The sequence below is a fragment of the Prochlorococcus marinus str. MIT 9107 genome (assembly GCF_000759855.1).
In the GTDB taxonomy this organism is placed as follows: Bacteria; Cyanobacteriota; Cyanobacteriia; order PCC-6307; family Cyanobiaceae; genus Prochlorococcus_A; species Prochlorococcus_A marinus_N.
The window spans coordinates 1-113666 of sequence record NZ_JNAI01000008.1; the positions used below are offsets into that span (position 1 = coordinate 1).

Annotated in this window: 132 protein-coding genes, 5 tRNA genes, 3 rRNA genes and 6 pseudogenes; 64 read left to right on the forward strand and 82 right to left on the reverse strand. The window is 31.7% G+C overall.

What is annotated here, in order from left to right; all coding sequences use genetic code 11:
- The 5 genes and pseudogenes from EU92_RS10195 to EU92_RS03945 form a co-directional block, all read right to left on the reverse strand.
- A pseudogene (locus EU92_RS10195) lies at nt 1-381 on the reverse strand (glycoprotein); the annotation flags it as partial.
- A 7-nt stretch (nt 382-388) separates the two neighbouring features.
- Nucleotides 389-1213, reverse strand: coding sequence for an ABC transporter permease (locus tag EU92_RS03960; RefSeq protein WP_032513354.1), 825 nt, complete (start codon nt 1211-1213; stop codon nt 389-391).
- Between the two features lie 48 nt (nt 1214-1261).
- Nucleotides 1262-2278 carry an ABC transporter ATP-binding protein gene (locus EU92_RS03955; protein WP_032513353.1) on the reverse strand — a complete coding sequence of 339 codons (1017 nt, stop codon included), beginning with the start codon at nt 2276-2278 and terminating at the stop codon, nt 1262-1264.
- A gap of 39 nt (nt 2279-2317) precedes the next feature.
- Nucleotides 2318-3319: a heme o synthase gene (locus EU92_RS03950; protein WP_032513352.1), complete on the reverse strand. Its 1002-nt coding sequence runs from the start codon at nt 3317-3319 to the stop codon at nt 2318-2320.
- Complete coding sequence (locus tag EU92_RS03945; protein ID WP_032513359.1) at nt 3316-4242, reverse strand: COX15/CtaA family protein; 927 nt, start codon at nt 4240-4242, stop codon at nt 3316-3318. The genes EU92_RS03950 and EU92_RS03945 overlap by 4 nt, the downstream gene beginning before the upstream one ends.
- A gap of 262 nt (nt 4243-4504) precedes the next feature.
- On the opposite strand from EU92_RS03945, the gene coxB reads away from it, so the two are divergent.
- From coxB to EU92_RS03925, 4 genes are all read left to right on the forward strand, one after another.
- Nucleotides 4505-5308 carry a cytochrome c oxidase subunit II gene (gene coxB / locus EU92_RS03940; protein WP_032513351.1) on the forward strand — a complete coding sequence of 268 codons (804 nt, stop codon included), beginning with the start codon at nt 4505-4507 and terminating at the stop codon, nt 5306-5308.
- Nucleotides 5305-6930 (forward strand): cytochrome c oxidase subunit I, encoded by a 1626-nt coding sequence (ctaD, locus tag EU92_RS03935; RefSeq protein WP_032513350.1) that lies wholly within the window; start codon nt 5305-5307, stop codon nt 6928-6930. The genes coxB and ctaD overlap by 4 nt, the downstream gene beginning before the upstream one ends.
- Before the next feature lie 6 nt (nt 6931-6936).
- Nucleotides 6937-7539 carry a cytochrome c oxidase subunit 3 gene (locus EU92_RS03930; protein WP_032513349.1) on the forward strand — a complete coding sequence of 201 codons (603 nt, stop codon included), beginning with the start codon at nt 6937-6939 and terminating at the stop codon, nt 7537-7539.
- Nucleotides 7540-7637: 98 nt separating this feature from the next.
- Complete coding sequence (locus EU92_RS03925) at nt 7638-7988, forward strand: AbrB family transcriptional regulator (protein ID WP_032513348.1); 351 nt, start codon at nt 7638-7640, stop codon at nt 7986-7988.
- A gap of 10 nt (nt 7989-7998) precedes the next feature.
- Here EU92_RS03925 and EU92_RS03920 read toward each other — a convergent pair whose 3' ends face one another.
- Nucleotides 7999-8652: a riboflavin synthase gene (locus EU92_RS03920; protein ID WP_032523570.1), complete on the reverse strand. Its 654-nt coding sequence runs from the start codon at nt 8650-8652 to the stop codon at nt 7999-8001.
- A 112-nt stretch (nt 8653-8764) separates the two neighbouring features.
- On the opposite strand from EU92_RS03920, the gene EU92_RS03915 reads away from it, so the two are divergent.
- On the forward strand, nt 8765-9907 hold the full coding sequence (locus tag EU92_RS03915; RefSeq protein ID WP_032513346.1) for an aldo/keto reductase: 1143 nt from the start codon (nt 8765-8767) through the stop codon (nt 9905-9907).
- On the opposite strand, the gene EU92_RS03910 is transcribed toward EU92_RS03915, so the two are convergent.
- The 5 genes from EU92_RS03910 to topA are packed head-to-tail and all read right to left on the reverse strand — an operon-like array spanning nt 9896 to nt 15825.
- Nucleotides 9896-10894: a hypothetical protein gene (locus EU92_RS03910; RefSeq protein WP_032513345.1), complete on the reverse strand. Its 999-nt coding sequence runs from the start codon at nt 10892-10894 to the stop codon at nt 9896-9898. The genes EU92_RS03915 and EU92_RS03910 overlap by 12 nt on opposite strands.
- Nucleotides 10895-12052, reverse strand: coding sequence for a nicotinate-nucleotide--dimethylbenzimidazole phosphoribosyltransferase (locus tag EU92_RS03905; protein ID WP_032513358.1), 1158 nt, complete (start codon nt 12050-12052; stop codon nt 10895-10897). It abuts the gene before it with no gap.
- A gap of 11 nt (nt 12053-12063) precedes the next feature.
- Entirely contained in the window at nt 12064-12702 is a 639-nt protein-coding gene (locus EU92_RS03900) for a DUF2232 domain-containing protein (protein WP_032513343.1), read from the reverse strand.
- A gap of 22 nt (nt 12703-12724) precedes the next feature.
- The gene (locus EU92_RS03895; RefSeq protein WP_032513342.1) at nt 12725-13210 is read right to left on the reverse strand and encodes a hypothetical protein; all 486 of its coding nucleotides are present in this window, start codon (nt 13208-13210) and stop codon (nt 12725-12727) included.
- 8 nt (nt 13211-13218) lie between these two features.
- On the reverse strand, nt 13219-15825 hold the full coding sequence (topA, locus tag EU92_RS03890) for a type I DNA topoisomerase (RefSeq protein ID WP_032513341.1): 2607 nt from the start codon (nt 15823-15825) through the stop codon (nt 13219-13221).
- A 175-nt stretch (nt 15826-16000) separates the two neighbouring features.
- On the opposite strand from topA, the gene EU92_RS03885 reads away from it, so the two are divergent.
- Nucleotides 16001-17521 carry an NAD(P)H-quinone oxidoreductase subunit N gene (locus EU92_RS03885; protein ID WP_032513340.1) on the forward strand — a complete coding sequence of 507 codons (1521 nt, stop codon included), beginning with the start codon at nt 16001-16003 and terminating at the stop codon, nt 17519-17521.
- 16 nt (nt 17522-17537) lie between these two features.
- On the forward strand, nt 17538-18224 hold the full coding sequence (locus EU92_RS03880) for an ABC transporter ATP-binding protein (protein WP_032513339.1): 687 nt from the start codon (nt 17538-17540) through the stop codon (nt 18222-18224).
- 2 nt (nt 18225-18226) lie between these two features.
- Here EU92_RS03880 and EU92_RS03875 read toward each other — a convergent pair whose 3' ends face one another.
- Complete coding sequence (locus tag EU92_RS03875; protein ID WP_032513338.1) at nt 18227-18976, reverse strand: biotin--[acetyl-CoA-carboxylase] ligase; 750 nt, start codon at nt 18974-18976, stop codon at nt 18227-18229.
- Between the two features lie 75 nt (nt 18977-19051).
- On the opposite strand from EU92_RS03875, the gene EU92_RS03870 reads away from it, so the two are divergent.
- Complete coding sequence (locus EU92_RS03870; RefSeq protein ID WP_032513357.1) at nt 19052-19537, forward strand: DUF721 domain-containing protein; 486 nt, start codon at nt 19052-19054, stop codon at nt 19535-19537.
- A gap of 5 nt (nt 19538-19542) precedes the next feature.
- Here EU92_RS03870 and ubiE read toward each other — a convergent pair whose 3' ends face one another.
- Both ubiE and hisF read right to left on the reverse strand, forming a co-directional pair.
- Entirely contained in the window at nt 19543-20244 is a 702-nt protein-coding gene (gene ubiE / locus EU92_RS03865) for a bifunctional demethylmenaquinone methyltransferase/2-methoxy-6-polyprenyl-1,4-benzoquinol methylase UbiE (RefSeq protein ID WP_032513337.1), read from the reverse strand.
- A gap of 44 nt (nt 20245-20288) precedes the next feature.
- Nucleotides 20289-21059, reverse strand: coding sequence for an imidazole glycerol phosphate synthase subunit HisF (gene hisF, locus EU92_RS03860; protein ID WP_032513336.1), 771 nt, complete (start codon nt 21057-21059; stop codon nt 20289-20291).
- A gap of 59 nt (nt 21060-21118) precedes the next feature.
- Here hisF and petP point away from each other — a divergent pair, with 59 nt between their 5' ends.
- From petP to EU92_RS03845, 3 genes are read left to right on the forward strand one after another with little or no spacing between them, the layout of a single operon-like run.
- Entirely contained in the window at nt 21119-21343 is a 225-nt protein-coding gene (gene petP / locus EU92_RS03855; protein ID WP_032513334.1) for a cytochrome b6f subunit PetP, read from the forward strand.
- Between the two features lie 8 nt (nt 21344-21351).
- On the forward strand, nt 21352-22299 hold the full coding sequence (gene chlG, locus EU92_RS03850; RefSeq protein ID WP_032513333.1) for a chlorophyll synthase ChlG: 948 nt from the start codon (nt 21352-21354) through the stop codon (nt 22297-22299).
- Nucleotide 22300: 1 nt separating this feature from the next.
- Nucleotides 22301-24070, forward strand: coding sequence for a transglycosylase domain-containing protein (locus tag EU92_RS03845; protein ID WP_032513356.1), 1770 nt, complete (start codon nt 22301-22303; stop codon nt 24068-24070).
- 9 nt (nt 24071-24079) lie between these two features.
- Here EU92_RS03845 and EU92_RS03840 read toward each other — a convergent pair whose 3' ends face one another.
- From EU92_RS03840 to EU92_RS03820, 7 genes and pseudogenes are all read right to left on the reverse strand, one after another.
- On the reverse strand, nt 24080-25396 hold the full coding sequence (locus EU92_RS03840) for a 16S rRNA (cytosine(967)-C(5))-methyltransferase (RefSeq protein WP_032513332.1): 1317 nt from the start codon (nt 25394-25396) through the stop codon (nt 24080-24082).
- A gap of 214 nt (nt 25397-25610) precedes the next feature.
- The gene (locus EU92_RS03835; RefSeq protein WP_032513331.1) at nt 25611-25790 is read right to left on the reverse strand and encodes a hypothetical protein; all 180 of its coding nucleotides are present in this window, start codon (nt 25788-25790) and stop codon (nt 25611-25613) included.
- Between the two features lie 105 nt (nt 25791-25895).
- Nucleotides 25896-27387: pseudogene (locus EU92_RS0109045) on the reverse strand (cryptochrome/photolyase family protein).
- Nucleotides 27384-27482: pseudogene (locus EU92_RS09525) on the reverse strand (DUF2256 domain-containing protein); the annotation flags it as partial. The pseudogenes EU92_RS0109045 and EU92_RS09525, both read right to left, overlap by 4 nt.
- A 36-nt stretch (nt 27483-27518) precedes the next feature.
- The gene (locus EU92_RS03830; protein WP_032513330.1) at nt 27519-27755 is read right to left on the reverse strand and encodes a TIGR03643 family protein; all 237 of its coding nucleotides are present in this window, start codon (nt 27753-27755) and stop codon (nt 27519-27521) included.
- A 5-nt stretch (nt 27756-27760) separates the two neighbouring features.
- Nucleotides 27761-28150, reverse strand: a complete 390-nt coding sequence (locus EU92_RS03825) for a thiol-disulfide oxidoreductase DCC family protein (protein ID WP_032513329.1) — start codon at nt 28148-28150, stop codon at nt 27761-27763.
- Between the two features lie 176 nt (nt 28151-28326).
- Nucleotides 28327-28530 carry a hypothetical protein gene (locus tag EU92_RS03820; RefSeq protein ID WP_032513328.1) on the reverse strand — a complete coding sequence of 68 codons (204 nt, stop codon included), beginning with the start codon at nt 28528-28530 and terminating at the stop codon, nt 28327-28329.
- 96 nt (nt 28531-28626) lie between these two features.
- On the opposite strand from EU92_RS03820, the gene trmH reads away from it, so the two are divergent.
- Nucleotides 28627-29298: a tRNA (guanosine(18)-2'-O)-methyltransferase TrmH gene (gene trmH, locus EU92_RS03815; protein ID WP_032513327.1), complete on the forward strand. Its 672-nt coding sequence runs from the start codon at nt 28627-28629 to the stop codon at nt 29296-29298.
- A 2-nt stretch (nt 29299-29300) separates the two neighbouring features.
- On the opposite strand, the gene EU92_RS03810 is transcribed toward trmH, so the two are convergent.
- From EU92_RS03810 to EU92_RS03800, 3 genes are all read right to left on the reverse strand, one after another.
- The gene (locus EU92_RS03810) at nt 29301-30056 is read right to left on the reverse strand and encodes an ABC transporter permease (RefSeq protein WP_032513355.1); all 756 of its coding nucleotides are present in this window, start codon (nt 30054-30056) and stop codon (nt 29301-29303) included.
- A gap of 170 nt (nt 30057-30226) precedes the next feature.
- On the reverse strand, nt 30227-32035 hold the full coding sequence (gene lepA, locus EU92_RS03805) for a translation elongation factor 4 (RefSeq protein ID WP_032513325.1): 1809 nt from the start codon (nt 32033-32035) through the stop codon (nt 30227-30229).
- A gap of 55 nt (nt 32036-32090) precedes the next feature.
- Nucleotides 32091-33587 carry a malate:quinone oxidoreductase gene (locus tag EU92_RS03800; protein WP_032513323.1) on the reverse strand — a complete coding sequence of 499 codons (1497 nt, stop codon included), beginning with the start codon at nt 33585-33587 and terminating at the stop codon, nt 32091-32093.
- Nucleotides 33588-33657: 70 nt separating this feature from the next.
- Here EU92_RS03800 and EU92_RS03795 point away from each other — a divergent pair, with 70 nt between their 5' ends.
- Nucleotides 33658-33903, forward strand: coding sequence for a NifU family protein (locus tag EU92_RS03795; RefSeq protein ID WP_002805305.1), 246 nt, complete (start codon nt 33658-33660; stop codon nt 33901-33903).
- Between the two features lie 22 nt (nt 33904-33925).
- Here the strand turns inward: EU92_RS03795 and EU92_RS0109050 are convergent, their stop codons facing one another.
- Nucleotides 33926-34183, reverse strand: a complete 258-nt coding sequence (locus EU92_RS0109050) for a hypothetical protein (protein WP_011375974.1) — start codon at nt 34181-34183, stop codon at nt 33926-33928.
- A 255-nt stretch (nt 34184-34438) separates the two neighbouring features.
- On the opposite strand from EU92_RS0109050, the gene EU92_RS09530 reads away from it, so the two are divergent.
- The 3 genes and pseudogenes from EU92_RS09530 (at nt 34439) to EU92_RS03790 (ending at nt 36695) form a co-directional block, all read left to right on the forward strand.
- Nucleotides 34439-34612: a DUF4278 domain-containing protein gene (locus tag EU92_RS09530; RefSeq protein WP_072013174.1), complete on the forward strand. Its 174-nt coding sequence runs from the start codon at nt 34439-34441 to the stop codon at nt 34610-34612.
- A 74-nt stretch (nt 34613-34686) separates the two neighbouring features.
- Nucleotides 34687-35481 (forward strand): annotated as a pseudogene (locus tag EU92_RS0109055) (methyltransferase domain-containing protein).
- Nucleotides 35482-35519: 38 nt separating this feature from the next.
- Complete coding sequence (locus tag EU92_RS03790) at nt 35520-36695, forward strand: aminotransferase class V-fold PLP-dependent enzyme (protein WP_032513319.1); 1176 nt, start codon at nt 35520-35522, stop codon at nt 36693-36695.
- Between the two features lie 30 nt (nt 36696-36725).
- Here EU92_RS03790 and EU92_RS03785 read toward each other — a convergent pair whose 3' ends face one another.
- From EU92_RS03785 to yidD, 4 genes are all read right to left on the reverse strand, one after another.
- A complete protein-coding gene (locus EU92_RS03785) occupies nt 36726-37430 on the reverse strand; it encodes an SDR family NAD(P)-dependent oxidoreductase (RefSeq protein WP_032513318.1) in 705 nt (234 codons plus the stop codon).
- An 81-nt stretch (nt 37431-37511) separates the two neighbouring features.
- Nucleotides 37512-39047, reverse strand: a complete 1536-nt coding sequence (locus EU92_RS03780; RefSeq protein WP_032513317.1) for a UDP-N-acetylmuramoyl-L-alanyl-D-glutamate--2,6-diaminopimelate ligase — start codon at nt 39045-39047, stop codon at nt 37512-37514.
- Nucleotides 39048-39055: 8 nt separating this feature from the next.
- Nucleotides 39056-39358, reverse strand: a complete 303-nt coding sequence (locus tag EU92_RS03775) for a glutaredoxin family protein (RefSeq protein ID WP_032513316.1) — start codon at nt 39356-39358, stop codon at nt 39056-39058.
- Between the two features lie 4 nt (nt 39359-39362).
- A complete protein-coding gene (gene yidD / locus EU92_RS03770) occupies nt 39363-39599 on the reverse strand; it encodes a membrane protein insertion efficiency factor YidD (protein ID WP_032513315.1) in 237 nt (78 codons plus the stop codon).
- Nucleotides 39600-39700: 101 nt separating this feature from the next.
- Between yidD and rpsD the strand changes: the two genes are divergently transcribed.
- From rpsD to cysK, 4 genes are all read left to right on the forward strand, one after another.
- Complete coding sequence (gene rpsD / locus EU92_RS03765) at nt 39701-40309, forward strand: 30S ribosomal protein S4 (RefSeq protein ID WP_032513314.1); 609 nt, start codon at nt 39701-39703, stop codon at nt 40307-40309.
- A gap of 76 nt (nt 40310-40385) precedes the next feature.
- On the forward strand, nt 40386-41549 hold the full coding sequence (locus EU92_RS03760; protein WP_032513313.1) for a trans-sulfuration enzyme family protein: 1164 nt from the start codon (nt 40386-40388) through the stop codon (nt 41547-41549).
- A 3-nt stretch (nt 41550-41552) separates the two neighbouring features.
- Nucleotides 41553-43022 carry a PLP-dependent transferase gene (locus EU92_RS03755; RefSeq protein WP_032513311.1) on the forward strand — a complete coding sequence of 490 codons (1470 nt, stop codon included), beginning with the start codon at nt 41553-41555 and terminating at the stop codon, nt 43020-43022.
- Nucleotides 43023-43107: 85 nt separating this feature from the next.
- The gene (cysK, locus tag EU92_RS03750; RefSeq protein ID WP_032513982.1) at nt 43108-44094 is read left to right on the forward strand and encodes a cysteine synthase A; all 987 of its coding nucleotides are present in this window, start codon (nt 43108-43110) and stop codon (nt 44092-44094) included.
- A gap of 2 nt (nt 44095-44096) precedes the next feature.
- Here the strand turns inward: cysK and queA are convergent, their stop codons facing one another.
- The 5 genes from queA to lipB all read right to left on the reverse strand — a co-directional run bounded on the left by queA (nt 44097) and on the right by lipB (nt 49914).
- Entirely contained in the window at nt 44097-45221 is a 1125-nt protein-coding gene (queA, locus tag EU92_RS03745) for a tRNA preQ1(34) S-adenosylmethionine ribosyltransferase-isomerase QueA (protein WP_032513983.1), read from the reverse strand.
- A 6-nt stretch (nt 45222-45227) separates the two neighbouring features.
- A complete protein-coding gene (locus tag EU92_RS03740) occupies nt 45228-46595 on the reverse strand; it encodes a dihydrolipoamide acetyltransferase family protein (protein WP_032513984.1) in 1368 nt (455 codons plus the stop codon).
- 215 nt (nt 46596-46810) lie between these two features.
- On the reverse strand, nt 46811-47254 hold the full coding sequence (locus tag EU92_RS03735) for a YlqD family protein (RefSeq protein WP_032513985.1): 444 nt from the start codon (nt 47252-47254) through the stop codon (nt 46811-46813).
- A gap of 38 nt (nt 47255-47292) precedes the next feature.
- Nucleotides 47293-49236 (reverse strand): AMP-binding protein, encoded by a 1944-nt coding sequence (locus EU92_RS03730; RefSeq protein ID WP_032513986.1) that lies wholly within the window; start codon nt 49234-49236, stop codon nt 47293-47295.
- Nucleotides 49237-49263: 27 nt separating this feature from the next.
- The gene (gene lipB, locus EU92_RS03725; protein ID WP_032513987.1) at nt 49264-49914 is read right to left on the reverse strand and encodes a lipoyl(octanoyl) transferase LipB; all 651 of its coding nucleotides are present in this window, start codon (nt 49912-49914) and stop codon (nt 49264-49266) included.
- A 44-nt stretch (nt 49915-49958) separates the two neighbouring features.
- Between lipB and hpf the strand changes: the two genes are divergently transcribed.
- From hpf to EU92_RS03705, 4 genes are all read left to right on the forward strand, one after another.
- Nucleotides 49959-50543 carry a ribosome hibernation-promoting factor, HPF/YfiA family gene (gene hpf, locus EU92_RS03720; RefSeq protein WP_032513988.1) on the forward strand — a complete coding sequence of 195 codons (585 nt, stop codon included), beginning with the start codon at nt 49959-49961 and terminating at the stop codon, nt 50541-50543.
- Between the two features lie 7 nt (nt 50544-50550).
- On the forward strand, nt 50551-51210 hold the full coding sequence (locus EU92_RS03715; RefSeq protein ID WP_032513989.1) for a deoxyribose-phosphate aldolase: 660 nt from the start codon (nt 50551-50553) through the stop codon (nt 51208-51210).
- Nucleotides 51211-51996, forward strand: a complete 786-nt coding sequence (gene recO / locus EU92_RS03710) for a DNA repair protein RecO (protein ID WP_032513990.1) — start codon at nt 51211-51213, stop codon at nt 51994-51996.
- Nucleotides 51997-52081: 85 nt separating this feature from the next.
- Complete coding sequence (locus EU92_RS03705; RefSeq protein WP_032513991.1) at nt 52082-53251, forward strand: glycosyltransferase family 4 protein; 1170 nt, start codon at nt 52082-52084, stop codon at nt 53249-53251.
- On the opposite strand, the gene proC is transcribed toward EU92_RS03705, so the two are convergent.
- The 10 genes from proC to aroQ form a co-directional block, all read right to left on the reverse strand.
- Complete coding sequence (gene proC, locus EU92_RS03700) at nt 53244-54056, reverse strand: pyrroline-5-carboxylate reductase (RefSeq protein WP_032513992.1); 813 nt, start codon at nt 54054-54056, stop codon at nt 53244-53246. The genes EU92_RS03705 and proC overlap by 8 nt on opposite strands.
- 7 nt (nt 54057-54063) lie before the next feature.
- The gene (locus EU92_RS03695; RefSeq protein WP_032513993.1) at nt 54064-54639 is read right to left on the reverse strand and encodes a cell division protein SepF; all 576 of its coding nucleotides are present in this window, start codon (nt 54637-54639) and stop codon (nt 54064-54066) included.
- A gap of 151 nt (nt 54640-54790) precedes the next feature.
- A complete protein-coding gene (locus EU92_RS03690) occupies nt 54791-55426 on the reverse strand; it encodes a YggS family pyridoxal phosphate-dependent enzyme (protein ID WP_032513994.1) in 636 nt (211 codons plus the stop codon).
- A gap of 3 nt (nt 55427-55429) precedes the next feature.
- Nucleotides 55430-55696 carry a PII-interacting protein PipX family protein gene (locus tag EU92_RS03685; RefSeq protein WP_032513995.1) on the reverse strand — a complete coding sequence of 89 codons (267 nt, stop codon included), beginning with the start codon at nt 55694-55696 and terminating at the stop codon, nt 55430-55432.
- An 18-nt stretch (nt 55697-55714) separates the two neighbouring features.
- Nucleotides 55715-56629, reverse strand: coding sequence for an energy-coupling factor transporter transmembrane component T family protein (locus EU92_RS03680; RefSeq protein ID WP_032513996.1), 915 nt, complete (start codon nt 56627-56629; stop codon nt 55715-55717).
- Nucleotides 56629-58002, reverse strand: a complete 1374-nt coding sequence (gene der, locus EU92_RS03675) for a ribosome biogenesis GTPase Der (protein ID WP_032513998.1) — start codon at nt 58000-58002, stop codon at nt 56629-56631. The genes EU92_RS03680 and der overlap by 1 nt, the downstream gene beginning before the upstream one ends.
- A gap of 73 nt (nt 58003-58075) precedes the next feature.
- Complete coding sequence (locus EU92_RS03670) at nt 58076-58561, reverse strand: DUF1823 family protein (RefSeq protein ID WP_032513999.1); 486 nt, start codon at nt 58559-58561, stop codon at nt 58076-58078.
- Nucleotides 58561-59310, reverse strand: coding sequence for a precorrin-2 C(20)-methyltransferase (gene cobI / locus EU92_RS03665; RefSeq protein ID WP_413350487.1), 750 nt, complete (start codon nt 59308-59310; stop codon nt 58561-58563). The genes EU92_RS03670 and cobI overlap by 1 nt, the downstream gene beginning before the upstream one ends.
- A gap of 23 nt (nt 59311-59333) precedes the next feature.
- Nucleotides 59334-59942 carry a tRNA-(ms[2]io[6]A)-hydroxylase gene (locus EU92_RS03660; protein ID WP_032514001.1) on the reverse strand — a complete coding sequence of 203 codons (609 nt, stop codon included), beginning with the start codon at nt 59940-59942 and terminating at the stop codon, nt 59334-59336.
- On the reverse strand, nt 59943-60383 hold the full coding sequence (aroQ, locus tag EU92_RS03655) for a type II 3-dehydroquinate dehydratase (protein ID WP_032514002.1): 441 nt from the start codon (nt 60381-60383) through the stop codon (nt 59943-59945).
- Nucleotides 60384-60485: 102 nt separating this feature from the next.
- Between aroQ and EU92_RS03650 the strand changes: the two genes are divergently transcribed.
- The 3 genes from EU92_RS03650 to EU92_RS0109060 all read left to right on the forward strand — a co-directional run bounded on the left by EU92_RS03650 (nt 60486) and on the right by EU92_RS0109060 (nt 60929).
- Nucleotides 60486-60567: transfer RNA gene (locus tag EU92_RS03650), tRNA-Tyr, on the forward strand.
- 10 nt (nt 60568-60577) lie between these two features.
- Nucleotides 60578-60649, forward strand: a tRNA-Thr gene (locus EU92_RS03645).
- 88 nt (nt 60650-60737) lie between these two features.
- Nucleotides 60738-60929, forward strand: coding sequence for a hypothetical protein (locus EU92_RS0109060; protein ID WP_032514003.1), 192 nt, complete (start codon nt 60738-60740; stop codon nt 60927-60929).
- A gap of 96 nt (nt 60930-61025) precedes the next feature.
- Here EU92_RS0109060 and EU92_RS03640 read toward each other — a convergent pair whose 3' ends face one another.
- Nucleotides 61026-61808 carry an SIMPL domain-containing protein gene (locus tag EU92_RS03640; RefSeq protein ID WP_032514004.1) on the reverse strand — a complete coding sequence of 261 codons (783 nt, stop codon included), beginning with the start codon at nt 61806-61808 and terminating at the stop codon, nt 61026-61028.
- Between the two features lie 472 nt (nt 61809-62280).
- Between EU92_RS03640 and EU92_RS03635 the strand changes: the two genes are divergently transcribed.
- Entirely contained in the window at nt 62281-63045 is a 765-nt protein-coding gene (locus EU92_RS03635) for a 3-oxoacyl-ACP reductase (protein WP_032523359.1), read from the forward strand.
- Here the strand turns inward: EU92_RS03635 and EU92_RS03630 are convergent.
- Together EU92_RS03630 and EU92_RS03625 are read right to left on the reverse strand one after the other, a co-directional pair.
- The gene (locus EU92_RS03630; RefSeq protein ID WP_032523572.1) at nt 63042-63269 is read right to left on the reverse strand and encodes a hypothetical protein; all 228 of its coding nucleotides are present in this window, start codon (nt 63267-63269) and stop codon (nt 63042-63044) included. The two genes, EU92_RS03635 and EU92_RS03630, sit on opposite strands and share 4 nt — an antisense overlap.
- A 147-nt stretch (nt 63270-63416) precedes the next feature.
- Nucleotides 63417-64601: a glycosyltransferase gene (locus tag EU92_RS03625; protein ID WP_032523573.1), complete on the reverse strand. Its 1185-nt coding sequence runs from the start codon at nt 64599-64601 to the stop codon at nt 63417-63419.
- 246 nt (nt 64602-64847) lie between these two features.
- On the opposite strand from EU92_RS03625, the gene EU92_RS03620 reads away from it, so the two are divergent.
- The 3 genes from EU92_RS03620 (at nt 64848) to EU92_RS03615 (ending at nt 66543) form a co-directional block, all read left to right on the forward strand.
- Nucleotides 64848-65045: a hypothetical protein gene (locus tag EU92_RS03620; protein ID WP_032514008.1), complete on the forward strand. Its 198-nt coding sequence runs from the start codon at nt 64848-64850 to the stop codon at nt 65043-65045.
- A gap of 109 nt (nt 65046-65154) precedes the next feature.
- Complete coding sequence (locus EU92_RS0109065; RefSeq protein WP_275040526.1) at nt 65155-65826, forward strand: esterase/lipase family protein; 672 nt, start codon at nt 65155-65157, stop codon at nt 65824-65826.
- A 90-nt stretch (nt 65827-65916) separates the two neighbouring features.
- Nucleotides 65917-66543, forward strand: coding sequence for a TVP38/TMEM64 family protein (locus EU92_RS03615; RefSeq protein WP_032514010.1), 627 nt, complete (start codon nt 65917-65919; stop codon nt 66541-66543).
- 39 nt (nt 66544-66582) lie between these two features.
- Here EU92_RS03615 and EU92_RS03610 read toward each other — a convergent pair whose 3' ends face one another.
- The 9 genes from EU92_RS03610 to EU92_RS09925 all read right to left on the reverse strand — a co-directional run bounded on the left by EU92_RS03610 (nt 66583) and on the right by EU92_RS09925 (nt 71008).
- Nucleotides 66583-66837, reverse strand: coding sequence for a hypothetical protein (locus tag EU92_RS03610; RefSeq protein WP_032514011.1), 255 nt, complete (start codon nt 66835-66837; stop codon nt 66583-66585).
- 4 nt (nt 66838-66841) lie between these two features.
- Nucleotides 66842-67027, reverse strand: a complete 186-nt coding sequence (locus tag EU92_RS03605) for a hypothetical protein (RefSeq protein WP_032514012.1) — start codon at nt 67025-67027, stop codon at nt 66842-66844.
- 4 nt (nt 67028-67031) lie between these two features.
- A complete protein-coding gene (locus EU92_RS03600; RefSeq protein WP_032514013.1) occupies nt 67032-67742 on the reverse strand; it encodes a helix-hairpin-helix domain-containing protein in 711 nt (236 codons plus the stop codon).
- 26 nt (nt 67743-67768) lie between these two features.
- Nucleotides 67769-67927, reverse strand: coding sequence for a hypothetical protein (locus tag EU92_RS09915; protein ID WP_193741749.1), 159 nt, complete (start codon nt 67925-67927; stop codon nt 67769-67771).
- A 435-nt stretch (nt 67928-68362) separates the two neighbouring features.
- Nucleotides 68363-68602, reverse strand: coding sequence for a hypothetical protein (locus EU92_RS10365; RefSeq protein WP_342665551.1), 240 nt, complete (start codon nt 68600-68602; stop codon nt 68363-68365).
- Between the two features lie 199 nt (nt 68603-68801).
- On the reverse strand, nt 68802-68945 hold the full coding sequence (locus EU92_RS09920) for a hypothetical protein (RefSeq protein ID WP_193741750.1): 144 nt from the start codon (nt 68943-68945) through the stop codon (nt 68802-68804).
- A gap of 371 nt (nt 68946-69316) precedes the next feature.
- Nucleotides 69317-70096: a bifunctional hydroxymethylpyrimidine kinase/phosphomethylpyrimidine kinase gene (gene thiD / locus EU92_RS03595; protein WP_032514015.1), complete on the reverse strand. Its 780-nt coding sequence runs from the start codon at nt 70094-70096 to the stop codon at nt 69317-69319.
- A gap of 51 nt (nt 70097-70147) precedes the next feature.
- The gene (locus tag EU92_RS03590) at nt 70148-70771 is read right to left on the reverse strand and encodes a TenA family protein (protein WP_032514016.1); all 624 of its coding nucleotides are present in this window, start codon (nt 70769-70771) and stop codon (nt 70148-70150) included.
- Nucleotides 70772-70855: 84 nt separating this feature from the next.
- Nucleotides 70856-71008 (reverse strand): hypothetical protein, encoded by a 153-nt coding sequence (locus EU92_RS09925; RefSeq protein WP_193741751.1) that lies wholly within the window; start codon nt 71006-71008, stop codon nt 70856-70858.
- Nucleotides 71009-71391: 383 nt separating this feature from the next.
- Here EU92_RS09925 and EU92_RS03585 point away from each other — a divergent pair, with 383 nt between their 5' ends.
- The 4 genes and pseudogenes from EU92_RS03585 (at nt 71392) to EU92_RS09930 (ending at nt 73675) form a co-directional block, all read left to right on the forward strand.
- Nucleotides 71392-71763, forward strand: coding sequence for a DUF2834 domain-containing protein (locus tag EU92_RS03585; RefSeq protein WP_032514017.1), 372 nt, complete (start codon nt 71392-71394; stop codon nt 71761-71763).
- Between the two features lie 609 nt (nt 71764-72372).
- Nucleotides 72373-73103: pseudogene (locus EU92_RS0109080) on the forward strand (FAD-binding domain-containing protein).
- 141 nt (nt 73104-73244) lie between these two features.
- Nucleotides 73245-73499 (forward strand): hypothetical protein, encoded by a 255-nt coding sequence (locus EU92_RS03580; RefSeq protein WP_032514018.1) that lies wholly within the window; start codon nt 73245-73247, stop codon nt 73497-73499.
- A 2-nt stretch (nt 73500-73501) separates the two neighbouring features.
- Nucleotides 73502-73675, forward strand: coding sequence for a hypothetical protein (locus tag EU92_RS09930; protein ID WP_193741752.1), 174 nt, complete (start codon nt 73502-73504; stop codon nt 73673-73675).
- A gap of 91 nt (nt 73676-73766) precedes the next feature.
- Here the strand turns inward: EU92_RS09930 and pip are convergent, their stop codons facing one another.
- The 3 genes from pip to EU92_RS09935 form a co-directional block, all read right to left on the reverse strand.
- Nucleotides 73767-74714 carry a prolyl aminopeptidase gene (gene pip / locus EU92_RS03575; protein ID WP_032523575.1) on the reverse strand — a complete coding sequence of 316 codons (948 nt, stop codon included), beginning with the start codon at nt 74712-74714 and terminating at the stop codon, nt 73767-73769.
- Nucleotides 74715-75225: 511 nt separating this feature from the next.
- A complete protein-coding gene (locus EU92_RS03570) occupies nt 75226-75408 on the reverse strand; it encodes a hypothetical protein (protein ID WP_032514019.1) in 183 nt (60 codons plus the stop codon).
- 2 nt (nt 75409-75410) lie between these two features.
- The gene (locus EU92_RS09935) at nt 75411-75551 is read right to left on the reverse strand and encodes a hypothetical protein (protein ID WP_193741753.1); all 141 of its coding nucleotides are present in this window, start codon (nt 75549-75551) and stop codon (nt 75411-75413) included.
- Nucleotides 75552-75927: 376 nt separating this feature from the next.
- On the opposite strand from EU92_RS09935, the gene EU92_RS03565 reads away from it, so the two are divergent.
- Nucleotides 75928-76140, forward strand: a complete 213-nt coding sequence (locus EU92_RS03565) for a hypothetical protein (protein ID WP_032514020.1) — start codon at nt 75928-75930, stop codon at nt 76138-76140.
- Nucleotides 76137-76997 carry a CPBP family intramembrane glutamic endopeptidase gene (locus tag EU92_RS03560; RefSeq protein ID WP_032514021.1) on the forward strand — a complete coding sequence of 287 codons (861 nt, stop codon included), beginning with the start codon at nt 76137-76139 and terminating at the stop codon, nt 76995-76997. The genes EU92_RS03565 and EU92_RS03560 overlap by 4 nt, the downstream gene beginning before the upstream one ends.
- Nucleotides 76998-77272: 275 nt before the next feature.
- Here the strand turns inward: EU92_RS03560 and EU92_RS0109085 are convergent, their stop codons facing one another.
- Together EU92_RS0109085 and arfB are read right to left on the reverse strand one after the other, a co-directional pair.
- Nucleotides 77273-77497: a DUF1651 domain-containing protein gene (locus EU92_RS0109085; RefSeq protein WP_032514022.1), complete on the reverse strand. Its 225-nt coding sequence runs from the start codon at nt 77495-77497 to the stop codon at nt 77273-77275.
- A gap of 71 nt (nt 77498-77568) precedes the next feature.
- A complete protein-coding gene (gene arfB, locus EU92_RS03555; protein WP_032514023.1) occupies nt 77569-77997 on the reverse strand; it encodes an alternative ribosome rescue aminoacyl-tRNA hydrolase ArfB in 429 nt (142 codons plus the stop codon).
- Nucleotides 77998-78087: 90 nt separating this feature from the next.
- Between arfB and EU92_RS0109090 the strand changes: the two genes are divergently transcribed.
- Together EU92_RS0109090 and EU92_RS03550 are read left to right on the forward strand one after the other, a co-directional pair.
- Complete coding sequence (locus EU92_RS0109090; RefSeq protein WP_241432571.1) at nt 78088-78438, forward strand: hypothetical protein; 351 nt, start codon at nt 78088-78090, stop codon at nt 78436-78438.
- Nucleotides 78439-78664: 226 nt separating this feature from the next.
- A complete protein-coding gene (locus EU92_RS03550; protein ID WP_032514024.1) occupies nt 78665-79009 on the forward strand; it encodes a DUF6677 family protein in 345 nt (114 codons plus the stop codon).
- Nucleotides 79010-79117: 108 nt separating this feature from the next.
- On the opposite strand, the gene EU92_RS03545 is transcribed toward EU92_RS03550, so the two are convergent.
- The 3 genes from EU92_RS03545 to EU92_RS03535 form a co-directional block, all read right to left on the reverse strand.
- Entirely contained in the window at nt 79118-79390 is a 273-nt protein-coding gene (locus tag EU92_RS03545) for a small RNA NsiR4-regulated ssr1528 family protein (RefSeq protein ID WP_032514025.1), read from the reverse strand.
- A 67-nt stretch (nt 79391-79457) separates the two neighbouring features.
- On the reverse strand, nt 79458-79907 hold the full coding sequence (locus EU92_RS03540; protein WP_080726903.1) for a peroxiredoxin: 450 nt from the start codon (nt 79905-79907) through the stop codon (nt 79458-79460).
- Between the two features lie 300 nt (nt 79908-80207).
- On the reverse strand, nt 80208-80447 hold the full coding sequence (locus EU92_RS03535; protein WP_032514027.1) for a hypothetical protein: 240 nt from the start codon (nt 80445-80447) through the stop codon (nt 80208-80210).
- Between the two features lie 407 nt (nt 80448-80854).
- On the opposite strand from EU92_RS03535, the gene EU92_RS03530 reads away from it, so the two are divergent.
- Both EU92_RS03530 and EU92_RS03525 read left to right on the forward strand, forming a co-directional pair.
- Nucleotides 80855-81145, forward strand: coding sequence for a TatA/E family twin arginine-targeting protein translocase (locus EU92_RS03530; RefSeq protein ID WP_032514028.1), 291 nt, complete (start codon nt 80855-80857; stop codon nt 81143-81145).
- Between the two features lie 10 nt (nt 81146-81155).
- Nucleotides 81156-81548 carry a hypothetical protein gene (locus EU92_RS03525; RefSeq protein ID WP_032514029.1) on the forward strand — a complete coding sequence of 131 codons (393 nt, stop codon included), beginning with the start codon at nt 81156-81158 and terminating at the stop codon, nt 81546-81548.
- A 16-nt stretch (nt 81549-81564) separates the two neighbouring features.
- Here the strand turns inward: EU92_RS03525 and EU92_RS03520 are convergent, their stop codons facing one another.
- The gene (locus tag EU92_RS03520) at nt 81565-81882 is read right to left on the reverse strand and encodes a hypothetical protein (protein ID WP_032514030.1); all 318 of its coding nucleotides are present in this window, start codon (nt 81880-81882) and stop codon (nt 81565-81567) included.
- Nucleotides 81883-81973: 91 nt separating this feature from the next.
- Here EU92_RS03520 and EU92_RS03515 point away from each other — a divergent pair, with 91 nt between their 5' ends.
- Entirely contained in the window at nt 81974-82189 is a 216-nt protein-coding gene (locus EU92_RS03515) for a Nif11-like leader peptide family natural product precursor (protein WP_032514031.1), read from the forward strand.
- A gap of 3 nt (nt 82190-82192) precedes the next feature.
- Here EU92_RS03515 and EU92_RS03510 read toward each other — a convergent pair whose 3' ends face one another.
- Complete coding sequence (locus tag EU92_RS03510) at nt 82193-82678, reverse strand: hypothetical protein (RefSeq protein ID WP_032514032.1); 486 nt, start codon at nt 82676-82678, stop codon at nt 82193-82195.
- A gap of 323 nt (nt 82679-83001) precedes the next feature.
- Here EU92_RS03510 and EU92_RS03505 point away from each other — a divergent pair, with 323 nt between their 5' ends.
- Nucleotides 83002-84531: a phytoene desaturase family protein gene (locus EU92_RS03505; protein ID WP_032514033.1), complete on the forward strand. Its 1530-nt coding sequence runs from the start codon at nt 83002-83004 to the stop codon at nt 84529-84531.
- A gap of 117 nt (nt 84532-84648) precedes the next feature.
- Nucleotides 84649-84852, forward strand: coding sequence for a hypothetical protein (locus EU92_RS03500; RefSeq protein ID WP_032514034.1), 204 nt, complete (start codon nt 84649-84651; stop codon nt 84850-84852).
- Between the two features lie 11 nt (nt 84853-84863).
- Here EU92_RS03500 and EU92_RS03495 read toward each other — a convergent pair whose 3' ends face one another.
- Both EU92_RS03495 and EU92_RS03490 read right to left on the reverse strand, forming a co-directional pair.
- Entirely contained in the window at nt 84864-85154 is a 291-nt protein-coding gene (locus EU92_RS03495) for a TIGR03894 family protein (RefSeq protein ID WP_032514036.1), read from the reverse strand.
- A gap of 92 nt (nt 85155-85246) precedes the next feature.
- On the reverse strand, nt 85247-85453 hold the full coding sequence (locus tag EU92_RS03490; protein WP_032514037.1) for a hypothetical protein: 207 nt from the start codon (nt 85451-85453) through the stop codon (nt 85247-85249).
- A gap of 298 nt (nt 85454-85751) precedes the next feature.
- Between EU92_RS03490 and EU92_RS03485 the strand changes: the two genes are divergently transcribed.
- Complete coding sequence (locus EU92_RS03485; protein WP_032514038.1) at nt 85752-86060, forward strand: hypothetical protein; 309 nt, start codon at nt 85752-85754, stop codon at nt 86058-86060.
- A gap of 267 nt (nt 86061-86327) precedes the next feature.
- On the opposite strand, the gene EU92_RS09940 is transcribed toward EU92_RS03485, so the two are convergent.
- Nucleotides 86328-86468 (reverse strand): hypothetical protein, encoded by a 141-nt coding sequence (locus EU92_RS09940; RefSeq protein ID WP_193741754.1) that lies wholly within the window; start codon nt 86466-86468, stop codon nt 86328-86330.
- Nucleotides 86469-86622: 154 nt separating this feature from the next.
- Between EU92_RS09940 and EU92_RS03480 the strand changes: the two genes are divergently transcribed.
- The gene (locus EU92_RS03480; RefSeq protein WP_032514039.1) at nt 86623-87132 is read left to right on the forward strand and encodes an alternative oxidase; all 510 of its coding nucleotides are present in this window, start codon (nt 86623-86625) and stop codon (nt 87130-87132) included.
- Here EU92_RS03480 and EU92_RS03475 read toward each other — a convergent pair.
- On the reverse strand, nt 87129-87563 hold the full coding sequence (locus EU92_RS03475) for a hypothetical protein (protein ID WP_032514040.1): 435 nt from the start codon (nt 87561-87563) through the stop codon (nt 87129-87131). The two genes, EU92_RS03480 and EU92_RS03475, sit on opposite strands and share 4 nt — an antisense overlap.
- Nucleotides 87564-87912: 349 nt before the next feature.
- Here EU92_RS03475 and EU92_RS09945 point away from each other — a divergent pair, with 349 nt between their 5' ends.
- Nucleotides 87913-88050 carry a hypothetical protein gene (locus EU92_RS09945; RefSeq protein WP_193741755.1) on the forward strand — a complete coding sequence of 46 codons (138 nt, stop codon included), beginning with the start codon at nt 87913-87915 and terminating at the stop codon, nt 88048-88050.
- Nucleotides 88051-88513: 463 nt separating this feature from the next.
- Complete coding sequence (locus tag EU92_RS03470; protein WP_032514041.1) at nt 88514-88765, forward strand: DUF3104 domain-containing protein; 252 nt, start codon at nt 88514-88516, stop codon at nt 88763-88765.
- Nucleotides 88766-88837: 72 nt separating this feature from the next.
- Here the strand turns inward: EU92_RS03470 and EU92_RS03465 are convergent, their stop codons facing one another.
- Nucleotides 88838-89728, reverse strand: a complete 891-nt coding sequence (locus EU92_RS03465; protein ID WP_032514042.1) for a GNAT family N-acetyltransferase — start codon at nt 89726-89728, stop codon at nt 88838-88840.
- 154 nt (nt 89729-89882) lie between these two features.
- Here EU92_RS03465 and EU92_RS03460 point away from each other — a divergent pair, with 154 nt between their 5' ends.
- The 4 genes from EU92_RS03460 to EU92_RS03445 all read left to right on the forward strand — a co-directional run bounded on the left by EU92_RS03460 (nt 89883) and on the right by EU92_RS03445 (nt 93278).
- The gene (locus tag EU92_RS03460) at nt 89883-91274 is read left to right on the forward strand and encodes an aldehyde dehydrogenase family protein (protein WP_032514043.1); all 1392 of its coding nucleotides are present in this window, start codon (nt 89883-89885) and stop codon (nt 91272-91274) included.
- A 72-nt stretch (nt 91275-91346) separates the two neighbouring features.
- On the forward strand, nt 91347-92102 hold the full coding sequence (locus EU92_RS03455) for a LysM peptidoglycan-binding domain-containing protein (protein ID WP_032523358.1): 756 nt from the start codon (nt 91347-91349) through the stop codon (nt 92100-92102).
- 80 nt (nt 92103-92182) lie between these two features.
- A complete protein-coding gene (locus tag EU92_RS03450) occupies nt 92183-92392 on the forward strand; it encodes a photosystem I reaction center subunit IV (protein ID WP_032514045.1) in 210 nt (69 codons plus the stop codon).
- A 4-nt stretch (nt 92393-92396) separates the two neighbouring features.
- Nucleotides 92397-93278, forward strand: a complete 882-nt coding sequence (locus EU92_RS03445) for a DNA-formamidopyrimidine glycosylase (RefSeq protein ID WP_032514047.1) — start codon at nt 92397-92399, stop codon at nt 93276-93278.
- A 43-nt stretch (nt 93279-93321) separates the two neighbouring features.
- Here EU92_RS03445 and rrf read toward each other — a convergent pair.
- From rrf to EU92_RS03420, 5 genes are all read right to left on the reverse strand, one after another.
- Nucleotides 93322-93438, reverse strand: a 5S ribosomal RNA gene (gene rrf / locus EU92_RS03440).
- 64 nt (nt 93439-93502) lie between these two features.
- Nucleotides 93503-96378, reverse strand: a 23S ribosomal RNA gene (locus EU92_RS03435).
- Nucleotides 96379-96635: 257 nt separating this feature from the next.
- A tRNA-Ala gene (locus EU92_RS03430) sits at nt 96636-96708 on the reverse strand.
- A 12-nt stretch (nt 96709-96720) separates the two neighbouring features.
- Nucleotides 96721-96794 (reverse strand) — tRNA-Ile (locus EU92_RS03425).
- A 130-nt stretch (nt 96795-96924) separates the two neighbouring features.
- Nucleotides 96925-98409, reverse strand: a 16S ribosomal RNA gene (locus EU92_RS03420).
- Together the 16S, 23S and 5S rRNA genes with 2 tRNA genes alongside form the textbook arrangement of a ribosomal RNA operon.
- Nucleotides 98410-99018: 609 nt before the next feature.
- Between EU92_RS03420 and EU92_RS03410 the strand changes: the two genes are divergently transcribed.
- Entirely contained in the window at nt 99019-100458 is a 1440-nt protein-coding gene (locus EU92_RS03410; RefSeq protein WP_032514049.1) for a glycoside hydrolase 100 family protein, read from the forward strand.
- 2 nt (nt 100459-100460) lie between these two features.
- Here EU92_RS03410 and petD read toward each other — a convergent pair whose 3' ends face one another.
- Together petD and petB are read right to left on the reverse strand one after the other, a co-directional pair.
- Nucleotides 100461-100943, reverse strand: a complete 483-nt coding sequence (gene petD / locus EU92_RS03405; RefSeq protein ID WP_032514051.1) for a cytochrome b6-f complex subunit IV — start codon at nt 100941-100943, stop codon at nt 100461-100463.
- 34 nt (nt 100944-100977) lie between these two features.
- Nucleotides 100978-101634 (reverse strand): cytochrome b6, encoded by a 657-nt coding sequence (gene petB / locus EU92_RS03400; RefSeq protein WP_011817812.1) that lies wholly within the window; start codon nt 101632-101634, stop codon nt 100978-100980.
- 72 nt (nt 101635-101706) lie between these two features.
- On the opposite strand from petB, the gene ctpZ reads away from it, so the two are divergent.
- The 6 genes from ctpZ to EU92_RS03370 all read left to right on the forward strand — a co-directional run bounded on the left by ctpZ (nt 101707) and on the right by EU92_RS03370 (nt 106366).
- On the forward strand, nt 101707-102990 hold the full coding sequence (ctpZ, locus tag EU92_RS03395; protein WP_032514069.1) for a carboxyl-terminal processing protease CtpZ: 1284 nt from the start codon (nt 101707-101709) through the stop codon (nt 102988-102990).
- 44 nt (nt 102991-103034) lie between these two features.
- Entirely contained in the window at nt 103035-104291 is a 1257-nt protein-coding gene (locus EU92_RS03390; protein WP_032514052.1) for an HD domain-containing protein, read from the forward strand.
- Between the two features lie 10 nt (nt 104292-104301).
- Nucleotides 104302-104964: a septum site-determining protein MinC gene (locus EU92_RS03385; RefSeq protein WP_032514053.1), complete on the forward strand. Its 663-nt coding sequence runs from the start codon at nt 104302-104304 to the stop codon at nt 104962-104964.
- Between the two features lie 113 nt (nt 104965-105077).
- Nucleotides 105078-105893 carry a septum site-determining protein MinD gene (gene minD, locus EU92_RS03380; protein ID WP_032514054.1) on the forward strand — a complete coding sequence of 272 codons (816 nt, stop codon included), beginning with the start codon at nt 105078-105080 and terminating at the stop codon, nt 105891-105893.
- Nucleotide 105894: 1 nt separating this feature from the next.
- A complete protein-coding gene (gene minE, locus EU92_RS03375) occupies nt 105895-106230 on the forward strand; it encodes a cell division topological specificity factor MinE (RefSeq protein ID WP_032514055.1) in 336 nt (111 codons plus the stop codon).
- A gap of 64 nt (nt 106231-106294) precedes the next feature.
- Nucleotides 106295-106366 (forward strand) — tRNA-Thr (locus EU92_RS03370).
- Nucleotides 106367-106544: 178 nt separating this feature from the next.
- Here EU92_RS03370 and EU92_RS03365 read toward each other — a convergent pair.
- The 4 genes and pseudogenes from EU92_RS03365 to EU92_RS0109095 form a co-directional block, all read right to left on the reverse strand.
- Nucleotides 106545-107126 (reverse strand): L-threonylcarbamoyladenylate synthase, encoded by a 582-nt coding sequence (locus EU92_RS03365; RefSeq protein ID WP_032514056.1) that lies wholly within the window; start codon nt 107124-107126, stop codon nt 106545-106547.
- Nucleotides 107127-107149: 23 nt separating this feature from the next.
- On the reverse strand, nt 107150-108019 hold the full coding sequence (gene prmC / locus EU92_RS03360) for a peptide chain release factor N(5)-glutamine methyltransferase (RefSeq protein ID WP_032514057.1): 870 nt from the start codon (nt 108017-108019) through the stop codon (nt 107150-107152).
- 10 nt (nt 108020-108029) lie between these two features.
- Entirely contained in the window at nt 108030-108182 is a 153-nt protein-coding gene (gene psbM, locus EU92_RS03355; RefSeq protein ID WP_032514058.1) for a photosystem II reaction center protein PsbM, read from the reverse strand.
- A gap of 116 nt (nt 108183-108298) precedes the next feature.
- Nucleotides 108299-108647, reverse strand: a pseudogene (locus EU92_RS0109095) (2Fe-2S iron-sulfur cluster-binding protein); the annotation flags it as partial.
- A 222-nt stretch (nt 108648-108869) separates the two neighbouring features.
- Here EU92_RS0109095 and psbB point away from each other — a divergent pair.
- From psbB to metK, 5 genes are all read left to right on the forward strand, one after another.
- Nucleotides 108870-110393, forward strand: a complete 1524-nt coding sequence (gene psbB, locus EU92_RS03350) for a photosystem II chlorophyll-binding protein CP47 (RefSeq protein WP_032514059.1) — start codon at nt 108870-108872, stop codon at nt 110391-110393.
- 23 nt (nt 110394-110416) lie between these two features.
- Nucleotides 110417-110515, forward strand: a complete 99-nt coding sequence (locus EU92_RS09545) for a photosystem II reaction center protein T (RefSeq protein WP_032514060.1) — start codon at nt 110417-110419, stop codon at nt 110513-110515.
- A 91-nt stretch (nt 110516-110606) separates the two neighbouring features.
- Nucleotides 110607-111086 carry a transcriptional regulator NrdR gene (gene nrdR, locus EU92_RS03345; RefSeq protein WP_032514061.1) on the forward strand — a complete coding sequence of 160 codons (480 nt, stop codon included), beginning with the start codon at nt 110607-110609 and terminating at the stop codon, nt 111084-111086.
- Between the two features lie 107 nt (nt 111087-111193).
- Nucleotides 111194-112285, forward strand: coding sequence for a 30S ribosomal protein S1 (locus tag EU92_RS03340; RefSeq protein ID WP_032514062.1), 1092 nt, complete (start codon nt 111194-111196; stop codon nt 112283-112285).
- A 135-nt stretch (nt 112286-112420) separates the two neighbouring features.
- Complete coding sequence (gene metK / locus EU92_RS03335) at nt 112421-113662, forward strand: methionine adenosyltransferase (protein WP_032514063.1); 1242 nt, start codon at nt 112421-112423, stop codon at nt 113660-113662.
- Nucleotides 113663-113666 lie beyond the last annotated feature (4 nt).

Genomic DNA, 113666 nt, shown 5'->3' on the forward strand with positions numbered 1-113666 from the left:
TTCATCAATTAAAGTTATTTGTCCTTGATTTTCTTCTTCATGATTTTCATCAATTAAAGTTATTTGTTCTTGATTTTCTTCTTCATGATTTTCATCAATTAAAGTTATTTGTTCTTGATTTTCTTCTTCATGATTTTCATCAATTAAAGTTATTTGTCCTTGATTTTCTTCTTCATGATTTTCATCAATTAAAGTTATTTGTTCTTGATTTTCTTCTTCATGATGAAATCCCCTTAGTGCTGAGCTATGGATTAATAAATCATTTAAAGAATCAATACCGAATCTATGCACCCACTTAAGAACAATATTTTCTTCAAGCAAAATATTATTTTCTGAAGAGGCTTTTTTAAAAACTGCTATTAGATGATTTTTTAAAAACATAAATTTATTAATTTAACTTTCTATTTAACAGAGGCCTTATAATAATCAAGGAAAAAACTGTTAAAGAAAATAAAATTGATATACAACTCTTACAAGTTAAATCACCATATGGGGCGTGTAAAGCCACTAATTCTAAATTCATAGTTTCTGTATAAGCAGTCCTAATAGGTTCAATCGCAAAAGTTAATGGATTTAATGAGGCTAACCACCCAAGCCAATTTGGCATGAAAGAGATTGGAGCTAAAGCAGTGCTTGAGAAAAGAAGAGGTAAGTTTATCACAAATATAAGAGCGATTAATTCAATATGTCCGGGCAAGACAAAGGCTAAACATAAACTTATTGATGTCACAAAAAGAACCAATAGAATTAGTGTTGTAAAAACAATTCCTAAACCATATAAGTTAGGCCATCCATAACCCAAAATGTATGAAACAACCATTATTACAATACTCTGAACAAAGCTTAGGATTGTTATATAAATAAAAGAAGATAAAACTATGGATAATCTACTGGTTAAAGGAGCAACAAGTAATCTATTAAGAAATCCAAACTCTCTATCAAACATTAAAGGTAGACCAGAGTTTAAGGCTCCGCTAAAAGCAGTAAAAACAATAAGTCCCGCCCCTAAAAAGTTCCCATAAGAATCAACTCCTGGTAAAAAACCTTCAGGAGCTTTAGAGAATAGTGCCCCAAATAAAAAAAGCCAAATTATGGGTTGCAATATTCCAGCTAAAAGAGTTGATGGTCTTCTTTTTAATTGAATAAATAATCTTTTTGTTAAAGCAAATGTTTCTTGATATAAAAAAAATAAATTATACTGTTTTAATTCCATAATTAGCAGTAATTAATTCTCATTATAGTTAGTTAACCAAAAGTTTTTTTATCGCATGGATTGCTTTGATTCTTTTTTAAGGTCTCTTTTACCTGCCATAGAAATTTCGGCATCCAATAATGTTTTCCCGGTTGCCTGAAGATATACATCATCCAAGCTTGGCTGACTTTGGGTAAGAGAAAAAATTTCAAACTTTGAGAAAGCCAATTCCACTTTGAGCTTCGTAAGTAAATCTTTTTCCTTATCTGCCACAAAATTTATCGAGAAACCTTGAGCTTCATTTATGATAATCTGACTAATTCCATCTATTGAAGATAAAATTTGACATATATTTTTTGCTTCTTCCTGATTACTAAATTCTCTTACTTTCAAAGTTACTCTATCTCCTCCTAATTTATTTTTGAGTTCTGAAGGAGTCCCTTTTGCTATAACTCTTCCATCATCAATTATCACTAATCTGTCTGCCAATTTATCTATTTCATCAAGATAGTGACTGCTTAAAATAATAGTCATTCCGTTATTTCTCAAATCTTTCAAAAGTTGCCATATAATATTCCTACTTTCAATATCTAAACCAACTGTAGGTTCATCCAATATTAATACTTGGGGCAAATGTAAAAGTCCAGCTGCAAGATCTATTCTTCTTTTCATCCCCCCTGAATAAGTTCCGCACTTACGATCAATCCAATCATTCATTTCTAATTGATCTGTTAATTTCTTTATCCTTTCAAATTTTTTGTTTTTGTTGATGTGATACAAATCTGATTGAAAATCCAAAAGCTCTCGTCCAGTTAATATTTTATCAAGTGCTATGTCCTGGGCAACATAACCAATTAATTCTCTAATTTTCCTTGAATTTTTTATCAGATTAATATTATTTATAAAAACTTCTCCACTATCAGGCTCTATTAAAGTAGCGAGTATTTTTATTAGTGTTGATTTGCCAGCACCATTAGGACCTAGTATTCCGAATAATGTGCCAGCTTCTATTTCCATCGATAAATTTTTTAATGCCTTAATATCTGAATAAGATTTTGATAGCCCCTTAACTTTTATATAATTCATCAAACTTACTATTTACTTAAAAAACATTTTACATCCAATTTAATTAGTAAGCTGGGATACTATAGAGAAAAATATTTGCTTAGATTGCTGCTCAAATTCTACGGATAGTTGAGTTCTGGAAATTAATAACAAAAGACAAATACCAAACATATATAGAATAGACCACCTAAAAAGAGACTTTGCTCTTGAAAGATCATCAGGAGATTTATTTAATTCGTTTATTAATTGCAAAAGTCTTCCATTGAATGGCAATAACATAATTCCATATAAGAGGCCCCCTTCAGGTAAAGCAAAGACTCCCATTATACTCATTAAAACTGTTGCCCATCCGTAACGAGAAATCGCTTTAGCAGTAAAAACAGATCCTTTAACAGAAGGGAGCATAGGAATACCAACAGATGCGTAATCATCCTTCAACAAAATTGCAAGGGCCCAGAAATGAGCTGGCGTCCATAACATTACCAAACCAAACAACCACCAACCACTAAGACCTACATGCCCTGTAGCAGCAGATGCTCCAACTAAAGGTGGTATCGCACCAGCAACTCCTCCAAAAACAATATTTTTTGTTGTACGAGGTTTCAAAATAACTGTATATAAAATTACGTAGCTAAATAGACCAAGAAGAGTTAATCCCGCAGCCAAATAATTTACACCACTTACTAAAAGCATAGAAGCTGCCAAAGTACATGATACGGCAGCTAAAAATACTGTCTCAGATGACAACTTTCCTGCGGGCAAAGCTCTTTTGCTAGTTCTTGTCATCCTCTTATCTAATTCCATTTCCCACAAACAATTAAGAGCTCCTGCTGCTGCTGCTGCCAAAGCTCCACCTCCTAAAGTGCAGATAAGTTTCGGTGAAGACAAAGGCCATTCCTCTGTTAAAGCCATTCCTCCCAAAGTTGTTGCCAGTAAAAGTGGGATTAATCTGGGTTTTGCTACTTCAAGCCAAGGTGGCAAAGTTAATCTTTTTCTTGAAGGTACAACTTCATCCCTAATTGAAGATTTATAGTTCAAGTTTTCCAAGTTACTACTGTTCATGAATTCACACCAACCATTTGAGAATTTAGGGAGTGGTTTAGACCTTTTTTGGTAAAAGGATTTCTAAAAATTAATGTTGTTAATATCGCAATAAATAAAGAGGCGTTAAGTTGATGACCGATAATAAAAATAGGTTCATTCAAATTTGTTTTAAGGCTTAAAACACCCAAAACAATTTGGGAAAACAAAAGAAAAATAAGTGCTAAGAGATATTTCCAATTTTCAGTAAGCAAACTTCTTTTATAAATTGCAGTAGCAATAATTAATAGAATTGAAAAAGTAATTGGGAAAGCAAATAATTTATGAGTATTTAGAATTAGGCATTGTTTATTAAAAGATAAGCAAATATGTGCTGACCAAGTTGATGAAAGCCTTACTCCAATGAAAGATTGAATCAAAGTAAGTAAAAGAGGAACAAATAATAATAATCTCCACCAAATCAATGGCTCTTCTATTTCGTTATTTTCTAAATTTTGATTTATTGAAATTGTTGTAATTAGCAGTAAAAATGCTATTAAAAGATGGCCCGTAACAGTATATGAATCAAGCAGGTTTATTACTGTTAAAGCTCCAAAAGATCCTTGGACAATAACAAGAAAAAGTAGTAATGAATAAGTTTTAGGTAACCAATTTGGAATTTCTTTTTTCCAGATAATTGAAAGGGCAAATTTAAAAAGAATTAATACTCCAACCAGAAAAGCATCTAGGCGATGAAACCACTCTAGAAAAACTCTTAGGTTCATATGATTTAAAGGCAAAAAAGATCCATAACATAATGGCCAATCTGGACAAGCAAGGCCCGCATCCATGACTCTCGTAGCACCTCCAATTACAATTAGGGCTATGAGCGCAAATACACTATGACTTCCTAATCTTTTAAAAATTGGCAGATATTTTGATTTATATAATTGGTTATTAATCAAATGGATAAACCTATTATTTTGCATAATAATTTAGATTCAAAAACCAAACATTAATTAAAAATTAATATGTTTAAATTAAAAAATAATTGACTAATTTAATCTTTTTTCCCTGACAATTAACTTTAAAAAGTTATTAATAATACGTCTTTTATTTCTAAAATCTTAAGAAGTTATGAATTTAAATGATTTTCTTTTAACAAAGGATGCAGAATTTAAAAAATTGAATATCTTAAAAATATAAATACAAATTTTTGGGAATCAATTGTTAAATAAAAACATTTATTTAATACTTATTATTTCACTAGTTTTTGCGATATCTTTTTGGATCGGATTCAATATAAATTTGCTCCCAGCTGAAGCAAGTATTAATGCGCCAATTTACGATGAACTTTTTAAAATTCTTTTCATCATAGGCTTAATTATTTTTATAGGAATGACATTAGCTGTTGTTTATAGTTTATTTAAGTTTAGGAAAAGAAATGATCAGATCGGCGATGGTATAGCTTTAGAGGGAAACTTAAGCTTAGAAATTGTATGGACAATTATCCCTTCAATAATTGTTTTATTAATAGGTTTATATAGTTACAACATCTACGACCGAATGGGAGGGATGAAGGAACTAAATCATAACCACGAAATGATGAGTTCAAGTACTGAAAAAATATGGGCTGGAATTAGTCAAACTTCTGATAATGAAATATCAAAAAATAATTTATCAATTGAAGTTTCTGCTATGCAATTTGCATTTCTATTCAATTATCCCAAAGGCAAATTTATATCAGGAGAACTACATGTTCCTGTTGATCAAAAAGTATCGATGAAAATGGAATCTAAAGATGTCATTCATGCTTTTTGGGTACCTGAGTTCCGAATTAAACAGGATATTATTCCAGGACAACCAACTGTTCTGAATTTCACTCCTACAAAAGTAGGAAAATATCCAATAATTTGTGCCGAATTATGTGGCCCATATCATGGAGGAATGAGAGCCTCCATAATTGTTGAAGAAGAATCTGACTATAACGATTGGTTTAACAACAATAAAAAAACAGAGGTGAACTTATGACAATATCAATTGATCCACAACAAACTAATAATGAGAGTCTTCAACCCAAAGGCTGGCTTAGATACTTTAGTTTTAGTCTTGATCATAAAGTAATTGGAATACAATATCTGGTTTGCGGTTTTCTTTTCTATTTGATTGGAGGAACTTTAGCGAGCGCTATAAGAATTGAACTAGCTAGTCCAATGTCTGACTTTATGCCAAGAGATGTTTATAACCAAGTTTTAACCTTACATGGAACAATAATGATATTCCTTTGGATAGTGCCTGTAGTTAACGGTGCTTTTGGAAATTATTTAATTCCATTTTATGTGGGTGCAAGAGATATGGCATTCCCAAGACTAAATGCCGTAGCTTTTTGGTTAATTCCTCCTTCAGGTTTGATGCTAGTAGCAAGCTATTTTGTTGAGGGTGCTGCTCAGGCTGGATGGACGGCTTATCCACCTTTGAGCATAACTACTCCTCAATCGGGACAAATAATTTGGATTCTGAGTGTTCTATTACTCGGAGGCAGTTCTATCTTTGGTGGGATAAACTTTATCGCCACCATTATCAAATTAAGAAGGCCAGGATTAAAACTAATGCAATTGCCAATGTATTGTTGGGCAATGCTTGGCACAAGTTTATTAGTCGTTTTATCAACTCCTGTTTTGGCCGGTACTTTAATTCTACTTAGCTTTGATATCATCGCTAATACAGGTTTTTTCAATCCTATTTTGGGTGGGAACGTAGTAGTTTATCAGCATTTATTTTGGTTTTATTCTCATCCAGCTGTTTACATTATGGTACTTCCTGCCTTTGGATTGGTTAGTGAAATACTTCCTGTCCATTCTAGGAAACCACTTTTTGGATACACAACAATGGTTTTTTCAATAATGGGAATAGTTGTTCTTGGTTTAGTTGTTTGGGCTCATCACATGTTTACAAGTGGAACACCCCCTTGGATGAGATTGTTCTTCACCATTGCGACAGCATTTATTGCAGTTCCAACAGGGATAAAATTTTTCAATTGGGTAGCGACATTATGGGGAGGTAAAATATCCATCAATAGTGCAATGTTATTCTCCTGCGGATTTATTATAAATTTTGTTTTTGGAGGTATCACAGGAGTTGCTTTGGCACAGGTCCCCTTCGATATTCACGTACATGATACCTATTTCGTTGTAGCCCATTTTCATTACATAGTTTATGGTGGTACCGTTTTTATTATTTTCTCATCCATTTACCATTGGTTCCCAAAAGTAACAGGTAAAATGCTCAATGAAAAATTGGGAATTTTACATTTTGTTATTACCTTTATTGGATTTAATTTATGCTTTGCTCCTCAACATTGGCTTGGCTTAAATGGAATGCCAAGAAGGGTTGCAGAATATGATCCTCAATTCCAGTTCGTTAATCAAATTAGTAGTTTAGGTGCACTATTGATGGCTATAAGTACAATTCCTTTCCTAATTAACATATTCCTTAGTGTGAGAATTGGTAAGGATTCTGGAGATAATCCCTGGAATGCCCTAACACCAGAATGGTTAACATCTTCTCCTCCTCCAGTGGAAAATTGGGAAGGAGAAGCTCCATTAGTGGAGGAACCTTATGGTTATGGTAAACAATTTTCTGAACAAAAATAAAAACATATGACGACTCTAGATAGCTCAAAAGAAATTCGAAAAAATAATTCTGAAGTTAATGAAAAACATGAAGACTACAGAATGTTTGGGCTTATAACTTTCTTAATTGCTGACGGAATGACTTTTGCAGGATTCTTCGCTGCTTATCTAACTTATAAAGCAGTAAATCCATTACCTGATGGTGCTATATATGAATTAGAGCTTCCAATACCGACACTAAATACAATTTTATTACTTGTTAGTAGTGCAACTTTCCACAAGGCAGGTAAAGCACTTATGAAAGATAAAAACTCTGATTCCCAAAAATGGTTATTTTTTACTGCTGCTCTCGGAATAATCTTTTTAATATGTCAATTATTTGAATATTTTCATTTACCTTTTGGATTGACAGATAATTTATTTGCAAGTACTTTTTTTGCACTTACTGGTTTTCATGGATTACATGTAACTTTAGGCACTTTAATGATTTTAATTATTGCTTGGCAAACAAGAGTTAATAAAGGAAGAGTGACAAGTCAAAATATCTTCCCCTTAGAAGCTGTTGAATTGTACTGGCATTTTGTAGATGGAATATGGGTAATATTATTTATCATTTTGTATCTTTTATAATAAGTAAAAATTTCAAAAATTAAATATATTTTTTATTAATTTATATTGCCACAGTTCTCTTTTTTAGTAAGAATATATAATTATAAATTTGTCTGGTAATGCTAGAAGGAAAAGAACTTCTTGAAAAAGCAAAATTACTAAGTAAGCAATCTGAAGATGAGATAGCAAAAGGTTGTGGCTATGTTGGTCCAAGCGGTAGGGTTTTAAGAAAAAGTTTTTACAGGGCTCTTCTCGAAGCAAAAGGTTATAAATTAGGCAATGGACAGGGGAGGGGCGCGAATAGAGCTTCAAGAGGCAGGCAGGCAGAATTTAAGACTAAGGTTCACGGCAATGGAAATCTATTAATAGGTCATGCCTACACTAAGAAATTAGGTCTTGAACCTGGTCAAGAATTTAAAATTGATCTAAAACAAGAATCAAAGATTATATATCTGACTCCATTAAATTAAAAAATATATTTTACCAACCGTTTTCTTTAAGCCATTCCAAAGAAATATTATTTGAAGAGAAATCTTCTTCACTATTTTTATTAAACAAAAGTAATTTCTCTACATATTTAATTAGCTCATCTGCCTCAAGGTTTACGCTGTCACCAACATTTAATTTATTCAGATTTGTATTATGCCAAGTATGAGGAATTATCGCAATAGTGAATATTTCTCCTTCCTGCTCATATTTTGCAATTGTAAGACTTATACCATTTACGCAAATGCTGCCTTTATTAACTACATATTTAGAAAAATTTTTATTTTTCCACTTTATGGATAAAAGCCAAGATTTCTCTAATTTTTCTATATTCTCAACTGTTCCAAGGCCATCAACATGTCCACTTACTATATGCCCTCCTAGACGGTCAGACACCCTAAGAGCGGGCTCCAAATTAACAATCTGATTCAGGTTCGACTTTACTCCTAAAGTTGTTTTTTTTAATGTTTCCTCACTAATATCAACAGTAAATTTATTTTGAAAAATCTCTTTAACTGTCAAACAAATTCCATCAACGGCTATGCTGTCGCCGATTGCCATATCAAATAATTTATCTAGGATTTCAATTTCTAAAATATTTTTTTCTTGTTTTAGTTTTCCAATTGATTGAATTATTCCTGTGAACATAGATTTAAGAAAAATATTTTTGCAAAATTTTGTATTTACTTTAATTTACTTTAAATCATTTTCAACTATAAATAAATTAAAGATTAAATAAAAAGAAATTGATCATATTTAGATGATTATTAATTCACAAAAAAGATCATTTGGTAGAGGGGCGAAAGTGAGCTTATTCACTTTAGGGACAATGCGAGCAACTGAAAGTCTCGAAAAAATGTATAGCATAATAAAAAATGCATATTATGTAGGAATTAACCATATAGAAACAGCACCTTCTTATGGTGATGCAGAAGCACTTATTGGAAATTCAATAAAAAAACTAGAAATAGAAGAGAATATAAAAGAAAAAAATTGGGTGATTACTTCCAAAATATTACCAAAGGGTGACTTTGACTTTTTAAAAAATAATTTTAAAAATTCTCTTAAAAATTTAAATCGCAAGAAAATTAATAATCTTGCAATTCATGGACTCAACTTAAAAGAACATCTAGATTGGGTTCTTACTGGAGAGGGTAAGAAATTCATATCATGGATACTTGAAACGGGACTAGTTGATCAAGTTGGTTTTAGTTCACACGGAAGTTATTCACTAATTAAAGATGCAATTAACTGTGAAGTTTTTAGTTTTTGTAGTCTACATTTACATTATTTAGATCAATCTAAAATTACTTTGGCAGAGGATGCCATAAAAAAAGGTATGGGAGTATTAGCAATATCGCCTGCTGATAAAGGCGGTAGATTATATTCTCCAAGTGATATTTTGTTAGAGGCCTCTAAGCCTTTTCATCCATTAGAATTAGCGTATCGATTTCTTTTAGCAAAGGGCATTACAACTTTGTCCTTGGGGGCGTCAAACAAAAAAGATTTTGAATTTGCTCATAAACTTAGAAACTCCTTTGAAAACCTTACAAAACTTGAAAAAAGAGCACTGAATAAAATTGAGGAAGTTGCTAATGAAAGATTAAACTCAACCAAATGTGAACAATGCAGATGTTGTCTTCCATGCCCAAATGAAATACCTATTCCAGAAATACTTCGTTTAAGGAATATATCTATTGGTTATGGCCAATTAGAATTTTCAAAAGAAAGGTACAATTTAATAGGAAAAGCTGGCCACTGGTGGGAAGAAAAAAATTCCTCATTTTGTCAAGAATGCAATGAATGTTTGCCTAAATGTCCTAGTAAATTAGATATACCAAATTTATTAAAGCAAACCCATAACTTATTAATTGAAACTCCGACAAAAAGATTATGGGGTTAAAGACTCATTCCAAAAATTTTTAAGATTAATTTTTTGTTCATTTGTTAGGGAAGGGAAAGACCAACTATTTTTCCAACATTTCTCAGAAGGCCCTGAGCTTGGGAACATATCAGATTTATATTTACTTTGTAAATAATCACTATTGAATGGTAGATACCAACCCTCGCTTACTAATTTATCTACTATTGATCTATTTTCTAATGATTTAATCCATTTAATTAATATTGCATTATTTAGATTTGATCGACTAAGTAGAAAATGCCACATCAAAGGTACGCCTTGGCTTGGGAAAACTAAAGAAAGCCTTGGATCTATTTTTAAATATTTTGAGCAAAGACTATAAGGAACTATTGCGACACAAGCATCAGAGTTAATTAACCAATTGAGCATATTTTTATCATCAAATAACATTGCTTGGCTTTTGAGTTTTTTTAAAGAATTAGAAGAATTAATTTTTTGAGCAATTGACAATATTATTCTGGGACTTTGTGGAAAAATAATTTTTCCAGTTAATTTTTTAGAAAGAAGAAAATCCCAAGAAGTTCTGGCTGAATTTATTAATTCTTTATTATTTTTGATGATAATTGTGTAAGGTACTACGCCAATAGGAAATAATTTACTTTTCTGATTTTGATTAAAACTTCCCAAAAAATCTATCGATCTCTTATCCAAATTTTCGATCAGTAGATATTCATTTATTTTTTCAAATTCTGCAAAATCTATACTAGTAATCCATCCATCGTTTATTAAAGTAAAGTCAGAATTGAAAATTGCGTTTCTATTTTTTTGTAGCTGGATATTTTCAAAATTTATTTTTTCCTGCTTCCAATCTTTTGGAATCGTATCTTTAAAAGATTCTGGATAAAAAGAATTTTGAAGTGCAATTTTTACTTTATTAGGCAGACTACTGCAAGAGTTTAAAAGAAATAAAAACGAAAGCTTACCATAATTTAAAAATTCTCTTCTGGTTTCAAATTTTGAAAACATTTAGCAATCCTTCTCTAAAGAAATTTGACCTAGGCTCTTCATCTTTTCCAGATTTTGTTGACACAATGAAACTATTTCTTCATTTTTAAATCCATCTAAGAAAGCAAGCAATGATATTCCACCAGCACCTACACCTTCTTTTACATGTCCTAATTCATAATCCTTAAATTCTTTGTATTTTGAAGATTTGAAATTTAAAGGACTTGCTAAACCTAATAATTTGACATCATATTTTTCATTAATTAGATTTAATAAATTATTTAGAGAATTATCTTTCAAAAGCCACCCAGTTGTCGCAATAAAAACATCTTCAATAAAATTATCTTCATTTTTTAAATCTATGAATTCTAATACAAGCGAAATGATCGCTAACATCTGACTCCCCCCAGACAATATGACAGGTTGTTTTGCTAACCTGGCACCAATTAATAGACCCATTGAGAAAGCTTGGAAAGGATCACCTACCGCCGCAACAACATCAAAAGAGTCAAAATCGTTCTTGAGATTTGAATTTAAAAGTCCTTTTTGAACTACTTTTCTTCTTAGTTCTCTCGGCGCTTTAAATAAACTACTCCCTACTAAATTAGAAACCCGCAGACTAAAAGCTTCCATTACTGCCTGAGCAGTTGTGGTTCCCCCTGGTACAGATTCAGAAATTAAAATGGGTTGTTTTGATGATTTTCCTATCGCGAGTCCTCTTTCATAGAGATTTATAACTCTCTCTTTGGACATAGATTTACCAGTAGTAAGACAATTTGATGGACCCAAATCTCTATCTTCTACAACCAAATGGTTAAAATAAGGCTTTACTCCTATTCCCAGAGGAACAATAACTGGATAAATATTTATAAGCTTTGAACAAACATGGCTTATTAGGGCAGGAGTTACTCCTGCATTGAGGAGAGGCAATTTATATCTATGATCTTTTGAAGCACCCTTAATCAAAAATTCGGCATCTGCGAGAGCAGTTTTTCTCCTTGATTTTGCATTAATACCTGCAGCGGAAATTCCTGGAATTTGAGATGTATTAGTGCCTGCAATTACAAGAAATATTTTGAAATTATTTATATTCTTTTTAAGTATTTCTATCTTATTACTTTGACTTTTTTTATTGGATGCATTACCAAAAAAATTTATCCCTAATTCTGTACTGTACATTCTTATTCTTTTCAATTATTTAAATCAACTAAACTATTTAATAATCTTGGAGGATCTGGGATAGTTAATTTAAATCTAGGAAACAGAGAATAAGCAACTACATGTACCGTTAAAACATAAACTATTTCTTGAAAAATTATCAATAGAATTGCACCTAATTGAATGCTTACAATTGAGGGATATAAAGGCAAATGAAATAGGCCAATAAACTTTTCTATTAGACCATAACTTGCTCTTGTAATTAAGACCCACAGATTATCTCCAACCAACGTAGATAATGCTATTACTCGCAGAAAAAAACCGAGGGTTCCAATAATAACTCCTATAGTTAAACTTAGTCTCCAAATCTTTTTATTAAACCAACACCATCCCAACCAAAAAGCTAAAATCCCATAAGGGAATAAAAATAAGGTTCCTCTAATAGGACCCATAATTATTAGTAGAAGTAGAAATTGTATTAGGATACCTTCCAATGCAGTTTTAGTTCCTCTTCTTAAGTGCAATAAGATCATTGGTAGGGGTAAAATCAACCTTAATAAAGCACCCCCAATTGGTAAATAATATAATGCAACCCATAATAGGGACGAAAGAGATGCTAAATATGATGTTTCAACAATATTTAAAGCTTCGGTTTTTGTTTTTATTTTCATTATTTTGTTGAATATCTTTTATTTAATTTTTATTCATAATTTTATTTTTTGAATCTAAAATACGTTCAATCTTTTCTATTTCAAAATTTACCTCAGAATTTCTTAATATGTTAGTCAAATCTTCAGTAGGATCTTTTGGATCTACATCTTTTAAGATTAATATTATTTTGTAACTTTGAAGCTCAATTTTTCTTTTTTTTGAAGAATTCTTAATTTTGTTATTTTTTTCTTTTTGTATCTTTTCCAAACTTATATCTTTTTTATTTTCCAGAACAGATTTAGGCTTTTCTAATTTTTTTCTTTTTTGATAATTTTTATCATTAATCTCTTTATTTTCTTGTAATAAAAGTTTTTTATTCTCTAAATTCTTTTGCGAATCATCATCTTGACTTATTTTTTCTAAATCATTAAAACTACTTTCAAGAAAATTCCCAATTCTCCCTCCAGAGCATGATTGCAATAAAATTAAAAAAATTAATAAAAAAAATTCTTTTTTTTTAAAAATCATATTTTTTTCTAACTTTTCTTTTTTCTTGTAATTTTTTTATTTCTTATTTTTGTGTTTTTTGTAATAGATCCTTTTTTATCTTTGAGTTTTTCTTCCAGAAGAACTACCGCTTCATCTATAGAAAATTTTTCTAAATCAGTATCTTTAGCAAGCGAAACATTAGTTTTGCCACACTTTAAATAGACACCATATCTTCCATTTAATATTTGGATTTTTTCTTTAAATTCCTTTGGTTTTCCAAAGTCTTTAAGTACCTCTTGACCACCTCTACCCATTTTTGGCATCGCAAGAATTTCTAATGCTCGTTTTATATCAACTGTAAAAACATCATCTTCTTTCTTTAATGATCTGTTTTCAGATTCATTTTCATTTTTAATCCATTTAATATAAGGGCCAAATCTTCCTCTATCAGCCTCAACAACCCCTCCTTCAGGATGAACTCCTAACAATCTAGGCAAACTTAAAAGTACTAGAGCCTCATCTAGAGTTAGATTATCAGTTTTTAACTCTTTCGGTAATGAAGCTCTTCTTGGTTTAGCTTTATCTTGATCATTATTCCCCAATTGTACGTAAGGTCCATAAGGACCAAATCTTAAATAGACTTTTTCACCAGTTTTTGGATCAGTGCCAAGATCTGATGGGCCACTTAAAATTTGATCAACTTGCTTTATGTCTAAATCTCCAGGAGTAATATCCATTGGAAGATTACCTTTAGCCTGAATTTCATTACCAGATTCATCAATTTTTGTACCCTCTAGCCAAGGTCCGTTAGACCCTATTCTGACTACGCAAGGAAGGTCATCGAAATCAACTTGTCTATAAGCTTTACCATCAATATCACCCTCTGTTTTCTGAACTTTCACCTCCAGACCATTTTTACCTTTATAGAAAGTCTCGAGGTATGGTAGCCACTCAAGATTACCGGAAGATATTTCATCCAATGAAGATTCCATTTTTGCAGTAAAAGTAGTATCAACTAGATCAGGAAAATGTTCTTCCAATAGAGCGGTAACAGCAAAAGCTGTAAACGTTGGAGCCAAAGTATTGGAAGATATATTTGCATAACCTCTATCCACAATTGTCCCAATAATGCTTGCATAGGTAGAAGGTCTTCCAATCCCTTCTTTTTCAAGAACTTTAACTAATGCAGCCTCTGTATATCTAGCAGGCGGTTTGGTTTCATGAAAAGTAGATTCCTTATTAGTAACTTCAAGACACGTTCCAGTTGTTAAGTTTGGGAGAATAATTTCTTGTTGTTCAAGGGATGAACTTGGGTCATCACTTCCCTCGACATAAGCTCTGAAGAATCCTGCGAAATCAATACTTTTCCCGCTAGATTTAAATAATCCATCCCCTACACTAATTTCAGCATTAATCATTGTTAGCCTAGCTTCCGCCATTTGACTAGCTACAGTTCTTTTCCAAATTAAATCGTAAAGAGATAAGTCTCTACCAGTTAAATTAGTTTCCTTTGGTGTTTTAAATACCTCACCTGCCGGCCTAATAGCTTCGTGTGCTTCTTGAGCATTTCTTGCAGATGAATTGAATTGTCTTGGTGAATTAGACAAATATTCTTTCCCATACATGGAACTGACACATTCTCTAGCAGCTCTTGTTGCTTGTTCGGAAAGATGAACTGAATCAGTCCTCATATATGTTATGAAACCTCTCTCATATAGCCCTTGTGCACATCTCATAGTTTCTCTTGCGGATAAACGAAGCTTCCTGTTCGCTTCTTGTTGCAATGTACTTGTTGTAAATGGAGGAACTGGCTTACGAATGGATGGTTTTTTTTCGATTTTTGAGACTAACCAATCCTCAGAGGAAAAAGTCTTTAATAAATCATTTACTTTTTCTTCTCCAATTATTAAAGATTTATTTCCTTGTTTTAATTTGCCAGTCTGTTCATCGAAATCTGAACCATTAGAAATTCTTTGACCGTTTAAGCTAAATAATTTAGTTTCGAAAGAAATATTATCTTTTACTAGGGAAGCTTTAATCCCCCAGTAACTAGCTTTTTTAAAGGATCTTCTTTCTCTCTCTCTTCTAACAAGAAGTCTTACAGAAACTGATTGAACACGGCCAGCAGATAATCGGGGGGCCACCTTCTTCCAAAGTAAAGGAGATAATTCATATCCAAAAAGCCTGTCCAAGATTCTTCTAGTTTCTTGAGCCTGAACAAGTTCCATATCAATTTCTCTTGTTTGATCTAAAGCATTATTTATTGCCTTTTTTGTGATTTCATGAAAAACCATTCTCTTAGTTGGTATTTTAGGCTTAAGAATTTGCAGAAGATGCCAGCTAATACTCTCTCCCTCTCTGTCTTCATCAGTTGCCAGTAATAATTGGGTCGCATTTTTCAATGCATCTTTAAGCTCTTTAACAACCTTTTTCTTATCTTTTGGAACTATATAAAGTGGTTCAAAATTTTCCGTTGTATTAACTCCTATTCTTGACCATTTTTCCTTTTTAACTGCAGCAGGAATTTCGGCAGCTCCTTTTGGAAGATCTCTTACGTGCCCCATTGAAGCAAGAACTTCAAAATTAGAAGGCAAAAACTTTCTTATAGTTTTTGCTTTGGTGGGACTTTCAACAATAACAAGTGTGTGATCCAAGGTTTATTTCAAAAATTGGTGTTTTTGTTCAGTTAGGGCATATTATGATTATTTTAAGCTTTTTCAATTAATTTCTTTTGAAAATTTCAAAAATCATACCCACAAATTATAATTAAATTAAGATTAACTCTTAGACCCTTACAATCAAACATTTAATTTAATCCAATTTAATAAAGTGCCCAACGAAATCTTTTCAATTAATTTAAATGCTCAAGCCATTATTCCAGAGGCTTTTATCTTACTAGGTATTGTTGGGACACTTCTTGTAGATTTAGCGGGAGAAAAAACTGCCTCAAAATGGACACCAATAATTTGCTATTTATCAATTGGAAGCGCTCTTGTTAGCTTGGTCTTACAGTGGAGTAATCCAGTTGAGAGTGCATTTCTTGGATCCTTTAATTCAGATAATTTAGCAATCGCATTTAGAGCAATAATATCTTTATCAACTTTAATTTCTTTACTTATAAGTTGGCGTTATACAGAACAAAGTGGTAGCCCTATTGGAGAATTCGCAGCGATAGTTCTTTCGGCAACTCTTGGAGCAATGCTTTTGTGTGGATCTACTGACCTTATTAGTATATTCATATCTCTTGAGACTTTATCGGTGGCGAGCTATTTACTCTCTGGGTACCTCAAGAGAGATCCACGAAGTTCAGAGGCAGCTTTAAAATATTTGCTTGTTGGGTCTGCTGCTGCTGCTGTCTATTTGTATGGCTCCTCTTTTCTTTATGGATTAAGTGGTTCAACAAATTTAGCAATAATTGGTTCTGAGATTATCAACAAACCCTCATTCATTACTTCTCTAGCTCTCGTATTTGTCTTATCAACCGTTGCTTTTAAAATCGCTGCAGTTCCCTTTCATCAATGGACTCCTGATGTGTATGAGGGATCACCTACACCTGTAGTAGCTTTTTTATCTGTCGGGTCAAAAACAGCAGGGTTCGCATTTGCGATAAGAATATTGAGCACTACTTTCTCTTCTTTCGATGAAGAATGGAAACTTTTATTTACTATTTTAGCCATATTGAGCATGGCTCTTGGAAATGTTGTAGCCCTTGCTCAAACCTCAATGAAAAGGATGTTAGCTTACAGTTCTATTGGACAAGCTGGATTTGTAATGATTGGAATAGTATCTGGGACCCAAGATGGTTTATCAGCTGGTGTTTTATATTTAGCTGCATATTTGTTTATGAATTTAGGTGCTTTTTCATGTGTAATACTTTTCTCTCTAAAAACTGGTTCTGACAGAATTCTTGATTACTCAGGACTTTACCAAAAAGATCCTCTCATTACATTAGGATTAAGCCTTTGTCTTCTTTCTCTTGGAGGTTTACCTCCAATGCTGGGATTTTTTGGAAAGATTTATTTATTCTTTGCTGGTTGGGCTAATCATCAATATCTATTAGTAATCGTTGGACTAGTAACTTCAGTTATTTCTATTTATTACTATATTTCAGTGATAAAAATGATGGTAGTTAAAGAACCACAGGAAGCATCTGAAATAGTCAAATCATATCCTGAAATTAATTGGGGAATTGTAGGGTTGCCTCCCTTGAGAGTTGCACTTTATACTTGCGTGGCAGTTACAGCTCTTGGAGGAATTCTTTCTAACCCTCTTTTTAAATTAGCTAATACAGCAGTTTCAGAAACTCCTTTTTTACAAGATATTATTGCTATAACAAACAATATTTCCTAGAAGAATTTTTGAATAAATGTCTAAGAAAGTCGCAAGTTTAGAAAGAATATCTAAAACCTATGGTAAAGATGATCTAACTGTTAAAGCCTTAGACAGCATAAACTTAGAAATTTATAAAGGTGACTATTTAGCTGTAATGGGAGCAAGTGGCTCAGGCAAAAGTACCGCAATGAATATTATTGGATGTCTAGATAGACCATCTGAAGGCGTTTATAAATTGAATGGTATTCCTGTTGAAAAATTATCTGATGATGAGCTAGCGGAGATACGAAACCAAAAATTAGGCTTCGTTTTTCAACAATTTCATCTTCTTTCAGACGCAACAGCTCTTGAGAACGTAATTTTACCGATGATTTATGCTGGTATTGAACCTGAGCAAAGATTAGAGATAGGTAAGAATGCTTTAAAAAAAGTTGGCCTTTCTGAAAGAATGAATAATCGCCCAAACCAATTATCAGGAGGTCAACAACAACGAGTGGCGATTGCTAGGGCTATCATCAATAACCCTGCAATATTATTAGCAGACGAACCTACTGGAGCACTAGATTCAAAAACAACTGAAGATGTACTAGATCTTTTTGACAAACTGCATGAATCTGGAATAACTATAGTTTTAGTTACGCACGAAGATGAAGTAGCAAATCGCGCAAAAAAAATAGCCAAATTTAAAGATGGAAGAATAGTTGAATTAAAAGTAAATTAAATTCAGAACCTTCTAATTACCTTCAATTGAGTTTCATTTTTAATTCTTAAATTCCCGTTCGAATCAATATCTTCAATTTTCCATATATGAGGACAAAAACCACTAGGTAAAAATCTTTTAGTGAGGAACTTATTTGCCGATTTGATCACATATTCTTTTTCGTTATTACATTCAACTGAATCATGAAAAGCTTTAAGAACTTTAGCTGTCCAATAATGTTCATTAATATTCTTAGTTTGAAGTACTTTTGATAATGAAATTCCTTCTGATGGAGTGTAATTTAAAACATTCATACCAAGACCTACTCTTACATAAATAATTTCCTTTCCTCTCGTTATCACCCTTGGTAAAAATCCAATCAACTTTTTTGAACCAAAGAAAATATCATTTGGCCATTTCAAACAAACATTTATATTTTCTTGTCTAAGCATTTCACATATCTTAATTCCTAAAGACAAATTAAATATTTGGCTTATAAATTCTTTTGAAAATATTGGGTAAGCTGCACTTAACCAAATCCCTCCTTTTGGGGAAACCCAAGTTCTTGAGTTTTGGCCAAAACCTGAGAACTGTTCTCTTGCTATTATAGCTACTGGCTGGTTTCTCTTAATTTCAGAATATCCAAGCCAGTTTGTTAGCTCATTTTCAGTACTTTTGCATTTTATTTTGTAATGAAGCCTCCAACGTGGATATTGACCCTGAATTTTCTTTAAATAAAAAAGTGTCTTAGCTCCAGATCCAATAAATTTCACAAATTCTTTATTAAAACAACGAGCATCTTTTTGAAGATTATATTAACTTTAATCTTAATAAGTAAATTTTACAAATTGTACAAAAAGTATTTGCCAATAGCTAATAGAAGAAATCCAGATCAATTAAAAAATTGTCTTGATAATTTCAAAAAATCATGGGGGGACTTAGATAAACTTTCTAAAATCAACGAAAACTGGAAGGAGTTAATAGGTTTGGAACTATTTCAAGAATGCAAACCATTAAATATTGAAAAAAAAATACTTACTATTGCAGTAAATCATCCACAGTGGCGCCAAGCTTTAATCTACAACAAGCATAAATTAAAAGAGAGAATTGAGAAAATTGGAATAAATTTGAATGAAATAAAAATAATACAAAATTATGAACTTAAAAATAAAAATATTAAAGCTACTAATGCAAAGATAGTTTGGGCTAAGCATCCAAGCAGAATCCATGAAAATAATATAAAGGTTTGTACTCTCTGTAATTCTCCAACTCCTGAGGGTGAAATCAAAAGGTGGGGAAAGTGTTCTTTTTGTTGGAGAAAAATAAATAACTAAATTCTTTATTTAGCTAAAATTAGTATCCCCATTTGCCCTCCCAAAATAGTTCTATATTCAGCTTTTTTAAATCCAACTTTCTTAGCAATTCTTATAAGCTCATTTTTCTTTGGAAAATTTCTAATACTTTTTTCAATATACGCGTACTCTGGACTTAAATTAAAAAGGCGCGCAATAGTCTCTACTATAAGGCTCAAGTATAATTTCTGAAAAATATTAGATAAAGAATTTTTTGTTGAGTGATTAAAGTCCAGAAATCCCGCCCTTCCTTTATCCTTCAAAAGATAAAAAACTTTTTTTATTCCTTCTTCAACATTATTCAAGTTTCTTAATCCATAAGACATGCAAATCCCATCAAAATTTTTTGAATAATCATTAATTTCTAAAATATCTTTAATTTCCCACTTAATAAATTTATTTTTTTTTAACTCTGATTTTTTCTTTGCAATATTTAGGATATTCTTGGCACTATCAATACCAGTAATTGAGCCCTTTGGACTCACTCTCTCAGATATTAAGAATGCTAAGTCTCCAGTTCCGCAACACAAATCAGCCCAATCTTCACCATTTAAAGGTTGCAATAAATTAACTAATTTCCTTTTCCATGATTTATGCAGTCCAAAACTCAATAAATTATTTAAAAAATCATATTTATAAGATATTTTATTAAATATATTTTTGACTTCGATAGTTTTTGTGAATTTCATTTTTAAATTTTAAAGTACTTTCTTTTTGGGATAAATTTAAATTTTTATTCATATGGTCTAATTGGAAGTTTTTTTTCGAGGAGGAAAGTTTTTATTGCTTTTATAGTAAGTTTCTTATCATGAAGTAATGAAGCTAAAAGTGCTGCTGATGCCCTGCCTTCTTTGAAAACATCATAGATATCTTCTAGAGAGCCTGCTCCTCCGGAAGCAATTACAGGAATGTTAACAATATTGGCAACAGATTCAGTCAGATTTAAATCATATCCATTCTGAGTTCCATCACCATCCATTGAAGTTAGCAATATTTCCCCCGCGCCTAATTCCTCAACTTTCCTTGCCCAACTTAGTACATCTATTCCAGTATTTTCCCGACCTCCCTTTACATATACCTCCCATTCATCCAACTTATTAACTTTTCTTCTAGCATCAATTGCTATCACGATGCATTGAGTACCAAATTCTCTAGAACTTTTAGAAATTAAATCAGGATTTCTAACTGCTGATGAATTCAAACTCACTTTATCTGCTCCTGCTCTTAAAAGATCATTAATAGAAGAAACAGAATCTATACCTCCACCTACCGTAAAAGGGATTTTAACTGATTTTGCTGTTCTTGAAACAAGGTCAACTAATGTATTCCTATTTTCCACACTCGCTCTAATATCTAAAAATACTAATTCATCTGCGCCTTCATCAGAATACAGACAAGCCAATTCAACAGGATCACCTGAGTCTCTCAAGTTAACAAAATTTACACCTTTAACCACTCTGCCATTGGCGACATCTAAACAAGGAATTAAACGAAGAGCTACCATTTTAGTAAAAATTGTCCAAATGCTGTTAATCTTGCATAATAGCTTCCATTTTACCTCTTATGGCTGACGCAAAATTATTACCCAAAATCGGTAGTAAAATTAAAATTAACATTAACAAAGTAAAAGATAGACTACCAGCGAAATTAATTGATCAAATATCCTCTAATCCTAAAGCCGTAATAACAGGCTATAAAATGACAGACGGCAGGAGTATTGGAATCACCGCAAAATTTCAGAATGGTGAGCAAAACTGGTTTTTTCCAGAAGAAATTGAGAAAGGTTAAAGAGTAAAGTGAATGATCCAAAACAACTATTAGGAATTAAGGGTGCCTCTGAAACTTCAAGTATCTGGAAACTTCGTATACAGTTAATGAAGCCAATTACATGGATCCCTTTGATATGGGGTGTTATTTGTGGTGCAGCTGCAAGTGGAAATTTTGAATGGACATTTAGTAATGTTTTAGCTTCATTAGCATGCATGTTAATGAGTGGGCCACTTCTAGCTGGTTATACACAAACCATAAATGATTTTTTTGATAAAGAAATTGATGCAATTAACGAACCAAATAGACCAATTCCTTCTGGAAAAATTTCAATTAAAGATGTAAAAATTCAAATCTGGGTATTACTTATTGCAGGCTTAATAGTTGCTTTTCTATTGGATTTATATGCTAAACATATCTTTCCCTCGTTATTACTTTTAGCCTTAGGAGGATCTTTTGTTAGTTATATATATTCTGCTCCACCTCTTAAATTAAAACAAAATGGTTGGCTTGGAAATTATGCATTAGGTGCATCATATATAGCTTTACCTTGGTGGGCCGGACAAGCCTTGTTTGGGAAATTAACTATTGTGACGGCATTACTAACACTTGCTTATAGCCTCTCTGGACTTGGTATAGCTGTTATTAATGATTTCAAAAGCGTTGAAGGAGACTCAAAGCTAGGCTTAAATTCTTTACCAGTAGTATTTGGAATCAAAAATGCAAGTAGAATAAGTGCAGGACTGATTGACATTTTTCAATTAGCCATGGTTGTAGTATTAGTCATTATTGGTCAACATTTAGCCTCTGTAATTTTAGTTTTATTGGTAATTCCACAAATTACATTTCAAGATATGTGGTTACTCAGAGATCCCCTAAAGTTTGATGTCAAATATCAGGCGAGTGCCCAACCGTTCCTCATCACTGGGATGTTAGTTACAGCATTAGCAATAGGACATAGTTTTCTAGTTGCTTAAAGTGCAAAAGATAAAATCAAACTATTGTTTTTTGGTAATTCCAATATTAATTTTTTCTGGATTATCTTTTTATATTATTAATCTAATAATTACCACTTTAAAATTTGATCCATCTAAAAATAAAACTTCATCCACACCAACATATTCTTATGTAATAACATCTTCAGACGATAAGTTAATAAGCAAATTAAGCCGTAAATTTGAAATAAGCAATAGTAAACACAAAGTTCCCATTATTCTTAAACATTCTTTTATATCATCAGAAGATAAAAGATTTTATAAACATAATGGAATAGATTTAATAAGTATTTTTCGTGCCCTTTTTCAAAATATTAGAAGTGGTTATGTTAAAGAGGGAGGAAGTACAATTACTCAACAAGTTGCCAGATTACTTTTTCTAAATAATGATTTAAGTTTTCAAAGAAAAATAAAAGAACTATTTATATCTCTAATACTTGAATTTAGATATGACAAAAATCAAATTTTAAAATTATATTTAAATAATATTTATTTAGGCTCAGGAGCATATGGGGTTAACGAGGCTTCTAAAGTTTATTTTGGAAAACTTATAGAAGAATTGACCTTATCTGAGATTGCATTAATTGCAGGATTAGCTCCAGCCCCATCAATTTATTCCCCTTATCAAAATATAGAAATAGCTATTAAAAATAGAAATAAAGTTCTTGAATCAATGTATCTTGATGGATATATATCTCTTGCGAATAAGAATGAGGCTATTAGAGAGAAAATAAACTTAAATTATCAAACCTCTGATAATTTTTTAAATGATAAATTGCTAATAAATTTTATTCTTGAGGAAACAGAAAAAAGAATTAAAAATAAAAACGATTTTAAGTTTTTAAGAATTAAATCTTCGATTAATAGAACTTGGCAAGAAACTGCACAAACAATTTCAAGATATGTTGATCCCAAAGAAATTGAATTTTCATTGTTATCAATAGAATCAAACACTGGGCTAATCAGGACAATGGTAAGCAGCAAAAATCCTTCAGTAAATGAATTTAATAGAGTAACTTCATCTGTAAGACCTTTAGGTTCTACTTTTAAAATAATTCCTTATGCTGCGGCCATTATAAAAGGTACAAAATTAAGCGATAAATATGAAGACTTACCAACATGCTGGAAAAGTTATTGCCCAAAAAATTTTGCAGAAGAATATAAAGGTAGAATATCTCTTGTCGAATCATTTAAAAGTTCATCCAATATCGTTCCAATATCAATAACAAAAAATATCGGCTTAAAAAATATTATTAATCTAGCAAATTCATTCGGTCTAGGTTATTCGCACGAGTTTGAAGAATTTCCATCATTAGCTATTGGATCCTTCGGAGATAATCTTTTAAACATTACAAATGCATATTCTGCAATAAATAATAATGGAAGGATTCATAGCCCAAGCATCTTAGAAAAAATAGAATCATTTAATAAGCAATCTATTTGGGAAAACAAATTTATTTCAAAGAAAATTTTAGATTTAAAAGTAGCTAAGAAAGTGAATAAACTACTTGAAAAATCAGTAAGAGAAGGCACCTCTAAAGCAGCTTTTATAGAGGGAAAGAAAATTTATGGGAAAACAGGAACCTCTGATAAAAATAAAGATCTTTGGTTTATCGGTTCACTTTATAATCTTACAACAGGTATCTGGATAGGCTATGACGATAATAAAGAATCTCAATTATCAAGTGGAAATGCAGCTTATTTATGGAAGAAATTTATAGCTGAAATTTATAAAATCCCAATTAAAAAATAAATTTTATTTTTAAGATTGATAAGAAATTTTTGCTGCATAAAATCCATCACCAGCATAATCTAAACTAGGGTAAATTTGTTTTTGGCTAATCAATTTTGTTTCTTTATTTTTCTCAATAAATCTTTCAACTAATAGATTATTTTCATCAGGACAAATAGTGCAAGTTGAATAAACTAAAATTCCATCTTTTTTCAAAAGAGGAAAAATACATTCTAATAGTTTTTCCTGCAATAAAGTTAAGTCGTTGATTTTTTCCTTACTCAATGACCAGCGAGCATCAGGATTTCTGGCGAGAGTTCCAATGCCAGAACAGGGAGCATCTAACAAAATCTTATCAAAATAAGAGACAAACTTAGGATTGAATTTAATCAAACTCGTTGCATCAGCCTTAAGGGTAGTTACAGAATTTAAATTTAACCTATCTAAATTAGATTGGAGTATTTTTAATCTTTTTTCTGATCTATCTACAGCCAGTATTTCAGAATTATCATTTGCTAATTCAGCTAAGTGCGTAGACTTAATTCCTGGCGCTGCACAAGCATCTAAAATCTTTTCACCTTCTTTTGGATTTAAAAGAGTTGCCACCCACTGCGAAGATCTATCTTGTATTGTCCAAAGTCCATCACAAAATCCTGGTAAGTTTTTAATAGATCTTGGATTAGATTTTAAAGTAATTCCATTATTTAAATCCTTAATAATTTCTGCATCAATTTTATTTTCATGAAGTACTTTCAAAAATTTATCTAAATCAGTTTTTAGTGGATTAATTCTCAAATCAATTGAAGGTTTTTTATTAAATGCCTTAACTATATTTTCACTCTTGCTATTGCCTAACCATTTATAAAGATCATTTACAAGCCATAATGGCAATGACTCAAGATATGAAATTCTTTCTTTTTTATCAGAAGATAATTTTGGAAAAATTTCATGTTTTAAGTTTCTAGATGCATTCCTCAATATCGCATTAACAGTTCCTGCTAAACCCTTTAAATCTGTTTTTTTAGCTACTTCTACAGTGGTTGAAATAGCTGCAGGAAATGGAATTTTATCCATTTTTAATAGTTGATATAAACCTATATGTAAAAGCCATCTTAATTTTGGAGGCTGCTTTTTATGAGTTATTTTTGATGTATGATCCACCCAAAGATCAAGAAATTTTCTATACCTTATACATCCAAAAGACAATTCAGTAATAAAAGCAATATCAAGAGAATTAAATTTATAATTTTTTAAAACCTTATCAAGCGCATGATCAGAAAAATCACCAGAACTAACTTTTAATAAAATTTCCCAAGCTGCTTTCCTTTGTAAATATCCAATGCTCAAAATATAAATTTATTTTTAAAGATAACTTTAATATACTAAAAATTTAAAAATTTAAACTACTTTTTCAATTGAGGAATTGAACCAAATAAAACCTAAGATAGAGATAAGTGTTAGATTAAATCCCAAGAAAAGAAAGATATTTAAAGAATGAATTCTTTCCCTAAAAAATAATTTTTTCTCTTCTTGATACTTCATTAATAAAATAAAAACTTAATCAGGAATATAAGCGGCAACCTATATTTATAGATCCTGCATCAAGCATTCTTCCTAGCTTAATGGCTACAGATTCCTCTAACCTTGTGAAATTAGATTGATGGGCTGTTATCCAATCTAATTCAGAAAAAGTAATAATACCAGTCGAATTACTTTTCAAAAAAAGTATTCCAATATTCATTTTTAAAATTGAATTTTATATAAACTATCACTGTTTTGTAATATTTCGTAATAATATAATATTCTTTTAATTTTTCAAAAACAACTTTAGGGTATTACTTTTAATTTATTGAATATCTCTTAAAAATTTATCGGCTGTTTTTAAGTGATTATTTAATTTTTCCTCTGACATTTTATCTAGATTTCTCGTTAACATTGCCAGACGATATTGCTTTCTAAAAAAGCTTTCATTATCTTTAATAAATTTCCAAAATAAGCCATCCCATATTTCACACCATGGGCCACTTTTAAAATTAGACATTTTTTTTACATAATTTGAGCTTGATATATATGGTTTTGTTGAAAAGATACCACCATCACTAAACTGACTCATTCCGTAAACATTTGGTACCATAACCCAATCATAGGAATCAATAAACATTTCCATAAACCATTTATAAACTTGATTGGGGTGAATTCTACATAGCAGCATAAAGTTACCAATAATCATTAACCTCTCAATATGTTGACAATAACCATATTTAATAATGTTTTTTATAACAACGTCTACTGGCTCAATTCCTGAATTACCTTGATAGAAAGATTCTGGAATTGGCTTATCTTCAAAATTCCAAAAATTACTGTTTCGCATCTTTGTTCCATACTTTTTATAGACGAGGCAAATAAATTCTCTCCATCCAATAATTTGACGAATAAAACCCTCTAAAGAGTTAATAGGAACATTATTATTTTTTGCAAAAAGTAATGCTTTATTTACTACTACATCTGGAGTTAACAAGCCGCTATTTAGAAGAGGAGAAAGTAAGCTATGCCATAAAAAAGAATTTTCTCTAGAAATAGCATCCTCATAATCTCCAAATAAGAAAAATCTATGTTTAAAAAAATCATTTAACCATTTATCTGCCTCCTCAAAATTAGTTGGATATAAAAAGTTATTACTTTCTCCCATAAACTCAATATCAAAATTGGCTAATGAACTTTCTGCATTAACTACAAATTTATTTTTTTGTAATTTAGGTGTATCAGGTATGTATATTTTTTTTGGTAATTTTTTTCTGTTCATTTCATCGAAACTCCATTTACCACCTTCAGGTGTATCATCCGATTTAACTAATATCTTTTGGCTTTTTCTTTGATTCTCATAAAAATCTCCCCATAAGAGGTTTTTTTGTATTTGTTGCAAATAACTCTTTTAAATCTTCACTGCTCATAAACATAGGAGAAGGCAAAATATTTAAAGCTAAATTATTACTTTCAACAAAATTATTAATCCTCTTCATTATTAAAAAATCATGAGGGTCAATGAGATTTATTTTCTGATATTTATCTTTAATAAATTCCGATAAGTAGTCAACTGTAGAAATATTATTCTTGTTTTCGATATATAAAACTTTAAAGCCAGATATTTCTAAATATTTTTTATAAGCGAGCATAGATGCTCTATGAAAAACTAACTTATTTTTATGGTTAATTAATTTATGAAATTTATCATTTCCAAAAAATAATGAGTCTTCCAAAATCAAAATTTCACAATTTATTTTTAAGATTGGGCTTTCTCTAAAAAGTTGATTCGGGAAAATAATTGATAATTGTTTCATCTTTGCGGCTTCTTTTTACTGCATCTTTTTGAACAGTAGATAACATCATCCCAAAAGTTTTTCCATTTTTTACGCCACTCGAATGGCCTATTGCAGACAGGACAAGTTTAAGTAGAAAGATTTTTCAAAATTTATAATTTTCTTTTATGAGTAGATTTAAATCTAGTTGAATTTTTAAGCGCCATATGTTTTGTATTTCTTCCCAAAACTCTCTTTCTCCAGACTTTGAAGGATTTAGGTTTAAGATTTTGACGCATAATTATTATCGCATCTTCCTCTTTTAAACCAAATTGATACTCGATAGCTTCAAAGGGTGTTCTATCTTCCCAACACATTTCTATTATTCTATCGATATCGATATTTTCCATGTTTATTATTCACATTGGGAGGTACAAAGTTTTTCAATATCGGATCTCCCTGTAATTTGAAGTCTATATTTTGCCCAATATCTGTATACCAGTCTTAATATGGGAGATAAGAATTTAACCTTCAAGGGATAATAAACCCAACCTAAACCAACTAATTCATAAGAATATGCAAGTACATCTAGTCCTCTAATAATTTCACCATTTTCCATAATCCCATGGAGGTTTGACATGGCTTCTGAATATGAGATGTCATTAAAAAGATTTTGATCGTAATCCTTACTATTAATATCTATAAATGCAATTTGATTTGAGATATCCCTCTTTTTTAGAAAATTTGTTTCCCTCAAACAAAGCGGACAACCACCATCGAATAAAAAGGTTAATTTATTTTTCATATTTTTATACAAATATAGAAATTAAATAACTTTTTTGTGGGATAAAAAATTTTTTTTACAGTACAAGCTTTATAAAGCCTTAATAATTGCCAGTTCTAATTTAGTGAAATTATATTATCTTGTAAGTTAATAAGCCATTGATTAAGGGATACATCAGTGGTTTAACCTTTTTATGATCAGTCATCTAAAAGATGAACCCCTTCTCCTACGTCAGGAGTAAATTTACAATATTTTTCAAAAACAAGTCCAACACCTCTCATTTTTTCTCCTAATTCATCGTTAAATTTATTCCATTCTTCGGATTCACGATCAGGTAAATACCAACCTTGTTTTTCTACCATACTTGTTATTACTGTATAGTCCCATTCTATGTATGCCATTGAGTTACTTCAAACTACCAAAATATTATAAACCAAGAGATTTAATAGGTAATCAATATTTTTTGAATATAATTTAAAAGTGTGAAAAAATTATAAATGTCAATTTTGCCAAGAAGATTCGAACGAATCAAAAGTGTTTTAGATTGCAGAATGAAAAACTTGACTGTTTTAGTTGAGGATGTTAATAAACCACATAATCTATCCGCGATATTAAGGACCTGTGATGCAGCAGGAATTTTCGAAGCAAATTTTATTAGCAAAACGAATGCCATTAAGACTTTTAATAGTACTGCTCAAGGAAGTCAAAAATGGGTAAAACTAAATAATCATAAAAACACTATCACGGCAATATCTGATTTAAAGAATAAGGGTTTTAAATTATATGGCACGACTCTTAATAGTGAATCAGTAGATTATAGAAATTTTGATTATTCTCAAAATACATGTTTTGTTTTAGGAGCAGAAAAATGGGGACTAAGTAATGAACTAATATCAATGGTTGATCAATCAATTTTTATACCTATGAGAGGTATGGTTCAATCCCTGAATGTTTCAGTTGCTGCTTCCATATTATTATTTGAAGCTATTCGTCAAAGAAAAAATAAAGGTATATTGCCCGCTAATGGAGAAGGTTTAAATATCGATGAATATCAAAAAACACTTTTTGAATGGTGTTACCCAGAATTGGCTGCGGTGTATAAAAAATCAGCTAAAGAATATCCAAAGTTGAATGATCAAGGAGAAGTTGATCCTATTACAGATAACTAAATTTATTCAGAATTTTGACTATCAAAAATTTCTTCAAGATCCTCTCCTATAAAAGAAAGACCTAAAACTAAAAAAAACATTGCCAAGCCTGGGAACAACGCCGTCCACCATATACCTGTAGGTAAAGCGGCAAGAGCAAGATTTAAATCACTACCCCACTCTGGGACATCTGCGGGAACACCAAGACCTAAAAATCCTAAACTTCCTAATACCAAAACAGCATCCGCAGCATTTAGGGTAAGAAGAATAGGCAAAGGTGTTATTACATTTGGGAGAATATATTTAAAAATAATTGTTTTAACATCAGCTCCTGAAACTTGAGCTGCCTCCACATAAGTTTCTGATTTAACCAATATTGTCTGATTTCTGATTAATCTAAAATATTGAGGAGAGTAAACAATACACAATGCCAAAGCTGCGTTCAGGATACCTTTACCCAATACAAAAGCCACAACAACTGAAAGCAAAATTACAGGTATTGAAAAAATAGTATCCATTATTAGTGATAAGTATTTATCAAAAAAACCACCAAAATATCCACTTAATAATCCCAATGGCAAACCAAAACTTAATGAAAAAAGAATAGCTAAGAATACAACTTCTATCGCTAAGGATGATCCTTGCAAAGTTCTTAAGCAAACATCTCTTCCTAATCTATCTGTGCCACAGAAATGATTAAGCGAAGGAGGGGCAAAGATATCATTGCTTAACATTGAAAATGAATAACCAAAAAAATTATTGGCCTCTAAAAATTTCATTATCAAAGCAACAAGAAGATAAAAAAGTACAATTAGAAATCCAGCTTTTCTGATATTTGCGCCGACACGATTAAATGAGTTAATATCCAAAAGTTTTTTCTAAAGATTATGACTGAAATATACCTAATTCTTTTAAAAATAAATAGCTATAAATTTTAAATTTAAAAAAATTACTGGTTTAATTTCAGGACTGCCATAAAAGCTTCTTGAGGGACTTCAACTTTACCCATTGCCTTCATCCTCTTTTTACCTTTTGCTTGTTTCTTTAAAAGTTTCTTTTTTCTAGAAATATCTCCTCCATAACATTTAGATAAAACATCTTTTCGCAATGCACTGATACTTTCACTTGCAATAATCCTGCTACCGATTGAGGCTTGAATAGGTATCTTAAATTGTTGTTTTGGAATTAGTTCTTTTAATTTCTCAACTAAACTTCTGCCAATTCCATAAGCCTTATCTTTATGAACAATAGAAGTTAATGGATCTGCTCTTTCTGAATTTATTAGAACATCTAATCTAACGAGGTCATTCTTTCTATAGCCAATCAAATGATATTCCATAGATGCATAACCTTGGGTTCTACTTTTCATTTGATCAAAGAAATCTGTAACTACTTCTGCTAATGGAATCTCATAAATCAAAGTAACTCGATCTGTTGTTATGTATTTCATATCTAGAAATATTCCTCTTCTTTCCTGACATAAACCCATTAGTGTTCCATTAAATTCATTGGGAGCATAAATCTCCATTTTCACATAAGGCTCTTCTATTGATTCTCTAAGTTGTGGATCAGGAATTGTAGAAGGATTATCAATAAAGATATTTTCCTGTTGATTTAAATTAACCTTATAGATAACTGATGGTGCCGTTACGATTAGATCCAAGTCATATTCTCTTTCTAATCTTTCTTGAACAATCTCCATATGAAGAAGTCCTAGGAATCCGCACCTAAATCCGAAGCCCATTGCGCTACTGGTTTCGGGCTCATATTTTAAAGCTGCATCAGATAATTGCAATTTTTCAAGAGATACTCTTAAATCTGGGAATTGATCAGCATCAGTTGGGAATAAGCCACAAAAAACCATAGGATTGGCTGTCTTATAACCAGGCAAAGGATCATTGGCAGGTGAATTTAAAAGAGTAATAGTATCTCCCACTCTCGCATCAGCAACTGATTTTATAGAAGCAGCTAAATAACCAACTTCTCCTGCATGTAATTCATCAACTTGCTTCTGATCAGGTGCCATTATTCCTATCTCATCTAGTTCATAATTCTTTTTACTCGCCATTAATAATATCTTTTCTCTCTTATTAAGAGACCCAGACATCACCCTGAAATAAACAATAACTCCTCTGTACGGATCATAATAAGAATCAAAAATGAGTGCCTTTGTAGGTAGCTTAATTTCATCTTGAGGAGGAGGTACCCTTCTTACGATTGCTTCCAGAATATCTTTGATACCAACTCCAGTTTTTGCTGAACAATTTATTGCATTAGATGTATCAAGTCCAATAATTTCCTCTATTTCTTGTTTTATTTTTTCAGCATCAGCACCTGGTAAATCAACTTTATTTAAAACAGGAATTATTTCAAGATTATTTTCTAAGGCAAGATAAACATTAGCTAAGGTTTGAGCTTCTACTCCTTGACTTGCATCAACAACGAGTAAAGCGCCTTCACAAGCTTGAAGAGATCTACTAACCTCATAAGAAAAATCAACATGCCCTGGAGTATCTATTAAGTTCAAAACATATTCTTGAGAATTGTCAGCTTTATATTTCATCCTAGCAGCCTGTAACTTGATAGTAATTCCTCTCTCTCTTTCAAGATCCATACTGTCCAAAAATTGTTCTTGCATATCCCTTTGCTGCACAGTACCAGTATCTTGGAGCAACCTATCTGCAAGGGTAGATTTACCATGATCAATATGAGCGATTATGCAGAAATTTCTAATTTTTGAAACCGATATATCAGTCATATAGAAAGAAAAATTCTCCTCTTATTACATCTTGATTAATATTAGCTAATTAGAATTATGGATGGAAACCAAAAATGGAATTATTTCTTTTTTTGATGTCTTTTATGAATTTACTGTAATTTTCAGAGACTGATAGTTCTGGATAAATTAAGTCATTTATTTTTTTCTGAAGATTATCCTTATCGTTTAAAAATAAAACAGATTTTTCTAGAACCTCAACCATAATTGAAACCGCAGTACTTGCTCCAGGAGAAGCTCCAAGCAAAGCAGATAATGATCCATCAGATGAATTTACAATCTCCGTTCCAAATTTCAAAGAACCTCCATCTTCAGTTTTTTTAATTATTTGGACTCTTTGACCAGCATTTTTTAAATACCAATCAGAAGGATTAGCTGATGGCATCATATTCTTTAAATTCTCAACTCTTGAGTTATGGTTCTTTAATGATTGTGATATTAGGTAATTAATTAAATCGTTGTTTTTAAAACCAACGTTTAACATAGAAAAAATATTATTCTTTTTAATTGAACTAAATAAGTCAAAGTATGAACTTTGCTTTAGAAATTTTGTTGTAAATCCAGCAAAAGGGCCATATAAAAGAAGTTTTTTATTATCAATCCATCTGGTATCTAAATGAGGCACAGACATTGGTGGCGATCCAATATCAGCCTTACCATAAACTTTTGAGTTATGTTTTTCTGTTAGATCTTTTTTCTCGCAAATAAGCCATTTCCCACTTACAGGAAATCCACCATAACTCTTTGCTTCTGGAATTTTCGATTTTTGCAAATAATTAATTGTTTTTCCACCAGCACCAAGAAAAACATAGCCAGTTCTAATTGAAGTTTTTCTACCTTCTGAACTAATTTCTAATTCCCATTTTTTTTTATCAATTTTCTTTAAATCTACTAATTCTGTTTTGTATCTAATTTCAACATTTTTACTTAAAGAAACTAATGCTAAATACTCTTTTGTGAGAGCCTCAAAATTAATATCTGTTCCTCTACCTATTCTGGTAGCAGCAATTTTAGCAAATGGATTCCTATCTTTTGTTATTAGAGGAGCCCATGAAGAAATTTCATCAAAAGATGTAGAAAATTCCATATCAATAAATTCAGGATTTTCGGACATTTTCTGAAATCTTTTTTTTAAAAAAGAAATATTATCCTGACCAGACACAAAGCTAATGTGAGGAATAAATTTTAAAAACTTTTTAATATCAATTTTCCCTGTTTCATACAATGAGGCCCATAAAGACATGGATCTTTCAAAGGAACGATTTATTGAGAGCGCTTTATCTATTTTTATATTTCCTTTTTCATCTAAAGGGGTATAGTTTAATTCGCAATTAGCAGCATGCCCTGTTCCTGCATTATTAAAAGCGCCAGTACTTTCACTTCCTGGAGCATTTAATTTTTCTATAATAAGAAACTTTATCTCTGGTAAAACTTCTGTAATTAGGAGGGCTAAAGTACTGCTCATTATCCCTGCTCCTACTAAGACTGCATCAAAGTAGCTATTGTCATTAGTGGGATTTTGAAATGAAGTCACAACAGAAAATTATCTTTTTTGCAATTAATCAAATTTCTTTCTAGGCTTATTATAAAGTTAAACTGAAATTATGAGTACTGAAACACTCTCGCTTACAAACGAAAATGTAGAAAAAGTCCTTGACGAGCTAAGACCTTTTTTAATATCTGATGGTGGTAATGTTGAGATTGCAGAAATAGATGGTCCCATTGTTAAAGTCAGACTTCAAGGGGCATGTGGTAGTTGCCCAAGTAGTACTATGACTCTAAAAATGGGTATTGAAAGAAAGTTAAAAGAAATGATTCCTGAAATAAGCGAAGTTGTCCAGGTTTTATAAAAATTTTTAACTGAAAAATCTACTACTTAGTTTTTAACTCCTTCAACAAAGATGATTCCATATCAAGGCAATCAATTGGAAGTCCTTGCCCAATAGCGATTAAAAGAGGTGCAAGAATTCCTAGAGTAAAAACTAAATTTGATTGGCTTACATCATATTTACTCAAAGTAAAAGTTATCAAATAAATAATTGAAAAATACGCGTGTAGGGAAAAAAATTCTTTTGGCTTTAGGACTGGCCACCTTAAAGTATTTCCCAAGAAATATAAAAAACCTGTCATAAAAAAATAGTTACATGAAGATTAAACCAAATATAAACATAATCCTTTTTAGAGACTATTTATAAAAAAATTTACCTAAGATAATAATTAAAAAAACATTAAATCTTCGTTTCTATTTGTAAAAGCTAGACATCCCTAGATAAATAAGTTTATAATGAATTTGTAGCAATCGCTACATTTTCGTTCACTCTCAATTGAGAGCGCAGTTCGAGTCATACCATGGAACGGGGGATGGCCGTGTTGTCACATAGAATCATGACTACTTTAACTTACAGAGGTAAAAAATACGTTCAAAACAAAAAAACTGCTAAAAAGCAATTTGTTGAACTTACCTATAGAAGAAACGTATACACCAATAGAATAGATGACGCTTCTTCAAGTAATGAAAAAGCAGAATTAAATTACAGAGGTGTTAATTACACTAAATAATTTAATTAAAAAAGAACATGCCCCTTTTTCAGGGGCTTTTTTTAGCTATATTTATCTAGAGTCCTTTAAAAAATATGTCTGAGAGTTGCTGTAATACAAATACATCGAATAAAGTACCTAATCAATTAGATCATAAAGATGCGATTCAAGAAAGATATGGTTCAGCCGCACTAGAACAAGAAAGTTGTCTTTGTACACCAGTTGGGTTTGATCCCGTTTTACTTAAAGCAATTCCTCAAGAGGTTATAGAAAGAGACTATGGATGTGGTGATCCAACAAAATATGTTTAAAAAAATGATATTGTCTTAGATCTTGGAAGTGGTAGCGGCAAAAATGCTTTTATTTGTGCCCAAATTGTTGGGAAAGAAGGGCAAGTTATTGGAGTTGATCAGAATCCTGACATGCTTTCTTTATCTAGATCAGCCTCTAAAGAAGTTACAAAAAATATAGGTTTCAACAATACAGAATTTCTTGAGGGATCAATTGAAAAACTTGATGAATTAGATAAAGATTTAAATCCATTAATCGCCGACAAATCAGTTGATATTATTTTAAGTAATTGCGTTTTAAACTTGGTAAGTCCAGAATCTAGAAATAACCTTCTAAGAAATATAAAAAGAGTTTTAAACGCTAATGGAAGAATTGCAATTAGCGATATTGTCTCTAACAAAAAAGTTCCTTTAAGATTGCAAAATGATCATGATCTATGGACAGGATGTATTAGTGGAGCATGGTATGAGCCAGAGTTTATAAGTAATTTTAAAGAACTTGGTTTTAAAAATTTAGAATTTGCAGAAAGGAGCGCTGAACCTTGGAAAGTAATTGAGGATATTGAATTTAGAACAGTAACTTTAGTAGGCAATATTTAAAAAAATTGAAGAGTTTAAAAATATAATTTAAATTTTCCATGATAAATAATTTAAGGGATCAAATACCAGCATTAAAAAATAAGTATTATTTCAACTATGGAGGTCAAGGACCATTACCAAAATCTTCCCTAGAAGCAATAGTTAAAACTTGGGAAATCATTCAAGATTTAGGTCCATTTACCAATGATATGTGGCCTTTTATTTACAAAGAAATATTGACCACAAAAAGAATCATTGCGCAAAAATTAGGTGTCAATGCAAAGAATGTAGCTTTAACGGAGAATATCTCTTCTGGTATGATTTTGCCTTTTTGGGGAATAAGAGTAGAAGAGGGAGAAGAGTTGTTAATAAGTGACTGTGAACATCCTGGAGTAGTAGCTGCAAGTCGAGAATTTTGCAGAAGAAATAAATTAATATTCAAAATTTTGCCAATCCAAAAAATTAAAAATCTAAACGATGAAAATATAATTTTAGAAATTTTAAAAAATCTAAATAGTAAGACTAAGATCCTAATTATTTCTCATATTTTATGGAACTTTGGATATAAAATTCCTTTAAAACAAATTTCTATCGAATTAAAAAATAATCGAGAAAATTCTTATCTACTTGTTGATGGTGCTCAAACTTTTGGGCACATAAAAATTAAAGAGGAAGTTTTTTATTCTGATTTATATTCAATAACTTCTCATAAATGGGCATGTGGTCCAGAAGGACTTGGAGCCATTTATGTCTCAGATAGATTTATTCATGAAACAGATCCAACAATAATTGGTTGGAAATCATTAAAAAAAGAACAAGGCATCTATAAACCTTCAGATAATCTTTTTCATGATGACGCAAGGAAGTTTGAAGTAGCTACCTCTTGTATTCCTTTACTTGCAGGGCTGCGTAATTCTTTAGATCTTTTGGATAAAGACTGCGATGAAAAAGAAAAAAGAAAAAATATAAAAAGATTAAGTGAGAAACTTTGGGATGAATTAAATCAATTAAAAGAAATTGAATTAGTTTTAGCAAAAAAATACTTAAATGGAATAGTTAGTTTTAATATTGAAAATATCAAAGATAAGGAAAAATTTGTGAGGAAACTTGGAGAAAAGAAAATTTGGATTAGAGTTTTAGAAGACCCAAAATGGTTTAGAGCATGCGTACATCAAATGACAACAGAAGCTGAGCTTTATTTACTTTCTAAAGAAATAAAAAAAATATTAACTTAAAGATCTATTCATATAGAGATAAAATTTAGTTTACCAAGGTATCTCCGAGCTGTCCCATGCAATAAATTTTCCAGTAGATTCTGGAGTTTGTTTTTTAATAATATTGATCAAAAATTGGGATGATTTTTCTTTAGTAAATAATTTATGTTCTGGGACAAATTTATGAAAAGGTCTAGATAAACCAGTATCTACTGTTCCTGGATGAAGCAATGTAATAGTAGCCTTTGGGAAACGTCTAGCCCACTCAATACTTAAAGATTTTAAAAACTGATTTTGGGCAGATTTTGCAGCTCTATATGAATACCAACCTCCAGTTTGATTATCTCCAATGCTTCCCACTCTTGCACTTATACTTGCAAAATTAAAATCAATATCTTTTGGTATAAATTCTTCAATAGTTTTAGCTAATAAAATTGGAGAAAACGCATTTATTGAAAAACTTTCCATCATATTTTTTTTATCAAGATGTTGTAATCTTTTTTCTGGTTGAAGAGCATCACTATGAAGTCTTCCTGTAGCGTTAATGACTAGTCTTAATTTTGAAGGATGATTTGCTATTTTATTTTTCAACTGCAAAAGTGATTGAGTATCCTCTATATCTAATTCCCAAAAAGAATTAAATTCGCTTTTTCTTCCACACAAAAAAACATCTAAATCTTTTTCACTTTCACTCAAATCTTTAGCTATTTGCGTTCCAATTCCACCTGCGCCTACGATTAAGGCTAACCCTTTCATCTTATTAAAAATTATTTACTCGATTCTAAGAAACTTTTCTTGTGATTTGCGTAAAGATCTATCTAATTTGATTAGAAAATTTTATTTATATTTACTTTTTTCTTGCAATAATTTTTGAGCTATTTTTCTATCATCAAAATCAATCACCTTATCATAGAGAATTTGATAGTCTTCATGTCCTTTCCCTGCAATTAAAACAATATCTTCTTTATTAGCAAATTTGATAGATTCATTTATTGCTTTAAATCTATCAATATCAATTGTTATTTTTTCTCTTTTTTCTATACCCACCAAAATATCATTTACAATCTTTTGCGGTTCTTCTGATCTTGGATTATCTGAAGTTATAAACACGTGATCAGAAAACTCTTCAGCTATTGATCCCATTAAAGGCCTTTTACTACGATCTCGATCTCCTCCACAGCCAAAAACAGTAATTAGTTTCCCTTTACAAAGTTTTTTAATTGATTGCAAAACTTTTTTTAATCCATCAGGTGTGTGGGCATAATCAATAATTACTGTTGGGAGTGATCTTGAAACGTCATCATTATCAATTTCTATTTTCTCCATTCTCCCAGGAGCACCAGGGAAAGATTGTATTAACTTTGATAAATCTTTTAAAGAGAAATTAAGTTTATACAAAATTGTTATTGCTTGAATCGCATTCATTAAATTAAATTCACCAACAAGTGGAACAAAAAGTTTAATTTTTTCCTTAGGTGTATGAAAAATACAGGTGGAGCCACTTTCAGTAAATTTTTTATCTGTTACGAAAAATAAATCATCATTTTCAAATTCACTGTCAGTAATCTTTGTCGAGACTAATGAGGATCCTTTTTCAATATCAGATGATAATTTAGATATCCAAGGGTCATCATGATTTAATACAGAAATTCCATCCTTTTCTATTAAGTAAGGTGGGAAAAATAATTTTCTTTTTGTTTGGAAATAAGATTCCATATCTGAGTGATAATCTAGATGTTCTTGAGTTAAATTAGTAAAAATAGCCGCCTCAAATTCGCAGCCTGATATCCTGTTTTGAGCAATAGAATGAGAACTTACCTCTAATATCGCGAATTCAGATTCTGCCTCAACAGCAGCATTTAATTTCTTTTGTAGTTTATCAGCGAAATCAGTTGTATGAGAAGCCACTTCAGAGAAGCCTGGCCATCTATTGAACAAGGTCCCAAATAATGCAGTCTTTTTCCCTAATTTTTTTAAAAGATATTCCAATAAAAAAGTAATTGTCGTTTTTCCATTTGTACCCGTAACACCAATAAGTTTAAGTTTTCTTGAAGGCCTATTCCAAAACTCAGCGACTATTTGACCAAAAATATAATCTAAATTATCCTCTATAACCAAAATCCTTTCTCGATTAATAGATCCAATTTTCTGTTGTGCAGCAGGGCCAATAATGGCAGCTTCTGCACCATTTTCAATTGCCTCAATACAATATTTTCCTCCATCAACATTTAAACCAGGCATTCCTAAAAATAAAGTTCCTTTTTGTACTTCTTTAGAGTTAAAAGAAATATTATTGATTTCATGATCGATTAAATCTAATGAAGGAATAATTCCTACCAAATCTAAGAGTTTATGTAATTTTATAGATCTCATAAAAAAAATTATTTCTTCAGAATGGTATTAATATTTTTTTGAAACCAATTCTTTAATTGATCATCTTTTAATCTTGGAGAAATACGAGGCAATTCTATAAATTCCTTGGACCTAATTCCTTCAACAGCAATAACAGGTACTTCATAATCATATTTTTTATATTTATCTTTATATAAATCGACCCTATCAATATCAATTTCTTTAAGCCCTTCTAAATTGGGGAATAACTCATTAAGATTTATTTTTGCCAGTTTGTTTTTTAATGAATCACAAAGGCAACATCCCTGCCTTACAAAAATATATATTTTCATTCATTTAATCTGGTACAGGGTCGCATCCACAGGGAGTTAAAGGATGACATCTGCTTACTCTTCTTAAAGTTAACCATCCTCCCTTCCAAGGTCCATGTCTAGTAATTGCCTCGTATCCATAAGAGCTGCAACTTGGAATAAATCTACATCTTGGTCCGAAAAAAGGAGAAAACCACTTTTGATAGAACGAAATCAAAAAAAGAAGTATAGAAGTAATTGATTTATTAATAGTTTTGAACACTTTAATGATGTAAAATAATATTTCAGTAATAATTTAGCTTAATTGAATTTAATCAATTATCCAATTTATTGTTATTGCAATTTTCTATTTAAATTAAAATTATGTCAAGATACCGCGGCCCCAGATTAAGGGTTACGCGTCGCTTGGGAGAACTACCAGGTCTCACCAGGAAAGCTTCAAAGAAGTCTAATCCTCCAGGTCAGCACGGCCAAGCCCGTCGCAAGCGATCAGAATATGCAATTCGTCTAGAAGAAAAGCAGAAACTTAGGTTTAATTATGGAGTTTCTGAAAAACAACTAGTACGTTACGTAAAAAAAGCCAGAGCTCAAGAAGGATCTACAGGAACTAACCTACTAAGACTTTTAGAAAACAGGTTAGATAATGTTTGTTTTAGATTAGGTTTTGCGGGTACCATTCCAGGCTCAAGACAATTAGTAAATCATGGCCATGTAACTGTTAATGGAAAAGTTCTTGATATCGCTGGTTATCAATGCAAATCAGGCGATATAATTGGAATTAAAGAAAACAAAGCAAGCAAAAAACTTGTAGAAGGCAATATAGAATTCCCTGGATTAGCAAATGTCCCCCCACATATTGATTTAGATAAACCCAAATTAACGGGAAAAATAAATGGGAAATGCGATAGAGAGTGGGTGGCTCTTGAAATAAACGAACTACTAGTTGTTGAATATTATTCAAGAAAAGTTTAATAAAACTTTTCTTTGGATTATTAAATCCCTCATTTAAAAAATGAGAGATTTAACCTAATTCTTATTTTTAAAAATAATGGGAAATAAGAAAACTAATATTAAAAAGCCTGGTGTTAAGACCTTATCTATTCACCATGGAGAAACTTTTGCAGAAGATACTGGATGCATTATGCCTCCTATTTTTTCTACATCTACTTTCAAACATGGAAATAAAGATAATTTCGACTACACCAGATCAGGTAATCCAAACTTTAGAATTCTAGAAAAAATACTTAAATCAATAGAAGATTCTAAATACTGTACAGTTTTTGGATCTGGAATTAGCGCGGTAACTGCAATTACATCAACACTAAAATCAGGCGACAAGATCCTCTGCGAGTCAAATCTCTATGGTTGTACAGTGAGGATGTTCGAAAAAATTTTCAAGAAATTTGGACTAGAAGTTTTATACACAGATTTTACAAACAAAAATAATATCAAAAAGATTTCAAACTTCAAGCCAACCTTGATATGGCTAGAGAGTCCAACTAATCCACTTTTGAAAGTACTTGATATCAAGGCGATTTGTGATGAAGCGAATAAACTTCAAATACCAGTAGTTGTAGACAACACCTTTTCTACAGCACTTATTCAAAAACCATTGAACCTTGGTGCAACACTATCGCTTTTAAGCACAACAAAATTCATTAATGGGCATAGTGATGCACTTGGTGGGGCAGTACTGACAAATAATGAGGTCTGGAATAGTAAGATGCTTTTCTCTCAAAAAGCACTCGGGCTTCAACCATCTCCTTTTGATAGTTGGCTAATTACGAGAGGAGTAAAAACTCTTCCTTTAAGAATTGAACAACAAACTCAAAGTGCAGAATTTATTTCTGAAGAATTAGAGAATCATAAAATAATTAGTAAAGTAATTTACCCTTTTAATCAAGAACATCCGCAATTTAATTTAGCAAAATCGCAAATGGAATCTGGAGGTTCGATGATCACCCTAAAATTAAATTTAAATAAAGAGGATACTTTTAAATTTTGCAAATCTCTCAAATATTTCTCGCTAGCAGAAAGCCTTGGAGGAGTTGAAAGTTTAATTTGTCACCCCGCAACAATGACTCATGCTTCTGTTGATAACAAAACAAAAAATCTACTAGGGATAGATGATGCTCTTGTAAGATTATCAATTGGATGTGAAGATACAAACGATTTAATCTCGGACCTTTTATTCGCTTTAAATAAATTCTGAAAATTGAGAGATTTACTTAAAAACCCTATATGGAAAAATTTAGAGTTGGGATATGCAATTCCTGATAGTATTCATGCCGTTTCTGTAGCATTACCAACTTGGAAAGATGTAATAAATTACGAGAAAAAAAATCAAGAATGCATGAATTTATTGAAGTCCATTTACCCACGTTTCGGGCTAAACCCCATAGTGAAAAGATTATGCGAAAAAGTAAAAAAGGAAAATTACTGCAACAATAAAAGTATCTGGCCATATCCGAATGAAAGCATAGCTTTTAAAGCAAAAAAATACATTGATAGAAATACTTCTGAACAATTCTCATTAATAGAAAAAAGAGATAATTTAGCTTTCTTAATAACTGAAAAAGAAGGAAGTATTTATGCAAAATATTTTTGGCAACATACTGGTCTTGGTTTATCTTCAAGAGCTGCTGCTATAGCAATAGGTCTTGAAGATTGCCCTCCAAAATCTTACGTAAATGAATGTTCTCAAAGAATAAAAAATAGAATTTCTAAATCTACAAAAATTAGCTCTAATGATATTCACTTAACTTCATCTGGAATGTCTGCATTGCATACATCATTAGAAATCATATATAAATTATTTCCAGCCAAACCAACACTCCAAATTGGTTTTCCATATGTAGATGTACTTAAATTACCAATGAATATCTTTCATGGAGCCAATTTAATAACTGAAGAAAATTGCGCGGATATTGAATTAGAAATCAAAAGAATAAATCCATCAGCATTAATTGTTGAACTTCCAAGTAATCCAATGCTCAAATGTGTAAACATTAAAAAAATTTCACAAATAGCAAAAAAGTTAAAAATTCCCTTAATTGTTGACGATACAATTGGTTCGAATTTAAATATAAATTCCCTAGAATATGCAGATATAGTTTTTACTTCACTTACAAAAATTTTTTCAGGCAGTGGTGATATTCTTGCCGGATCATTAATACTAAATCCAAAAAGCAAATGGATTGATCAGCTTAGAAATGCATTAACCGAGATTAATCTTCCAATACTTTCCGATGGAGATATAGTTTATCTTGAGAAAGTTAGTAGAGATGTAAATCAAAGAGTTTTTGAACAAAATAAAGCATGTTTAGAATTAAAAAAAAGATTAGAGAACCATAGCGAAATTAAAAATATTTTCCATCCTGAAAATTGTCCAAATTTTAATTCTTTACTTACTTCTGGTGGAGGATACGGCTGCTTATTATCGTTTGAATTAAATGGAGGCCTGAACAAGGTTAAAAAATTTTATGATTCTCTTCAAGTATCTAAAGGGCCAAGTTTAGGTACAAAATTTACTCTAGTTTGTCCTTATGTTTTACTAGCTCATTATGACGAGTTGGATTGGGCTGAAAGTTTTGGTATACCATCGCACCTTATTAGAGTATCAGTTGGATTAGAAGACCAAGATCAATTATGGAAAATCTTTTCTGAAGCACTAAATAATTTCTAAAATTCCTAGTATTTACCTTGTAGAAACTTTTATACTCTTTTTCTGAATAATAGTTAGTATTAAAATATAATTTCTCAATATATAAATGGCAAAAATTTATGAGGACAACAGTTTTGCTATTGGAAACACTCCATTAGTAAAATTGAAATCAGTTACTAAAAACGCGAAAGCTACAGTACTCGCAAAAATTGAAGGTAGAAACCCTGCTTATAGTGTCAAATGTAGGATTGGTGCAAACATGATCTGGGATGCTGAGAAAAGCGGGAAGCTTACAAAAGACAAAACCATTGTTGAGCCAACTTCTGGAAATACAGGAATTGCTTTAGCTTTTACTGCTTCAGCAAGAGGTTATAAACTCATCCTTACAATGCCTGAATCCATGTCAATTGAAAGAAGAAGGGTTATGGCAGTGTTGGGTGCTGAAATTGTTTTAACAGAGGCATCTAAAGGTATGCCTGGAGCAATAGCTAAGGCTAAAGAAATTGCAGAAAGTAATCCTTCTCAATATTTCATGCCAGGTCAATTTGATAATCCAGCAAACCCTGAAATTCATTTCAAAACTACTGGACCAGAAATCTGGGATGATTGCGATGGTGAAATTGACGTTTTAGTTGCAGGGGTTGGAACTGGCGGCACAATTACAGGAGTTTCAAGATACATTAAGCAAGAGAAGGGCAAAAATATTACTTCTGTAGCTGTAGAACCCTCACATAGTCCTGTTATTACACAAACAATGAATGGAGAAGAGGTTAAATCTGGACCACATAAAATTCAAGGAATTGGAGCAGGATTTATTCCTAAGAACCTGGACTTGTCAATTGTTGATAAGGTTGAACAGGTAACAAATGACGAGTCAATCGAGATGGCTCTGAGATTAGCAAAAGAAGAAGGTCTATTAGTTGGAATATCTTGTGGTGCTGCTGCTGCTGCTGCTGTTAGATTAGCTGAAAAAGATGAATATGCAGGGAAAACCATCGTAGTTGTTCTACCTGATTTAGCAGAGAGATATTTATCATCAATTATGTTTACTGAAGTTCCAAGCGGAATCATTCAAGAACCAGCCAAAGCCTAAAACTATTTTTTCTCCAGTAATGAATCTGGAGAAATATACATAGCATCGCCATAAGAGAAAAATCTAAATTTTTCTTTTATGGCTTTTTTATACAAATCTAATAATCTTTCTCTACCAATCATTGCACTTACTAATAGTAATAATGAACTTTTAGGAAGATGAAAATTAGTTAATAATCCATCAACTACCTTAAATTTATAACCTGGCTTAATTACTAAATCCACGTACTTGGCTATGGGAATAAAGTCATTAATTTCGTAAGAATAACAACTTTCAAGAGCTCTTACGCTAGTTGTCCCAATAGCAATTATTCTTCTATCTGTTTTCTTTATTCTTTTTATTTCCTCCACTACTTCCTTATTAACACTTACCCATTCTTTATGAAGTTTTAAGTTACTTAAATCTTCTTGATCAATTGGTTTGAATGTTCCATAACCCACGTGCAAAGTTATTGATAAGATTATTACTCCTTTTTTTTTTAGATTGGAAATAAGACTTTTGCTTAAGTGTAAGCCAGCAGTTGGCGCTGCAACTGCCCCAGGATTAGTTGCATACTGAGTTTGATAACTTTTCTCATGAAAAGATTCTTCTTCGGAATTTTTTATATAAGGAGGTAGAGGGATTGCCCCGTATTTATCAAGAAGGTTATTCATTGAATTAAGATCAGTTATATTTTCCGGAAATTTAATAAATCTCCCTCCAGTTTCTTCATCAACACCATGAACCATCAAATTAATATCTTGTTCAGAAGGAGATTTTAATTTTAATTTTCTATTTATTTTTAACTTTTTCGCTGGCTTTGCCAAACATAACCAAACACATTCATAGGATCTTTCTAAGACTAATAATTCCACTAATTTCCTATTTTCTAATTCAACCTTTAACCTTGCCTTCATTACTTTAGTATTATTTACAACTACAAGATCGCCTTTTCTAAATTCATCTAAAAGATTCTTGGTTAATTTATTAGTTAAGCAGTTCTCTTCTAAAACACTATTTCTAACTATCATCAATCTTGATTCATGCCTTATTGCAGAAGGTTTACTAGCAATTAATGAAGGTTCAAGAAAGTAATCATAAGCTTCAAGCTTATAATCTCTTTCTTCATTATCAATTTGAGAAATCAATTAAATTTAAGATACAAGTGTCTCTGGCTTATTTTCAATCAGGTAAGCCAAGTCTTTTAAGAATAAAGCACCATCAGCTCCATAGATTACTCTGTGATCAGCTGTTAGATTTACTTGCATTATTTTTTTAACAGATATTGAACCATCACTATTAGCTAAAACTGTTGGTTTCGATGATGCTATTGCTAAGATGGCACCGGTCCCTGGGGGTAGTATTGCGTCAAATCTATCAACACCAAACATACCAAGGTTGGATAAGGTAAATGTTCCCGTTGAGTATTCATCAGGTTCTAATTGTTTTGATCTTGATCTTTTTACGAGATCTTTCCATTCCCTAGATAATTCAAATAAATCAGTATTGCATGGTTCTTTTAATACTGGAGTTATTAGTCCACCATCTTCCATCGCGACAGCAACAGCAATATTTATATTTTCTGGATAAGAAATTCCATTTTCTGAAAAACTTGAGTTAACTTGAGGATGTTTCTTTAGTGTCTTTGCAACTGCCTTTACAAGTAAAGCAGTCATAGTCACTCCGTTCTGTTTTACCTTTTTGTAGAAATTATCTAATTTATCTGTTTTGATAGAGTATCCCACCCTAAAACATGGAACATCTAAACTAGATTCCATATTTTTATTTACTGCTTTTTGAAGAGTATTAAATTGAACTGTTTCTCCAGGATTACCAAAACTATTTCCTGAAGTTTCTGGTTTACTTTCAACTCCCAAATTTGAACCAGTAATACTTATAGGAGAACCACCTTCGCCTATCCATGGTATGGAGACAGGTTGGCCATTAGCTTTTAAAATATCATCGGCTTGAATCCTTCCGTGAGGGCCAGATCCATGAACCTTTGCTAAATCAACACCCATTTGAGAGGCTAGTTTTTTAGCTCTTGGAGATGCAATTATCCTCGAAGAAAAATTACTTGTAGCGGCATTAATTTGATCGCTATTAAAAGATGGTTTTGGCTTTTCACTCTTTAAGACGACTTCTTCTACTTCTTTTTTGATATTTTCAGTCTGGACTACTTGTTTTTCTTCAGTTTTATTGCTTACCAATTCAAGTTGGTTTGAAGTAGAGACTTTGGGTTGATTTCCTTTATTTTGTTCTTGAACAGAGGCTATCTCATCCTCATTTTCGACAATAAGACCAATAGTTTCTCCTACTGGTGCAGTGCTGCCAGCAGGCATTAAAACTGCCGCAAGATATCCATCTTGAAAAGATTCAACATCCATATCTGCCTTGTCAGATTCAACAACCAAGACAGATTCACCTCTTTCAACCTTATCTCCTGGATTTTTCAACCATTCCACAATCTTGCCCTCCGTCATAGTAGAACTCAAGGCCGGCATAAATATTTCGTGTGACATAAGCAAGAATTTATAGCAATGGTTTTAAGGAACTTTCTACCCAAGTTTCTAAAAATTGTCAGATTAGACGCCCTTTAAAAACCTGTACTTATTATACGAAATCAAGTTCTTTGTGGAAACTCTAAAAAGTAAAAATATTAATAATTCAGATCGATTAAATTTCAGAAGTTTTATCGACTAAGATTTATTTTTATCAAGAATACAAAATCTTTTCTTTAAATATTATCTATAGATTGAATAACTCCATCTTTAACAGTTATTGAGACTTGCATTTTTTCAATAAGATTTTCCCCCACAGAGACATCACAGAAACTATCCACTTGTCCTTGATCAACAATATCATCCATCTTTAATTCGCGAACTTGACTCTGTTGTTGAAGTAGATTTCTTTTTTGTTCTTCAATTTCATTACGTTTTGCTGCAACTTGTTGTTGCACCTGACTAACCTGTTCTTGAACCCTTGGATCTAAAGGATTAACAGACTGGGATCTAATATTGTTTACTATTTGTTGCCCCTCTTGTTCAAGTTGAGATAATTGCTGGTCAATGTTTGAAATTGCTTTGCTTAATTCTTTTTCAGCATCCTCCTTCCAAGTTGGTGTAACTATAGCTTTAATAGCTATGGAGCGTTTTATCGATATTGAGTTTTTTGTTTCCATAAAAAATTAAATTACCTTTTAAATATAGATAGAACAAATCAAATTTTCTTACTAAATTTGTTTTCATACATATTTTCTATTTGAGATGAATACTTTTTTTCTATTTCTTTTCTTTTTTGTTTAAGAGTTTGTGTTAACAAACCATTTTCTAAAGTAAAAGCATCTACAAAATAACAATCTAATATTTGTTCTTCTGATCTTGCTCCTGATCGAGCTCTAAGCAAAATATTGATTTGCGATTTAAAAAATATACCAATACTCTTATTCAGGTTTAATTTTGAAAGGTCTTCTTCAAAGAACTTATTTTTAACCAATTCAATATTCGGCACTACAAGGGCTGTTAAACATTTCTTATCTTGTCCCGCTAGTTGAACCTGATTAATAAATTCAGAACTAAGGATTTCAGTTTCTAACGGATTTGGTTCTATATTTTCACCACTTGATAGAACTATTGTATCCTTGGCTCTTCCTGTTATAAAAAGAGAACCATTTGGTATGAGAAAACCTAAATCACCAGTATCAAACCAACCATCTTTTGATAAAACATCTTTTGTAGCTAATTCATTATTAAGATAACCTTTCATTACTTGTGGTCCCTTAACAAGAATTTTTCCGACTTCTCTGAACTTCAGAATCTTTTTTTTATCATCATTAACTATTTTAATTTCTGTAAATGCTAAAGCCTGACCAGATGATCCCCTAACATTTAATTCTCTTCTCCTACAAGTTAATACTGGACTTGTTTCTGTCAGTCCATATCCCACCAAAACATCTACACCTAATGATTCAAAAAAAAGATCCACATGTTCTGGCAATGCACCTCCCCCGTTAATAGGAAATTTCAGTTTTTCTCCACATAGTTGTCTAAGAATATTCGGCCATAAAAAAATAGTCGACAATTTATGTAAAGGATATCTGGCAATAACAGAAACCAGTAAGGGGATTTTTGATTTAAAAGTTATTTGATTGATATCTAAATTTCTTATCTTTCTTAGACTTTTTTTGAAAACTGCACTATTACTTATCAAAAACTTAATAAGCTTTTGCTTATTAGTAGGTATTTTTTTCAACGCCTGAAAAAAACCATCATGTATTGCCTCCCATAGTCTTGGTACAGTGGCCATGACAACAGGTTTTATTTGTGTAATATCATCTTTCAGGAATTTTGGAATTGTATAGTATTGAGAACAACCACATGAAAAAAAGAAGTATTCAGCAGTCCTCTCATAAGAATGCCAGATAGGTAAAACGCTTAATACAGAGGTCCCAGGTTCTGGATCAGCGATATAAGCTAAATTAATTATTTGATGTAAAAAATTTGCATGAGTCAAAGGGACTCCTTTAGGTTTTCCTGTTGTCCCAGAGGTGTAAAGAATAGTAGCAACATCATTAATTTCTGGATTAAATTTTTCAATATTATTAATTTGTGAACTTTCTTTTTCTACTGCACTTATAAATTGACTCCAACTTATTAAACTTTCAAATTGTTCATCTTCTAAATTGATTATAAATTTAAGTCTTTTTTTTAATTCTTCTTTATTGTTTAATTTTAGCCAAATCTCCTTAGATTGAACTATTAGACCTACTGAATTAGAGTGCTCAACAATATAATCTAATTCTACTGAAGGAGAATTAATACCTCTCACTGCATTTATAGCTCCTAAACGCATTAAGCCTTGATCTACTAATAGCCATCTTGGAGAATTTTCAGATATTACAGTAACTACATCCCCCTTTACTAACCCATATTTTTCAAAAGAAAAAGAGACTTTTGTTATTAAATCAGCCAGCTCAGAATAAGAGAATTTTTCTTTATGTTTCCCTCTTAAATCGCAAACAGCTAAAGTATCACCACATTTAAATTTTAAATTTTCCCAAATTTGATCTATATGATTAAGGTTCTCAATAAAATCTCTATTTTTAGCAAATTTATCTTTTTTAGAAAGAGTTTTGGCAGAAGGCCAATAAGCTAAATCACCCATATTAAATTGATTTTAGAATTTTAATTACTATTTTGATATAAAATCAAAATTAAATTCTTCCTGAATGATTTTTTTAACAATTCTCTTGACTTCTTTGATATCTAAATTTTTGTTGTAATCAATCATATTTGCCATAAGACAATTCTCTATTCCGCAGGGAACAATTTTATTGAAATTTTCTAATTCGCAGTCAAAATTGATTGAAAATCCATTTATCGTAATCCATCTTTTACACCCAATTCCAATAGAAGCAATTTTCTTATTTCCTATCCAAACACCAGTAAAACCTTTTCTAGAGTGACAATCTATATTAAAAGTTCTAAGAATTCTTAAAATTATTTCTTCAATTTTTCTTAAATACCAATTTAAATCTTTATTAAAATTTTTCAAATCTAAAACCAAGTAAATCACTAATTGTCCTGGCATATGACAAGTAACCTCACCACCTCTATCAATCTTAAAAACATCATATTTATTATCATTAAGAGAAAATAATAGATTATCGTAGTTAGATCCTCTACCCAACGTATAACAGAGTTCATGCTCCCCTATCCAAATAAAATTAGCTTTAGAGTTATCTAAAATCAATGACTCCTGATATTCTTTTTGTAATTTATAAACATCCTTGAAAAAAGAAATTTTATCAGGTTGTTTAATTATTGCTGTTCTATTAACCATATTTAAGTAGATTTAGAAAGTAAGTAAATATTTTTAGATTTGTTATGAAAATTTTAATCCATGGGAAAAATCTTGAGCTCACTGGAGCATTAAAGGAATATACTGAGGCAAAGATAGAAAAAGCAACACATCACTATAAGGATATCGTTAAAGAAGCCGAAATACACCTTTCAATAGAAAAGAATCCAAGAGTCTCGTTTCAAACTGCAGAAGTTACAATTTTTGCAAATGGTACTGTAATTAGAGCTGAAGAAAAAACTGAGAATCTATATTCAAGCATTGATTTGGTTTCAAATAAACTTTGTAGAAAATTACGTAAATACAAAGAAAGAAACAATAAAACAATTCATAAAAATCAATTTAAAAATAAAGAGTATTTCCAAATTGAAAATACTGAATCAAGATTTTCAGATAAAGCTTTACTTAAAGAAGGAATGGAAGCAAGTCTGCCTGAGCCATCTATAAAAAATAAATACTTTGAAATGACTCCAATTTCATTAGAAGAAGCAAGAAAACAATTAGATCTAATTGATCATGATTTTTATGTTTTTCGAAACAAAAAAAATAATGAACTTCAAGTTATATATAAGAGGAATCATGGGGGTTATGGACTGATTCAATCTAAATAACTTTTAAATGCCCAATATTGAATATGAATTAAACGAGAAAATTCATGCAATTATTATTAACCCCTATCTAACCTGGGAAGATTTCTGTGCGAATTGCGATTTAATAAAAAAATATAATATCAAGAATATTTCAACTTCACTGAATTTTTTAGCTAATTTTAAAAATCGTTTGAGTAATTACAGCGCAAACATAAACGCACTCATTTCTTATCCTTTAGCAGATTTACCAGTCTCATTTATTGAAGAATTAGTTTGTTTTGCAAAAGATAATGGTGCAAATGGCATTGAATATATCCCAAACTTTATCAATTTATCCAAAAGAAATTTAGAAACTTTCGCTGCTGAAATTGAGCAAGTTAAGTTATCTGGATTACCAGTTTCAATAATCATAAATAAATCAAAACTTCAAGAAGAAGTTTTGTATAATGCGATAGAAATATCTTTGGAATTAGGAATAAAAAATTTTCAATTCGGAGACGGGTTTGGGCCACCAATAACATCCAATGATGTCGCCGAAATACTAAAAATAACAGGCTCCCAAAATCAAATCAAAGTTGTAGGTGGTATAAAAAAACTGACACAAGTTATTGATTTGTTTGATAATGGAATTAGTTGCGTGGGAACTTCTAATTTTTGTGAGATTTTTCAAGAAGTAAAAGTTATTTAAATGACTGGTTCTGGTGAGTGCAGACTAGAGGGTCTGTGTATTAAAGCTTCTCCATTAGGCGAGAATGATAGATTAATAACTATTCTCACCGATGAACAAGGGATTGTTCGATTAGCGGTACCTGGTGCTAGGCGTCCAAAAAGTAGTCTTGCCGCAGCTACTCCATTAACATATTTAAATCTGCAGATTTTTGGCAAAAGAAATCTTAAATCTGTTCGTCAAATTAAAATATTAAAAAGCTATTCTAGTCTGGGGAAAAATATTGAATGCCTTGCAGCAGCCCAAGCAATAACTGAATTAACATTTTTATTAGTGGGTAATAATGACAAGCAACACAACTATTTATCTTGTGTTCTTGCACATCTTGACAGGATTTATTTATATGAAGAATCTAAAGAAGAGGATATTAAAATGCTCTCAATGAGTATTCAATCTTTAATCCATCTATTAGCCATCGGGGGCATTAATTTACCAATTCATCATTGTTGTAAAACGGGAGAACCTATTAATCCGCCTTTAGGAAATTGGGAATGGAGTTGTTATTATTTGCCAAGTGAAGGTTTCTCATCCAGAGAAGATCCTCAAAGTTATCTAAAAATAAATGCGTCTGAAGTTGCACTATTACAGAGACTTCTTTTCCCCGAATTACCAATAAAATCTAATGGACAACTATTAGGGCCTAAAAAAGTTTGGCTTAAAATATTAATTATTATTGAAACTTGGATAGCTGCTCAACTAGAAAAAGATCTATCTTCACTAAAAATGCTTAGAGAAATATATAGTTAGCTTTTTCATGAACCATTAATAAATTTTAAAATTATGATCTTGGGGACTCTGACTGTTAACTTAATAAATAGTTAATTCAATTAATGTGGTTCATATTGCCTGGTTAGGTAAAAAATCCCCTTTTTGTGGAAATGTAACTTATGGTAATTCAACTACTGAGGAATTAAAGGCTAGAGGGCATAAAATTAGTTTTATTCATTTCGACAATCCCTCTAGTTCAAATTCATCAAAACCATTATTTCTGGCAAATGATCCTGATGTAAGTCTCCCATATTTAATTAAGTCCCAGGTTTATACAATACCCTCCCCACGAGCAGAAAAAGAGCTAAGGCTATCATTGGAAAGATTAAAACCTGATATAGTTCATGCAAGTCTAACTTTATCTCCTTTAGACTTTAGACTTCCAGAGCTTTGCAAGGAAATTAATGTTCCACTTATAGGAACATTTCACCCACCATTTGATGCAAAAAATAGAAATTTAACTGCGAGCACTCAACAATTAACGTATCAACTATATGCTCCCTCTTTATCAAAGTTCGATAAAATAATTATATTTTCTGAGCCTCAAAAAAATGTTCTCAAGAAATTAGGAGTACCTAAAGAAAAACAAATAATTATTCCAAACGGCGTTGATGAAAATATTTGGAAACCTTTTGGCGAAAAAAATAAAAAATATGATCAGGTAAAAAATAAACTTGGCAATGAAAGAATCTTTTTATATATGGGAAGGATTGCCAATGAGAAAAATATCGAAGCACTTTTACGTTCTTGGCGCCAAACAAAACACAATAATTGCAAATTACTTATTGTTGGTGATGGTCCAATGAAGCCAACACTTGAAAATAGTTTTTCAAACCTAAGTAAAGATACATTAATTTGGTGGGGTGCCGAATTAGATTTAGAAACTAGGGTAGCGATAATGCAAATAGCAGAAGTATTTTTCTTACCAAGCTTAGTAGAGGGTTTGTCATTATCACTTTTAGAGGCGATGTCTACTGGCACTGCATGTGTAGCAACTGATGCCGGCGCTGATGGTGAAGTATTAGATAAAGGCGCAGGAATAGTAATTTCAACTGAAAATGTGGCTGCACAACTAAAAACTATAATCCCGATTCTGGTAGAACACCCCTCATTTACAAAAGATCTCGGCAAAAAAGCTAGAGAAAGAGTTATTGAAAGATATACAATTACTAAAAATATAAATTATCTGGAGAAAGTTTATAAAAGCTTAAAAGAGAATTTAAAAACTAATTAAACTCTTTACTTCGATTTCTAGCTGAAACTATAGATTCAATTAATGCTGATCTTACACTCTTTTTTTCTAAAACCCTTAAAGCAGAAATAGTTGTTCCACCAGGTGAGGTTACTAAATTTTTAAGCTCAGAAGTAGTAAGTTTTTTTTCTTTAATTAAACTTATAGTCCCTAGTATCATCTCCATTACAAGTTCTTCTGAAAGTATTTTTGGTAATCCTCCACTTAATCCTCCATCACTTAATGATTCAATAATTAAAGCAATAATCGCAGGGCCTGAAGAAGTTAAAGCTAAAAATATATCAAGATAATCTTCAGTAAAATCGTAAATCTTACTAGTACTTTCAAATAAATTTTTTGTAAATTTTTCCTGATCTTTTGAAATTTTTTCACCCCAAGCAATTCCTGTTAAACCCTTTCCAACAGTTATAGGAATATTAGTAACAACCCTCACACATTTATGGTTAGGAAATTTTTGAGTAAGTTTATTTATTGAAACTCCTGCAAGAATTGATACTAATAAATTGTCCTTGTTTTTTATATTGTCGCCTTCAATTATATTTTGAAGATGTTGAGGTTTTACCGAAAGAAGTTTAAATTGACAATCCCAAATTTTTTTTGAATCAATAGAACCTGATTTATAGACTTCTATGTTATGTTTATAATTTTTTTTTATATTTTCTAAACTTTTTTCTGAATTTACAACACAATGAACCTTATCTGGCTGAATTAATTTTTTATCTAATAAAGGAGTAACAATAGCTTTTGCAATATTTCCAAAACCAATAATCGCAATTTCTTCAGTCACAGATTAATCATGAATGAGCAGTTAATCTAGAATCACCCCATGCTGGTTCAGGAGCAGTATTTTTTCCAAAACTATATTTTGGTTTATTTTCTGTAGGCACATTAGAAGGAGAAGCCTCTTCAGGGGAAGAACTAGTTACATTTACGCAACTTGGAGCAAATAGAAAAATACTTTCACCCACTCTTTCTTGATGTCCATCTATTGCATATGTCCCTCCAGCAATAAAATCAACCGCTCTTTGAGCCTGATCAGGATCCATCATGGTTAAATTAAGAATTACTGTTTTTCTTTCTCTTAATGCTTGTATTGCTTGAGGCATCTCATCAAAACTTCTTGGTTCCATTAAGCTTACCTCTGAGGTTGAATTAGAAATACCTGGCATCCCAACCACTTTTGATGATCTATTGTTATTCATAAAATCGAATGGATTTGAATTTGCAAGGGTATTTGAATTTCTTTGATTTTGCTTAAAATCATTAATATCATTAAGTTCATCCTCTGATGCATAATCCAAATCATCAAAATCATCATCGAGATACTCATCACCTGCAACAACTGCCTTTAATCTAGAAATAAGTGACACCTTTTAAATCCTCTTAAAAATTGATTACTAAGGTATAAGAACCTTAAGTAATAGATTCATTTTTTAAATGAATAAACTACCTATACTTAGATAACGTTAGTTGAAGTTTACTGCAAGTTTATAGATAAGATTTTTACAAAAAAATTACTAATCAGGATCTATCTCCAAAAATTAATGATCCTAATCTTAACCATGTTGATCCTGCTTCAATAGCTTCCTCCCAATCCCCCGACATTCCCATTGAACAATCTTGAAGTTGAATTGAATCAGCTAGGGAACGGCATTTTTTAAACAATTCTAAATTTTCTTTGGATCTAAGCCCTTTAGGATTAATCGTCATCAAACCAGTTAATCTGATATTTTTTAGTTCTTGAATTTCACTCCATTTCTTTATTAAAAGTTCAGGATTAAAACCTCCTTTAGTTGGATCATCACTCAACTTAACCTGCAACATTATGAATGGATTCTTCTTCTCTTCACCTGAAATATTAGAAATCTTTTGCAACTTCTCAAATGAATCTACCGAATGTATATAGTTGAAATTTTGGACGATCTTTCTTATTTTATTACTTTGTATTCGTCCAATAAAGTGCCATTTTATTTGTTTAAGGTCTTTAAGGATAAATTGCTTCTCGTAAGCCTCTTGAAACTTACTCTCTCCAAAATCATTTTGACCTATTCTTTGAATAGTCTTTATTTCTTGACTTTTAAATCCTTTACTTACAGCTAGTATGTTTACATTTGGTGGGATTTTATTTTTTATTTTTAAATAATTTGAAGGGTTCACCTTTTATAAGAAAGTTTGTGTGAATAGATTCTCCCATTTAAGTAGATCTTCAGATACTGTTCTTCTAGCTCTTTGAAGGTTCAATTCAGCCTGATTACGAGCATCTAAATAAGGTATGACTTCAAAAAAAACTTCTCTTTGTCTAATTTCTACTAAAAAAAACATTTTTTGGGCATATAGTGTCGCATAAATATCTCTCCCATCATTTCCAGGAGAGACTTGATACAACATTCCAAATGTTGGATGGTTTAAATAACGCTCGGAACTCAAACTAAAATAATGTATTATTTATAATGCACCATACAGTTTTCTAAGAAAAATTGCTATGAGAATAAAACATATGGTTAATGTATTAACAATTACATTGAGAAATTTTGAAGGATAAGAAGTTCTAAATCTATTGGTTTTAATAATAATTTTTTTCTTAGAGAGCAAAGACTCTGCACCTTGATCAATTCTCAAGAATATATTTTGAAATAACCTTTCCACTAAAATTAATATGAGATTAAAGGATTTCTTAAATCCTAAATTTCGAAAATTTATTGCTCTAACTGAAACTGACTTAATTATATTTTGAAATTCTTCCTGCACTAAAGGAATAAAACGTAATGCAATTAATAATTGAAAAAGCCACTTACTTATTGGTAATCCTATTTTTCTTAATGGATAAAGAAACCAACTTAATCCCCATACAATGTCTTCTTGTAAAGTAGTTAAAAGCATCAAATTAACACTATGAATAACAGTAAATATCAAAGTTGAGGTTTTTATCCCTAATTCAAAGGCTTTTCTTGAGAAATTATAAGGGCCAAAATCTATAAAAAACACCCTCTGCGAAGGGATTTGCAGAATATCCCAATTTTTATAGCTTTCCAACACTACTTCTAATTCGTTGGGATTTCTTAAAGAGCTATCAATAGATTGAATATCAAAAGAAGCAAGTATTGATATAAACCCAATGAATAATGATAAGCAAGATAGCAAACACAATGATCGCCACCATACTCTAGATGGCAATAAACTTAAAAAAGTAATTAATAGTAAACAACCCACTAAACTCAATCTCCATATAGGACCTGCCCAAATTGGAGTAATTAGAAATATCATTATTACAATTATTTTTAATCTACTATCTATAATTCTTAGCCAACTTCTATTGCCGTAAACATATTGACCAACTGAAAATCTAGTGAGTATATTCATCAATCTTTTTGAATTAGCTCAATATTTTCCTTTTCTACTTCTTTATTTAATGCTCTTTGTTGCTTCCCTCTCCAAAGTAAAATTAGGGGTGTACCTTCAAAGCCTAAATTTAATCTGATTTGTTTTTCAATATATCTTCTATATGTTATTCCAAATAATTTAGGGTCGTTTACAAAAAGAGTAAAGGTAGGAGGCTGATTCTTTACTTGTGTGCCGTAATAAAGTCTACCTTGCTTTCCGCTTCTTTTAGTTGGAGGACTCTTCCAACTAATTGCCTCTGTCAGCACTTCATTAACCACAGATGTTGTAACTCTTCTTCTATGTTGATTAACAGCATTAAGAGCGTGTTCAAAAATATTCTCAACTCTTTGTCCAGTTAGGGCCGATATAAAAATCATTTTTGACCAGTGTAAAAAATAAAGTTTAGATCTAAGTTCTTTTTCTACTTGATAAATTGTTGAACTATTTTTTTCTACAAGATCCCATTTATTAACAACAATTATACAAGCTCTCCCTTGTTCTTCTATTCGCCCTGCCAACTTCTGATCTTGATCAGTTACTCCATCTATAGCATCTATAACTAAAACACAAACATCACTTCTATCAATAGATTTAAAAGCCCTATTAATCCCAAAGAATTCAGTCCCATATTTAACATTTTTCTTTCTTCTAATACCTGCAGTATCAACAATTTTCCATTGATTATCCCCTTTTTTTATAAGAGTATCTATTGAATCAGTTGTCGTTCCACTAATATCACTAACTATTGCTCTTTTTTCTCCAGAGATTGAATTTAACAAACTAGATTTACCAACGTTTGGCCTGCCAATAATTGACATCATTATCTTTTCTTCTTCAACCTGAATATTATTTTCAGGAAGTTCGCCAATAACGAGATCTAAAAGATCCCCAGTGCCTGAACCATGAATAGCGGAAACTGGGTAAGGTTCTCCCAATCCCAATTTCCAGAACTCTGAAGCCAAAGAGATTCCAAGAGTAGTTGATTCACATTTATTAACAGCAACAATTGTTTTAGAGCTTGAGTTTCTTAACCATTTTGCTATTGATAAATCACCATCAGTAACACCTTGGTTTCCATCTACCACAAGTAAGGCGAGTGAAGCCTCTTCTAAAGCCAAGAAAACTTGAGTTCTTATCTCAGGTAGAAATTCACTATCATCATCAAAAACTAAACCTCCAGTATCAACTATTTGAAATTCTCTGCCTCCCCATGACGCATTTTGATAAGTTCTATCTCTCGTAACACCAGGTTTATCAAAAACAATTGCATCATTACTTTGGCAAAGACGATTGACCAAGGTTGATTTCCCTACGTTAGGTCTTCCTATAATTGCTATTGTAGGGAGAATCAATTCTTCTCTCCAAAGAAATTAGTTTCCATTACAACTATACCTTTAATATAACCATTTACCTTACTCAAAAAATTTATTTGATTTCTGGATCACCTAAATGTCCTTTTGCTGGATTAACAGAAGGAGAAGAAACTGCAGGAAGCTTATCTTCTTTAATAGAAAAAGAATTTGACTCAATAGACCAATAAATTAACCAATTTACGGCGGTTGCTCTTCTAGTCCTTCTTGGATAAAGTTCGTTAATTTTATAACCTTTAAAATTAAGAAAATTTTTCAATCCCTTTTTATGCTCCTTTGGAATTGATCGGGTCAAATGTACTGATGCTATTCGCTCTGAAATGATTTTAGGAGCTTTTACGAATTTTTCTGACCAAAAAGAAGGAGTTAATTCACTAAAAATCCAATCATTCGTATTTTTTTCTCTAGTGTAAAAAAGTCTTTCCCAGACTAATTCACAAACAAAAACATCACTAACTTTATCCTCGAGAACGAGCAATAATAGTTTCTTACATATTGGCCATGTAAATTTTTTTCTTATGAAATTTTCCTTTTTACTCATTAATCAAACCTTATCAAAATCAAAGAGAAATACGGCATGAAGTCCTTTGTATATTGAGGTGCATATTGAATAATTTGATTAGGCATACCAACACTTAAAGCAATAAGTGATTTATTAATAATATCCTCTTTTTTTAAGATTTCTCTTACTAAATTCCATCTTTTCCCAACTTTCATAATTGCTAAAACAGTTTTTTTACCTTTACTTTCCCTTATAAGGGATGTTAATTCTGAATTTGAAGAAGGGCATTCTTTGATTATCAAGGTCTCTCCTTTTTTAACTAAATCAAAATCATTCAAGGCTGCCGCTGCTGAAAGAGAAGAAATACCAGGTATAGTTTTGGTCATGATTTCGGGATAAGTATTTTTTATTATTCTCAAAATATTTGAAGAGCTTGCAAATAGCGAAGTATCTCCAAGACAAAGTAAAACCACTGATTCACCATTTTGTATAAATTTCACAATTTTCTCTACAGCATTAGACCATATTTCATCAGGATCAAAATCCCTCCTAGCCATTGGGAAAATAATAGATATATTTTTTTTAAATTTGGTATATTTTTTGACTATTTCTGCGGCAAAACTCTTTTTATTATAATCTGAAACTGGGAAAACTATAACTTTTGCTTTTTTGATTGCATCTACAGCCGCAATTGTTAAAAGCGATGGATCTCCTGGGCCAACACCAACGATAGTAAATGATGGAGAATCAATTTTATAACCTGAAAATGCTGTTAAAAAATTTTTCATTAACATTATTAATTTGATTATTTCTAACTATGGACTCTTGGCATAAAAAAAGTCTCAGCGAGTATTTTTGACTCAATGTCAGACAATTCCTCTAACCTTTTGAAAGTTTGATTTTTAGAAAATTTAGTTTGCGCAAGCTTCCAATAAATTCCAAAATGTCTTGCCTCACTCTCAAGCAAAGACTCATAAAGCACTTGAAAAGATTCGTCTTTAGAATTCAGAGCAAGCAATCCTAATCTTTCATGACTTCTTGCTTCAATCAGCCCTGCAATCAAGAAACTATCAAGCATTCTATTAGGCTCTTCTTTTCTTATTTTCTTAGCCAATTCAGAACCATATGGAGGAGGTTTTAAAGCCTTGAGAGAATAGCCAAGATCCTTCAAAAAATAGAGTATTTTTTCAAAATGTTCTAATTCCTCTCGTGCGATTGGACTTAAAACTTCTGCTAAATTTGGTTCAGAAGGATATCTAAACATTAATTGAACAGCTACACCTGCAGCTTTTCGCTCGCAGTGAGCATGGTCAATAAGAATCTCTATTGGATTAGATAAAGCGAGTTTGATCCACTCATCTGAGGTCGATGAGGATAAATATTTTATTTGAGAAGAAGGCCTTTTAAAATCAACTAGCATTTAATCTTTACTTCTTAAATATTCAATTATTCCATCAAGAGCCAAAGAATAACTGGATATCCCGAATCCACTAATTATCCCTATAGCTTTATCAGTTAGAAAAGATTCTTTACGAAAATCTTCTCTACTAAAAATATTTGAAATATGTAATTCTACAAATGGAATTTTTGATCCAATTAAAGCATCTCGAATAGAAATGGAGGTATGAGTAAAAGCGCCAGCATTAATAAGAATACCTTGAATTTTGTTAACAGAATCATGAATTTTATCAACTATTTCTCCTTCGTGATTACTTTGAAAACATTTAAGATTAATACTTTTATCTTTGGCAACTTTAATTAAATCTTTTTCAATATCATTCAACGTTTTATTACCATATATTTCGGGTTCTCTAGTTCCCAATAGATTTAAATTTGGTCCATTTATTAATAATATATTCATCAGTAATAAAATCTTTTCTACATAAATGCTATCTAGAAAGAAACAAAAAAACCAAAACATTTTCACACAAAGTGACCATTAACTGATAAGTTCAAAGAGTGGGGGTCGGTGCCCGAGTGGTTAAAGGGGGCGGACTGTAAATCCGCTGGCTCTGCCTACGTTGGTTCAAATCCAACCCGGCCCACTTTAAAATTGCCCTTGTAGCTCAGCGGTAGAGCACTCCCTTGGTAAGGGAGAGGTCTCGGGTTCAAGTCCCGACGAGGGCACTCGAGGGATAGGCTGGTAAAACTGTGATCTCAGAGATCAGCATTTTGACTTAAATTCATATATATTTGATAAAGTTTGTCTTAAGTAATGCCACTATCGTCATACCGGATGCATAGAATTTATCTTGCAGCTACCATGAATTATGGTTTGGGTTCTGATGATCCAGAAGAGTTGGCCTACTACTACAAAATCAAGAAAGATATGGCTGACATGAAAAAAGACCCAGTTAAAAAAGGGATACCCCTAACTTGGGATACCCCAGAAAAAATAGATAAATGAACCTAAATACTTTCTTATTAATTGATGGAAGTCTGATGCTTATTGGATTACCTTTGCTGATGATCCTTAAAGGCAAAAAGAAGACTCCTCAATTCATCACTTAACTGCAAAAGTTACCCCCATAACGGCGGTGATATCTTTCTTAATTGTGGTCGTGTCATAAGAACCCCAGCTACTTACTCTTGTGGAATTTGGAACTGTGATCTGAAAAACACCTGTGTTAACTTTCTTAAGACCACCAACTTCAGATCCTGCCTGAAGGGCGATAGCCTCAGCTCTGATTCGTGCATCTTTTGCAGCCTTTGCGAGCATATCAACTCTTTTATCAGCAAGCTTTGAATAAGTGAATTCAGGAGAGCTTGGTCTCACTAAAACACCATCACCAAGAAGTTCAGTTATCTTGCTGTGGGTCTTCTGAATACGATGAACATCATTGCTCTGGATTTCAATACTCTGATATGTAATCCATTCAGTTCTTATGATTTCATTGGTCTTGGGATGCTTGGTTTCATATTCTTTGATGCTGGCCGGCCCAAGATAAACTTCCTGTTTGATACCATCTTCAATTCCATTCGCTTTAAGGAAATTCATAGTCTTTTTCATTGACTCCTTATGCTTGTTAAATGAGTCGATCTGAGTCTTTCCCGTAGCCCTTACCTGAACGGACCATTTTGCAATATCACTCTCAAAACTTTCAGTACTTGCACCTGTAACAGTGATGGAATTCTCAACCATCCTAAACCCTCTCACAAGTACCGTGGAGGCACCTATAAATCCGCCGAGAGATAAGACGGCCATAGCGAAAACAAGTGGCGGGGTGCGGCGTATAACACTCAGAGAATCGCCTGGCAGCGACCTGAGTCTATTAATAATTTTCATTGTCTATCAGTATGTGTGTAGGAGCTTTGTAACAGCTGAACCGAAAGAAAAAATATAAAACCCCTGACTTTTATTCCTTCAGTTCTATCTGGCCATTAAAGGAAACATCTTATGTTGATGTGCCAATTTTAGAGTCGGTTACTAATATTGCCATATGAAATAAAAGTCTGCAAGAAGTATTTTTGTATTACATATTGGCTAAATAATATTTATAGAAATAATTTAACTTCGCAAACTTTTTTAAACTAAATAATTAACTATAAATAAAAATCAATCTTTGAGAATCAAAACAGAAATTAACCGTGTATTTTAGAAAATTGATTGTTAATGTAGATAAGATTTTTCAGACGTTAAAAATTTAATCAATAATTAAAACAAAAGTGAGTAGTATAAAATTTTTATATTTAACAATTCTATTTTTTTCCTCTAGAATCAAATTTTAATTCAGGGCTTTAATTCTTAACGAAAAATCATGAACTTACCATTAGAAAAACAGACCGTTTTAGTAACAGGTGCAGGCAGAGGATTGGGTTCCGAGATTGTAAGATCATTTCATAGAGAGGGTGCAAAAGTAATTATCAACTATAGAAATTCATATGAAAGTGCAAAACATTTATCTGATTCATTAGGAGAGAATGCACTTTTAGTAAAAGGAGATATCAGAGAAAAAGATCAAGTCTCTAAAATGCACGAAGAATTGTTATGTCAAAATATCAGAGTAGACACGATAATTCACAACGCCATAAATGATTTTATTTTCAATGGTGATCAAAGAAAAAAAATAGACACTATTGAGTGGCAAGATTTCCAAAACCAGATTGAAACTACTCAAAAAGGATTTCTAAATTTGCTTAATATTTTTACACCAAATATGAAAAAGAATTCTTTTGGAAGAGTTATATCTATTGGCACTAATTTATTTCAAAATCCAGTGATTCCCTACCATGATTACACCGCAGCCAAAGGCGGATTATTATCACTTACAAGAACTGCAGCAATAGATCTAGGGCAATTTAACATAACGGTAAATATGGTATCAGGAGGCTTATTGAAGGTAACTGATGCAAGCAAAGGGACTCCCGATAGTGTTTTTGAATATATTTCCAGTATCACACCCTTAAGAAAAGTTACCACGACAGAGGACTTTTCGGATGCTGTATTATTTTTTGCCTCCCCTTGGTCAAGGGCAGTTACTGGTCAAAATTTACTTGTTGATGGTGGATTGGTTCTAAATTAATTTCCTTGAAAAGCTGGAGTTAAAATGCCTCCACCAAAATCATCATCATCATCATCATCATCATCATCATCATCATTATTATCCTCTGAGAAAATTAATTGCCCAACTTGTAATCCAAAATATAAACTGAAAATCCATATAAAAACATCTCCTCCTGAAAGTCCCATAATCCATCTAAGGAATAATCCAATTATTAAACCAATTCCTACTAGAGTAATTTCCAATGTCTTAAATATTTCCAATAAACTAATTAATAATAATTAAAAAAGAGGTGTCAAAGATAGCAAAAAGATGTTCTATTTAGCTATTGTTTTTTGAGCAGTTTTTCAAACTTTATTTCTCTCATGAAAAGAAATTATTTAAAGAAGTTCTTACCTTTTAAATAAATTTCTTCCTTTCCAAGTCCATCCATTTCCTGTATAGGTTTTATAAATAGAAAGAAGACTAATATAAAATACAATTATCCCTCCTATGCCATTTAAATACCAATATCTTGAGGGGATTTCGTACTTCGCTTTTAACCAAATTCTTTTAAAAAGATAAGTGCATAAAGCCAGAAAAGAAATTAGAGTTGTGCATAAAATTTTTAACGAAAAATTATTTAATAAAAGAATTAAAGAGATAAAAAATAATAACCAAGGAACACTAAAATTTAAAAATACAAATATTGATCCTGAAATTGATCTAAAGAGATCTTTCTCTAAACCTAAAAACCAGTTTTTACTCCATCCCTCAATTAGGGAATTTAAATCCTGATACATATTTATTGAAATATCTTTAATAGCTATTAAAAAATTTAATTTTAAATTTCTATTTTTGATCTTTTTGGCCAGAGCTATATCTTCAACTACTTCATCAAAAGTACCTTCATGTCCGCCAATCAATTCATAGGATTCTCTCTTAAAAAGCATAAAGGGGCCAGCTGCAAATGATGTATTATTTCTACTATCGTTAGTATCAGAGATGGGGAACCCTATCATTAATAAGCTAGTAATAATAGGTTGTACCATCCACTCTGCCAAGCAATTGCAATTAACTTTTGGAGCTAGAGATAATAAATCAATATTATCTTCGCGTGCTTTAAATAGAGCATTATGAATACAATTTTTTCCTATGATTACATCTGCATCAATAAAAAGTATCCATTCAGAATTTATCTTCTTAGAACCTACATAACAAGGCCAATTTTTACCAACCCAGTTTTTATATTCAGGTCTTTTCCCTGATGAAATGATTTCCAATTCTTTTGAATTTTTAAATATTTCTTCTTTTAAGTTTTTTGCTTCTAAAAAAGTTTTGTCACTACTTAAATCGTCTACTACTAATATTTTAAAATTGACGCTGGGTCTTTTAATTTTACTTAATGATTTTAAGCACTTGACTATATTTAATTCCTCATTATAGGCAGGGATAATTATTGTAAGACTTGTTTCTATAGGTTTTTCAGAATTAATATTTTCCAGAAAAGGAGCATTAATGAAGATGTATCTCTCAATAATGAAGGTGCCTAAAGCTAATATTAAAGTTAATATTGAAAGCAATAGTAAAAAAAACATATTTTTATATCAAATTTCTGAGTAAATATAAATCAAATTTTTAATTATTTACTTTTTATTTTTTAAAGGATCAAATCTAATATCAAAAGAAACTACAATTCCAATACTTATAAGCAATAAACCAATAGCGATTTGAGGAAAAGGTAAAATCATAATAAAATTATTTAAATCACCCTATCTAAAAAATTTGGGGATTGATTAAAGATTACCTAATATTAACTTTAAAAAAAACTTTAAAAATCTAAAATGGCAAATACTCAAAATGATATTGATATTTATTATGCATTAGGAAATACCAATAATCAAAGACAAGAAAATGAAATAGCTGCAATAATAAAAATAAGAAATTTAGCAGGTTGGAATTTAATTTCTACAAGCACAGCAGTTGTAGATACTAAAAATAAATTTTCAAACCTTTATCTTTTTTGGGAAAAGGATATCTAGTTTTTTTATATTCAAAAAATGTTTCAATCAAAATATTTTTCTGCTAATCATTTAAGCGAGAGTATATTTTTTATAGACACTAATAAAAAAGATTAATAATCCAATAATTATTCTTGGTGGTTTTCTGATTACCAAAGAAGCTTATGATGAAGCTAAAAATATAATTGAAAATGTTTTCAAAAGGAAAGTATATGTTGTAGATGTCACTAGAAAAGATTGGTTTAAAAGCAATTCTGAAAAAGGCTGGGTAGATATTTTAAATAAAGTTAGAGATACAGTTAATCTTGCACTGAAAGAAAATAAATCTAGAAAAATAGATTTTATTGGTCATAGTTCCGGTGGAGTAATGTTGAGACTTTATCTCTCTGATGAACCTTTTAATAATGAGATATTTAATGGTAAATCTCATACCAAAAATTTAATTACATTAGGTAGCCCGCATCAGGCAATAAAAGCAACTGCATTAAGAAAATTTGTAGATGAAAAATATCCTGGAAATTTTTTTAATAATATAAATTACGTTTCTATTGGAGGTGAAATTGAAATAAAATCTAAACTAACATCACTAATAACTAAAATTATTGCGAGAGGATCATATAAATCAATTTCTGGAGATAACAATGCTAAAGGGGACGGACTAGTTCCTTTATCATCATCTCTTTTAGAGGGATCGCAGAAAATAATTCTTACTGAAACAGTACATGGGGGTATTTTTGGAAAAAACTGGTATTGCACATCTTCAAAAGTAAGAGAATGGTGGAAACAAATACATTGGAAATAGAGCAATTTTACTTTTTGTATTAATTTTTGACTTATTATTCAACTAAAAGCATTTTTTGTAAATATATTATTCAAATATAGATTGATTTTTGTGGTTGCAGCTTTATCAGGAAACTGGGGAATTTTATTAATTTTACTTTTAAGATTTACAAGCATCGTTATTCCTATCTTACCTGGAACTTATTGCTTATTAATTTCTGGATATCTTTTTGGATTAGTAAATGGATTACTTCTAAGTTTTATTGCAGATTTAGTGGCGTGCTCAATTAGTTTTTCATTATCAAGAAAATTTGGGAGGAAAATACTTCAAAAAATTATGTCGAAAAAATATTTAGATAAATTTGAAAATCTATCCAAAAAATATCTTGAGAAAAACTTATTTCTTTTAACTGGTTTTTTAATGACGGGTTGGTTTGATTTTGTAAGTTATGGAGTTGGGCTGACTAAATTAAGGTTTAGAAAATTTCTTTTAGCTTTAATTGTTAGTGCTCTTCTTTCAGATTTACCATTTGTTGCCACTGGAAATGGATTTAGAGAATTACAAAATCAGAATTTCAATATTAAAAAAATTATTGATGGAGAAGTCCCATCTCTTCAACAAAAATATTTAATTGTATTTATCGTAAGCGTGATATTGATATTCGGTTTGGGAATTATCAGAAATCTAATTGAAAGGAAGTATCTTAAATCAACACATGAAGCTGAAAATTTTGATTAGTGATAGCACTCTGATTAAATTCACTATTTTTAAAAGACTTTATTCACCCTTTGATAAAAAGTAATTTAAAAAAATCCCGCCTGCAACTAATAAACCTCCAACCACGATAAAAACAAGTAAATCTAAAATTGATTTATCGGTATTTACTTTTAAAAAAGTTAAAGCAAAGGCTATTGAAGGAAATAATAATATTATTTTAGGAATTATTGATTCATACCATTTTTTTAAAACAATATCCTCTTCTTCGTTTAATTTTTGATAAATCCTTTCAAGATTATCTTTTTGTTCTTCCATTAATTTAATTTTTCTGATCTTTTGCTGTTTGTATGAATTCTAACTTTCTTGCAAGTCTATGAAGACATGACCAAGTTGCTGTTTTTCTTTGAGCAGAAATTATTACTTTTTGTTTATTTTTTGGCGTTAAGTTATGCATTTTAAGAAGTTTTCCCAGTAATTTTGAATTAGCATAGTTGCATGTATTCATTATATTAATTTTTAATTTTTGAAATCAAATTTCTTCCAAGCCCTTTAATCTCTATTAATTCACTATAAGGTGCATTTATAACTTGGTCTTTTGTAAGGTACCCTGATTCCCATAATATTGAGGCAACTTTAGTACTTATACCATTTAGTTCACACAAAATATTTCTAAAGAAAGAATCAGGAAAACTTTTCTCTAAAACTAACTTTTTATAAATATCTTTATAACCATCTGATTTAATACTAAGTTCATAATTAATCTTAAATAATTTTTCTTCTATAGAAAAATTGGATTCAACAATTCTTCTAAAATCAATTAAAAAACTTTTAAATTCATCTTCTAATTTTGATTTGGGTGGGATTCTTCCAATATCAGTAGGTCTTGCATAAATCATACTCTGAGAAATATTTGTTAATTCTTCAAATTCCTCTTCATGGCCGTGCCTCCTGACCCAGTATCCAAAATTCCCAGAAGGATCTCCATCTTCTCCAAGATTGTTTGGTTCACCTATTAACAGTGGTTTAACTGATGTATCTTTTGTTATAAAACCGTCATTTTCAATACAAATTCTTGGAGTTGTCAATGATAAATAACAGGTATATTCCCAACCTGTTGTTACAGAATCGGCCCATAGATCATTTGAATTCACAAGCGAATCTTCAGAAATAATTTCTTCTCTTCTTTTCCAATTTTTGAAAAACGAATCAAATAATTTCATTTCTCTTAGAAAAAAAATAATATGATTTAAGAATTGCTAAAAAGGTTCTTTAGTTTTTTTAACAAAGAAATTGTTTCTTCTTTTTGATCCTTCTTTTTATTTTCAGCATTTTTTTTATACCAACTACCATATTGAGATTGTTTATAATCTTGACTGCTTTTTTCTAAATTATTTTCTTTGGTCATAGTTTTTTAAAAAGAATAAATTTAAAGAATAAATTTGAAGAAAATTTAATTGATGAAAATATAAAAATAAACATAATTAAATATAATTTTACATTTTCAAAGATCATTGATGGAGGAAAACTGAAAGATTTCAATAAAAATTAGTATTCATGATTAAAAATAATCTTTATTTGGTATAACATGTACCGTTTGTTTGTTTTTCAGCTGCTATTCATTGGATATGAGTTATTTTGCAGAACCTAACCATATTGAATATGATTCATGGTTCGATGAGAATATTGAACCTCTAGACTTGTGGATTATTTAAATGAAAAGGAATTTAGCGATTCTATGCATAAAAAGTTTTATCAAATTTCAAAAAGAAATTTAATTATTGGCTATCCTGAAAATTTGAAATAAATTTTAAAAAAATACAATTTCTTAGAAAATGAAAATCTATGCAGAATAGGTTCCATCGCTTTCTCTTTTAGCCTTAGCTAGTAATATCTCATCGACTACCTTTTCAATCATATAAGCACTTTTTTTAGCATAGCATGTCTTTTTTTTAATCTCCTCAAAATCACTTATTAGAGCATCAATATGTTCACAACAATCACATTTAATATCAATTTTCTTACCTCTATAAACATCTAGAGCTCTAGTAAAAATCCATTGTTGAACTCCAATACTTTCCAAACTATCAAAATTTGACCATTCATAAAAATCTCTATTAAGGATATCTTTTAATACCTCTACTTAATTCACATAAGATAAGTAAGCATCTTTCCTTGGTTTATCTTTTATCCCAATTACTTTGGTAGTAGTTAAATTCATTTCAGATAAAGGAAGAATTAATCCTTACAATACCTAATGGTAAATTAAGTTTTCTAAAAAATTAAGCGCAAATAACTGATAAGTCTACAAAATTCTTATCTTCATCTGCTAGTTCAGTAATAATTCTATTGAGCCATTCAGATGTGCTTTCACAATAGCCCACTTTTAGGATAGTCTTTTGTTTTAATTTTTCTTCTTTATTCATTGATAGAAGTATTTTTATATAAATTAGTCTTTTAATTAATCTTTGTGAATAAGTCTTAATTACTATCCATTTTAAAAAGTTAAATTTAATACACATATAAAAAATACTAGTAAACTAATAAAATAAAATCCATACAAATTGGAATAGAAAAAAATTTACTATTTAACCTAAGAACAAAATCAAGATTTAGGAATTGATGAAAGCAAGTTTTAATAGCATTACAAATAAAATTAGCAAATTAAGCAAAGGAGAAAGTAAGTATTTGTTGCTAAATCATCTCAAATGGTTAGATGGATAATGGAAGAAAGAAGAAATCTTATTTTTTAAAAGCCCTATATGAATTAGTGGTTCAAATATACTTCTAAAAATTATTAATGATGACCTAGAGGTCCAGGGCCAGAGCCTATCTTGTAAGAATTTTCCAAAGATTTTTCAACAAATAGTTTTGCTTGTCGGATGGAATCAAGCAACTCAAAGCCTAATGCTTTGTAACCACAAATAGCTGCACTTAAAGTACAACCACTACCATGAGTATTTTTTGTATTTATAACATTATTTACCAACCACTCTTTTCTACCATCTAAATCAAGAAAAAAATCTTTCCCTTTCATATCTTTCAAACCACCGCCCTTTATCAGTACCGCTTTAGCTCCCATCCCAATAATATTTATTGCGGCATTTTCTATATCTTCTTTACTCTTGATTTCTAAACCTGTAAGTAGATTTGATTCAAAAATATTAGGAGTAACCAAATCCGCAATTGGAAGTAAGAGTTTTTTATAAGCATTAATTGCAGAATCTTCCAGTAATTTAGAACCGGTTCTAGTAACCATTACAGGATCAATAATTTTGCTTATTTTATATGTATTCAACTTTAATGCTGCATCATTAATTATCCTTTCATTAAATAACATTCCAGTTTTTAAAGCATCAATATCAAAATCAGAAAATAAAGTATCTAACTGACTTAATAAAGTATTATTCTCTACTGCTTCAACGCAATTTACTGCAATACTATTTTGTGCGGTTATACATGTAATAACAGAGCATCCATGAACCTTTAAAGCCATAAAAGTTCTAAGATCAGCCTGAATTCCTGCTCCACCACCTGAGTCACTACCTCCTATTGAAAGTGCAATTCTTGAATACATAATTCTATTAACTTAGCATTCTTAGTACTATAAAATAATTTTAAATTAAGATTAGAAATCTGAATATGCATTAAAAAAATTCAACTCTAATTCCATTGCTCTTTTGTATAAATATTCTGCCTGGTTAATATTATATGATTCTTGGTTAGTATTAATAAGATTTTCAAGTGAATTTACTAAATTTTCAAAGCTCTTCTCTGAATATGTAATAATCCATTCTTTATATTTATTATCAAAATCCTCTTCATATAAACTTTTTCCTATCCAAGAATAAAGTCGCATACATGGAGTCATTGCAAACATTATTTCAATAGAACTATGCCTCTTTGAAGTATCATCAAGAAAATCTGTATAATTTTTAGTAGCTGTTTTTATATAGTTATTAGATAAATCAATATCCCATTCTTTTGCATAAGTTTCATGAAGTATTAACTCCTCTGAGACACCCATTAGAAGTTCGCTTAAAGTCTTTATTGAATACTTATCTTTTGATTTAGAAACGGCTAGACCATATGCCTTAGCAAAAGTTTCTAAAAAAAAATAATCTTGAGCTAAATATTCTTTAAATATGTGTATGGGAAGATTGCCAGTTTTGAGCCCTTGAACAAATTTTGTATTTAAACTTAGCAAAGCAATCTCATAATTATCATTCCAAAGTTTCTCTGTAATTACCATCAATAATTCTAGATAGTTAGAAAAAATTCTATCATTTTTGAATTAAAGTAACTAAAAAATTTTTTTTAGATGAAATTAATCAAATTAAGTATCTTTTTTCATTGAAATTTCCATTTCACTTTGCAACAAAAGCTCTTTCGAATCGCAAAAAATTCTATCTGAAATTAAACCTTGGTCTCTTAGAATAGAAAGTCTTTTAATTCCAATATCAATTGGCATCCCTTTTTTTTTAACCATATTATTTTAATCCTGAGATTTTTTTGGGATCATTAAACAATACTTTTTTTAAACCTAAAATGTACAAACATACCCCAAAAAAACTTAAAATAAAATCAACATATAGATATTGAGTCATAAGTAATATTCTCTTTAATCATTTATAGCTTATGAAAAGAAATTATGCTGTAATTAATTAAACCTCGGAGCAGAAAATATCGACCAATAACAAAGTGAATTTGCACAAATAAATGTATAATTTTAAATACTTAAAAATATCAAATAGCTCAATTCAACAAAAAAGGATGATTCTAAATTTTCATTTAGTAACATTTTCTAAAAGGGTTATATTATTTTATACATCAAAAAGAGCCCAATTTTAGCTATATCTATCTATAAAAACTATGTGGTTTAAGATTAGACTTGCCATTTATGGAGCTACTTCTATAGCTGGATTAATATGGCCTTTTTATTTTGTTATTCAGTTTATTAACTTAGTAAGAAACGGAAACATTCAAGGTTCGGTGATAGATATAGGTAATGCCTTTTTTGATGATGCATGGATAACGCCTACATCAGGTTTCATATCTGCTGATACAGCTGTTCTTCTAATAGCTATTTTTGTTTTTTATGCTGCAGAAGGGAAAAGATTAAAATTACGTTTATGGGGTATCTACTTTCCTCTTACTTTCATAATTTCGCTTGCTTTTTCATTTGGTTCATTTATGGTTATGCGTGAACTTCAAATTAATAAAGAATTAAATGATACTGATTGAAAATTTTGTAGAAAGATTCCACAATTTGACTCTCCCTTCTCCAGAAAAGTGATTTAAATTGGAAGAAGGAGATGAGTTATAGATAAATAAATGGATTAAAAATGGCGAAATTAATCGAAAAATGAAAGATATATTTGAATTGATTGAAAAAAAATATTTATCAAATAAATAACAATTAGAGTAAACTGACAAAAAGAATTTTGATGAAATAATTAGTAGATTTTATTTAAATAATTGGAGGATAATCTTATTAATGTGTAATTACCAATGTAAATATAGATATTACTGCAAAGCTATTGATTCTATAAAAGATAAAAGTTTTCCTGATATGAAAAATAAAGATTTTCTGAAATTATTTGATAATAATTAGTAATTTAAGAAAGATTGCTATGCATGTTTAATTTTTATTTTTTATTATAAAAATAAAATTAATTAAGGATATCAATATTTTATGGTTCAAAAAGGATCTTAGAGTATTCGAAAAATATTTAAAGCCCAGAAAACTCTTTTTATAGCTGTTCAAGATTATCTCCATATATTAGTTGGGGATGTATTTCATTGAGAGAGATTTTTTATCAATCAAATTTATATAAAAACAATAATTCCAGAATGTTGAAGAGTAGATTAACTTGGCATTGTCATTTCATTCAGAAACTTGAAAGCGAACCAGAATTAGAATTCCATGATTTACAACCTTATTTTACAAATACCCGTACAAAGAATATTCAATTACTTTCTTTATGGAGTAAAGGTAATAGTGGTTTTCCTTTTATAGATGCTTGTATGCGGTCATTAAACTTCAATGGATGGATTAACTTCAGAATAAGGAAATGCTTATGTCTTTTGCAAGCTATAATTTATGGTTGCCTTGGCAAGATTCAGGTTCAGAATTAGCAAAAAAATTTGTAGATTATGAGTCTGGGATACATTGGAATCAATATCAAATGCAGTCTGGAAGAACCTCTATAAATACCAATAGAATTTATAATCCCATTAAACAGGTTAAAGATCATGACCCTAAGGGTGAATTTATAAAAAAATGGGTACCAGAATTAAAAAATATTGCCGATAATTTTATTCATGAGCCTTGGTTATTAAGCAAATTTAATATTGAAGAATACATAAAATTAGATTACATTGCACCAATAGTTGAAATTACTAAAACCTCTAGAGAAGCTAGGAAAAAAATTCAATTAGCAACACAACAAAAAGGCTACTGGGATATATCGAAAAAGATCTATAAAAAGCATGGCTCAAGAAAAAAAATAGCAACAAATAGAATACCTAAAAAAATTATTGACAAAAAACAAATTCAATATGAATTAAATTTAGGATTATAAACTTTACTTGATTATTTAATTCTTGATATATGATCCAGTTCTTCAGAAATAAAATTATAAGGTAATGAATTTACTAAATCTATTCAAAAAATCCACATTCAAGTTATAGAAGCTTTAACGTAGAAACATCTAATTAAGAACATGTTGAAACCTACTAAAGAGCTTAAGTCAACTCCTTTTACAGAAGTAATAGAACTAGAAAGGATAGTAACTCCTGATGAAGAAAAAAGAGTTGACCATATTTTTGTAAGAAGGAAGAAAATATGTAAACGCCATCCTGAGGGTTTCGCTACAGAAGAGATTGCAAGATTTGATGTAGCTTGGCCTGAAGAACCTAAAGAAGAAATAGAAGAGTCAACCAAAGAAAAGCAAGAGGTCGAAATCAGTAATAAGTAATTATGTCAAATAGATTTGAGTGGGACGACACCAATAGCTCAGGAATTTGGTGGAGTACAAATGTTAGCATTAGAGATGAGTGCATTTTGCTCAAAGAAGATACTAAATGCGATGATTCAGATATTGTGGAATTACTCAGAAGCATTGCAAAAAACATTGAGGATAATGGGCTTTAAATTTTATAGATATTTAATTAGTACCTGCCTTAAAAAAAAGAATATAGAAATATTATTTATTATATTTTCATATTCTTTTTTTTATCACCTATTACATATAAAGTCCTTTTACAGCTTTTGTTAATTCGATACTTATACCTTTTTCACTCATTGAATGACCCGCATTATTAACAATAATTAATTCAGAATTCTTTAATTTATTATTTAGATCCCAAGCACTCCTAACAGGACATACAACGTCATATCTTCCTTGAATTATTTTTGTTGGTATCGTTTCTATAGTTTTTATATTTCTCAAAATAAAATCATCTTCTAAGAAAATATTATTAATAAAGTAATGACATTCGATTCTTGCGAAAGCATCTGAAAAAGAATTAACTTTGGATTTATCAAAATCGAATTTTTTATTTATTAAATGACTAGTCGAAAGTTCCCATTTTGTCCAAGCTGCTGCTGCTTTTGATCTAAGCTCCACATCTGAAGATGTTAGATATTTATAAAAAGAACTTATCAAATCATTTCTTTCTCCTTTTGGTATTACAGAAATATATTTTTCAAATTCATCGGGAAATATCTCACTTGCACCATATTGGTAGAACCATAATAATTCAAACTTTCTGCATAAAAATATTCCTCGTAAAGTCAAGCTAAGAACTCTTGAGGGATTTTTTATCGCATATACAAGTGAAAGTGTTGAGCCCCAAGATCCTCCAAACAAATGCCAACTATCTATTTTCAATAGAATCCTTAATTTCTCAATATCCTGAACTAAATGGTTAGTCGTATTTTCTTTCAATTCGGAGAAAGGGGTTGAGTATCCACAGCCTCTTTGATCAAATTGAATAATATCGAATTCTTCTGGATCAAAGTATCTTCTATACCTTGGTTGACTACCTCCTCCTGGACCTCCATGAATGACAAGTATTTTTTTTCCATTTGGATTTCCAGACCTTTCCCAATAAATAGTATGAATATCACTTACTTTTAGAAACCCTTTTTCTCTTACATCTAATTTTGGAAATAAAATTTGATCTTGCATTCCCAAGTATTATTTATTCTTTTATATATTTATTATATCTAAAAACAATTTAAGTTTAAAAGGAATTACTTAAAAATAAAAAAGGACTGTTTGAGCAGCCCTTTTAAATATATTATTTCCTTCTTACAGGATTTTAAAATACATATTTTATAGTTTATTTACTCATAAACTTAGAATACGTGAATTCGGGGATTTTTATCGATAATTTCAGTCCCGAGTGTCGCTAGTAATTATAAAGCGAAGTCTTATCAGACTAATTGATCGGACTTATATTTTCGAATAATCCCATGCTCAGGAATACACTTCCTATATGTTGGAATTTGCTAAATTTCAGGCGGACTATCAATCATTAAGATTGCCTCCGAACTCAACATTTATAAATTAATACTTTTTTTATTTTCAGTAAATCCGTAAAAATGCTGATTTACTTTTTTCATAATTTGTAAGAGAATTTTTATTAAGCTTTGTTTTTGTAGAGAATTACCAAAATTAAAATTTCTGATTTTTTCCCTTATTCAGTTTCATAAAGCAATATAGATTCAATTATTCTTTTATCGCTTTCAGTTAATTTATAATATTCTAATTTCCATTCAGTAAACTTTATACAATCTTCAATAGATGGATTCTTATCTTTAAATTTACGCCATTTTCTAATCCATTCTGCTAAAGCAAAAGTAATTTTTGTTGTTAACATATTTACCAATCAGGATAATTGAAATCTACTCCAAGAGGTTCTTCATGAAATTCTCCATCTTTTAAACTTCTTTCATATTTTTCAATAACTCTTTTATAAGATTTTACAGAAGGGACTAAATCTCCTACATAAATAGGTTCCATAAAAAGCTTATAATGTTCTTAATTGACTTTTATTCTACATATAAATTTAATAAATAGATTATTAATAGTTATTATGGATTTCTTAAAAAAAAACAAAATTCTAACTGTAATGGCGATAATTGCAATTTTATCTTTCGCACTAGAAAAAGCGGGGATAATACATCCTTAAATTATTTAAAATTATTAAATAAATCCCTTCTAATGAAACAAGTAAACATAAATTATTACTGCAAAAATAAGCAAGGGCGACAATAATGTAAAAATTAAAGTTGATAGATTCAGAACCATAAATTTTAAATAAATACACAAATTTAATAAACATCACTTTTGAGCATTTGCAATAAGTAGAATTAAATTTATTACGATATAAAAAAATTTGAATAAAAAAAGATATAAAGAAGAATATGCAGAGGGTTCAAATTTACTATGGCCTAGTGAAAAAGAAGATAAAGTAACTAGGAAATTTTATCGAGATTTATCTCATCTTTCAAAAAACGTAAATTATAGTAAAAAAAAGGTTAGTCTTTTTGAACAAGTAATTAGAATAATAAAAGGTAAAGGTGGTTCAATTAATATTCAAAAAAAATGAAAAATTTAATTATATTGGCTAAAAGTTTTTTTCTTTTAAAACCAAGATTTTTATCAACTATACTTTTTTTTCCAATTCTTTATGGGATTGGTTGGGCTTTATCTCAGCCATTATTATTTCTTAATTTTGAAAAAGAAAATTTATCTTTAATTGGTACTATTTTTACATTCCTACTTTTTATCTTTTTTCTGCCCTATTGGTTTGATATAAGGTGGGAAATATCAAGTCCATGGGTACTTCTTGGGATAACTAAAAACAAATTATTAAAAAACTTTTTCCATTTTTTTCAAGGGGTTTTATTTTCTTTAGTTCTAATAACTCTAATTTTAGTACCACTATTACAATATAGTTTTATTTCTTGGATGGGTGAATTCTCGCCTAGCATATTATTAAATTCTATTTTACTTGGATTAGGAGTTGGATTCGCAGAGGAAATAATTTTTAGAGGTTGGTTACTAGAAGAATTAAAATTTGAATATGGAACGAGAATATCAATAGCTTTACAAGCTTTATTTTTTTGCTTTGTTCATCCCATATCAAATAACATATTTTGGAACATTATTGGATTACGCTTAGGATTTTTTTTACTTGGGATATTTCTATCATTAGTAAGAATTAAAGACAAAGGTTCATTGTGGAATTGCATAGGTATTCATGGAGGACTTGTTGGCATTTGGTTCTATATAAATAATGGTTTAATAGAACTTAAAGAAAGTACTCCTTCTTTTTTAGCAGGGCCTTTTACACAAAATATGTCAAACCCAATAGGAAGCTTTAGTGCAATTTTAATTTTAATTTTATTGTGTATTTTTTACGTAATAAAGTTAAAAAAGAGTTTTTCTAGACCCTTTAATTAGATATAAATACCGATTGATTTTTGTTTAATATTTGTCAGATAAAAATAAATTTTAATTCTCATATGAACTTTGAGGCAGGAATAAGATTTATTTTCTTTTTAGTTTTTTTTTGATTTGCAAACTATTTAATAATGTTGAGAAGATATGAAGCAAATCTCAAAAAAATTTACAAAAACTTAAAATATCCAAGCTATATCCAAAAAGTAAATATATTTTCTGAAACTTAAAAAAGTTTTAGGAAAGAATTTTTCTCACCATTGTTTATTAGTTTTTTGTCAACCTTGATTTAATAATTTTTGCAATAACAATCTTGCTTCTTCAATAAGAATTTTTTTTCTAGTTTTCATTAATGGAGGATTTTCTCCATAAATTCCCATAATGATTCCTTCCTCAATAAACATATAATTAATAGATTTATCAGAATGCTTTTTATCCTTGTAGAAACGAATCAAACCTACAGAATTGGATTCAATTAACCAGAAATCATTTTTTGAATACAATAAACCAAAAATAAATTAAACTAATAATATGCTTTCATGCCAATTTGCGAGAAAATATTTATTTAGTTTTCTTATATTTGATATATTTTTTCTTTTTGTCTACTTTTTTTTAATTCGCCCCGCTTCTTCTTAAATTCAATTCTTTTATTTTGTGATGCTTTGGTTGGTTTTGTAGATTTTCTTAATTTATATGGTTTATTTAATGCATCTCTTATGATTGAAATAAATTTCTTTAATGCTAATTGCCTATTTAATAATTGATTTCTGTACTCTTGAACCACTAAACATAAACTATTATTCAATAACTTCTTTTTCAATTTAATCTTAAGAATTTCTTTCTGATAATGATTCAAAACTTTTGAATCTTCTAAATTAAAAATAATCTCTACTCTGCTTTCAATTTTATTTACATTTTGCCCTCCAGGACCTGAGGATCTGGAAAATCGGCACTTAATTTCCTTGGATGGGATTACTAATGTTTTAGTAATTTTTAAATCCATTTTTATTTCCTTTTGATTTAGTTTTTTAGAATTATCTCTTTAATACTTTAAAACATTACTTAAAATTTGATCGGTAAATACTGGCCGGTTATGTTAGGTAAACCGAAATTCGGTGTATTTGCCGTATCAATATCTTCGGTATTTATCCTTTCATCTTTAAAAGAATTATCAGATATTGGATTTGTACTAATTCAAAGGTCACTTATGTATTCAATGTTTGATCTTCTTTTTGAAACACCTTCATATCGCCCAGTATATGTTATTTCTGATAGTGAAATGAAGGAACTAAAGAAAAACCATCATCAAGAAGAACTTGATGAAATTAAAACTCAAAAAGGAAGACTTGAAGATGCTTTTAAAGCTCAACTAAAACATCTTGAAGAGAGAGAAAAAGAAGTAAAAAAAGAACTTAAAGTACTCTCAGCCTCAAAAAATAAATAATTAATTTTTGAAAAATTACTTTTTCAAAGACGGTTTTTAACCGTCTTTTTTAATTTTTCTAATTTTAAAATATTCAATAATCCACAGATTCCTAAAATATTTTCAATAATTTAATAATGAAAGATAATAAAGACAAAATAAGAATGTTTCTACCTTTTAGTTGGGTTGTCTGTGCAGTAATATCTTTTGCATATATAAATGCTCATTTAATAAATACGTAAAATATATGTCTAATCCATCAAAAGACGAAATACTTGCATCTTCAAGAGGCTGGGTAGCATCATTTTTAAATTTTCTTCCTGGCTTAGGATCCGGTTACTTATACCAAAGAAGATGGAAACCATATTTTTTAACTATAGCTGCTATTACTTCATGGTTCGTCTTGGGATTTTTTTTGCAAGGAGATTCAGAAACTTCTAAAAGAGAACAAATAATTGGGGTTTGTGGTCTTTTTTTTATATCAATAGTTACGGTTATAGAAGCCAACTTAGCTTTCAAACAAACAATTAAAAAAATAAAGGATAAAAAAGAAAAAATTAAGCCCTCTGACAAAAAAGGGTGGTTTAAATAATTCAAAAATTAGATCTAAGAAAGAATTTAATTAGTTCTAAGTTTTTAATTTAAATAAAAAATGACCATAAATAATTTCTAAAATATACCTTAAAATTTCTTTTATTTTTTAGTTATAAAAAAATAAAATTTCCTTTTCTTTTAGACCTTCCCATCCTGATTCAATTAATAATTTATTCAATGTATCTTTATCAAAATGCTTAGAACCAGTTTTGACACATCTATTTCTCATTGATTTTTTAACACCACTTCTTTCTCTTTTATTCTCCTCATCCATTATTCTGTTATAAAGATCTAGCATTTTTGGAGGGATTGGTGTCCCGTCAAGATCAACTCCATTTTGAATCGCAAGATCAACAGCTTGCATTCCTATTTTCTTCATAGATTAAATAAATGCTGGAACCATAATAAAACAAAACATATTAATCTAGAATACTGTGAATGATAGTTTATTGATTCTGAATTTCCTTAAGTACTCTAATAGCCTCCTTTATGTGCTCAGGACCATTCAATAAATCTCTAAAAATGTGTCTAACTGTACCTTTTCGATCGATAACATAAGTAACTCTACCATCCAAAAAACCTAATACTTTAGGAACTTCAAAAGTTTTCCTAAGAGAGTCATTCGTATCACAAAGTAATGGGTACTGTAACTTATTTTTATTGGCAAATGCCAAATGACTTGAGGTACTTCCATTACTTACGCCCCAAACTTGCGCACCTAATACTTTAAATAAGTCATACTTATCTCTAAATCCGCAAACTTCTATAGTGCAACCTGGCGTATCATCTTTAGGATAGAAAAATAAAACAAGAGGATTTTTTAATCCCTTATTAGATCTTTTAATTCCATTTTGATCCAGTAAAGAAAATTCTGGAATCTTATCACCTATCTGCACAATAATTCTAATAAAACTTCATATTAAAGGTTAAATTGTTTTTTTTGTGGGCTGCGATATAAATAACTAATTTAAAGATCACTTTTTTGTTTTAAAAGATACTAAAAAATTATTGAAATAAAATAAACTGAATTTATTAATTCAATATTATGGAATTAATAATTTATATTTTGTTATTTCTTATTCTTTTTTCAGGAGTTGTTTTTAATTTAAAATTAACTAATTTCAGAAAAGTTAGAGAAGTTCGAAACAAAGCTAAAGATTATTTAAAAAAGAATAATTAAATATGTATTACTAAGATTAAAACTCAATTTTTTCATTTGGAGTAAATACTGAGCAATATTTTCTTATTAAATCCTTTGGCTGAGTAGTAGAAGAATTCGTTAATTTTAATTTTAGTTTTTCTATAGCCTCATCAGCATCAATTTCACTAAGCCGATATCTTGCACATGTATCCAATACTTTAAACATTTTTGTGGTAACCGCTTCAGCTGGAAAAATTAAAAAACTTATGTAAAAAGCAACAAATAAGGACTTCATTTTCTTAAGAAATTAGATTTTTAGAGATTAGTTTCAATAATTGAGGAGCAAAATTAGTTTAGAAAAAAAGATTAAAATTTACTATAAAATCTAATTTGAGTTGAATCTAGGATTGCTATAAAATAATAATAAAAGAAATTAAGATAAAATAAGTGATAGTGAAAATTATCTCCATGAAAATAAGAAAATTAATCGAAAAACACAAAACTCTTATAAATTGGTATAAAAAAAAATTAAAGTTGAGTGATTATAAATTACTTTGGCTAGTTTTCTTTAAAGGAGTATTAATAACAATTATATTTTTCAAAATTTTTTTATGTTAATAAAGCTATTCCAAGAATGAAATTTTTAAAAGATTTGACTATATTTTATAATAGATTTTCTCATTATTTAAATAGTTATCAGCTATGAATATTTTTGGTGTAGGTTTGCCTGAAGTTACTGTAATACTAATATTAGCTCTTTTAATTTTTGGTCCAAAAAAGCTTCCAGAATTAGGAAAACAGCTTGGCAAAACTTTGAGAAGTCTTAAAAAAGCGTCGAATGAATTTCAAAATGAAATCGATCAAGTTATTAACGAAGAAGATAAAGAGGGTTATCCTAAATCTATAGAAAGCAATCAAAAAAATGAAATTAATCAAGAAAAACTAGATTCAGAAAACAAGAATTTTTCAAATAAAAAAAACAGCAACAATTAATATTAATATCTTGGATAGGCCCATAACCCCCATAGACGAATTTGAAAGAGCATTAGATAAAGCAGCTCTTACTAAAGAAGAATATGAATTAATAGACTACATCCGCTATACAAGCGTTTTTACACAGCCAAGTCTTATTAAAGATTTAAAAAGGCCTTCAAAGCCACCTCTTTTGTCAGTTCTATGTCAAATTTGCAGAAAAATTGGTTCAGAGATGCCAGATCATTTCAAAAAAGTAATTGAGTGGTCAATTGAAATTAGTGATCACGATACAAAATGGGATGCGCATTTAATTTGCGCAGAAGCATTAAATATAGACAAAATCCCATTAAGTCCTATTCATGGAACAACTTTATTTGATGTTCTGGTTGTACACAAAGAATTATTTCTTGGCGTTGATTGAATTAAATCCAATTAAATTAATCATCTAAAGGCACAGAATCTGTATCTATAACTTCCGAATAATCATACTTATTTATTTTTTTTTCAATCCAGTTATTTATATAACTAACTAAAGGCAATGAACCTCTGAAAATAAAAATAGAAGTAGGCAAAGCGCTTAATAAACCGACTACAGGACTTTTAAAAAGTAATCTTCCAGCTTTAATATTAAATAAAATAATAAGCGCTGAAGGGACTATAACTTTAACTAATGTTTTGAGTGCCTCAAGCCAACCAACTCGATATGTCCACCATACTAAGATTATGCTAACTATATAGAGGAATAAGTAAGTCATAAAAATAGTATAGTGATTATCTATTTATCTTGTTATTACTAAGAAAAAGATTTTATAATTTTTTTTAACACCAATCAATCAAATTCTAATAATGAGTTTTTCTGAAATAAGAAAATTTTTAATTAAGATGCAATCTGATGAAGACTTGAAAAAGCAGGTTACATCAGCCTCTACAGCGGATGATGTAGCCCTGATAGGTCAACACTTAGGTTATGACTTCTCAGGAGATGATCTCTTAAGATTTAATGGACAAAAAGTTGATAAAGTTACCGTAAGAAAGGTAGATCATCCAGGAGAATACCACTAAAAATTAAGACTTAACCCATATTGCAAGCCCTCCGCCCCTGCCTCGAGCACATAACCAATTATCTTTAGTGCTAATTCCAACAAGTGAGAAAAAAGGCATTTTTTTATCTTCTGGTTTTTTTAATTCCTTATTAAATATTGGAAAACTACTAATACTAATTTTCAATTCTTCAAAATAAAAAGCCAATAAAGGTCTAAACCCTTTTAATTCTGCACTGCCTATAAAGGTAATGTTTAATAATCCGAAATTAATCGAATTTTTTATTTCATAATTTATTTGATCCTCTTTATTTTTACTTTTTAATTCGAGTCTTGCCGACAATACTTGTAAAATCGAACTGGGTATATTTTTGATTTCATCTGAATCCTTTCCCCATACATACTTAAAATTCCATATTCCTAACAATTCCTCATATACAATTCCGCTACCATTTTTTTGAGAATTTCTTTCTAATAGTTTTATCTCATTAATATCAGGAAAGTGTTTCATAATAGATCTTAATCTAAAAATCAAATACTAAGATAACTTCATAAAAAATGTTCTTAGTTAAAAAATCCCTCCAAAAAGATTTCTTTATTTCAATATATTTCCAAAAAAATATTTATTTGGCACACATAAGTAACAAGATATCGTTATTATGTTTACATAAGGTAACTAAATTCATGGATTTTATTTCTAAATGTCAAGGATACATACCTCTAAAAGCAGTCCCTTACATATTCTTCCTAGCTGTTTTACTAAGTATTACAACTTCAACTAATACATTTGCTTAAAAAGAATTAGTTTTACAAGAAGAGTAAAGTAAATATTTAATGGAGAAGTACGATGTTGTAATAGTTGGTAGTGGAATAGGAGGATTATGTTGTGGTTCGATTCTCGCTTTATCAGGAAAAAAAGTACTTATATGTGAAGCTCATACCCAGCCGGGAGGTGTTGCTCACAGTTTTAAAAGAAAAGGTTACACTTTCGAATCAGGACCTTCATTGTGGAGTGGAATAGGTAAATGGCCGACAACTAATCCCTTAGGGCAAATTCTTAAATTACTTGATGAAGAAGTTGAACTATTTCAATATAAAGGTTGGCAAGTAATTGTCCCAGAGGGCAATTTTAACCTTGATGTGGGGGAAGAACCTTTTAAACAAACAATAAAAACTTTAAGAGGTGAGAAATCTGTTAAAGAATGGGAATCATTTATTTCCGGAATAAAGCCTCTTAGTCAAATAATAAATGAAATACCTTTACTCTCATTTTCTCCCGAATCAATAAATTTCTTAGATCTAATAAATTTAACCTCAAAATTTTTACCTAATATCAAGCAAATACCAAAAATTAATAAGGGCTTTGGGAATTTAGTAAATAATCATCTAGAGGATCCTTTTCTCAGAAATTGGGTTGATTTATTGAGCTTTTTGATAAGTGGTATGTCAATGCATGATACAAATACAGCCGCGATGGCTACTTTATTTAACGAATGGTTTGAACCAAATTCATACCTTGAATACCCTAAAGGAGGTAGTGAATCTATCGTAAAAGCCTTAATTAATGGATTAAAAAAAAATGGAGGAGAATTAATTCTCTCTTCGAGAGTAAAGACCATTAACTTTAATAAAAATTTAGCGACAGGTATAACTCTTAATAATGGTTCTAGTTATAGTTGTGAATCTGTTGTCACGAATACTGATGTTTGGAATTTAAAAAAGTTAATTCCAAATGAAATTTCAAGAAAATGGAATACAAAAGTTTTGAACCCTAATAAATGTGATTCTTTCCTTCATATACATCTCGGTTTTGATGCTGATGGTCTTGAAGATTTGCCAATACATGCGATACATGTTGATGAGTGGGAAAAAGGTATAACCGCAGAAAGAAATATAGCTGTATTTTCAATCCCATCTGTTTTAGATAAAAATATGGCCCCTAAAGGGAAACATGTTCTTCATGGATATACTCCCGCAAATGAACCTTGGGAAATTTGGGAAAACCTAAATCCAAAGGAATTAGAATATAGAAATCTGAAAGAAGAAAGATGTTCAATATTCCTTAATGCAATGCGAAAATTAATCCCTGACATAGATGAAAGGATTGATTTAAAGATGTTAGGGACCCCAATTACTCATAAAAAATTCACTAATACCTATTGCGGTAGTTATGGCCCTGCATTATCTGCTGCGAAAGGTCTTTTCCCAGGCTGCAAAACTCCAGTTAAAAATTTATTTACTTGCGGTGCAAGTACATTTCCAGGTATTGGGATTCCCGCTGTTTCAGCAAGCGGTGCTTACGCAGCTGAAAAAATTCTTGGTAAAAAAGATTTTAAAACTCTTCTTAAAAAAATAAATTTATGAATCAAGTTCTTTTTTATAACTCTACAAATACTTAGTTAAGAAATAAGAATAAAGAAAGCAAAAACGTTCAATAATGATAATCTTTATCTGAAAATAAACTTAACTTATAGCTCTTATATGTTTTTCTTATCAATTCCTCAAGCCTGGCATTTAGTTGGCACTTGGTCAGAACAACTTCCAAGCGAGTCAACTCTCATAGGAATGGGCCAAACAGAATTAATGATGACTTTACATTCAATATTTGTTCCTCTCTTACTTGTAATATCATATTACCTATTCAATCGACTTAATAAAAACGAATCAAAGAAAATCAAAGGATAATCGCTTAAAGTTTATTTAGCTGAACTTCTTCTAACTACTTTTCTTCCTGTAGAAGTATCAAATCTGCTTGAATCTTTGGATTGTGAATTACTTTCAACAATATCAACATCACTCTTATCCATTTCTGCACAAACGCCTACTACCATGGCAGCCTGCATTTGATCTGGCAAATCTCCAATAGTCAATAAGGCCTTTAAAACTAATTGAAGTCGGGTATGCCGATCAATTTCTGGTCTTAATTTTTTTACAGTATTCCAAAGTTCCTTGGTAACTTCTTTTAAAAGTTCTTGATCTACAGCCACATTAAAACCTTCTTATCTTCTTACTAATCTAACAAAAAATTTAATCTCGTAAAATAATATTCAATAAAAAGATTGTTAGTTGAAATTTTTTTTTATGCGAATACAAGTTGCATTTGTTGATGCAATTCATTCTTCTCTTGCAGAAGTTTATCTTTTTCAATCTTTTTTAAAGTAAGATTTCTATAAAATTTTTTTTGAATCTTTATTGGAGTATTTTCAAACTTTGCATTTTTGCTTACTAGAGAATTCCACTCTTTTGAATTAAAAGTGGCATAAGGGGAAGATGAAATCACTTTCATACCTAAATAATACATCTGTACTAATGCTAGTACATTTTTACTATAATGCAACTACTTCACCCACTTGTCTTGATTTATAAGCGTCTTTGAGAGCAAATTTATTTTTCTTATATAATTTTTATAATTTATAAGTTTCATAAATGGATCAACGTATCGTCCATTACTTATTAATACCTTTTTTTAGTGTCTTAAAACTTTTATTGATAAAAACCTTTTAAAATGGTTAATTTGTTGAAATTAACATTGACAAGATTTTTTTAATAATCCTTCCTATAAAAAGACTAATAAATGACTAAAAATGCTTCTTAGTAATCAAAAAAGACTAAAGATCCAAGGGATAATTAAAAGAATTGCACAAGATAAATCAATTACATTAGAAGAGAGAATATATGTTGAGAAATTTGCACACCATAATTCAACAATTTCTCTTTGGCTGAAAAAGGCTAACAGCTTTAGAAGGAATGGTATAAACAATAATGGTGGAATTGATAACCTTTTACAATCATTTGGAATAGATGGACTAAACAAAGAAAATCATTTCAACCCAAATGAAGATGATATATCAGATTGGTTTGGCGGTGCTCCTGGTTGGCTAAGAAGAAGTTAGATTAATTCATAATTCAACTTACCCAGGCTGTCTTACATAAATATATACTCACAAAAAATATAGATAGCCAAAAAAAACATGGTATAAATCTAATCGGAACTAAATATTTGTTTGAAAAGGTTTTCATATAGATTTTTCTTTTATAATATTTCTTCCTTACAGTTTTTGAGAATAGGTTTAATTGCTCTATTTATATATAAAAAAATATTTGAATACTTAAAGATATTAAATCACTTAAAAAAGTTAATCAACCTTAATCATCAATTTCTAAGCAACTTTATTTTCAATTTTCATTGCAAAATTTACTGTTTTCTCCTCATCATTTTCTAAATCATTCCAATATTTTATAAGTCTTTCTAATTCGTAAATCCTCTTTTTAGCATTTGCAATTTTTTCAGTAGTTTTCATATGAAGTTTTTATCTATCCAATTAATGCATGAAAAAAAGATATTTCAATGGGAGGCTTAATTATTAGATTATAAATATTAATTTTTGGTTAATTACTTAAATACTAAATAGACCGCTTGCATTTAAGTAATTATACTTAAAGAAAATGAAATTCATGAAGAGATTAAATTCTTTAGTTTTGAATAGTACTGTCAATTTTTTAGACCTCATATACTCTGGTAGAAATTTACAAAGATTTTGGGTTTTAGAAGTTATAGCTAGATCACCTTATTTTGCATTCCTCTCAGTTCTTCATTTTAAAGAATCCCTTGGAATTAAAAATGAAAAAACAATGTTTTTGATGAAAGAACATTTTTATCAAGCTATAAACGAAAATGAGCATCTTAAAGAAATGGAGAAAAGAGGAGGAGATAGATTCTGGATTGATAGATTTTTTGCGAGACACCTTGTTCTTGTTTATTACTCGATCATGGTATTTTATTATTTCTTCTCACCAGCTAATGCTTATGATGTCAACATAAAAATTGAAGAACATGCATTTGAAACTTATTCCAAATATTTAAGGGATAATCCAAATGATGAAAAAATAAAAGAAATCGCTCAAGATGAATTAAATCATGTAAAAGAACTTAACGAAGCTTTGTCAATGCTAACTACAGTTTAGATTAGTGCTGAAAAATCTATTAGCAATATTGAGATTATCAACGAAGAAGATATTAATCCTAGGCTAATCATCAATGAGACATAACCTTTTTTTCTAGGTAATTTATAAAAAGATAATCCAATTATTAATATCATTATCAATGAGAAAAAAATTATAATTTTTTCATTTACTAAATTGAGATGTATAACTAAATTTGTTTCTTCAAAAAATTTAAGAAATTCAGATAAAACCAATTCTTCTTCTATTTTTTTAAAATAGTCAAATGAGCTTATAAAAGTAGAACTTAATAAAGATAATGCAATAAGCGCAGTAACTGGTTTTGTTAACCTGTTAAGTGTTCTGTTAAAACTTACCAATAAAATAAAAACAAATAAAGCCGTAACTAGAGGTACTAAAGGTATAAGAATTGTTGAATTTATGAAATTCCCCACTAAGAAATTATGTATCTAACTTAAAATTTTATATTATTTTGACGCTTTATTTTATTAATTAAGATTTTTTAAAAATCTTAAATGTACTTAATCCCTATTGCATTCTATGGAAATGAATACCAAAATTAAATTATTATTGACAAAAAAATGTTAGCCATCTCTGAAATTATTATTGCAAGTGCTATCTTCCTAGGAATTGTATATTGGGAAGTTAAATTTCTATACGCCAAAACCACAGTAGCAAAATAACTTTTACTCAAAACAGGAAAATTTAAAAAAAATTTAAGAATTTAAGTAAACAAAAAAAGCTCTAAATATGAGAGAATAAACACAAATATTCAGTCTTCTAATGAGCGAAGTCCAAAATTCTAATTCTAACTCAACTCAGCAGCAGCAACAGCAACAGCAACAATCCTATTCAGACAGCAAAATTAATTCTGCTGAAAGTGAGAGACTTTATCTTGAGATGAAAGAGGCTTGGCTTTAAATTTAATTCGTTTTTGAAATAATATTTCTATAATTTTTTTGAAAAATCTTTTTAAATTTGAAGTAACCAATACATATTTATTTTCTATGCCCGTTAAATTTTGTTTAACCGCATAAGAAATTTTTTGAGAAAACTAAAGCAGTTTGAGAAAATTAACGGAAGACTCGCAATGGTTGGGTTGATTTATTTAGTTTTTACTAAATTAGTTTCTAACCATGCCGACCTATTTGAACAGCTTAAATCTTATTTAATTTAAAAAATGAATTGAAAATATTATCCAGGAATATTTCTTTCTATATAAGCGTCAGTTAAAGCTAAAACTAACCCCAATAATGTTGAAAATATAGCAATTTCAGTTGATTCCATTTTATTTTTGAATTACCTCTAGTTTGCAAAAGAATTCAAAGTTCGACAACAAAACGAATAATTTATTATAGTACATATATACTATTAACCATTTATTGTGAGCTCGACAACTCCTGAGTTTCTTTTCGTTAGTCCTGGTGATTATGTCGCAATTAAAAATGAAGAAAATTGTAAAAATACTAAAGAAAATAATAAAAATTATTGGGTCGGTCAAGTTATTGACTGTATTGGAGGAGCGAGAAATCCAAATTCATGGACCTTGTTTCAAGTAGCCAATATTGATAATGGAGAAATCACTATAATAAATGCTGATATTGTAGAAAAGATTTTAAAACATTCTAAAAGTTAAGCTTATAGATAATAAAAAAACTTCTTTCAGTATTGCAAAACTAAAAGACAAAAAAGAATATTTTAGGGGAAATTATCCCAGTTCTAAGCAGGCAAGTCCGTATACTTGATTCATTGGACAGGCAGGTTTAATACCTTTATACATTCTATAAGTTTTTGATATTTCCTCAAATCCCAAACTTGATAAAAGATAATTTGCATAAGGATTAAGATTAGAGCAATCAAGTAATATTTGCGAATCTAAATCACCAACTAGCTTCCTGATTAACATTTCAGCGAGTGGGGGAGTATCAGCCAAAAGAGGTCCAATTCTCCAACCTTGCTTATTATCCTCCAAGACACAAGGTCTTATCCTGCCAAATCCATGGCACATCCCATTATTATCTACAAGTGCACTTACATTGCCATGATAATTTTTCAGCCAGTCATTTAGAAAATGCGGCCTGGGGCTAGGTTCTCTCTGATTATCGTAAATTAAGACTGCTTCAGAGGAAATTTTATTGCCAGGAACAACTTTAAAAGAATGAAATTGATCTTGATAGAAATTACTCAATGGTAAATCTTGAAACCCATTTAATTTCCATCGGTTTGTAATTGAAGATGTTCTAAAACCCCATTTTTGGTAATCATTCAATCTATCTGGAGCAGCCTCTAGACCAATACAAACAACATTTTTTAAATAATCGAGTGCATGTTTCCATAATCTCACTCCATATCCATTATTGCGGAATTCTTCTTTAACTATAAATAAGCCTATAAAACCATATGAGGCATTATATTTAATGCAAGCAATAGAACCTATAGGATGATTGTCTAAGCAGCCAACCCATACTCCTTGTTTATCTGTATTTCTATAAATTGATACATCATCCATTCCAGGAGAAAATCCTTCTAACCTTGCCCAATTTGTAACTTCTGGTATTTCATTTGTAGATATCAACCTAATTGAAAATTTTTCCTTCATAAAAATATATTAACTAGGAAAAATTGAAATTTTTAAAGGCCATATTAATTAATTTGATTTTTTTTAAAATAATTCACTTTTGCTTAAGTGACTAAAACTTAAATTATTTACAATTTATCCTCTGATATATTTAATATTATTAATAGAAATAAAAATGAAAATTTCTGATAAATTTCATTTAGAAGATATCTATAAATTAAAAAATAAAGTTCTCACTGGTAAAACAGAAGATCTAACATGGAGAATCAAACAGATCAATAAAGTTTCTAAACTTTTGGATGATAATAAAAAAGAGATAATAAAATCCCTTTTTATTGATTTAGGAAAATCTGAAATTGAAGGGCTTTCAGAAATCCTTTTAGTGAAAGAAGAAATTTCTCTTATTAAAAAGAAACTCAATTCTTGGATGCGTCCAAAAAAGATTAATACACCTTTTTATCTATTTCCATCATCATCCAAAGTTATTTATGAGCCTCTTGGGTGTGTCTTAATTCTTGGCCCATATAATTATCCATTGCTGTACATTTTAAAGCCATTAGTAAATATTTTCTCAGCAGGAAATACTGCGGTTATAAAACCATCAGAGAAATGTCCAGCGACCTCAAAACTTATTAAAAAACTTACTTCCAAATATTTCGATAAAGATATCCTATTAACGGTAGAGGGCGATTATAAACTATCAATAAAATTAATTGAGCAAAATTTTGACCACATATTTTTTACAGGCAGTACAGAGACTGGGAGATCCATTATGAAATTGGCCTCAAAAAACTTAACTCCGTTAACTCTTGAATTAAGCGGAACAAATCCTGTAATTATTTTCAAGAATGCAAATTTAGAAGTTGCTGCGAAAAGAATAGTTTGGGGCAAATTTTTTAATTCTGGTCAATCCTGCATGGCACCAAATCATATTTTTGTAGATAAAGAAATTGAAAATAATTTCATAGAAAAATTAAAGCAATGCATAGTAAGTTTTTATGGAGAAGATCCAATTATTTCCGAAAACTTATCTAAATTAGAGAAAAAGCAATTTTCATCGACTTTAGAAATTCTCAAAAAATATAAAAAAGAGAAAAGACTTTTATATGGAGGCACATTTAGCAAAAAAAAGTTAAAAATATCTCCTACAATTTTGAAAACAAAATTAGATGAAACAGACATTTTACAAAAAGAACTATTCAGTTCTTTACTTCCAGTAATTGGAGTAGAAAATAAAGAATCGGCCTTAAAGCAAATTAATCAAACATCAAAACCTTTGGCAATCTACTTGTTTGGAGGTAATAAAAAAATCCATAATCATATTTCAAGAGTAACCAGTTCAGGAACTATTTGTATCAATGATGTTATGCTACCAGTCCTTATTCCAAATTTACCTTTTGGTGGTGTTGGACAGAGTGGTCTTGGTAAATTTCATGGAGAAGAAGGTTTTCGAAATTTTTCAAATCAAAAATCTATAACTTTCAAAGGTTTTTTATTTGACTTAAATCTGAGATATCCTCCCTATGAAAGAATTAAGAAATTTTTAAAGTTTATTTTTAAGATTTAAATTACTTAATTTGTTTTCAAAAGCCTAGCGATTTTAAATTTAAAGATTATCTTTAAATAAATATCGAAATTAATGAAATTAGTATTTTTAGCTATTGTAATCCTTATTAATTTTTTTAATCCCTCATTGATAAAGTCCGAAGAGAAGACAGAAGCAGCTAGAAATAAAATTGAGAATATTGCTCAAAAACAATCAATTACTGAAAATAAAACTGAAATAAGAAGAATTCACATCGTAAAAAGTGGAGAGACACTTTCAAGTATTTCAAAACTTTATTCCATTAATAAAGATTTAATTATTAAATTGAATAATTTAAAAGATCAAAATTATATCTATGTTGGCCAAAATCTCATTATTTCCGAATCTACTGAAAATCCCTTACTAAAATCAGATTTAATAAATAGTTATCATATTGTTCAGATAGGTGAGAATCTTACTGAAATCTCAAACAAATATAATTTAAAAATAGGTTATTTGTTAGAAATAAATAATCTTAAAAATCCAGATTCTTTAAAAGTTGGAGAAAAAATCTTGTTAACCAAAAACAATCCAAATAGTTCAGAAAATGATCAAACAACTAAAAATAATAATAAATTACTCGAACCAGAAAAACTAATTTATGGTCCATTAACTGTTGAGAATAAATCTTTTAAAAAATTCAAAGGGGAAACAATATTAAATGTTCTCAATCAAGAAAATAAAAAACTAATTCTTTCAATCAATTGCGATGAAAATGAGTTAGACATAAGAGTTCCAGGAAGAAAATGGATGGGGGGAGAGCCCGCTAAAGAAGAATTCGAAAAAAATTTAATAAATGATTTTTGTTAGAATTTTTAATTAATATGTGTGAATAATTTTTCTATACCTATTAATAATGAGCTATTCTCTTAGAAGTTAATTTAAAGCAAATGACGATTGCAAGAGGAGATTTCGTAAGAATAAAAAGACCAGAATCATATTGGTACAACGAAATTGGAAAAGTTGCTTCTATCGATAAAACAGGTATTAAATATAACTGTACCGTTAGATTTGATAAGTGTAATTATGCAGGAATTAGTGGAGTTGCTGAAGGAGCGACTACTAACATGTTTGCTGAAAGTGAATTAGAAAAAGCCTAAATAATTGCCTGAATTACCTGAAGTTGAGACTGTTCGAAGAGGTTTAGAGCAAAAACTAAATAACTTTATAATTAAAAAAGTAGAAATCTGTAGGGATTCAACTGTTGCATTCCCAACTAATAAGAAAGATTTTATTGAAGGACTTCATAACTCACTTTTATACAAATGGGATAGAAGAGGAAAATATTTAATAGCAGAACTAAAGAAATTTGAGAATGAAAATATTAAATTTCCTTTAAAAAAATTCTCAGAAAATAATGGATTTCTTGTAGTTCATCTAAGAATGACTGGATATTTCAAATTTATTAATAACTCTATTTTGCCCTGTAAACATACAAGAATAAGATTTTTCGATAAAAAAAATAATGAGCTTAGATACATTGACGTAAGAAGTTTTGGCCAAATGTGGTGGATTAGGGAAGGGTTATCGCCGAATAAAATAATCAAAGGATTAGGCTCATTAGGACCAGAACCATTTTCTAAAGACTTTGATACAGAATATCTTAAGAAAGTTATTTCAAAAAGAACAAAATCTATAAAAGCTATTTTATTAGATCAAACAATAGTTGCAGGTATAGGTAATATATATGCTGATGAGAGTTTATACTCGGCTGGCATCTCACCTTTTAGGGAAGCTCGAACAATAAATAAGAATGAGTTAATCAAGCTCAAAGAATCAATTGTAACTGTATTAAAAAAAAGTATAGGTTCGGGGGGGACGACATTTAGTGATTTTAGAGACTTGGAAGGAGAGAATGGTAATTTTGGTTTACAGACAAATGTCTATAGGAGGACTGGTAAAGAATGTCGTAAATGTGGGAATTTAATTGAAAGGCAAAAAATTACTGGAAGAAGTACACATTGGTGTCCTAAATGCCAAAAATAAAAAAGGGCTTACTCAAGAAGAGTAAACCCTTTTAAATATTTTTACCTGGCATTGAGCTATTTTCTCAAGGGGCTACCCCCTAAATATTTTCGCCGCTGATGCGTTTCACAACCGAGTTCGAGATGGATCGGAGTGGTTCCACATCGCCATGAACACCAGGATAATGTGAACCTTGAGAACTGCATAGAAAATTATATAAATTAAAAACAATAAATTAAGTTTATTTGGTCAAGCCCTCGGTCTATTAGTACTCCTCCGCTGCACTTGTTACCAAGCTTCCACGTAGAGCCTATCAACGGGTGTTCTTCCCGTGACCTTACTGGCTTAAGCCATGGCAATACTCATCTTGAGGTAGGCTTCCCACTTAGATGCTTTCAGCGGTTATCCACTCCGCACATGGCTACCCAGCGTTTACCGTTGGCACGATAACTGGCACACCAGAGGTGCGTTCCTCCCGGTCCTCTCGTACTAGGGAGAAATCCTCTCAATATTCCTGCGCATACACCGGATATGGACCGAACTGTCTCACGACGTTCTGAACCCAGCTCGCGTACCGCTTTAATGGGCGAACAGCCCAACCCTTGGGACCGACTTCAGCCCCAGGTTGCGATGAGCCGACATCGAGGTGCCAAACCTCCCCGTCGATGTGAACTCTTGGGGGAGATCAGCCTGTTATCCCTAGAGTAACTTTTATCCGTTGAGCGACGGCCCTTCCACGCAGAACCGTCGGATCACTAAAACCGACTTTCGTCCCTGTTCGACTTGTAGGTCTCACAGTCAAGCTCCCTTCTGCTTTTGCACTCAACGACTGATTTCCAACCAGCCTGAGAGAACCTTTGTGCGCCTCCGTTACCTTTTAGGAGGCGACCGCCCCAGTCAAACTGCCCATCAGATACTGTCCGCTTCCCGGATAACGGGTAAGCGTTAGAACCCTAGCTCTAAAAGAGTGGTATCTCACCGATGACTCAATAGTACCCACAAGCACTATTTCAATGTCTCCCACCTATTCTGCGCATTCAGAGCCCGAGCACAATATCAAACTACAGTAAAGCTTCATAGGGTCTTTCTGTCCGGGTGTATGTAGTCCGCATCTTCACAGACAATTCTATTTCGCCGAGCCTCTCTCCGAGACAGCGCGCAAATCGTTACACCTTTCGTGCGGGTCGGAACTTACCCGACAAGGAATTTCGCTACCTTAGGACCGTTATAGTTACGGCCGCCGTTCACCGGGGCTTCAGTCGCCAGCTTCACTAAAAGCTAACCAGCTTCCTTAACCTTCCGGCACTGGGCAGGTGTCAGCCCCCATACATCGTCTTGCGACTTAGCGGAGACCTGTGTTTTTGGTAAACAGTCGCTTGCGCCTCTTCACTGCGACCAGCTCTCGCTGGCACCCCTTCTCCCGAAGTTACGGGGCCATTTTGCCGAGTTCCTTAGAGAGAGTTATCTCGCGCCCCTCGGTATTCTCTACCACCCCACCTGTGTCGGTTTCGGGTACTGGCATTTGTGTCTTAACGGGTATAGAGCTTTTCTTGGAAGCATGACATCACCAACTTCGCTGCCGTAGCAGCTCGTACTCACGCCTCAGCTCAAGATGTTTTCTCCATCTCTCAAAGCCTTGAACGCTTGAACCAGTAACCAACATCTGGCCTGGCTAGCCTTCTCCGTCCCTCTTCCCAAAACACATCTGGTACAGGAATATTGACCTGTTATCCATCGACTACGCCTTTCGGCCTCGCCTTAGGTCCAGACTAACCCTCCGCGGACGAGCCTGCCGGAGGAACCCTTAGGGTTTCGGGGCATGGGATTCTCACCCATGTTTTCGCTACTCAAGCCGACATTCTCACTTCTATGCTGTCCACGTCCGCTTACGCTAACGCTTCACCCTACATAGAACGCTCCCCTACCATAAATAAATTTATCCGCAGCTTCGGTATAACGCTTAGCCCCGTTCATTTTCGGCGCAGGATCGCTCGACCAGTGAGCTATTACGCACTCCTTTGAGGATGGCTGCTTCTAGGCAAACCTCCTGGTTGTCTGGGCAATCCCACCTCCTTTATCACTTAGCGTTAATTTAGGGACCTTAGCTGGCGGTCTGGGCTGTTTCCCTCTTGACTATGGAGCTTATCCCCCACAGTCTGACTGCCTAGTTACACACAGGGTATTCAGAGTTCATATCGATTTGGTACCGCTTTCGCAGCCCGCACCGAAATGGTTGCTTTACCCCCCTGCTGGAGCACTAGACGCTACGCCTCAACGTATTTCGGGGAGAACCAGCTAGCTCCTGGTTCGATTGGCATTTCACCCCTAACCACAGCTCATCCGCTGAATTTTCAACTTCAGTCGGTTCGGACCTCCACTTGGTATCACCCAAGCTTCATCCTGGCCATGGTTAGATCACCAGGGTTCGGGTCTATAAACACTGACAAACGCCCTATTAAGACTCGCTTTCGCTGTGGCTCCACCATTTCCGGTTTAACCCGCCAGTGCCTATAAGTCGCCGGCTCATTCTTCAACAGGCACACGGTCACCCGATAAGTCGGGCTCCCATTGCTTGTAAGCTCACGGTTTCATGTTCTATTTCACTCCCCTCCCGGGGTTCTTTTCACCTTTCCCTCGCGGTACTGTTTCTCTATCGGTCACACAGTAGTACTTAGCCTTACGAGGTGGTCCTCGCAGATTCACACGGAATTCCACGTGCTCCGTGCTACTCGGGATACAGCTAGGTCAACTTATCTTTCGATTACGGGGCTTTCACCCTCTGTGGCACGCCATTCAAACGTTTCTTCTAGACTTGTTGATCCATATTGCTGTCCCACAACCCCGATAGTCAAGACTATCGGTTTGGGCTATTCCCCGTTCGCTCGCCGCTACTGAGGGAGTCGTTATTTACTTTCTCTTCCTCCAGCTACTAAGATGTTTCAGTTCGCTGGGTTAGCTCGCACCAACCTATATATTCAGTTGGCCGTACATGGGGTTGCCCCATTCGGAAATTCCCGGATCAAAGTGTGCTTCCAACTCCCCGAGACTTATCGCAGGTAACCACGTCCTTCATCGCCTCTGTGTGCCTAGGTATCCTCCGTGAGCCCTTTGTAGCTTGACCAATAACTTCAAAAATTGAAGCATCAGCTTAATAGAATTGTTATTAATGCATTCGCACAAATAATAAATCTGCATCATTAAAGATGCTTATTGTCTTTAAAAATAATCTATGCAGTTGTCAAGGTTCTCTGAAAACAATGAAATTAATTCAATGAGTCCAGCATCTTAATAAATTTGATTAGGAAGCTAGATTCGTTCAGAATTTGATCACAACTAAAACATTTCCCTTCTATAAATTATGGAAGAGGTGGTAATCAGTGGAGGTAAGCGGACTCGAACCGCTGACATCCTGCTTGCAAAGCAGGCGCTCTACCAACTGAGCTATACCCCCAACATAGAGATATGGGCCATCCTGGACTTGAACCAGGGACCTCACCCTTATCAGGGGTGCGCTCTAACCACCTGAGCTAATGGCCCAGGAAAAGTAATGGGTGTGACCTAGAAAAACTTAGGAAATGAAATTCTCAATAATAAATAAATTAAGAATGTGAGATACCGATCGACCTAAGGTGACAAAATTAATATTTAACATTTTGTTGTCTCCCTGTTAGGAGGTGATCCAGCCGCACCTTCCGGTACGGCTACCTTGTTACGACTTCACCCCAGTCATTAGCCCTACCTTCGGCGTCCTCCTCCACAAGGGTTGGAGTAACGACTTCGGGCATGGCCAACTTCCATGGTGTGACGGGCGGTGTGTACAAGGCCCGGGAACGTATTCACCGCAGTATGCTGACCTGCGATTACTAGCGATTCCTACTTCACGTAGGCGAGTTGCAGCCTACGATCTGAACTGAGCCACGGTTTATGGGATTTGCTAGCTCTCGCGAGTTTGCTGCCCTTTGTCCGTAGCATTGTAGTACGTGTGTAGCCCAGGGTGTAAGGGGCATGATGACTTGACGTCATCCACACCTTCCTCCGGTTTATCACCGGCGGTCTTTCTAGAGTGCCCAACTAAATGCTGGCAACTAAAAACGTGGGTTGCGCTCGTTGCGGGACTTAACCCAACATCTCACGACACGAGCTGACGACAGCCATGCACCACCTGTCACTGAATTCCCGAAGGCACCCTCAAATTTCTAAGAGGTTCTCAGGATGTCAAACCCTGGTAAGGTTCTTCGCGTTGCATCGAATTAAACCACATACTCCACCGCTTGTGCGGGCCCCCGTCAATTCCTTTGAGTTTCACACTTGCGTGCGTACTCCCCAGGCGGAACACTTAACGCGTTAGCTACGACACCGAAGGGGTCGATTCCCCCGACACCTAGTGTTCATCGTTTACGGCCAGGACTACAGGGGTATCTAATCCCTTTCGCTCCCCTGGCTTTCGTCCATGAGCGTCAGTAATGGCCCAGCAGAGCGCCTTCGCCACTGGTGTTCTTCCCGATATCTACGCATTTCACCGCTACACCGGGAATTCCCTCTGCCCCTACCATACTCAAGCCTTTCAGTTTCCACTGCCATGATGGAGTTAAGCTCCACGTTTTAACAGCAGACTTGAAAAGCCGCCTGCGGACGCTTTACGCCCAATAATTCCGGATAACGCTTGCCACTCCCGTATTACCGCGGCTGCTGGCACGGAATTAGCCGTGGCTTATTCCTCAAGTACCGTCATATCTTCTTCCTTGAGAAAAGAGGTTTACAGCCCAGAGGCCTTCGTCCCTCACGCGGCGTTGCTCCGTCAGGCTTTCGCCCATTGCGGAAAATTCCCCACTGCTGCCTCCCGTAGGAGTCTGGGCCGTGTCTCAGTCCCAGTGTGGCTGATCATCCTCTCAGACCAGCTACTGATCGAAGCCTTGGTGAGCCATTACCTCACCAACTAGCTAATCAGACGCGAGCTCATCCTCAGGCGAAATTCATTTCACCAGTAGGCATATGGGGTATTAGCGGTCGTTTCCAACCGTTATCCCCCTCCTGAGGGCAGATTCTCACGCGTTACTCACCCGTCCGCCACTAACCCGAAGGTTCGTTCGACTTGCATGTGTTAAGCACGCCGCCAGCGTTCATCCTGAGCCAGGATCAAACTCTCCGTTGTGTTCAAATCCTTTTGTAGATAAATCTACTCAATATGAATTGCCTTCTCCAAATAAAATTAAGATTGACTTAAGTTATTTAGGTTCAGCCTCCTTAGATAATTAAGGATTACTTTGAGTGCACATTAAAATATTTCAAAGTGACTTTCCAAGATCTCAGATCCGTTGGCTTTCAAAAGCTAAAAGTTAGCAATTGAAAACAATTTATATATTCTTGACGGGACCTCACACCTTTATTGCAAATACATCTCAAAATTACCAAATCTAAATTCGATAAAATCATGACGCAATAAAAGCATCAGTTCCTAAGTTTTTAAGTTTTCTAGGTGCTGAGTTAAACAACAAGTGAATAACTCACTTCGAAGGGAAAACCCTTCTTCTGGCTGAAAATAATGATCGAAATCAAATCTCCATAAAATTCATTCATTTACCAAAAATCAGATTTAAAGTAATTGATTGAATAATGCAAAAAAAAATATTTTTGCCCAGAAGAAAATACTAAACCATACGACTGTAATTATGCAACCTTTTATACAAAAAATTTTTATTAATTTTTTATTTGTTCAAAGTCTATTTAAACAACTAGGCTTAAATAAAGGGATATTAATAAAATGGCAGAAAGATTTAGTCAAAAAAATTTAAGAGTAAGACCAAGTTCCGATGAGGAGAAAATTGTAACAAATGCAAAAAAACACTTCGAAAAGACTTTACTTGAAATATCTGGCGAACTAGTTGGCAGTGTTGCTGCACTTGAACACCCAACAAAAAATAAAAAGTTAAATTATGGTGAGATATTTTTAAGAGACAATGTTCCTGTAATGATTTACCTCATTACCCAAAAACGGTATGAAATTGTCAAAAGATTCCTAAGTGTATGTCTTGAGTTACAAAGCACTAATTACCAAACGCGTGGCGTATTTCCTACTTCTTTCATTGAAGAAAACGGAAAGCTAATTGGAGACTATGGTCAGAGATCAATAGGAAGGATAACTTCAGCTGATGCAAGTTTATGGTGGCCCATTTTATGTTGGTATTATGTCAACAAAAGTGGTGATTATGCTTTTGGCAAAAGTCAAGGGGTCCAAAGAGGTATTCAACTTTTACTAGATCTAGTTCTGCATCCAACATTTGAGGGTACTCCCGTACTTTTTGTTCCGGATTGCGCATTTATGATTGATAGACCTATGGATGTATGGGGAGCACCATTAGAAGTTGAAGTTTTACTTCATGGATGTTTAAAAAGTTGTATAAATTTAATGGAATTAAGTCGAGCAGATCACACAAGTAGACTTTTAGATCAAAGACTTATTCTTACAAATCAATGGGTTAAGGATTTAGGAAGTTTTCTCTTAAAACATTATTGGGTTACCAGCCAAACGATGCAAATTTTAAGAAGAAGGCCAACTGAGCAGTATGGAGATGATCAACACTTCAATGAATTTAACGTTCAACCTCAAGTAGTTCCATCATGGCTACAAGATTGGTTAGAGAATAGAGGTGGTTATTTAATAGGAAATATTAGAACAGGTAGACCTGACTTTCGATTTTACAGCTTAGGGAATTCTTTAGCCTGTATTTTTGAAGTACTACCTCCTGCAGAACAAAGAGCTTTATTTAGATTAGTTTTACATAACAGACAACATTTGATGGCTCAAATGCCTATGAGAATTTGTCATCCTCATATGGATATCGAAGAATGGCAAAATAAAACTGGATCGGATCCAAAGAATTGGCCTTGGAGTTACCACAATGGTGGTCATTGGCCAAGTTTACTTTGGTTTTTTGGAGCAGCGGTTCTTTTACATCAAAAAAATTATGCTTCTGATGATGTGATGCTCATGGAAGAGATGAAATCTTTAGTAGAGGAGTCATATTGGTGTCAACTGAATCAATTGCCAAAGCAAGAATGGGCAGAATATTTTGATGGACCTACAGGTACTTGGGTTGGCCAACAATCAAGAACCTATCAAACTTGGACTATTGTTGGTTTTTTATTAATGAACCACTTTCTAAGAGGAGATAATAACGATTTAGATATGTTTAAGATTTAATCCTAAAATAAGCCAAAAGTTAGTGATTTATCAATCGGTAAGCATGCACCAATACCAAGATATATTGTTAGAAACGTTCCGAACAAGAAAGCAGACATTGCTATTGGTCTTCTAAATGGATTAGAGAATTTATTAACGTTTTCGATGAAGGGTAAAACCATTAATCCAAGCGGAATTAATGTTTGAAGTGCAATCCCCAAAAGTTTATTAGGAACTACTCTAAGTATTTGAAACACTGGATAGAGATACCATTCAGGAAGTATTTCTAAAGGTGTCGCAAATGGATTAGCTTTGTCTCCTAACATTGCAGGGTCAAGAACTGCTAGTCCAACTACGCATGCAATAGTACCTAAAATAACTACAGGGAATATATAAAGTAAGTCATTTGGCCAAGCCGGTTCCCCATAATAATTGTGACCCATACCTTTAGCTAATTTTGCTCTTAATTTTGGATCAGATAGATCTGGTTTTTTTAACGTAGACATGTGGAGCTCTCGTTAGTAATTTAATTGTAAGTGTTTATAAAGGTCCTGAAATACCCTGTTTACGAATCATTAAAAAATGCATCAACATAAATACTGCTAATGACCATGGCAAAACAAAAGTATGAAGACTATAAAATCTTGTAAGAGTAGACTGTCCAACACTTTCTCCTCCCCTCAGTAGTTCAACCATAAAATCTCCTATTACTGGAATTGCGGCAGGAACACCTGAGACAATCTTAACAGCCCAATATCCGACTTGATCCCAAGGCAAAGAATATCCTGTAACTCCAAAAGCGACAGTTATTACTGCCATTACTACACCTGTAACCCACGTTAGTTCTCTGGGCCTTTTAAAACCACCCGTAAGATAAACTCTAAAAACGTGAAGGATTAACATTAAAACCATCATAGATGCACTCCATCTATGAACAGATCTTATTAACCATCCAAAACTTACATCGGTCATCAAATAACTTACTGAGCTATAAGCTTGAGTAACTGTTGGCTTATAGTAAAAAGTCATTGCAAAACCTGTTGCAAATTGAATTAGGAAGCATACTAAAGTTATGCCTCCTAAACAATAAAAAATATTTACGTGAGGGGGTACGTACTTGGAAGTTACGTCGTCAGTTATGTCTTGAATTTCAAGTCTTTCTTGAAACCAGTCATAAACAGATGAAGAATTCGCCATCCAAAAAAAAATTAGCTTTGATATTAAAGAGCTTACTTAAAATTCTTATACTTGGTGTTAACACTTAACCCAATGAATTCATCTTTTAACAAACTTTTAACATTCAAAATATTGATCTCTCTATTAGTGGTCAGTGTTTTTTGTACCAATTTTTTATTCATTGAAAAAGCGTATGCTCTCAGTGATAGCAAGCAATTAGTACTTGATGCTTGGACCTTGGTAAATGAGGGTTTTTATGACCCAGAAAAGTTTGATGAAATCCAATGGAAGAAAATTAGACAAAAAACATTACAGAAACAAATTGAAACAAGTGAAGAGGCTTATTCCTCAATTGAAGACATGTTAAGACCTCTAGATGATCCTTACACAAGAATTTTACGCCCAAAAGATTATGAACTCCTGAAAGCAAGTAATTTTGGTAGCGAGATAAATGGTGTTGGGCTTCAATTAGGTGAAGATGATTATAGTGCAAAGATTAAAGTTGTCTCTACTCTTGGCGGCTCACCAGCTGAAGACGCTGGGATAGTTAGCGGGGACTTCATAGAGAAAGTAGATGGAATTTCATCAGAAGAATTAGGACTTGCCAATACTGCTTCAAAGTTAAGAGGTGAATCAGGAACCAAAGTTTTAGTTGAAATATCTTCTGAATCAGGAGAAATTAGAGAGATCGATTTAGAGAGGAGACCGGTAGACCTAAGACCAGTTAGAACAAAAAGATTAAGAGACGATTCTCATACAATAGGATATTTAAGAATAACTCAATTTAGCGAAAGCGTTCCCAAAAAGGTTGAAGAAGCTCTTCAAGAGTTAAAAGAGAAAGAGGTTGAAGGATTAATATTGGATCTTAGAAATAATTCAGGTGGACTAGTAAGCTCAGGAATAGCAGTCGCAGACTCATTATTGAGCGAGAGACCAGTAGTAGAGACAAAAAACAGAAATGGGATCAAAGATGCAATAATTTCTCAAAAAGAAACATTTTTTGATGGGCCAATGGTAACTCTTGTAAATAAAGGGACTGCTAGTGCTAGTGAAATACTTGCGGGTTCTTTACAAGATAACAGCAGATCTATTCTCATGGGAGAGCAAACCTATGGGAAAGGTTTAATTCAGTCCCTTAAAAGTTTAGGAGAAGACAGTGGAATAGCAATCACAGTTGCAAGTTATTTAACTCCAAATGGTAATAATATCCAAGGTCAAGGTATTACACCTGAAAAGTTACTGGATCTTCCAGATGCTAGTGAATACGGGAGTAATGACGATAAATGGATAAGAAATGCAGAATTATTTCTGGGTTCACTTTTAGACAAGCAAGAAGTTTCAATTCAAACAAGTGAATTAAGTAGTGACGAAATATAATCCTGAATTAGCAAAAGATTTATAAATAATAAATTTCAAACACTATGAGTATTAAAAGAATTTTTCATGACCCAATTCACAAGGAAATAGTATTTGATTCAGCGAAGCCAGAAGAATTTATGATCATGGAATTAATTGATACAATTGCTTTTCAAAGATTAAGAAGAATAAAACAATTAGGGGCGGCCTCATTACTTTTTCATGGTGCAGAATCGAGTAGATTTACTCATTCAATTGGCGTTTTTTGTATCGCAAGAAAAATATATCAAAGATTAATTGAGAGTAAATCTTCATTTGGTGAAAATAAATTTGTTCTATATGGAGCAGCTCTATTACATGATTTAGGTCATGGACCTTTGAGCCATACAAGTGAAGTAATATTCGATCATAATCACGAACAATGGTCTCAAAACTTAGTTCAAAATTATTCTCCAATCAATTCAATACTCAAAAAGTATGACAATGCTTTACCCAGACGGATTGCCGAATTATTTCAATCAAAACAACTATTTTCAAAACCTTTAAAAACATTGATTAGCAGTGAAATAGATTGCGATCGTCTCGATTATCTTTTACGCGATAGTTATAATACTGGGACGAAATATGGCTTAGTAGATTTAGAGAGAATCATTTCAGGTCTTACTTTTTCACCTGATGGAAATATTGCAATCAAACCCAAAGGAGTTATAGCTATTGAGCATTTTTTAGTATTAAGAAACTTGATGTATAGAACCATCTACAACCACAGAATTAATGAAATATCAACATGGATTCTGGAAAAAATAATATCCACAATTAAACATAATTACGAAAAGAAAATTTGGATAGATAGATCACTGTATAAATGGATATTTTCCTCTAAAAATCTTGATTTTGATGATTTCATAAAAAATGATGATATAACTTTTTATTACCATTTAATTAGATGGAAAGATGAATCTTTTGAGCCGCTTTCTACGCTATGCAAAATGTTTATTGATAGAGATTTGTTAAAAGCTTCAGACATTAGTTTTTTAAGTAAAATAGAAAGACTAGAAATTCTTGCATTTGCAAGAAAATTATGTGAAAAAAATAATTTTGATTCAGAAATATTTTGTGGAATCAAAGAAAGATCTTTTAAAGGTTTTGAATCTAACAATGCTTTAAATATATGGGATGGAACTTATCAAAACTCATTAGAAGATAATTCTCCCTTAATAAAAACTTTAATGAAGTCTCAAGAGAGTTCCCTAATTATTTACCCCAATGAAATCAAAAGTGAGATTAAAAATCAAATTTCAATCATAAAAAATCATTCTTAAATTCAATTCAATGGAAATCGTTTTAAAGGATATTAAAAGTAAATATTCAGAAATTTTTTCTTTGGGAGATTTGGATAATATCCATCAAACTTTTAAAAAATTTTCTTCTATGAAAGGACCTCTAGAAGCAAAACTTTTCGTAATCAATGAGTCCATAAGTTCTAATCAATTATCAAAATTAAAAAATCATTTTTACAAAATTCATATTTGTTCTCTATGTATTTATTCAAACAATAGAGATACAGTATTAGCTGGAAAGTCTCTAAGAATTGATTCAACTTTTTTTAAAGAGCAAGAGCTTAAAAATAAGCTAAGATTACTCAATTCAAACAAGAAGGATGATGTTCTCCATGAAGGGACCTTAAGATCAGGTGACAGATTATCTTCAAATGGCAACTTATGCATAATAGGAGATGTTAATCCAGGAGCTATAGTTTCCGCTAAGAAAAATATTTACGTTTGGGGCAAATTGCTAGGGATCGCATTCGCAGGGAAGGGAGGAAATAAAAATGCCTCGATTGCATCACTTTATCTAAACCCTTTGCAGTTGAGAATTGCAGATGTAATAGCTATTGGGCCAAAGGATAAGCCCAAAAATCATTATCCAGAGATTGCAGTTGTAGATAAACAAACAATTATTATCAAGCCACTAGTAATAGAAACAAGAAATTAATCAATCATTTGAAATAATTTAAATCAAACTCGATAAATTTAAGAATTACTTAATCTTTAAAATATTTAACTTTCTGCAAGTGGGCTTATTATTTGAGAAATTTATAAATTTTCGTGGCGGAAAATACTCGCACAATATTAATTTGTTCAGGTAAAGGTGGGGTTGGTAAAACCACTCTAACCGCAAACCTAGGCATAGCACTTGCCAACAGCGGAGCAACGACTGCTGTATTAGATGCTGATTTTGGCTTAAGAAATTTAGATCTTCTTCTAGGATTAGAAAATCGCATTATTTATACGGCTCAAGATGTTCTAGACAAAAATTGTCGTCTTGACCAAGCACTGGTTAGACATAAAAAGGAGCCTAATCTTGCTCTTCTACCTGCTGGGGATCCAAGGATGCTGGATTGGATGAAGCCCGAAGATATGAAAAAAATAAGTGAGATGCTTAGTGAGAAATTTGATTTTGTTTTAGTAGATTGTCCTGCTGGAGTAGAAGATGGCTTTAAAAATGCTCTTGCAGCTTGTAAAGAAGCTATTGTTGTTACCAACCCAGAATTATCTGCAGTACGTGATGCCGATAGAGTAATAGGAATTCTTAATGCCTCTGATATTGAGCCTATCCAACTTGTAATCAATAGAGTTCGCCCTAACATGATGGCTAGTCAAGAGATGCTATCTATTGATGATGTTCAAGAAATTCTTTCTTTACCTTTGTTAGGTATAGTTTTAGAAGATGAACAAGTAATAATAAGTACAAATAGAGGTGAGCCACTAACACTCACTGATGGTAGATCTCCGGCAAAAAAATGTTATTTGAATGTTTCTCAGAGACTCACAGGGAATGATGTACCAATTATTGACCCCAAGAATGAAGGGAATACTTTTAAAGATAAATTCATGAGATTAATGCAAACAAAGGTTTTTTAAAATGATGACGCTCAGAGACCTTATAAACAAGTTACTAGGAAGAGAAACGGCTAGTGCAAACACAGCAAGAGAAAGATTACAGCTTGTACTTGCTCATGACAGAGTTGACATGAGTTCTTTAACAACTGATCTTTTGGATAAAATGAGGAAAGAAATTCTTGATGTTGTTGCTAAATATGTTGAGATTGATTTTGAAGAGGTAGCAGTAAGTTTAGAGACAGAGGATAGAATGACTGCTTTAGTAGCCAATTTACCGATCAAAAGAACAGTTTCAGGAGAAATAAAGTTTAAAAAAAATGATAACAATAATAAAAGTGATAAAGATATCAAAAAGTAATAATTTTTAAAAAGCTAAAAAAATACTAATAATTAATCCTACTTAATTGTAAGATATTAATTATGCCGGCTTAGCTCAGCGGTAGAGCAGCGCTTTTGTAAAGCGAAGGCCATCAGTTCAAATCTGTTAGCCGGCATTTTGGTTTATTTAATTCTGTTCAATATTTCTTGCCGAAAATAAAAAGATAAATGCTACTAAAGCAATGATAGGAAATAATCTTATTTCAAGAACATACTCTAAAAAAGATGCGAGGGGATTAAATAACCAATAAGTAAAAAATTGAATTAATAAAACAAAAAAGAGTAATAAAAACATTAATTTAATTCCCTAACTAGTACTTGCCCTTTTCTAATCAGCCTCCAATCGCCACTTTTCTTCCAAGATATTATAGTACTGGCTTTTCCACTACTTTTTTCCCAAGGAATAGGTCCCAGAATTTCTACAGAAGGGAAGTCTAGAGCAATGCCCTCCGCTGTAATTGATCCCGTGAAGCCTGAAATATTTGCACTTGAAGTTAACAATGGGCCTGTTTCTTTCAGGAGAGATTGAGCAATATATGAATTTGGGATTCTCAACCCAAGTGAGAGATCGCTGCTTGTTAGGGTTCCGCTCTGCTTTTCTGAAGAAGGAATAATCATTGTCAGAGCTCCGGGCCAATATTTTGAAGCCATATTTTTATAATCTTCTTTAGCTGATTCGTGAACATAATCGATTAATTGTTTCTGTTCTGATCCCATAAGAATTAGGGGTTTATTTCTATCTCTTTTTTTAAACTCATAAATAATTTCTGAAAATCTGGGCAAGCATCCAATTGCTGGTAAAGTGTCTGTTGGGAAAATTATAGGTAAACCACTTTTAAGCGTCTTCAAAGCTAATTCGCAGTTTATTAAATTCATTTAGATTAATAACTAATAATAATTTATTTATATCTCCCAATGGTAAACCTACCAACACCAGAAAGATCATTCACAATTTCTACTGATTTAAATTTATTTTTAATAAGTAGTTTTTTTACTTTTTCACCTTGATCAAAATGATTTTCTAGAATTAACCATCCCTTATCTCTTAAAAATAATGGTGCTTTTTGAATTATTTCCTTAATATGCTTTAAACCATCTTCACCTCCTAACAAAGCGATTTTTGGCTCGAAATTTTTAACTTCTTTGGGTAATTGTTCATAAGTATCATTAGGAATATATGGTGGATTTGAAATGGCGAGATCTATTTTACCTTTAAAACTTTCAAAAGGATTCCACCAATGTCCGCAGTAAAATTTCAAATTTGATTGTTTTGAAGAATTTATATAATTTTTAGTGGCTATTTCTAATGCATCTTGATCGATATCAGACGCTATTCCATCCCATAATGGATAAGCTAATGCCAAAGCAATACTTATAGCACCAGATCCAGTTCCCAATTCAGCAAAGAATAATTTTTGTGATTGCCTTCCAAATATATTAAAGACAATATCGACTATAAGCTCTGTCTCTGGCCTGGGAATAAGTACTTTATCTGTGACTTTTAATTTTAAGTTCCTCCAAAAAGTTATTCCACAAATATATTGAATAGGCGAAGAATTTAATAAATGATCTTCCCAAATTAATTCTAAACAGTCCAAGTCTTTTTCTAAATATAAATTTCCCTCGGGGTTTATGTTCAACAAATTCAGATCACTTTTTGAGAGACCTGCTATACAATCTAATAATAAAGCAAAAGATTGAGGGTCCCCTCCTTTAGAAAGTTGTTTTTTTTTCCAATATAAAAATTCCTTTACAGAAATGCTTAGCATTTATGGCGATTTAGCCTTTAGGACCAAGCTTACCTTTACTGGAGTCTGAGTAGAAGCTTGATTTTTCGCCATCTTGAGTAGAAATAAACAAACCTATTAGGAATATTGTTGGCACCCCTACAAATAAAAGACTAGCTAAGAATCCAAAATTAGTTGTTTCCATTTAGTTGACAGTTCTATTTAGTAATAAGACTATAGACATAAAATTTGAAATAAAGTGGAAAAATCAACAAATTTTATCAACTGATTAACAGTCTTAAACAATTTAACGAGGTAATCTTTTTTTTTACTCATTTTTTTAAGTTCTTCTAAATTTGAGGGGGGAGATTGTGGTTTTGTTAAAATCACTGCAGATGATTTTATTAATGTTTGGCATGCAAGTCGCCAATTCTCTGGCCTATTTTTGAGTTTTACTCCTTCAACAGAAGTTAAGAGGGCTTAAAGAGTTTTTATTTTCTCCTTCAACTGAAATAAAACAAGTACTGCACTGCCCTGCTCCTCAGCAATTGCCTAAAATACCTTTTAAACCATAAAGTTTTAAGTTTTCTCTAATTACTAATTCCCTTAAATTCTCACCAGGTTTGCATTGAACCTCCAAATCCTCACGGATGAATCTGATAGTTGCCATTTTTTTAGTTATTTTTCTTATTTTGGCGTTTTACTTTGAGAATTGTGACCAAAATATTACCAATTTTTAGTCCAAAAATCGCCGTAAATCAAGGTGTAGAAACTGATTTAGTCGATTTTATCAATAAAATTAATTTATTTACAAAAATCCCTTAAAGCATAAAAAACCCTTACTATCGTGATGTTTAGCTGTTTATTCAGCATCGTTACAAGATTTTAACCGATGGGATTGCCTTGGTATCGAGTTCACACAGTAGTTATTAACGACCCTGGTCGACTGCTTGCTGTGCATCTCATGCATACTGCATTATTAGCCGGCTGGGCCGGTTCAATGGCTCTTTATGAATTAGCCATTTTTGATCCTTCTGATGCCATTCTCAATCCAATGTGGAGACAGGGAATGTATGTCATGCCATTCATGGCAAGATTAGGAATTACAAGTAGCTGGAACGGATGGGATATTACTGGTGCTACCGGAGTTGATCCAGGATTCTGGAGTTTCGAGGGTGTTGCAGCAGCCCACATTGTATTTAGTGGACTTTTAATGCTTGCTTCAATCTGGCATTGGACATACTGGGATTTAGAATTATGGGAAGATTCAAGAACAGGTGAGCCTGCTCTCGATCTTCCAAGAATTTTTGGAATTCATCTTCTTTTAGCTGGACTTACATGTTTTGGCTTTGGTGCATTTCATTGTGCAAACGTTGGCATTTGGGTTTCAGATCCTTATGGCTTAACTGGCCATGTTGAACCTGTTGCTCCCTCTTGGGGAGTTGACGGATTTAACCCATTTAATCCTGGAGGAATAGTTGCGAACCATATTGCAGCTGGGCTTATGGGTATCATTGGGGGAATTTTCCACATTACCAACAGACCAGGAGAGAGACTATATAAAGCATTAAGGCTTGGAAGCCTAGAAGGTGTTTTAGCAAGTGCTCTGGCGGCTGTTCTCTTCGTATCATTTGTTGTTGCCGGAACAATGTGGTACGGCTCAGCCACAACTCCAGTTGAATTATTTGGTCCTACCAGATATCAATGGGATTCTGGATATTTCAAAACTGAAATTAATAGAAGAGTGCAAGTGGCTATCGACAATGGTGCCACAAAAGAAGAGGCATATGATTCTATCCCAGAAAAATTAGCCTTCTACGATTATGTTGGGAATAGCCCTGCTAAAGGAGGATTATTCCGAGTTGGTGCTCTCGTTAATGGTGATGGTTTACCAACTGGTTGGCAAGGTCACATCGCTTTCCAAGACAAGGAAGGAAATGATTTGGAAGTCAGAAGAATCCCAAACTTCTTTGAGAACTTCCCAGTCATACTTGAAGATAAAGAGGGGAATGTTAGGGCTGATATTCCATTTAGAAGAGCTGAAGCTAAGTATTCATTTGAGCAAACTGGTATCACCGCTACTATCTATGGAGGAGATTTAAATGGGCAAACATTTACTGATCCTGCAGTAGTTAAAAGGTTAGCTAGAAAAGCTCAGCTAGGAGAAGCATTTAAGTTTGACAGAGAAACTTATAAATCTGACGGTGTATTCCGAAGCTCTCCAAGAGCATGGTTTACATATGCCCATCTATGTTTTGGATTGCTATTCTTATTTGGCCATTGGTGGCATGCTTCAAGGACTCTTTATAGTGGTAGATTCCGTGGAATTGACGCTGAGATTGGTGACCAAGTTGAATTTGGTTTATTCAAGAAGCTAGGTGACGAAACCACAAGAAGAATCCCAGGAAGGGTTTAAACTAATCTTTATTACTTAATCTTATGGAAGCTTTTGCTTACGTTCTTATCTTAACTCTCGCAGTGGTTACTTTATTCTTTGCTATCGCCTTTAGAGATCCACCTAAATTTGATAGAAAATGAACTCAAAAAACCTCTTTAAAAAGAGGTTTTTTACTTTTCAGAATTAAGATATTACTCTAGTATTAGAGTAAAAGTTCACCTATTTCACTATATGCAGTGTCCAACCTGTCAAAACACAGATAGCAGAGTATTGGAATCAAGATCTGCTGATAGTGGTAAAAGTGTTCGAAGAAGAAGAGAGTGCTTAAACTGCAGCTTTAGATTTACTACTTATGAAAGAGTTGAAACAATGCCAGTTTCAGTAATTAAAAAAGATGGGAGCAGAGAATTATTTGATAAACAAAAATTATTTACCGGTATATCAAGAGCTTGCGAAAAAACTACCTTTACGAGTGAAGCAATTATGAATTTTGTAGATGGAATAGAATCACAAATCATACAAGACTCTAATAAAGATATTAAGTCTTCACAAATTGGGGAGTTAATACTTAAAAGTCTTAGAAAAGAAAACGAAGTGGCTTATATAAGATATGCCTCAGTGTATAGAAAATTTAATGGTGTAAAAGATTTTATCTCTACTCTTGAATCTCTAAAAGGAAGTTCAAAAAACCAATTAGCTTCAATTTTATAAAATTCAGCATCTTTAAGTGTAGAATACATAACACAAATCTTTTGCTATAAGTTTGCAGGCTAATAGCATTTCTTTCTAACTACCTTAGGTAGTCTGCGATTCAACAAATGAACGAAAATTCTTCTCAAACCATACAAGAACTTTCTGAAGATAAAGAAATTAAAAATTTGCCTGAATTAAATAATGATTCAGAATCCCGTAATGAGGAAGATTTATCATTCGAAAAGAACGATATTCCTTCAGCAGATTCTTCCTCCAGCAGAACAAATGCTGACTTTGATAATGCAGGATTCACACAAGAAGAATTTGCATCACTTTTGGGCAAATATGATTATAACTTTAAGCCTGGTGATCTAGTAAAAGGAACGGTTTTTGCTCTAGAACCAAAAGGAGCCATGATAGATATAGGTGCCAAAACAGCCGCTTTTATGCCTGTTCAGGAGGTATCAATAAATAGAGTTGAAGGATTAAATGATGTTTTACAACCTTCAGAAAGCAGAGAATTTTTCATAATGAGTGAAGAAAATGAAGATGGCCAACTAGCACTTTCGATCAGAAGAATTGAATATCAAAGGGCATGGGAAAGAGTAAGACAACTACAAAAAGAAGATGCAACAATTTATTCTGAAGTTTTTGCAACCAATAGAGGCGGGGCTCTTGTGAGGGTAGAAGGTTTGAGAGGCTTTATCCCAGGATCCCATATAAGTGCTCGAAAAATTAAAGATGACTTAGAGGGTGAGTACCTACCATTAAAATTCCTTGAAGTTGATGAAGAGAGAAACAGATTAGTATTAAGTCATAGAAGAGCTTTGGTTGAGAAAAAGATGAATAGACTTGAGGTGGGAGAAGTTGTTGTAGGTTCTGTTAAAGGCATTAAACCCTATGGAGCTTTTATTGATATTGGAGGAGTTAGTGGTCTATTGCACATTTCTGAGATCAGCCATGAACATATCGAGACCCCTCATAATGTTTTAAATGTTAGTGACCAAATGAAAGTTATGATCATTGACCTTGATTCAGAAAGAGGGAGAATTTCATTATCGACAAAAGCACTTGAACCTGAACCAGGAGATATGTTAACTGACCCACAAAAAGTTTTTAATAAAGCTGAAGAAATGGCTGCAAAATACAAGCAAATGTTATTTGAACAAACTGATGATAATGAAGAAATACCGACAACTTCATCAGAAACAGTATAAATTTACTTATTTTTGTTTATCAGAAAAATATTAACTATAAGGTTATTTTTTTTAGAACAAGTATTTTTTAATTAACAATAATTGATTAGTAACAGCCATCTAATTTAGGATAATGTTAATATTTAATTTTTTTTAATGAGTGATTTTATATTCACTTCTGAATCCGTTACTGAAGGTCATCCAGACAAAATATGTGATCAAATAAGTGACGCTGTTTTAGATGCTCTATTGACAGAAGATCCAGAAAGCAGAGTTGCATGCGAAACTGTAGTTAATACTGGTCTTTGTTTACTTACTGGAGAAATCACTTCAAAGGCAAAAGTTGATTATATAAAACTAGTTAGGAATGTAATTAAAGAAATTGGATATGAAGGCTATAAAGCAGGTGGCTTTGACGCAAATAGTTGCGCTGTTTTAGTAGCCCTTGACGAGCAATCGCCAGATATTTCACAAGGGGTCGATGAAGCAGATGATGTTAACAATGATTTGGAAAACAATACCGGGGCTGGCGATCAAGGAATAATGTTTGGCTATGCATGCAATGAAACGCCCGAATTGATGCCATTACCAATTAGCTTGGCTCATAGATTAGCCATTCAACTCGCTAAAGTGAGACATGAAAAAGTCCTTAATTATCTCCTCCCTGATGGCAAAACGCAAGTAAGCATTGATTACAAAAAAGGGGAGCCCGTTTCAATTAATACCATTTTGATTTCAACTCAACATACCCCTGAGATTAATGAAATAAAAAATGAAGAAGAAATTCGTAAAAAAATAAAAGAGGATTTATGGGAAAAGGTTGTAATACCTGCCACTGAAGATCTAGAAATTAAACCAGACATTCATAAAACAAGATTCCTAGTAAATCCCACTGGTAAGTTTGTAGTGGGAGGGCCTCAGGGAGATGCCGGGCTTACTGGCAGAAAAATTATTGTAGATACATATGGTGGATATGCAAGACACGGAGGTGGTGCATTCTCGGGCAAAGACCCCACAAAAGTTGATAGATCAGCAGCTTATGCAGCACGCTATGTAGCTAAAAGTATTGTTAAGGCAAAATTAGCAAAAAAGGCTGAAGTACAATTAAGTTACGCAATTGGAGTTGCAAAACCGATTTCCATTCTCGTTGAAACTTTTGATACTGGTGTTATTTCTCAAACTAATTTAACTGACCTAATTAAAAAGCACTTTGATTTAAGACCTGCAGCAATTATAAAAGAATTCAATCTAAGAAACTTGCCAAAAAAAATGGGTGGGGACTTTTTTAGAAAGACTGCATCCTACGGACATTTTGGTAGAAGAGATCTTGAGCTTCCTTGGGAAAATGTAGAAGAAAAAGCAGCCGAATTAGCAGAGGCATCTAAAGTATTTTTATAAGATA

Bases quoted from the DNA above. Each gene is read 5' to 3' on its own strand.
- EU92_RS03960 (WP_032513354.1), bottom strand. From the start codon at position 1,213: ATGGAATTAAAACAGTATAATTTATTTTTTTTATATCAAGAAACATTT.
- EU92_RS03955 (WP_032513353.1), bottom strand. From the start codon at position 2,278: ATGAATTATATAAAAGTTAAGGGGCTATCAAAATCTTATTCAGATATT.
- EU92_RS03950 (WP_032513352.1), bottom strand. From the start codon at position 3,319: ATGAACAGTAGTAACTTGGAAAACTTGAACTATAAATCTTCAATTAGG.
- ctaD (WP_032513350.1), top strand. From the start codon at position 5,305: ATGACAATATCAATTGATCCACAACAAACTAATAATGAGAGTCTTCAA.
- EU92_RS03930 (WP_032513349.1), top strand. From the start codon at position 6,937: ATGACGACTCTAGATAGCTCAAAAGAAATTCGAAAAAATAATTCTGAA.
- EU92_RS03925 (WP_032513348.1), top strand. From the start codon at position 7,638: ATGCTAGAAGGAAAAGAACTTCTTGAAAAAGCAAAATTACTAAGTAAG.
- EU92_RS03920 (WP_032523570.1), bottom strand. From the start codon at position 8,652: ATGTTCACAGGAATAATTCAATCAATTGGAAAACTAAAACAAGAAAAA.
- EU92_RS03915 (WP_032513346.1), top strand. From the start codon at position 8,765: ATGATTATTAATTCACAAAAAAGATCATTTGGTAGAGGGGCGAAAGTG.
- EU92_RS03910 (WP_032513345.1), bottom strand. From the start codon at position 10,894: ATGTTTTCAAAATTTGAAACCAGAAGAGAATTTTTAAATTATGGTAAG.
- EU92_RS03905 (WP_032513358.1), bottom strand. From the start codon at position 12,052: ATGTACAGTACAGAATTAGGGATAAATTTTTTTGGTAATGCATCCAAT.
- EU92_RS03900 (WP_032513343.1), bottom strand. From the start codon at position 12,702: ATGAAAATAAAAACAAAAACCGAAGCTTTAAATATTGTTGAAACATCA.
- EU92_RS03895 (WP_032513342.1), bottom strand. From the start codon at position 13,210: ATGATTTTTAAAAAAAAAGAATTTTTTTTATTAATTTTTTTAATTTTA.
- EU92_RS03880 (WP_032513339.1), top strand. From the start codon at position 17,538: ATGTCTAAGAAAGTCGCAAGTTTAGAAAGAATATCTAAAACCTATGGT.
- ubiE (WP_032513337.1), bottom strand. From the start codon at position 20,244: ATGAAATTCACAAAAACTATCGAAGTCAAAAATATATTTAATAAAATA.
- hisF (WP_032513336.1), bottom strand. From the start codon at position 21,059: ATGGTAGCTCTTCGTTTAATTCCTTGTTTAGATGTCGCCAATGGCAGA.
- petP (WP_032513334.1), top strand. From the start codon at position 21,119: ATGGCTGACGCAAAATTATTACCCAAAATCGGTAGTAAAATTAAAATT.
- EU92_RS03835 (WP_032513331.1), bottom strand. From the start codon at position 25,790: ATGAATATTGGAATACTTTTTTTGAAAAGTAATTCGACTGGTATTATT.
- EU92_RS03830 (WP_032513330.1), bottom strand. From the start codon at position 27,755: ATGGAAAATATCGATATCGATAGAATAATAGAAATGTGTTGGGAAGAT.
- EU92_RS03825 (WP_032513329.1), bottom strand. From the start codon at position 28,150: ATGAAAAATAAATTAACCTTTTTATTCGATGGTGGTTGTCCGCTTTGT.
- EU92_RS03820 (WP_032513328.1), bottom strand. From the start codon at position 28,530: ATGGCATACATAGAATGGGACTATACAGTAATAACAAGTATGGTAGAA.
- trmH (WP_032513327.1), top strand. From the start codon at position 28,627: ATGTCAATTTTGCCAAGAAGATTCGAACGAATCAAAAGTGTTTTAGAT.
- EU92_RS03810 (WP_032513355.1), bottom strand. From the start codon at position 30,056: ATGAAATTTTTAGAGGCCAATAATTTTTTTGGTTATTCATTTTCAATG.
- lepA (WP_032513325.1), bottom strand. From the start codon at position 32,035: ATGACTGATATATCGGTTTCAAAAATTAGAAATTTCTGCATAATCGCT.
- EU92_RS03795 (WP_002805305.1), top strand. From the start codon at position 33,658: ATGAGTACTGAAACACTCTCGCTTACAAACGAAAATGTAGAAAAAGTC.
- EU92_RS0109050 (WP_011375974.1), bottom strand. From the start codon at position 34,183: ATGACAGGTTTTTTATATTTCTTGGGAAATACTTTAAGGTGGCCAGTC.
- EU92_RS09530 (WP_072013174.1), top strand. From the start codon at position 34,439: ATGACTACTTTAACTTACAGAGGTAAAAAATACGTTCAAAACAAAAAA.
- EU92_RS03790 (WP_032513319.1), top strand. From the start codon at position 35,520: ATGATAAATAATTTAAGGGATCAAATACCAGCATTAAAAAATAAGTAT.
- EU92_RS03785 (WP_032513318.1), bottom strand. From the start codon at position 37,430: ATGAAAGGGTTAGCCTTAATCGTAGGCGCAGGTGGAATTGGAACGCAA.
- EU92_RS03780 (WP_032513317.1), bottom strand. From the start codon at position 39,047: ATGAGATCTATAAAATTACATAAACTCTTAGATTTGGTAGGAATTATT.
- EU92_RS03775 (WP_032513316.1), bottom strand. From the start codon at position 39,358: ATGAAAATATATATTTTTGTAAGGCAGGGATGTTGCCTTTGTGATTCA.
- rpsD (WP_032513314.1), top strand. From the start codon at position 39,701: ATGTCAAGATACCGCGGCCCCAGATTAAGGGTTACGCGTCGCTTGGGA.
- EU92_RS03760 (WP_032513313.1), top strand. From the start codon at position 40,386: ATGGGAAATAAGAAAACTAATATTAAAAAGCCTGGTGTTAAGACCTTA.
- cysK (WP_032513982.1), top strand. From the start codon at position 43,108: ATGGCAAAAATTTATGAGGACAACAGTTTTGCTATTGGAAACACTCCA.
- EU92_RS03740 (WP_032513984.1), bottom strand. From the start codon at position 46,595: ATGTCACACGAAATATTTATGCCGGCCTTGAGTTCTACTATGACGGAG.
- EU92_RS03735 (WP_032513985.1), bottom strand. From the start codon at position 47,254: ATGGAAACAAAAAACTCAATATCGATAAAACGCTCCATAGCTATTAAA.
- EU92_RS03730 (WP_032513986.1), bottom strand. From the start codon at position 49,236: ATGGGTGATTTAGCTTATTGGCCTTCTGCCAAAACTCTTTCTAAAAAA.
- lipB (WP_032513987.1), bottom strand. From the start codon at position 49,914: ATGGTTAATAGAACAGCAATAATTAAACAACCTGATAAAATTTCTTTT.
- hpf (WP_032513988.1), top strand. From the start codon at position 49,959: ATGAAAATTTTAATCCATGGGAAAAATCTTGAGCTCACTGGAGCATTA.
- EU92_RS03715 (WP_032513989.1), top strand. From the start codon at position 50,551: ATGCCCAATATTGAATATGAATTAAACGAGAAAATTCATGCAATTATT.
- recO (WP_032513990.1), top strand. From the start codon at position 51,211: ATGACTGGTTCTGGTGAGTGCAGACTAGAGGGTCTGTGTATTAAAGCT.
- EU92_RS03680 (WP_032513996.1), bottom strand. From the start codon at position 56,629: ATGAATATACTCACTAGATTTTCAGTTGGTCAATATGTTTACGGCAAT.
- EU92_RS03670 (WP_032513999.1), bottom strand. From the start codon at position 58,561: ATGAGTAAAAAGGAAAATTTCATAAGAAAAAAATTTACATGGCCAATA.
- cobI (WP_413350487.1), bottom strand. From the start codon at position 59,310: ATGAAAAATTTTTTAACAGCATTTTCAGGTTATAAAATTGATTCTCCA.
- EU92_RS03660 (WP_032514001.1), bottom strand. From the start codon at position 59,942: ATGCTAGTTGATTTTAAAAGGCCTTCTTCTCAAATAAAATATTTATCC.
- aroQ (WP_032514002.1), bottom strand. From the start codon at position 60,383: ATGAATATATTATTAATAAATGGACCAAATTTAAATCTATTGGGAACT.
- EU92_RS0109060 (WP_032514003.1), top strand. From the start codon at position 60,738: ATGCCACTATCGTCATACCGGATGCATAGAATTTATCTTGCAGCTACC.
- EU92_RS03640 (WP_032514004.1), bottom strand. From the start codon at position 61,808: ATGAAAATTATTAATAGACTCAGGTCGCTGCCAGGCGATTCTCTGAGT.
- EU92_RS03635 (WP_032523359.1), top strand. From the start codon at position 62,281: ATGAACTTACCATTAGAAAAACAGACCGTTTTAGTAACAGGTGCAGGC.
- EU92_RS03625 (WP_032523573.1), bottom strand. From the start codon at position 64,601: ATGTTTTTTTTACTATTGCTTTCAATATTAACTTTAATATTAGCTTTA.
- EU92_RS03620 (WP_032514008.1), top strand. From the start codon at position 64,848: ATGGCAAATACTCAAAATGATATTGATATTTATTATGCATTAGGAAAT.
- EU92_RS03610 (WP_032514011.1), bottom strand. From the start codon at position 66,837: ATGGAAGAACAAAAAGATAATCTTGAAAGGATTTATCAAAAATTAAAC.
- EU92_RS03605 (WP_032514012.1), bottom strand. From the start codon at position 67,027: ATGAATACATGCAACTATGCTAATTCAAAATTACTGGGAAAACTTCTT.
- EU92_RS03600 (WP_032514013.1), bottom strand. From the start codon at position 67,742: ATGAAATTATTTGATTCGTTTTTCAAAAATTGGAAAAGAAGAGAAGAA.
- EU92_RS09915 (WP_193741749.1), bottom strand. From the start codon at position 67,927: ATGACCAAAGAAAATAATTTAGAAAAAAGCAGTCAAGATTATAAACAA.
- EU92_RS09920 (WP_193741750.1), bottom strand. From the start codon at position 68,945: ATGAATAAAGAAGAAAAATTAAAACAAAAGACTATCCTAAAAGTGGGC.
- thiD (WP_032514015.1), bottom strand. From the start codon at position 70,096: ATGTATTCAAGAATTGCACTTTCAATAGGAGGTAGTGACTCAGGTGGT.
- EU92_RS03590 (WP_032514016.1), bottom strand. From the start codon at position 70,771: ATGGTAATTACAGAGAAACTTTGGAATGATAATTATGAGATTGCTTTG.
- EU92_RS09925 (WP_193741751.1), bottom strand. From the start codon at position 71,008: ATGGTTAAAAAAAAAGGGATGCCAATTGATATTGGAATTAAAAGACTT.
- EU92_RS03585 (WP_032514017.1), top strand. From the start codon at position 71,392: ATGTGGTTTAAGATTAGACTTGCCATTTATGGAGCTACTTCTATAGCT.
- EU92_RS03580 (WP_032514018.1), top strand. From the start codon at position 73,245: ATGTTGAAACCTACTAAAGAGCTTAAGTCAACTCCTTTTACAGAAGTA.
- EU92_RS09930 (WP_193741752.1), top strand. From the start codon at position 73,502: ATGTCAAATAGATTTGAGTGGGACGACACCAATAGCTCAGGAATTTGG.
- pip (WP_032523575.1), bottom strand. From the start codon at position 74,714: ATGCAAGATCAAATTTTATTTCCAAAATTAGATGTAAGAGAAAAAGGG.
- EU92_RS03570 (WP_032514019.1), bottom strand. From the start codon at position 75,408: ATGTTAACAACAAAAATTACTTTTGCTTTAGCAGAATGGATTAGAAAA.
- EU92_RS09935 (WP_193741753.1), bottom strand. From the start codon at position 75,551: ATGGAACCTATTTATGTAGGAGATTTAGTCCCTTCTGTAAAATCTTAT.
- EU92_RS03560 (WP_032514021.1), top strand. From the start codon at position 76,137: ATGAAAAATTTAATTATATTGGCTAAAAGTTTTTTTCTTTTAAAACCA.
- arfB (WP_032514023.1), bottom strand. From the start codon at position 77,997: ATGGATTTAAAAATTACTAAAACATTAGTAATCCCATCCAAGGAAATT.
- EU92_RS0109090 (WP_241432571.1), top strand. From the start codon at position 78,088: ATGTTAGGTAAACCGAAATTCGGTGTATTTGCCGTATCAATATCTTCG.
- EU92_RS03550 (WP_032514024.1), top strand. From the start codon at position 78,665: ATGTCTAATCCATCAAAAGACGAAATACTTGCATCTTCAAGAGGCTGG.
- EU92_RS03545 (WP_032514025.1), bottom strand. From the start codon at position 79,390: ATGAAGAAAATAGGAATGCAAGCTGTTGATCTTGCGATTCAAAATGGA.
- EU92_RS03535 (WP_032514027.1), bottom strand. From the start codon at position 80,447: ATGAAGTCCTTATTTGTTGCTTTTTACATAAGTTTTTTAATTTTTCCA.
- EU92_RS03530 (WP_032514028.1), top strand. From the start codon at position 80,855: ATGAATATTTTTGGTGTAGGTTTGCCTGAAGTTACTGTAATACTAATA.
- EU92_RS03520 (WP_032514030.1), bottom strand. From the start codon at position 81,882: ATGACTTACTTATTCCTCTATATAGTTAGCATAATCTTAGTATGGTGG.
- EU92_RS03515 (WP_032514031.1), top strand. From the start codon at position 81,974: ATGAGTTTTTCTGAAATAAGAAAATTTTTAATTAAGATGCAATCTGAT.
- EU92_RS03510 (WP_032514032.1), bottom strand. From the start codon at position 82,678: ATGAAACACTTTCCTGATATTAATGAGATAAAACTATTAGAAAGAAAT.
- EU92_RS03505 (WP_032514033.1), top strand. From the start codon at position 83,002: ATGGAGAAGTACGATGTTGTAATAGTTGGTAGTGGAATAGGAGGATTA.
- EU92_RS03500 (WP_032514034.1), top strand. From the start codon at position 84,649: ATGTTTTTCTTATCAATTCCTCAAGCCTGGCATTTAGTTGGCACTTGG.
- EU92_RS03490 (WP_032514037.1), bottom strand. From the start codon at position 85,453: ATGAAAGTGATTTCATCTTCCCCTTATGCCACTTTTAATTCAAAAGAG.
- EU92_RS03485 (WP_032514038.1), top strand. From the start codon at position 85,752: ATGCTTCTTAGTAATCAAAAAAGACTAAAGATCCAAGGGATAATTAAA.
- EU92_RS09940 (WP_193741754.1), bottom strand. From the start codon at position 86,468: ATGAAAACTACTGAAAAAATTGCAAATGCTAAAAAGAGGATTTACGAA.
- EU92_RS03480 (WP_032514039.1), top strand. From the start codon at position 86,623: ATGAAGAGATTAAATTCTTTAGTTTTGAATAGTACTGTCAATTTTTTA.
- EU92_RS09945 (WP_193741755.1), top strand. From the start codon at position 87,913: ATGAGCGAAGTCCAAAATTCTAATTCTAACTCAACTCAGCAGCAGCAA.
- EU92_RS03465 (WP_032514042.1), bottom strand. From the start codon at position 89,728: ATGAAGGAAAAATTTTCAATTAGGTTGATATCTACAAATGAAATACCA.
- EU92_RS03460 (WP_032514043.1), top strand. From the start codon at position 89,883: ATGAAAATTTCTGATAAATTTCATTTAGAAGATATCTATAAATTAAAA.
- EU92_RS03455 (WP_032523358.1), top strand. From the start codon at position 91,347: ATGAAATTAGTATTTTTAGCTATTGTAATCCTTATTAATTTTTTTAAT.
- EU92_RS03450 (WP_032514045.1), top strand. From the start codon at position 92,183: ATGACGATTGCAAGAGGAGATTTCGTAAGAATAAAAAGACCAGAATCA.
- EU92_RS03410 (WP_032514049.1), top strand. From the start codon at position 99,019: ATGGCAGAAAGATTTAGTCAAAAAAATTTAAGAGTAAGACCAAGTTCC.
- petD (WP_032514051.1), bottom strand. From the start codon at position 100,943: ATGTCTACGTTAAAAAAACCAGATCTATCTGATCCAAAATTAAGAGCA.
- petB (WP_011817812.1), bottom strand. From the start codon at position 101,634: ATGGCGAATTCTTCATCTGTTTATGACTGGTTTCAAGAAAGACTTGAA.
- ctpZ (WP_032514069.1), top strand. From the start codon at position 101,707: ATGAATTCATCTTTTAACAAACTTTTAACATTCAAAATATTGATCTCT.
- EU92_RS03390 (WP_032514052.1), top strand. From the start codon at position 103,035: ATGAGTATTAAAAGAATTTTTCATGACCCAATTCACAAGGAAATAGTA.
- EU92_RS03385 (WP_032514053.1), top strand. From the start codon at position 104,302: ATGGAAATCGTTTTAAAGGATATTAAAAGTAAATATTCAGAAATTTTT.
- minE (WP_032514055.1), top strand. From the start codon at position 105,895: ATGATGACGCTCAGAGACCTTATAAACAAGTTACTAGGAAGAGAAACG.
- EU92_RS03365 (WP_032514056.1), bottom strand. From the start codon at position 107,126: ATGAATTTAATAAACTGCGAATTAGCTTTGAAGACGCTTAAAAGTGGT.
- prmC (WP_032514057.1), bottom strand. From the start codon at position 108,019: ATGCTAAGCATTTCTGTAAAGGAATTTTTATATTGGAAAAAAAAACAA.
- psbM (WP_032514058.1), bottom strand. From the start codon at position 108,182: ATGGAAACAACTAATTTTGGATTCTTAGCTAGTCTTTTATTTGTAGGG.
- psbB (WP_032514059.1), top strand. From the start codon at position 108,870: ATGGGATTGCCTTGGTATCGAGTTCACACAGTAGTTATTAACGACCCT.
- EU92_RS09545 (WP_032514060.1), top strand. From the start codon at position 110,417: ATGGAAGCTTTTGCTTACGTTCTTATCTTAACTCTCGCAGTGGTTACT.
- nrdR (WP_032514061.1), top strand. From the start codon at position 110,607: ATGCAGTGTCCAACCTGTCAAAACACAGATAGCAGAGTATTGGAATCA.
- EU92_RS03340 (WP_032514062.1), top strand. From the start codon at position 111,194: ATGAACGAAAATTCTTCTCAAACCATACAAGAACTTTCTGAAGATAAA.
- metK (WP_032514063.1), top strand. From the start codon at position 112,421: ATGAGTGATTTTATATTCACTTCTGAATCCGTTACTGAAGGTCATCCA.